Raw genomic sequence first — 111955 nt, forward strand, 5'->3', positions numbered from 1 at the left:
ACGGCCGAGCTCCTGGTCGCGATGACGAAGGGGAACCCGGAGGGGTCCAAGAAGACCTGGGGGCTGACGGCATTTCCAGGGATGGCCCTTGAACTGGCCTACGGCATGTTCGGCGTACCCAACAACTGGAGGTACGAGGGCGGCACGCTCACCCACGCCATCGAGACTCCGCAGTTCGAGGCGGCGATCGGCTGGCTGGTCAAGCTGTGGAAGAACGGCGGAATGCATCCGGACGCGCTGGCGCTGGGAAGCCAGACCGACCGTTACCGGGCCTTCGTCGTACAGGGCCAGGTCGGCATGGCGGTGGACTCGGCAGCGAACTTCCACCGCCCGAACTCCCAGTACGGCAAGGTGGTCGCCAAGCTGGACGGGGCCTTCGCCGCGTTCATTCCTCCTGGTCATGACGGGTCGAGCAAGGCGGTCTTCCGGAAGTCGGCAGGAGTCTTCGGCATCAACGCGATCTCGGCCAAGGCCGCCGAGGACAAGGATCGACTGGCCGAGATCCTCCGGCTGTTCAACTGGCGGCGCGGACCCGTGGGCAGCGAAGAGTGGTACTACCAGGGCTGGGGAGCCGACCGCGACTACTTCACCCGTGGGGCCGATGGGGAGCCGGTCGCGGTCGAGGGCACCAACCTCGATGCGGACAAGGGAGCCATCGGCTACGGACTGACACCGCAGAGCTGGATCTTCCCGACCGCCAAGGAGTGTGTGGAGACCAACTCCCAGATGGTCCGCCAGTCGGTCGCCAGCCCGGTCGAAGGACTTCAGTCGGACACCCAGGACGCGCGCGGCGCCCAGCTCGATCAACTCTTCGCCACCTACGTCAATCAGATCGTGGTCGGCTCCCGGCCGCTGAGCGACATCGAGAAGTACCGCCAGGCCTGGCGCAGCCAGGGAGGCGACCAGATTCGCCGCGAGTTCGAAGTGCGGCTGAAGGGGAGTTGACCCTCACTCTCTCCACCTCTTTCACCTCAGAAGGGAAACGACATGACAGTGAGTCGACGGGCCGCGCTTACAGCCGGTGTGCTGAGCGGCGCCGCGGTGTTGACGGCCGGCGGCGCCTCGGCGGCGCAGGCCGCATCGAGCGGGCGCGGCCAGAATCCGTCGGTCGCGGGTGAGTCGGACAGCGTCCGCAAGCTGCGCCGACTGCTCGACCTTGCCGCCCGCGGCGACCGGAGCCTGCAACGTGACGCCGGTGGGCGTTGCGTCGTGGTCGCCCCGACGGGCGTCCACGTGCTGAAGCGGCCCCTGGTGATCGGCGGGAACACCACGCTGCGGGCGCACGGTGCGACCTTCACCTCCGACATGGCGGTCAAGCCACAGACGTACTACAAGGACACGAACCAGCACTCGCCGGAGCCGACCTACCCCGATTCGTTCGTCAGTGTCGCGGCGGTGAACTCGCGTGAGGCGACGTTATTGATCAACGACGTTCGCGACGACTGCACCGGCTACCAGGCGCCCGGCAACATCCGGGTGGAGGGCGGCATTTGGGACCCGACGGCGCACTTCGTTCGGAACGCGGCCGGTGATGATCGCGCTCGGGCGACGGCCGCGCCGCCGATGAACGCGATCACCTTCGAACACACGCACCACGTCGAGCTGTCCGGGGTCACCGTACGCAACGTCAAGTGGTGGCACGGGATCGAGTTGAACGCCGTCCGTACCGCGACCGTCAGCGAATGCCGGCTCGAAGGCTGGGTCGAGGCGCCGACGGCCGGGCTGTGGCACGGTGAGGCGGTCCAACTCGACGTGGCGACCGCCGGCACCACCTGGGGCGGAGTCGCCGACAACACTCCGACCACCGACATCCGGATCACCGACAACTACTGCGGTGCATCGCAGGACTATCCGGGCTGGGGCAAGATCATCGGCTCGCACACCGGCGCCCCCGACGCGGTGCACAGCGACATATGGATCGAACGCAACCTGATCGAGAACGCGAAGTGGGACGCGATCGGACCGATGAACACCTCCCGGGTCGTCATCCGAGAGAACACGATCAGGTCGAGCTGGGGCGGCGTCTATGTGAAGTCGATCAGCCCGAATCCGAACGAAACGGTCGACATCATGGGCAACGACATCACGCTGGTCGACGGGTCGACCCGTCCCGCGGTCGGCGTGAACGCCACCAACGCCCAGCTGCCGGTCAGCGACGTCGCGGTCTACGCGAACACGGTCCGAGGTGGTGGGTTCAGCTACAGCGCGAACGTCACCTTCAGGCGCGAGCCGCAACGGTGATGTCACACGACGGCGGCGAGCCTGGCAGGACCGTCCATCGTCGTGTATCTCGTCTTCGGTCTCCCGCACCGACCAGGGCCAGATCTCAGCTCCCCATATGAGAAGAGGGACCTGGTGCCGGACCCTGTTCGGCACGCACCGCCGCCGGGCACGTGCCTGCGACGCCTGCCCGAGCCGGACAGGCCCCAGACGTCACATGGCCGACCAGGGGTCGCCGTCGAGCGGGGTGAGCTCGAACACCGGGTGGCGGCCGGCCTCGGCGATGAAGTCCTCCACCGGAGAGTCCCTGGTGGCCTGGAAATACGGTCGGGCGGGGGCCGAGAAGCCCACATAGCGCTTCAGGACGGGTCCGGCCTCCATGGGCGCGAGTTCCCGGATGGTGTAGGCGCGTGTGGTGAACCGGCGGCGCAAGATCACCTTTCCGGCGGCGCGAGCGTTGAGCACCCAGGAAACCGCCCCATAGGGGGCGACCAACCAGCGCCTGCCCTCGTGTTCGACGAGTGCCACCGGCTGGGTGCGCAGGCGGCCGCTCTTGCGGCCCCGGGTGGTCAGGAGATAGCCACGGGGGATCAGGCCCGCGCGGATGAGCACACCGACGATCGTGTTGCCCGCCCGGACGATCCGGCCCGCAGGGTACGGTTTTGTCGGCCCGGCGGCCCTGCCGGAGTGGCTGGCGGCCATGTCATGCACCTTTCATCGGTCGTGTCATGGGGGCGGCTTACAGAGCGGCCATCGGCATCGTCGTCTGCTCGCTTCGGCTTCACCGGAAGCGATCAGCGTGTCTGCCGGCCCACTCGGCATACGTGTTCGGCGGGCCGCCGGTGGCCTGGTGTACCCCCGGGAGGATCGGGGCGGTCGTGCCGGAGGCGGCGGCCAGAACGCCGATCATGGCATCCGCGACCGCGGGTGGATGGTGGGCGACGAGGGCTGTACGGAGTTCCTCCGGAGACAGCTCGGCGAAGCGGAGGGGCCGCCCGAGAACCTCGCCGAGGATCTCAACCCGTTCGACGGTGGTCAGGGGTTCCGGCCCGGACAGTTCGTACGTGTGGCCCGCGCGGTCGTCGTCCAGCAACGCGGCGGCGACAACCGCGGCGATGTCGTGTTCGTCGACCGGTGCCAGCGAGGCGTCAGGGAAGGCGTTGTACACCGTGTCCCCGGCACGGATCGAGGGCGCCCATGACAGGTCGTTGGCCATGAACGCGGTCGGCCGGACGAACGTGCAGAGCATGCCGGAGGCGCGTACGGCGTCCTCATTGGCTCGATGCTGCCGCTCGATCAGGCTGGGCCCGCCGGGGAGCGTCGCAGAGGACAGCAGGACGATCCGGCGTACGCCGGCCTCGCGCGCGAGCGCCAGCAGGTCGGCGACGGGCCACCCGGGCACGGGGAGCAGGTAGGCCACATCCACACCCTCGAACGCCGGCTCGACGGACGCCGCCACCCGGAGATCGCCGAGCATGGCCACGGCACCGCCGGGCAGCTGAACCTCGTCGGGACGTCTGGTGAGCGCCCGCACGGTGGCGCCTGCCGCGGTCAGTTCGTGAACGACCCGGCCGCCTATCCGGCCGGTGGCCCCGGTTACAAGTATCACGTTCCTGTTCCTTCCTCAGATGTTCAGCAGGGCGATGCTGTAGGCGACGATCCAGGCGGCCCAGCCGAGCCAGCCGAGCAGGCCGGTCACCGCGATGCGGTTGGTGCCGTCGGCGTTGTACGGGGCGGCCGTGGAGGAGATGAACAGCAGGGCCGCGCTGATCCAGCCCAGCCACGCGTGCCAGGAGGGGATGAACGCGAGGCTCGCTCCGGCGGCGGTGAAGCCGAGCACCGCGATGGCCAGGAAGACCTGGTTGAACCCGAACAGGACGTTGCCGAACGCCCACAGTCCGGCCACCGAGCCGCGGTGATGCCGGGCGGCCGCGGCCGCCCCGAACCGCAGCGATTCGACCACCATGAAGGTGGCGTTCTGCATGAGGACGCCCGCGAAGCCGACCAGGGCCCAGGCGTTGCCGCCGGTCTGATCGCCTCGCCAGAGCGCCGCGAGCAGCCCGGCGGCGAACACGGTGGTGAACAGCCAGGAGGCCGGGACGAAGACCGAGGGCGCGTTGATCCGCTTGCCGACGCCGGCCAGCGCGTCGGTGACCGCGTCCAGGGATTGGCCGGAGGTGGGCTGCGGGAGTCCGGCGCGGACGTAGATGACGTTGATGATGATCGCGAGCAGGACGAATCCGATGCCTGCGACACCCGCCAGACTGGTGGTGGTCACGGTGACCACCAGTTGAGTTGACGAAGCATATATTGAATATAAGTCACGGAAAGACGGGGTGCAATCATGGAGAACGAGACAGGGCGGCGCCGCTACAACTCACTGCGCCGCGTGGCGCAGGCGAAGCAGACGCGAGCGGAGATCGCCGACGCCGCGCGCCGGCTGTTCCTGTCCCAGGGATGGGCGGCGACCACCGTGCGCGACGTCGCCCGGGAGGCGGGGGTCGCCGTTCCGACCGTGTACGCGGCGTACCAGAACAAGGCGGGGCTGGTCTGGGCGCTGGCCGACGCCGCGGACCTGGCCGCGGGCGTGCCCCAGATGATCGACGAACTGGAGGCCACCTCTGACCCCCGGCGGCATCTGGCCGCGATGGCCGGCTACGACCGGCGTCTTTTCGAGCGCGCGGGCGATCTCATCGTTCTGATACGTGACGCGGGCCGTACCGAGCCCGATTTCGCGGACTTCTATCTGCGGAGCCGGAGGCAGGTCGGCGAGCACCGCACTCAGGTGTTCTCCTCCTGGCCGGACGGCACGCTCCGCCGCGGCCTGGACGTCCCCACCGCCATCGACATCTACGCCGCCCTGTGCAACATCGACGTCTACACCACCCTCCGCGTCGAACGCTCCTGGTCGCCCGACCGGATCGAGTGCTGGTGGGGTGAGGCGCTGGCCCGCGAACTGCTGAGCCGTCCGACCGGCACCCCATGAGATCAGATGCTCAGCAGGGCGATGCTGTAGGAGAGGATCCAGGCCCCCCACCCGAACGCGGCGATCAAGCCGGCCAGCGCGAAGCGGCTGGCGCCGCCGATGGTGTACGGAGTCAGCGAGGAGAAGACGATCATCAGTCCGGCGGTCAGATATCCCAGCCAGGTGTGCCAGGCGGGGATGATCCCGAGGCTCGTTCCGGCGACGGTGAAGCCCAGTATCGCAGTGGCCAGGAAGATCTGGTTGAAGCAGATCAGCGCATCGGTCAGCCTCCACAGGCCCATTACCGAGCCGCGGTCATGGACGGCGGCCGAGGTCATCCCGAACCTGAGGGCCTCCGCCGTGGTGAAGACGACGTTCTGCATCAGGACGCCCGCGAAGCCGACCAGGGCCCATGCATCTGTCTCCATGTCGCCGCGCCACAACGTCGACAGCAGCCCGGCGGCGAAGGTCGTGGTGAACGCCCAGGCGACGGGCACGACCACGGAGAGCCTCTTGAGGCGGCCGCCGATCGTGGCGAGGGAGTCGGTGATCACCTCCATTGACTGACCCGCTGCCGGCGCCGGGAGACCGACACGGATGTAGGCGAAGTTGAGGACGATCAGCATCAGAACGAACCCGACACCGCTCGTGGCCGCCAAGGTAGTGATGGCCATCGCCACCTCCTATTGATTTTACGTCTCCTCTATTGAATATTACACAGGTAAGGTCGGCGGGCGACCATAACGGACGTCGGTGGATGGTTCTGCGCAGGCGGTCGTGGATGGAGCGCACGATTCAGGCGGAGTGTGATCCAGCGGTCGTCGTGCGTCCGCGTCGAGCCGAAAAGCATGGTCCGCCGGCCGCGCTTGGTCGAGGTGGTTGTGATCGCCGGCCAACCGCGCTGTTTCCGAACCCGGTGGAACCCCCCCGATGGCCACCGACGACAGTCGGCTGCATTGAGCAGTTCCAGTTGTGCCGCGTGGTCCTGGGCGCGGTTGGCGCTTCGATGTGTACGGAGCCTTGGCCGACCTGTTCCAGCAGTTGGGGTTCGGCAGCGTCAACGTGATGGCGAACCCCGAGACGTTGATCGTCTCGATTCTGATCGCGCTGGTCGGTACCGCGCTGTCATTGGCCGTCACCGCAACCCTCGCCTACGCGCTCACCAGGACCCGGCAGGTCCTGGGGGTCCGGCCGGCCCTCTATCTGGGTCCTGCTCACAATGATCTTCAGGGCCGACATCATTCCGAACTACCTGGTGGTGAAGGCGTTCGGACTGCTCGACTCCTACTGGTCGCTGATCATCCCCGTGCTGGCGTCCGCCTTCAACGTGGTGGTGATGCGGAACTTCTTCATGCTCAACGACTCCTCGAAGTGGCCGATTCAGCTGGTGCTGAACTCGTACGTCCTCCAGGGCGCATCGTCGAGCTCGATGAACAACACCGAGATGTACAATCTGCCCTCCAGCCAGTCGGTGCAGATTTCGTCAGCGTCGCGGCGGCGAACTCGCGCGAGGCGACGTTATTGATCAACGACCAAGTGGTGGCACGGGATCGAGTTGAACGCCGTCCGTACCGGATCCCTGCGTTGACGGGGGAGGAGCCCACGGCGGCGAGAGATCAGAGGGCGGTTGGCAACTGTCTCTTGTGCTCGGTGAGCTCGTAGCGGCGGACGATGACCTCGAAAGTGGCCTCATCGACCGGCTTGCCTTCCAGAAAATCGTCGATGTCGTCGTAGGTGACGCCGAGCACCTCCTCATCGGGCCTGCCCGGGTTCAGCGTCTCCAGGTCTGCGGTCGGGGTCTTGTCGATCAGCGTGGGCGGCGCACCGAGTGCCTGTGACATGGCCCGTACGCGGCGCTTGGTGAGGCCGGTGAGCGGGACTACATCGGCCGCGCCATCGCCGAACTTGGTGAAGAAGCCAGAGACCGCCTCGGCAGCGTGATCGGTGCCCACCACCAAGCCTTCGTGTGCTCCCGCCACCGCGTATTGAGCAATCATGCGCTGCCGGGCCTTGATGTTGCCGTGCAGGAAGTCCTGGTGGTGCGCGTCCCGGAACACCATGCCGCCGGCCAGCACCGCCTCCAGCGCTGCGTCACTGGCGGGCTGCACATCGACGGTCAGCACCCGGTCGGGCTGGATGAACTCGAGCGCGAGCTGTGCATCCTGCTCATCAGCCTGGACTCCGTACGGCAGCCGCATCGCCAGAAAGGTCGAGTCGCGCCCGGCGTACCGGACCCGCTCGACCGCGAGCTGACACAGTCGGCCTGCGGTCATGGAGTCCAGACCGCCGCTGATGCTCAGGACCAACGAGCTCCGTCTCGTGGAGATCAACTGGTCGGTGAGGAAAGCCACACGGCGCTCGATCTCCTGCCCTACATCAAAGGACGCGCTCACCTGGAGATCTCGGGCGATCTCCTGCTGCAGGGACATGGAAACCTGGTCGGTCATGGTGCTCCTCCGTCTGGACTCGTGGGCATGGCCGGCATGTGCCGCTGCGGCGCCCCTTCGACGCGGATACACCGACCGGCTCCGGATCCACAGCGAACACGCACCTCATGCCGGGATCGGGCGGGAGCGCCGACGGTGGGCGCCGGGTGGGACGCCGGTCTGCCGCATGAAGGCGCGGCGCATGGTTTCGGCGGTGCCGAACCCGCTGTGGCGGGCCACGACTTCCAGGCCCTCGGTTGTGGTTTCCAGCAGCAGGCGGGCGGCTTCGACGCGGGCGCGTTCGACGTACTTGCCGGGGCTGAGCCCGACTTCGCGGCTGAAGATCCGGGTGAAGGTGCGGGTGCTGGTGGACAGTCGGGCGGGCGCGAGCTCCGCCCCGTGGTCCTGCTCGATGAGGGACAAGGCCAGATCCACCCCGGCGCTCACGCCCGCCGCGGTCACGATCGGCGGGTCCTCGACGAAGATCGCATCAGCCTCGACCGTGACGGCGGGATAGGCGGCGGCCAGCTCCTCGCGAAAACGCCAGTGCGTGGTGACGTGACGCCCGTCCAGCAGGCCGCCCTCGGCCAGCACGAACGCGCCCGTGCACATCGCCCCCACCCGCCTGGCCTGATGCGACAGACGCCGGACATGCTCGACCAGCTCACGCTCCAGCATCGCCCGCCGGCGACTCAGCCCTCCGGCCACCATGAGCGTGTCCAACGGACCCGCGACATCCGCCACATCCACATCCACCCCCATGCGCATCCCGCACGAGGTCCGCACATCCCGCCCACCGGCCGAGGCCAGCCACACCCGATACCCGCCACCGGGCACGTCGATGACATCGCGCATCACCCACCCCCGCACTTCACAACATGTCTGATCAGCCGTCGTGTACCTGGACCCGCTCGCTCTGGGCGGCCAGCCGGGCCCGCAGCAGCGGTGCCAGTTCCCGGTCTCGCTCGGTTTCGGCCGGCAGCGCCTCCATGAGTGACCGCATGCGCTCCTCGATCAGCGGTGCCACGTAGCGGTCGGTGTGCACGTACAGCTTGTCCGCCAGAATCGCCTCCAGCACCTGGTCCCCGACCACGTCCGGGTCGAGCCCGTAGCGTTGGAGAAGGGCGTGCCCCTCCTCGGCGGACGGGTCCTGCCGCTCCTCGGCTCGAGCGCTGTTGAGGGTGACGTTCGTTCGCACGAGTCCTGGGCACACGACCGTCACCCCGATGCCGTTCGCTATGAGCTCTGGCTGGATTCGCAGCGACTCCGACATGCCGACCACGGCGAATTTCGACGTCACGTACGTGACGTTGGTGGTGGCGATCAGCCCTGCCCCGGAGGCGGTGTTGACGATGTGCCCCGGCCCGCCTCGGTCCAGCATGCGTGGCAGCACGGTCTGCACGCCGTTGATCACGCCGCCGAGGTTGACGTCAAGCACGTGGTCCCACTGCTCGTAGCGCAGAGCCCTGATCGGTGTGAGGAAGCCGAGCCCGGCGTTGTTGCAGAGCACGGCGATCGGGCCGAGCCGGTTCTCCGCGGCGTCGACGACGCGGGTGAACGCGTCCCGATCGCGGACGTCGAGCGGGAAGACCGCCACGGCCGAACCGTCGCCCGCGAGCGCCAGCAGTTCCCGCTTCGCTGACTGCAGTCGCTCCTCATCGAGGTCGGCCAGCGCGAGACGGGCGCCTGCCCTGGCGAACGCGCGGGCCATGCCGAGCCCGATGCCTTGGGCGCCTCCGGTGATGAACACGGTTCGGCGTGCTAGATCCTTCATGGCGCCTCCTGCTCGTGACAGTGACTCTCACTTTTACTGTAGTGCATGTCACTGTCATCTGAAAGTCACTCCCAAATTTCGGCTAGGCTGGTGCCATGTCTGAGGAGTCCCGGCTGCGAGAGCGGAAGCGTCGAGCAGCGATGCGCCATGTCCAGGCGGTGGCGCTGGACCTGTTCGACGAGCATGGCTTCGCCGCCGTCACGATCGAGCAGGTCGCGGCGGCGGCCGACGTTTCACCAAGCTCGGTCTACCGCTACTTCGGCACCAAGGAAGGGATCATCCTGTCCGGTCCCGACGAGGGTCTGGTCAGCGAACTGCGAGAGCTGTCAGCCGAGGGCCGCCCGATGATCGAGGCGCTACGCCGTACGGTCGCGTTGTTCGTCGCCACCTCGGCCGGTGACACGGTCGACCGGCGGAGGGTGCGTTACCTGATGGAGGTGCCGTCCGTCCAGGCGGCGGTGGCTCATCGGTTCTTCAGCGACACCTCGGCGGTTGCGGATTATCTCGCCAGGCAGATGGGCCGTCCCGTACATGATCTCGAGGTTCAGATCATGTGCGGGGCACTGTACGGCGGGATAATCGGGACGCTCCGGCACTGGCACACCACGAACTACGCGGAGCCGCTGGGCGACTTGCTGGACAAGACCCTGACAGCCCTGGAGAGGGGTTTCCGCGTGGACCGCCACTGAGACGAATGCCGCTGGGCACTGCCGAAGATCCACGGCCACCGCGACGGGCTCAGCAGTTCCGGTCCGGACCGTTCGTACGTGGGGCCCCCGCGAGCGTCTTGCGCACGGATCGAGCAGCCGGGTCCCCGCATCTGGCCGCGGACGAGCACGCCGACGATCGTGTTGCCCGCCCAGCCGTGAAGGGAAGTCGCGGTCCGCGCGAGAAGCTGAGCTGACATAAAGTGCATGGTGAAGTACGTCGGCTTTTCGACGTACTTCAGGATAGTTGTTCGGGCGCAGCAGACTCCTTGTCGCCGGGTGATCTGAGAGTGCCGGTTTCCCTCGGGAGGCCGGCCCTCTCAGGTGCGTTGGGGCCGGGAGAGATCTCGCCCTCCGCGGCCGGCCGCAGCCCGGATCGGCGTCAGCCGCAGTGCTCCCATGGCGAGGTGTACTGCGTGCTACCGTAATCGCCGCCCCACCTGATGCATTTGCCGGCCGCAGACATTTTCACGGGGCCGGCGTAAGTCGAGTAGTGGCCCGGGTCGTTGCGCCACACATCTCCCACCCTGATGACGGCGTCGACGTAGGTGTTATTGGGGCTGTCCTTCCAGGTGACCACGCAGTTAGTGGAACCGTTGTACATCAGGTAGACGGTGGCGCGGCCCAGGTCATGCTTGTCGATCACGTGATAGGAACCGCCGCCGCAGGCCGCGATCGGTGACGAGGCCGCCATCGCCGGACTGCCGACGGCGAGGGTTCCGGCAAACGCCGCCACAGTCGCGAACGCGACCGCAGCGCCTTTCTTCCATGTGCGCACAGAAATACTCCTGATAGATCGCCCGATAAACGTGATGCTCTGCAGGTCGCCTGCCGACGGGTCGGGCATTGATGTACACGCGCCGTCCCATGGCACCGTGGCCTCACGGAAAATGGCTGGACAGAGCGCACGCCAATGTCGGCTGGTTGGTTATTTAGCGAAAAAGGTTCTAGCACACCCGGCATGTGACGGTCAATCAACAGAAAAGGATCCCATTCGAGCGGCCGAACCTTAGGCGAGTTCACGCGCGGCCAGATGATCGACGTTGCGTTGGACGAGAACCGACCATACATCCTGAGCGAAGGACACGTAGCCCACCTATTCGGCCATGCCGCCATGGACTCCTCTTTCGTCGGCCGTCTCCATGATTGAATTGTTTTCGCGTGAGCGGCCGCGAGTCAGGCATGGAGTCAGAAATCAGCCGTAGCCCTGGGGTGGAATTATCGAACGAATGCCGCGGCAGGCCCCGCCCAGCCGCGGCCCTGAGCCTGAATCCACGGCATGATTCCAGGTGATCGTTCTCCGGTCCATTTCCATGAGGGGCCGGTCAAGCCGTCCATCACGCGGGGTGGATCATGGATGGCGGCGAAGGCGTTCATCCAGGCGGGCACGCTGATGAGTCGGCGGGGCGGGGTGGCCCCGCCGGCGCCGGGGTGGAATGCATCCGGAACGTGGTGATCAACGCCGGGATGACGACCACGGCCATGGCCAGGAAGACGTCGGAGAAGGCAGCGCCTTCGTGCCCGGAGTGCAGGGGGTTGATAGCGCCGCTGCCGCTCTGCTGCCTTGCGGTCACCAGCACACCGAACAGGGCGGGGCCGGTACCCGCGCCAAGAAACTGGGCTCCTTGCAGGATCCCGAGGCCGGCGCCGACCTGGTCGGCCGGCAGCGCGCTTGCCACGGCGCTGATGATCGGTGTCATCACGCAGACGAACCCGACGCTGAGCCCGAATATCCCGACCCCAGCGGGGATCGCCGACGTGCCTCCCGCGAAGGTCGACAGGAACAGCGCGAACACTCCGACGGCTGCGAGGCCCGTAAGCACCAGGAGCCGGGTGCCGGTGTGATCGGCGAGGCGGCCGATCAACGGAGAGACGATGGCGACGGCCACCCCGGCCGGGATCATGACCAGGGCCCCGGCCCTCGGTTCGAGACCGTTGACGTCAACCACCAGGAGCGGCACGAAGACCAGGCCGCCGAGGTTGATGATCATGGCGAGGAACGCGACGACGACCCCGGCCCGGTAGATCTGATGGGTGAACAGCGCGGGCGGGATGAACGGCTGCGCGCTGCGGGCGGTGCGCCACCCGAAGAGCGCGATGGCCACGATCGCCACCACGAGGCTGCCCCAGGACGTGGGTGCGGTCAGGCCGGCGACCTGTGCCTGGGTGATGCCGAAAAGGATCAGGCCGGCGCCGAGGCCCAGGAGGATGCCGCCGGGAAGATCGAACCGCTCCGCGCCGGCTGGAGCCCCGCCCGGTAGCACCCGCAGCGTCACGGGAAGCAGCACGCACGCGACCGCGAGCATGAGCCAGAACAGCGCGGGCCAGCCGAGGGACTGGCCGATCCCGCCACCGACAGCCGGTCCGGCGGCGGTGCCGATACCCGCGGCCGCGGAAACGACGCCGATCCCCATCCCCCGCTTGTCCTCCGGCATCAACCTGGTGACGGCAATGATGGAGAGCACCGGGATCGCGGCTGCGCCTACCCCCATCACGATCCGCCCGAGCACGAGCACGAGGAGATCCGGGGCGAGCGCGCAGATCAGGCTGCCGGCGGCGTATGCCAGCAGGGCGAAAGCGAAGAGACGCCGCAGGCTCACCCGGTCGGAGATGCGGCCGTAGAAGGGGATGCCGACCGAGAACGTCAGCAGAAACCCGGTGACGACCCACGCGAGCTCCGCCTCGGAAGCCCCGAACTCCGCTCCGATCGACGGGAGCACGAGATTGACCATGTCGCTGGCGATGACCGTGGCGAGCATCGCCGGCAGGAGCACTGCCAGCAGGGCTGGCCCTGAGCCGGTTCGTTCGGTTGCGGTCGACGTGGGTGTCATGAGACCCGTCCTCCGTGCGGCAATACTGCCACTGAAGTAGTTACAGTTAGGGCAGAAAGAAGGGCGGAGGACGTGCCTCCGCCAGTGCTCGGCTAGCGATTCGGTGGTGCGTGCTCACGCTCGGCGGCCAGCACCTGCTCGACCAGGTGGGCGATGGTCGTCCGGCCGAGCCGTTCCTTCATGGCCTGTTCCGCGTCCCGGAACTCCACCTCGAGCAGGTTTTGCATGTGGCGCCCGACCTCGCATGCATCGCTGGCCGGATGGGCGTGCCGCGACAGGATCGGCCCCTCCTCGACGGCGCCGTAGGCGTCGTGGAGCGTGATCTCGCGCGGGGCGCGGGCAAGGGACCAGCCGCCGCCACGCCCCTCGGTGGACCATACCAAGCCAGCGTTCCGCAGGCTGCCGAGGATGCGCCGCACGAGAACCGGATTGCTCGCCAGGCTGTCCGCGATCTCCGCGGAGGTCAGTGAGCGTTCCCAGCGCGCCAACATCGTGAGCGCGTGAATCGCGACCGCGCTCCTGCTGCTGAGACTCATCCGCACCCCTTCGCGCTCCGCTGCGTGTGGATTGAACTGTAATGAGGCTAGTTGCAGTTTGATGGCTCGTCAATCCAGAAGGTGCGTCGGCGTGGATGCTCGCCGCGCGCGTGCCGGGGAGGTGGTCAGAGCTCGGCGAGGATTCCGGCGACCAGGGCCGCGCGCTCGGGCAGGGTGGACAGCACGATCCGCTCGTGCAGCGCGTGCGCGCCCGCCCCGAGGGGACCGAATCCGTCGAGTGTGGGCAGGCCCAGCGAGCCGGCCGTGTTCGTGTCGGCGGCCCCCGCGGCGGGTTCGGCGGCGACGTCCTGGCTCAGCCGCTGCCCCGCCGTGCGTACGGCGGCGCTGAAGGGGTCGTCGGGGCCGTCGGAGGTCCAGGTGGGCCTGCTGGACAGGATCTCCGCCCGGACCCGCGCCCCCTCGCGCACCGGCGCGAGGGCGGTCAGCTCGGCGAGCACCGCGCTTTCCACGGCGGCGTCGGCGAAGCGCAGCCCGATGTCGGCCGAGGCGCGTTCGGCCACCACGTTGGTCTTGCCGCCGCCCGACAGCGCGCCGACGTTGCACAGGACTCCTTGGGAATGCCTGCCGACGACCTCGCGCACCCTGACGAGCTGGTCGACCAGCTCGTCGATCGCCGAGATCCCCTTCTCGGGGTCGAGCGCGGCGTGCGCCGCGCGCCCGTGCACGCTCAGCCGCAGCCGGGTACTGCCGCGCCGCCCGCGCTTGAGCGCGCCGCCGGGGTGCGGGGACTCGAAGCCGAGTGCGGCGAACGCGCCCTCCGCGCGTTCTCTGACCAGAGTGCTGGACGTGGGGGAGCCGATCTCCTCGTCGGCCACCACGACCACGCGTACCGGCCGGTGCCGGACGCCGGTGCGCGCGGCCACTTCCAGGGCCGTCTCCATGACCACCAGGCCGCTCTTCATGTCGAAGACGCCGGGCCCGTGCGCGAGGGTGCCGTGCTCGGCCGACTCCGTCACCTGCCACGGCATCGGCCCTGCCAGATGGCCTTTCGGCCACACGGTGTCGTGGTGGCCGATGAACAGCAGCGGAGCCTCGTCCGCTCGTCCGGGGGAGCCGGGGAAGTCGGCCGTGACGTGGTCGCCGGTGGGCTCGGCGACCCGGCGGGCGACGCCGCCGAGCTCGGTGTAGCGGGCCACCAGCAGGTCGGCGAGCGCGTTGAGCGCCTCGGCGTCGCCGGTGGGGGTCTCGTGCTCCACGTAGCGGCGCACCCGTTCCGTCATCTCCGCCGCGCGCGCCCGGGCTGCCTCACGAAGCCCGGTGACCGGGGTGCCCGCCGCACCGTCGTGGGGGGATCCGACGCTGATCATCTGCTGTCCTCGGGGGTTGGAGGGCAGGCGACCCGGTGCGGGCCGCCCCTGCGTTGCAGAGCATGATACGTGACGTATATCCGTCGCGATGGCCCGGCTGGCGCGTGGCTTCAGCGTCTATTTCGCGATTATTCGCAGCTCAGCCAGCATTGACAGCATTGACGGCATCTTGATACCTACTCTAGATGCGACTTTAAGGTACGAATCCCCGACATCACCCTCGTTCGCTGCAGGAGCACCCCGTCCTCATGACGTCAACCACAACGCCCGTGGTCAGGACCCTCACCACCCCGGACGAGCTCGGTCAGGCGACCACGCTCTACCGGGACGTGTTCGGCTACACCGACCTGCGCCAGGGCGCCAGCCCGCGGCTGCTCACCGCCCTGCGCGACAACGGCGGCTCCGTCGTCGGCGCGCGTGACGGCGACCGCGTCATCGCCTTCGCCTTCGGCTTCCAGGCCACCGACGGGACCAGCTCCTACCACTACTCCCAGGCGGCCGTGGTCCACCCCAGCCACCAGGGCTGCGGCCTGGGCCGGGCGCTCAAGTCGGCCCAGCGCGAGGTCGCGCTGGGCTGGGGCGTCACCCGGATGCGCTGGACCTACGACCCCCTGATCGCGCGTAACGCGCACTTCAACCTGGATGTGCTGGGCGCGGTCGCACGCTGGTTCCACGGCGGCTTCTACGACGACGGCTCCGACCGCCTCCTCGTCGACTGGGATCTCGGCATCGCTCCGGGACCCCGCGTACCCGCCCAGGATCCCCCCGCTGACCTGGGCGACTGGGCCCGCCCGGTCCCCGACGGCGACCGGATCTGGTTGCCGATCCCGTCCGACTTCACCGCCCTCGCCAAGCGAGACCCGCTCCACGCGGCACGGGTGCGCACCGATCTGGCAGCCGTACTCGGACCGCTGATGGATGACAAGTGGGCGGCCGTGTCCTGCGTGCCGCACACCCCCCAGACCGCCCTTTACCGCTTGGAGCGTGCCCTGTGACGACAGGCGACCTCGAACTCGCCCATGCCGAGAACCGGAGGCTGAGCAGCCCCGGCGAGCGCTTCGGCGCCCGGTTGCAACGCCGCTCGTCGGCCGAGGCGTTACAGCAGAAGGTCATCGAGCAGGAGACCCGCAATCTCGGCGAGGCCCTGGAGCGGATCACCGCCGACGGATCCGCGACCCGGGCCGCCGCCGCCGTGGTGGCCGCGCGGCGGCGCTTCGTCACCGGGTACGGCAAGTCGTTCGCCTACGCCTCGCTGCTGGCCACCGACCTGTCCGCCGGACTCTCCCACGTCACCCTCGTCGACGGCGCCGTGGTGCGGGTCCTCGACGTGCTCAGCGAGGTGAGCCAGAACGACGTGCTGGTCGCGGTGTCGCTGCGCCGATACCGCCGCGAGACGGTCGTCGTCGCCCGGCACTTCGCCGAGGCCGGCGGCGCGGTGGTGGCCATCACCGACGACGCGCGGGCGCCCCTGGCCTCCATCGCGGCCGAAACCATCGTCGTACGGACCGACAGCGCCTCCTACGCCGACTCGCCCACGGCGGTCGCCGCGGTCGTGCACCTGCTGACCACCCTGGCCACCGCCAGTTCGAAGGGCGCCCGGCGCAGGCTCGCGGAGCGCGACCGGCTCAGCCACGCCCTCGGCAACTATCTGGAGGACTGAACCATGCGCATCGTCGAAGCGTCACTGCACCTCGTGCGGCTGCCGCTGGTGCACGCGTTCCAGACCAGCTCCCATCGTAAGACCCACCTGGATCACATCCTGGTACGGCTGGTGGAGGAGTCGGGAGCCGAGGGGTGGGGCGAGATCGCCTCTCCGTCCGACCCCTTCTACTGCCCGGAGACCACCGAGACCTGCTGGCACATCGCCGAACGTTACCTGCTGCCCTCCGTCGTCGACGCCGTCTGGGAGCACCCGGCGGAGTTGCCCCGGCTGTGGCGCAAGGTACGCGGCAACCGCTTCGCGATGGCGGGCGTCGACGCCGCCGGCTGGGCCCTGTGGTCGGAGACCCGCGGCGTCCCTCTGGCCAAGGCGCTGGGCGGGACCCGCAGCGAGGTCGTGGCGGGAGTGTCGCTGGGCATCGAACCCACCTACGACGCACTCCTCGACCAGGTACGCCGCCAGGTCGACGCCGGTTACCCGAGGGTCAAGCTGAAGATCGCCCCCGGCTGGGACACCGAGCCGGTACGGCTGGTCCGCGAGGCCTTCCCGGACCTGGCGATCCACGTCGACGCCAACGGCGCCTACGGCGAGACGGCGGAGGAACTCGCCGTGCTCCGCGGTCTGGACGACTTCGGGCTGCTGATGATCGAGCAGCCGTTCGCGCCGCGCAACCTGGTCGCCCACGCCGCCCTGCAGCGCGGCGTGCGGACGCCGGTGTGCCTCGACGAGTCCGTCGACACCATCGACGACCTGCGCACGGCGCTCGCGCTGGGAGCCGGCCGGGTGCTCAACATCAAGGTGTCGCGGATGGGCGGGCTCACGGCCGCCGTGGCGGCCCACGATCTCGCCCGGGAGCACGGCGTGGACGTGTGGTGCGGCGGCATGCACGAATTCGGCATCGGCCGCGCCGCCAACGTGGCCCTCTCCAGCCTCCCGGGATTCACCCTTCCCTCCGACGTGTCGGCCTCGGCCAAGTACTACGCCCGCGACGTCGTCCAGCCGGAGGTCGTCGCCGACCAGGGCGTCGTCCGGGTACCGGACGGGCCTGGACTGGGCCACACCGTCGACGCCGCCTTCATCGGCGAGAACCGGCTGAAGGAAACCACGATCACCGCCCCCGCCACGTCCGCCCGTCGCGGATCCCCACCCGCAGCGGGCCCTGCCACGGCGGGATCAGCTGCCTGAACCCCGCGCAGAGAGAAAGCACATGAGCACCTCCTCCGGCACCTCCCCCAAGAACGACACCAACGCCTACGCCGTCGAAACCTCCCCCGGGCGCCGCAGGCTGACCAACATCATCGCCCTGATCGGCCTGGTCGCCTCGGTCTGCGCCGGTTTCCTCGCCAACGGCCCGACCCTCTGGGGCCTGCTGCCGATCGCGCTGTACGCACTGCTGTCCCTGCTCGGCATGGACATCGTGATCGCCACGGTCATCGCCCTGCTGTCGGGGGTGCTGGTCGCCCAGATGCCGCCGCTCGACGTCGGCGCGCTGCTCGGAGACTCCCTGGCCGACCAGGTGACGATGATCGGACTGATCATCATGCTGGGGTCCGGCGTAGGCGAGATCCTGAAGGTCACCGGCGTGGCCGCGACCATCGTGCGCGGGGTCATGCGCGTCGTGGGCGAGAGGAGCCGCTCCGCCGTGATCCTGGGCGTCATGGTGGCCTCGTTGCTGCTGGTGGCCAGCCTCGGCACGCTGGCAGGCGCGCTCGCCATCGCGGCTCCCATCCTGCTGCCGATCACCGCGCGAATGGGCTTCACCCGGTCGGCGACCGCGTCGATGATGTTCATCGGCGGCTGCGCCGGGTTGACCGTCGCGCCTTTCGCGGGGTCCAACGTGGCCATCATGGACGCGGCCGGGATCGGCTACCTCGGTTACCTGGGCTACGGAGCCGCACCGCTCGCGGTGCTCTCGCTGATCATGGGGCTCATCGTGGTCCCGTGGATGCAGCGCAGGACCGAGCGCGCCGACGACTTCTACAGCGAGGCCGAGGTCGGCGCGGCGACCGACGCGGACGAGCCGGCCGCGGGCACGGGCCGGGCCACGGCCGCCTTCCTGATCGTGCTGCTCGCCAGCGTCGTCTACGCGACCGTCACCATGGCGGGGACGGCGTTCCCGCTGCTCGCCCTGCCGGTGCTCGGCGTCGTCACGGGCCTGGCGAGCGGCCTCGGCCCCAAGGAGATCATCGAACATCTCTACCGGGGCGCATCCCGGCTGATCAGCATCTTCCTGCTCTTCTGGCTGCTGGCGGGGCTGTTCATCACGATCGACAAGCTCGCGCCCTTCAAGGTGATCCTGGACATGTACGGCGAGAGCCTGGCGGGCAGTTCCCCCTTCGTGTTCACGATCCTCATCGCGCTGCTCGGCTGGGTCGGCGTGCCGGGGGCGACGGCGGCCCAGGTGGTGCTGCTCGACAAGGTCTTCGGCGACCTGGCCGCCCACATCGGCGTCGGCGTCGGCGCGTGGACGGTCGTGCTGCTGTTCGCCTCCAAGGCCGACACCTACGGCCCCTTCCCCAACGGCAACATGGTCGGCGCGATGGGCCTGGCCCGCTCCTCGAACCTGCCGAACATGATGATCACGGGGTGGCTGCTGCTGGTCCCGGCCTGCCTGATGTACACGGTCATCCTGCTCCTCCTGTCCCCATGAGACCGGGATACGGCCTGCTGGACGTCGCGACACCTGGAGGATGAGCACAGTGACGGAGCACGACACCGTAGTCCGTGGCGGCACCCTGATCGACGGCACCGGCGCCCCCGGCTACCGGGCGGACCTCGGCCTCGACGGCGGGCGGATCACCCGGATCGCCCGCCCCGCCGGCGGCGACCCGCCGAAGGGCCGCACCACCGTCGACGCCTCGGGTCTGGCGGTCACGCCGGGCTTCATCGACCTGCACTCGCACGCCGACTTCAGCATCGAAGGCTGGCCCCAGGCCACCACCCAGCTCCACCAGGGCGTGACGACCCTGGTGACGGGGAACTGCGGGTGGTCGCCGTTCCCGCAGGATCCGGCGGGCCTGCTGCGCGAGTGGAGCGACTTCCTCGCTCCCGAGACCGGGTGGGACTTCACCGACACCGAAGGATTCGCGGCCACGGTGTCCGGCGCGCGGCCCGCCGTCAACCTGGCGTTGCAGGTCGGGCACGCGGCGCTGCGGGTCGCCGTCATGGAGGGAGCCGAACGGCCCCCCGAGCCCGCCGAGCTCGGCGCGATGCGCGCGCTGCTCCGCGCGGCGGCGGCCCAGGGCGCCTACGGCTTCTCCACCGGCCTGATCTACGCCCCGGGTTCCTTCGCCACCGAGGAGGAGGTACGCGCGCTGGTGGCCGAAGCGGCGGCGGCGGGCCTGCTGTACTCGACGCACATGCGCAACGAGGCGGCGGCGCTGCTGCCCGCCGTACGCGAGGCGCTGGGCGCGGCGGAGGCCGCCGGCGGCCGGCTGGAGATCTCCCACCTCAAGGCGATGGGACCGGAGAACCACGGCTCCGTCGTCACCGCGCTCGCCGAACTGGACCGGGCGCGGGAGCGCGGCGTGGACGCCGCCGCCGACGTGTACCCGTACACCGCCTCCAGCACCACCCTGACCTCGCGGCTCCCTCTGTGGAGCATGGACGGCGGGCCTCCCGCCCTGCTGCACAGGCTGGCCGACCCCGCCGATCGCGAACGGGTGGCCGAGGGCCTGAGAGCCCGCTTCGGCCGCGACGTCGACCCCGAGGGCGTCATCCTCGCCGAGCTGGCGGACGGACCCTACAGCGGTGCCGTCGGCGACAGCATCGCCGAGATCGGGCGGCGCGAGGGCACCGATCCGGCGGAGGCCGCGCTGCGGGTCCTCGCGGCACACCGCGCCTCGGTGAAGATCGTCAACCACGCGATGAGCGAGGAGGACGTCGTCACGGTGCTGCGCCACCCGATGGTGTCGGTCGCCAGCGACGGCTGGGTGCTGCGGCCGCAGGGCGCGGGGCTGCCGCACCCGCGCAGCTTCGGCACCTACCCGCGGGTGCTGGGACGGTACGTTCGCGAACTCGGCGTGCTCGACCTGCCCGAGGCCGTACGCAAGATGACCGGGCTACCGGCCCGGCGGCTGGGAATGGCCGACCGCGGCCGCCTCGCCGAGGGGGCGGTGGCCGACATCGCCGTCTTCGACCCCGGGACCGTCGCCGACCGTTCGACCTACACGGATCCCTGGCAGCTGTCCACCGGCTTCGCCGCCGTCCTGGTGGCCGGCGTCGCCGTACTCGCCGACGGCTCGCCCACCGGCGCGCGGCCGGGCACGGTGCTGCGCCGGCCTCGCCCTCGCCGCCCGGCCACCCGGTGACCTCGCCACCGATGACAACCCGGGTGCCTCCTGCGCCCCTGCTCAGCAGGGGACGGCACCGGCCAGGCCGGCTCGTCAGAAGCACGGCAAGGTGTGCCGGCGATCCCTCACACGGTCGTGGACGGCGCGCAACCACGGCTCTCGAGCCGCCGGCAACCGGGCCAGCGTGCGGAGAAACACGTCCAGGTCAGGCAGGAAGGGCCGGCACGGCAGCGGCGGTGGCGGATCGTCGCGGCGGACCGCGTCCGGCATCCCGGCGGCCGCCGGGGCGAGACGCCGGTCGTCATGGAAGGCCATGGACACCCACACGCCGGCGGCCAGCGGCACCACCGATCCCGCGTCGCACTGCCATGACCGGCCGGTCTGCGGATGCCGCGGTACCAGGGCGATGTCCGCGGTCGTGACGGACAGCCCAGGCCCGGCCAGGACGAGGTTCCGTGCCGATGGGCCCGGAGGGAGCAGCGTGTCGAGCGCCTTGCGAAACGCCCCGGCGACCGGTCCGTCAGGAACGACGATCCGCCGGCCGCCGGAGACCGCCAGCAGGCGTGCCAGCGCCACCGCGACCGACGCCTCCCATCGCGGGCTCCACCACCCGGGCTGCTCGACGGGCGGCGGGTCGGGACAGGTCTCTCGCAGTTCGTCCCAGCCGGCCGGCGTGCGAGCCGGGCCTTCGACGCCGGCCGGGCGCACGGCGCGGGGGTCCAGCCACACCGCCTGCCAGCGCCCGCAGTCGTCGACGCGGGTCGCCACGGCCAGCCCGCACTGCTCGCACGCCAGGTTGGGGCCGTTCCGTTCGTCCAGGCCGCAGCAGCAGCCGTCACACCGCTCCGGGATGAGAACGGTGCCGCGGACATCCCCGGGCGCGATCGCGACCGTTCCGCGGGGTCCGTACGGCAGGCGAGACACCGGCAGGTAGACGCCACGGGCCTCCGCCTCGTGCGCACCGACCTCGTCCCATGGCCGCCGCGGCGGCCCGGAGGGTTCGGGGCGCACCGCGTAGGTTCCGGGCTCCAGCAGCGCCGGAAGCAGGTCGTGACCGTACGTCTGGTCGGCGTGGTCGGGAAGCTCGACCCGCGACAATCGCGCAGTCAGTACGGCACCGCATCCGGTGCATGCGAAAACGACCAAGCGTCACTCCCACGCCTTGACCATGCGATCGTGGTCATGCCAGAACAGGCCTGTCCACGCTCACCTTGGCACACGAGGGCCTCACGAAGCACCGGGCGGCGTGGGCCGGGCGTAGAGGTTCCCGTTGGAGCTGCCGACATAGACGAAGCCGCCGGCCACGACAGGGACGGTCGCGGCGGTGCCGCCCGTCCGGAACGTCGATCGCACCGTGCCGGTGGCCGGGTCGAGGGCATAGAGCGTCCCCTCGCGGTCCGAGACGTGGACGGATCCGGCCGCCGCCACCGGGCCGGCGTCACGGCCACCGGGCAGCGGGAGACGCCAGCGCATCACGCCCGTGGCGGTGTCGAGCGCGTACAACGTACGGTCGGGTCCGGCGGTGAACACGAGCCCGTCCGCCACGGCGGCGCTCCACGTGAACAGGGGCTGGTCGCCCTTGGCCGGGAAGTCCCACAGGCGGGCGCCGGTGGCGGCGTCCAGCGCGTGCGTGGTGCCCTCGTCGTCGCCCACGTAGACGGTCCGGCCGGCCGCCATGGGGCGGGAGGAGATGGCGCCGTCGATCCGGGTCCTCCACCGGACCTCGCCCGAGACGGCGTCCAGGGCGTGCACGCCGCCGTCGCCACTCGTGGCGTAGACGGTGGCGCCGGCCCGGAGCAGGAGGACGCGGTCGTGTTCCGCGCCGAGCCGGTGATGTCGCCGCCGGGTTCCGGTGGCGGGGTCCAGGGCGTACACCATGCCGTGGTCGCTGCCGGTGAGGACGACGTCGCCGGCCAGCACGGGCTCGGGGGCGAGCATGTCGCCCGCCGGCTCGAAGCCCCACAGCCGCCTGCCGGAGGCGGCGTCGAGCACGACGAGTTCGGCCTTCAGGGACCAGGCGGGGCGCCTGGTCCACAGGTAGAGGCGGCCCGCCGCGACCACCAGGTCGCCCATGACGATGATCTTCCGGCTCCACCTCGGGCGGCCGGTGGCGGTGTCCAGCGCCACCACCCTGCCGGTGCCGCCGGCCGCGTACACGGCGCCGTGCGCCACCACGTGGTCGTCCACCACGGGACCGCCCGTCCGATAGCGCCACCGCACCGCGCCGGTGGCGGCGTCCAGCGCGGACACCGTGCCGTCGCGGCTGGTGGCGTAGATGACGCCGCCGGTCACCACCGGCGCGGTACGCACGGCCGCGTCGGTCGGGAAGCTCCACCCGCGTTCGCGCACGGCGGCGGGAGGCCGGGCACCCGGCTCGTACCGGGCGAGCAGCCGGTCGCGCAGCAGCGGCGAGACGAGCCGCACCGCCTGCCGCGACGACGAGGTCAGCCGGACGACGACGGGGCCCGCGTTGATGATCGTCGCGCCGTAGGAGCCGTTCGTCTCGTGCACGGTGAAGGACAGGAAGCCCGGCGCCTCGGTGGTGGGGTCGATGTCGCCGGTCGCTCTGATGGCGGCGGTCTCGGCGGTGTACAACCTGCGCGCGCTCGCATGCGACGACGACACCCATTCCACGGACAGCGTGACGACGGCGCCGTCGTCACGCGGCGGTATCCAGTCGCATCTCGCCGCGCCGTCCGTTGCGGGGACCGCGCGGTAGCCGTCCGCGAAGGCCGACAGGTCGCGGCCGGTCAGCAGGCCGCAGGCGTCCGGCCAGGCGGTCTTCGGGCGGGCGGTCCCATAGATCAGCCTGTACGCGGTGAGCCGCTCGTCCCCGGGGACATGGCTGAGCACGAAGGCCAGGTCCTGGCTCGCCCCGGCGAGGGAGACGAGGTGAGCGGGCAGGTCGACGGGCAGCCCGGCGAGCCGTCCGGTGCCGGGGTCCACGGAGATCAGGTAGGCGGGCAGCGGCCACGTGGAGTCCTGCAGGGTACGGCCCTGGTCGTTCGCCACGGTGAAGGAGCCGGCGTACAGGGGCGGGTTCCAGCGGTCGGGATCCGTGACCTTGGCGGTCTTCGAGCCGGTGGACAGCAGACGGCCGCCGGGCCCGAAGAAGAAGTCGTCCTCGCCCGCCCTGGCGCGCGCGTACCCTTCGGCGTTGGCCGTGAGCCGGATCGGCGGGCCCCCGTCCTTGGGGGAGGCCGTCGACGGCAACAGGCGCGTCCACACCTGCCGCAGGGTACGCGGATCCATCGAGGCCAGCCGCAGCGCGTTGCCCTGGCAGTAGCTGAGCAGGAGCACCGATCGGGTTGTCGCGGCGCCGGTCAGCCGGCAGCCTCGCGGGTAGGTCACCCTGGCCGTGGTCGTTCCGGTCCGCGCGTCGAGGGCCTGGATGTCGAGGGGTTCGTCCAGCCGTTCGAACACCACGATGCCGCGCTCGGTCGCCATGATGCGCGGGCCGTGGTAGAAGCCGGTGTCGCCGAGCCGGGGCTGACGGTGGCCGGTGGTGATCGTGCGCCGCCACAGCGGCGCGCCCGTCCCCAGGTCGTGGCCGTACAGGGTCTGCTGGGTGCCGTCCGGTTCTCCTCTGGCGACGGCGAGCGTGCCGCCCGCGATCCAGACGCCGGTGACGGGCGCGGGCCGGGCCGGGTCGGCGGGGATGGTGCGCTGGAGCGTGCCCGTGCGAGGGTCGTGCACGCGTACGGTGCCCTGGCGGGTCGCCACGGCGACCGCCCGGTCGGACACGGCGTGGCCCGCGGTCCCCAGGAACTCGACGCCGTTCTCGGCGTCCGCGGGCACCGACCACGACGCACGCCATTCGACGGGTACGCGGGCGAGCGTGGTGTCCACGGCCGCGGCCGGGCACGCCGCCAGGACGACCACGAGCAGGAGCGCGGCGGACCGGTACCGGCGCGGGGTCAGCACTTCCCGGCCTCGGCGAGCTTCCGTTCGATCGCGCACGCGCCGCTCCTGGAGATCGGCTGCCAGCCGCCGAGCGGGGAGGTCGTGTAGTAGGCGCGATAGGAGCTGGAGGTGCCGGTCACCCGGAACGGGGTGCTGTCCGGCCCCTGCACCGTCACCTGCTCGGTCCGGTCCCCCGCGAGCGCGGTGATGACCAGGTCGAAGGCGTAGTAGGCGGCCGTGCCCGTGACCGTCAGGGCAAGCGTGACCCGTTCGTCCCGTTTGAGGTCGATCTGCTTCTTCCTGAAGTACGAGATGTCCGGATCTTCGGGAGAGGTGAAGCGGGGTGCGGGTTCGTCGAGGTCGGCGGAGAGCTCGACGGTGGCGGCCTCTCCGGCGGGGCTGTGGACGAACAGCGCGCCGTCCGAGACGGGCTTGCGGTCGAGGACCCGCGGCCGGATGTCGACGATGCGCAGGCTGCTGCGGTTGCCGACGAGGACGACGGTGAGCTCGGCCGTCTCCACCGGCGCCCGGTCGTGGCGCGCCATGACCGCGTCACGTCGCGAGCCGGACGCGCTGCCCAGCAGGAGCGCCCGGTCCGCCGGGTCGGTCACCGCTTCCCGCAGGGCGGTGTCCTGCGCGGCGTGGTCGACGGCCACGTGGCCGACCTTGATCGGGGGCTCGCCGCTGATGCCGTCGACGGCGTCGGAGCCGCTCGCGTTGTACCAGGCGGAGAACACGACCCCGACCGCCGCGACGATCACGGCGCTGACGATCCCCGCCAGCCACGTCCGCATGGCCGTCCACCCTCCCGCCTCCTTGGCGGGAGCGGCGGATGCGGAACGCCTCTTCTGGCGCGCTCTGGCCATGGGGCGCCCCTTCGTCGGCGGTGTGCGGCAGCTGATTTATAGCTGACGGGATGGCCGCGTGGCCGCGCCGTTGACGAATTCGGTCTGGGATCGCCCCATGGCCCGCGGCGCGGCCCGCCCATCCCGCACACCGCCGCCGGTCAGGTCTCCCGGGTCAGGAACTGGCGGAGGCTCCGGCAGGCCCGGGCCAGCGAGGCCGAGCCGCGCCTCTTCGCATGGGCCGCCACCTCGGGGATCTCGCCCCGCGCGCCTGCCCACGTGGCGATGCCGGTGGCCAGCACGACCGCGTCGGTGTGCGCGCGCCGGGCCCGCTCTCCTTCTCCGGGCAGGAAGGCGGCCAGAAGGTGGCGCAGGATCGTCCACACCTCGGCGTGCGCGCCCTGCCTGGCGGCCAGCTCCAGCGAGGGCAGCGCGGGACCGGCCTCGTAGCGGGTGCGGCGGCCCAGCAGACCCAGCAGCCGGCCCGTCTCGGCGGCCGGGAGCGCGCCCTTGGCCGCCAGCTGGAGCAGCGGGGGCACCGCGTCGTCGCCCTCCATGGCGAGGAAGTAGGCCAGGATCAGGGCCGTCGCCGGGCCGGACGCGCCACCGGCCAGGGCGAGGTTGCGGAGGTCATGACGCGGCCCCGGCGAGGTGGGCGTGCAGGCGCCGGCACTCGTGGACGAAGCGGGTCGTCCGGCGGCTGCGCGCGAACTGGCCGATGACCGGGATCTCGCCGCGCGCGCCGGTCCAGCGTGCCACGTCGGCGGCGAAGGCGACGAGGTCGGTGTGGGTCACGGTGACGCGCCGCCCCTCGCCCGGCAACATCCCGGGCAGCAGAGCACGCACGATGCGCCACACCTCGTGGTGGCCGCCGGCGTCGGCCAGCTCGGTCAGGGCCGCGATGGTGGGGCGGGTCTCCCGCCAGGTGCGGCGCAGCACCAGCGCGAGCTGGCGGCCCATCGCCTCGGCGGGCAGCTCGCCCTTCGCGGCCATGTTCAGGATCAGCGGGATCGAGCCGGGCACGCCGCCGGCCAGGAGGAAGGCGAGGATCACCGCCGTGGACTCGCCCGCCGGGCCCTGGGCGATCTCCAGGCCGGTGATCTCCGTCGGAGTCACCCCCGCGCCCCAGTGGCCGCGCAGCAGGAAGGGCAGGGCGTTGACGGCCACGACCTCGCGGTGCGAGGGCAGCACGGCGGGCCAGGCCATGAACGTGCCGCGCGACTCGCCGATCGTCCAGTCGAACGGCTGGCGCAGCAGCACCTCGTCGATCAGCCGATGGCCGGTCGGGGCCGTGGTCCGCAGCACGGGCTGCAGCCTGACCTCGGTGAAGTGCTCGGGTTCGCCGTCGCCGAAGTCGACCATGGACGCGCCGACCATGTGGCGCCACACGTGGCCGCACTCGGGGTCGGCCAGGCCGTCACCGGCGAGCCAGCGGGCGGCCGAGCGCGCCGCCTCCGAGTCGACCTTGGCGGCCCGGTCGGCCGCGGCCGGGTGGCGGCCCCGGGGCAACCGCAGCAGCGCCTGCGCCAGGTCGGCCGGGGGCGGCTCCACGCCGGCGGCGGCGCAGGTCTCCAGCCGGCCGACCAGCACGTCGGGGTCGAGGTGGCCGCTCGTCCAGGTCGGCGTGGCCAGCAGCACCGGCGGCAGGGTGCCGTTGCGGAGGGCTTCGGCGAGCTCGGCGTAGCGGTGCAGCAGGAAGTCGTGGGGCGGGGAGACACCATTGGGGTGGGGCAGCCGGTTGCGCCGCCGCCACTCGTCGTGCTCGGGCAGCTCCTCGGGCATGAAGGAACGCAGCCGGGGCGGGACGAAGCCGACGGTCACCTGCACGAGCGGCTCGCCCGGGCTCGGCGGGGGCACCTGCTCCCCTGCCCGCATCGCCGCGATCCGGGCGGGGTCCACGCCGAGCTCGGCCATGCGCTCGTAGACGTCGTGGAGGATGAAGGACGGCATGGCCTCCTCGGAGTCGTCGTACACGACGCCGGGCCTCGCCCGCACGGGACGGAGGTGATCCGGCAGGCCGTCGTCGCTCTCCTCGTCGTCGGCGCCGGCCTGCCACGGCTGCTCGACGTCGGTAGGGGAGCCGTTCAGGTGGATCCGGCCGTCGGCGAAGGGGACCTGCCGGCCGCCCTCGTGGGCCACCGCCCCGTCCGGGCCGTCGTCGCTGGTCCAGGTGATGAAGAAGGCGCGCAGCGGGGTGTCGTCGTCGAGGTAGCGGCCGGGCCGGTAGGCGCCGCCCACCATGATCCGCCGGGGCGACGGCTCGGGTTCGGGCTCCTCGCCACGGGTGAGGACGTGTACGCCCACGGAGTGGCTCGCGGTGTCCCAGAACTTCTTCGGCCCGATCGGTGGCAGCTCCGGCACGCTGCCGGGGGTGACGAGCTCGGCGGACAGCGCCGACTGCCAGTCGCTGGGGTGGAGGCGCACGTCCAGGGACCGCCAGTAGCCGTGGTCCTGCTCGACGTGGAGCTTGAGCTCGTGGCGCAGTTTCGCCCGGTCGGCGGCGATCCCGGCGACGAAGGCAGCAAGCCAGCGCTCCTGGCCGATCCAGTGCTCGTGGTGGCCGGGGGAGAGCGACGGCTCGGGGAAGCGCCGCGCCCGCGGCGGCTCGGGCAGGGGCGGGAACTCCTTCTGCTCCGGCACCTCCTCGACCGGGATCTCCCCGCCGAACTGCTCGGCCAGCTTCGCGCCGAGGTCGGCCGGGAGGTGGCGGACGCCGTCGAGGATCGTCTCGGGGTGACCGGTGAACAGGGCGGCGTTCTTCAGGGTCAGCTCGACCGCGCGCCGACGCACGTCGAAGGATTTGTGCGCGTACGCCGTGGTCAGCGCGGTCACGAAGTCGGCGGCCGCCTCCGGCGTCGCCCGGAGCGCCTGCTCGAGCCAGCGCAGGCCCGTGGCGGCGAGCTTGGCCTCGTCACGGAAGGTGAGCGCGTCGACCGCCTCGACCAGGTCGGCGTGGTCGAGCGGCATCGCCCCGCGCACCTGCCCGGCGGCCAGCTCGGCGACCGTGCCCGGAGCCGACGGCAACAACCGCAGGTAGTCACGCAGGCGAGGAGCGGACTCCGCGGGCGTCGGGTCGAGGAGCGTGTGCAGCCGGACGAAGAAGCGCAGATCCTGCGCCTCGCCGCCGCGCAGGAAACGGCTCACGCAACCGTCGAGCGCCTGCTCCCTGGGCAGCTCGCGGGCGGCGGCGGCCAGCCAGCGGGTCGGCCGGGGCTCCAGCCGCTCGTCACGGAGGGCGCGACCCGCGCCGTCAGCGGCGAAGACACGAGGCAGCAGGACGGGGGTCAGCGGGTCGTCGGTCACGCTCGGCGCGGTCAGCCAGGCGGCGACCAGCGGGTCGTGGTCGGGCGGCACGGCGCCGGACTCGCGCAGCAGCGACACGGCCAGCGGCGCGATGCGGTCGGCGGGGCGGCGCACCCGCTGGGCCAGCCGGACCGCGACATCGCGACGCCACTCCAGGGGCCGGGTGGCCGCCACCCGGCACACCTGGGCGACGTTGGGGTCCCCGGCCCAGCGGCGGTTGACGTCGCGGCCGGTCATCCACTTCACGGCGGCCGCCGGGCCGGTGATGACGCCGACACCGGCCAGCAGCAGTCCGTCGGCCAGCCTGTCGAGCAGGTCGCCGACCGCCCAGGAGGCCATCTCCTCGAGGTCGCCGGGATGCTGGGCCCGCACCTGCTCGGTGCGGGCGCGGCGCAGCTCCTTGACGAGGCCGGGCAGCTGCCCGCTCAGCTCGGCGCGCTCGTCCTCGGTGAGCGCGACCAGCCGGTCGGCCAGGCGGGTGACCTGGTTGCGCGTGACCAGGTCGCTGATCTCCGTCCAGAGGGTCATCGGGAGACCTCCACGGCTGCCCCGGCGACGATCCGGGCGGCCAGCACGTGTTTGCACGGCCCACGGGAGCCGCGATGGTCCCACCACCACTCGCAGGTGCAGGAACCGTCGGCCAGCGAGACCCTGCGCGTGCCGCCCGAGGTGCGGACGGTGGCCGACCCGCCTTCGAGGTGCACGGCGCCCGCGCCGACGAGCTTGCGCGCCCTGGCCAGCCGCGGGTTGAGCAGGATCACGTTGTCCTTGTCATAGGGCAGCTCGCGGTGGAAGTGGGCGGCCTCCGACAGGTCGTAGCCGACCCGGCCGGCGACGCCGAGCTGCGTCAGCGCGGCCCGCACCCGGTCGGCCGGGATGCCCGCGCGGCCGGCCAGCAGGCCGATCTCGACTTCGGGCTCGAAGTTGAGCAGCATGCCGACGACGTCGGCGTCGTTCTCGGCCTCCTCGGTGGCCAGGTCGTCGAGCACCGCGCCCTCGCCCGAGAAGCCGCGCCAGCGCTCGGGCGAGAGCGTGAGCGTGTAGCGCATGCCCGGCAGCTCCAGCTCCCAGGCGCTGGAGGCGGCGTCGGACGGGCCGTAGACCCGCAGGGACTTCGCGAAGCGCAGCAGCGGCAGGAGGGTGCCGAGCCGGTTGGGGCCGGCGAGCCGGACCGAGCCAGGGACCTGGCGGTCGGAAACCTTCAGCTCACGCCCCGCCTGCACCACCCACACCGTGCCCCTCCTGGGCAGCCCGCGCAGGAACCGCACCGCCGCCATGCCGGCCAGCTCACCGCGCTGGTCCATGCCCGAGGCGATGACCTGAACCTCGGCGAACCCGCGTAACCAGCGCTCGGGCAGAGGCACCTTCTTCTCCACCACCGCGCCGTCCAGCGTGGTCACGACCAGCTCGTCGAGACCCACCCCCAGGTGCAGCGGGTCACGCGCGCCGATGCGCGCCAGCGCCTCCCGCAGCGGAGCGTTGACGTCGACGTTGGTGGTGCCACGGTCGAGCACCTCGCCGTCGAGCGAGCCGCCCAGCAGGTCGAGCCGGCAATAGACGCCGCCACAGGCCGAGAACGACTCGAACCGTAAGCGGTCTCCGTCGCACGTCACCACCGGATCCCGCACCCAGCCCGGCCGCGCCTGCGGCTGGTGGTAGCGGGCCAGCGCCACATCGGCGACGCCGAGCAGGGCCGCCGCGGCGGGGGCCGCCTGGGTCACCACGCCGCTGAAGAACCGTGGGGCCACGGCCGGGCCGGACAGGGCCCGGCCGCCGGAGGTCGCGAGTCCGAGGCGACCGTCGACAAGGGAGGAGGGCGCGGCGTAGGTGTACGCCTGCGTCGATGAAGTCATGGCCGGGACAGTAGATCGTCCTACCGACAAATCGGCGCGGCGCGCGCCGGCGCACGGCCGTTCCAGACGGACCGCCGATCCGGCGTCCACCCAGCGGCACTGACGCACCCCGCTCCGGCGCCTGGCCACCGTACTCGGGCGGCTCAGGACTCGGGGGTGATGCGCAGGGCGTGCGGGGACAGGCTGGCCTGCAGCCGGAGGCCGCCGATGATCGTGGCCCGCTCGCTGGCGGCGTTCTTCTGGGCCCAGCTCCGCGCGCGCTCGCGCAACTTCGGCTGCGGAACGAGGGCCGCGTCGGCCATCGTGGCGAAGACCGTGGTGCAGGCGTCCTCGTAGGTGCCGAGATGGCAGGTGGCCCTCACCACCCTGATCCTGTCGGCGGCGTCGTACTCGATGTCCACGTACCTGCGCCCGTCGTCGCCCTTCGGCTGGCACCGCATGTGCTGCTTGGCCATGCTCCACGTGTCCGGGTTGCCGGGCCTGTTGGCGCACGTCCAGGAGTTGGCCTTCTTCATCCACTCGTCGACGATCAAGGTCAGGGTCACGCCGGGCAGGTACTGGTCGCCGACATCGGGGAAGTCGTCGGCGAAGGCGGGTGCGGCGGTGCTGGCCCGTACTTCGGTGGTGAGCAGGCCCACGGCGCCTCCCAGCACACCGCCCAGGACGAGCGCCGCGATCACGACGCCGGCGAGCGGCAGGAGGAGAGCCCTCCGCCGCGGCGGCCGGGGCGGCGAAGGCGCCGGCGACGGGGCGTGCTGGAAGGGAAAGGGAGGCGAGGGCTGGACCGGGCGCCAGCCCGTGCCGTCCCACCAGAACCTGCCGTCGGGGGAACGCTGGCCCGTGGTCAAGTGGGAATCCTTATGTCGAGCCGGACGTGGGCCTTCTCCGAGGTACGCAACACGTACGTGTAGTCGAGGATCGTGGCCTGGGTGTCCTTGCCGGCATCCACCTGCGCGGTCAGCCAGTCGCGGATCTCGGCCGTGGCCGCCGGGTCGTCCCGGTAGGGGAGGACGGCGAACCAGGTCAGGTAGGCCAGACCGGCCTCGGTGAGCGGATCCTCGTCGGCGTGGAAGACCCGGGGGGAGAGGCGGTAGACACCCCCGTCCGAGGACTCCACCCACGCCTCGAAGTGGACCGAGCCCACCACCATCTCGCACATCCAGGAGCCACGCGACTTGTCCTCGCAGGTGTGCCCGCGGCCCCGCAACGCGTCGAGCAGCGCGGACGCCTCGAGCCCTGGGATGCAGTCACGCGAGCCGCAGGACTGTGTCACCTGGCCGGCGCGCAGGTCCCGGGCATACAGGTACGCGCCGGCGCCGGCCGCGAGGAAGGCTGCCAGACCGGCCGCGAGGATCAGGATCCAGCGGGAGCGTGTGCCCACCTCACCCACCGTTCCGCACGAAGGCGGTCCACCGGCCGCGGAACGCCGACGCGGACAACCCGAGCACGTCCCTGGCCATCCCGTCGAAGATCGGCAGCTCGAAGAAGGAGGCGCCGGTGCTGGGGCGCTCGATCACCCGCGCGTACAGCTCCACCGCCGCGTCCCGGCCCTTGAGCCGTTCGGCCAGGCTGAACACCGACGAGCCGAGCTCATAGTTGAAGTGGATGTCCTGGCCGTAGAAGTCCTTGTTCGAGGGCGGCGCGCCGCGGAACTTCCCGGCGCGTACCCCGGCCGCCACACCCGCCCGGACCTGCGCGGCCCTCGCCTGGTTGCCGATGGTCTCGGTGTACCGGGCGAAACCTTCGACGGCCCAGGTCGGCGGGCCCAGCTCGCCGATGTTCGTCATCGTGGCCCGTGCGGTGACCGCGTGCGCCAGCTCGTGGCGGATGGTGCTCGCCGGATCGGCGCCCTGGTGGTTGCGCAGGTTGACCACGATCCGGGAGGCCGCGTACTCGCCCTGGTAGAGCTGGCCGTTCTTGCCCACGCCGCGCTGCCGGATCTGGAAGCCGAGGATCTCCGGGTTGAAGTCGCCGGCGGAGCCCAGGCCGAACCACTGCCGGTAGTTCGCGGCGTCACGCGTGAAGAACAGGACGTGTCCCGGGTACGTGAGCCGGTCGCCCCACAGGCGTTCGAGCATGCGCAGCTCCCGGTCGGCGGCGGCCGCGTACCGGTCCAGGTCGCCGGCGCTGCGGTCGCCCGCCAGCCACACCTTCTCGCCGACCTGGACGACCTTCAGCGCGTCGGTGTGCCAGGGCGCCTCGGCCGGCGGCGCGCTGCCGCTCGGGTTCTCCCTGGTCACGCGGGTGATGCCGGTGACCACGTCATCCTTCATCCGGTAGACGAACGACTCGGCGGGCGCGATGTCGCCCGGCCCGGCGTCCGCGGTCAGCTTCAGCACCCGGATGACCGGCTTGAACTGGCTCTCCCCGCCGGACATGCGCTGCTCGATCGTCGGTCCGGTGAGGTGGCGGACGTCTTCGAGCTCGAACTGGCGCAGGTTCGCGAAGACCAGCTTCTCGTACCGCATCAGCTTGTCGTTTGACGTGTCCAGACCGGCCAGGTAGGCGCCTTCGTCACGGTCCTTCAACGCTCTGGCCCGGCGCTCCAGGAACGGTCGCAGACGCTGCATGCCCGAACTGCCGGAATCGTAGTCCTCGCTCTCTATGAGCGGCCTGCGCTGCCCGCCGCACCCGGCGACCAGCAGCCCTCCGGCCAGCAGCACGGCACGTCTCGACCACGCCGCGTTCGTCTCCGGCATCCTTCCCCCACGCTTCACGGTCAGCCTTCGTCCGCGACCCGCCCCTCACGAAAGGCAGCGACCGCGGAGCGGTGTGACGGAGTGAAAGACGGACACTGACGTGCGGACAGGCGGCCCCCTCGACGACTGTGCGGGACGAGACTCTAGCGAGGCATCCGCATGACGGTCATTGACCGTCAGCGCACGAACGTTGGCACCCGGCGCAAGCCGCGGCCGACGGTCCGGCCGCCCGCGTGCTCACGCGCCGCCGTCCCTCTCGCGCGGCGCGGCCGGACGGCAGGGAGCGTCTGCCGGTTGGTGCCGCGTCCTGAGAGATCTCCGGTATTCGCCAGGGGGCATGCCGTACGCCCTCCTGAAGGCGCGGTTGAAGGCGGCGGCGTCCCGGAAGCCCCAGAGCCCGGCGATCTCCGCGACGCGACGCAGGTCGTGGCGGGGGTCGGCCAGGTCCGCGCGGCAGCGTTCCAGCCGCTGCCGGCGGATGTACTCGCTGACGGTCTGCGCCTCCTCCTCGAAGACGTGGTGCAGGTGGCGTACGGAGATGTTGTGGGCGGCGGCGATCGCCGGCGGAGCCAGCGCCGGCTCTCCGAGGTGCCGCCGGATGAACAGCTTGATCTCCCGCGCGAGCGCCTGGTGGCGAGTCGCCTCCGGTAGCGTGCGCGTCGCGTCGGCCAGCCCCGCCAGGAAGACGGTGGCGAGCTCGCTCGCCACCTTCCCCAGCGAGGCGTCCTCTGCGGAGCCCAGTGTCCCGCCCTCCCGGATCAGACCGCCAAGGAACTGGGCGAGCAGCGCTCCTGACCCGCGTGCCGACGACACCGGCCGGCCCACGTGCCGGCGTAACCGCTGCTCGGGCACGGGCAGCGCCCGGCGCGGCAACTGCAGCGAGATGATGCCGGACAGGCCGCCGTCCCGGCAGAGCACCCCGCTGTCGTACGGCCGGGAGGTGTCCATCAGCACCAGGTCGCCGACCGCCAGATCGGCCGTGGAGCCTGCTTGCTCCAGCCACATCCTCCCGGTGCACACGAGCGCCACCCACCACTGATCCGGGTCCGACTGGCGGATCATCCTCGAGGTGCGGAGCGTGCGCAGGTCGGGGTACCTCGGCGCCGACACGGTGATCTCGCCCAGCTGCAGCAGCTTCAGCGCGGCCGGGAAGTCGGCTTCGTGCTCGCTGCTGATCCGCGTGGGCATCAGGTGTCGCCCGACGAGAGCGCACCATCCCTCGAAACGGTCGGGAGGAGGCAGGTGCGAGCTGCGCCACTCGAACACATCGCTCCTTGAGCTTTCCGCGATGCCGCAGGCCGTCGTGGCCCGCACGTGCCGGCCATGTGCCGGCACGTGGCCGGCGGGAGAGCGCGCGACCGGCAGCCGATGCGCGTGCTCATCCGCCGTGTGATCGTACACGAACGTCCCATCAGGCGGCCTTTGTCTGACCGGTGCGGACCGGGTTGCCCGGCTCCTGGTCGCGGGTCCACCAGCCGGCGTCCGCGCCAGGGTGATGGCTCCGCGTCCGCTCGTGGACCCGACTTCGTATCGAACATGTGATCTAAAACTAGGGGACTTCCGGCCTATGATCTTGCTGTTCGCCGACAGGGGCGGGCATGACCGGACAGGAGACCGACTTGAGGCGTGCGCTGATCGCGTTAGGCATCGGCCTGAGCGTGCTGGCATCCACAACCGTCACCGCGCCGGCCCGGGCCGCGAGCGTGGTGAAGGTGCGGCTGGCGTACACGATGGCCGATGCCCAGGAGGTCGCCAGGTTCTGGTTGGCCGACGGAGCCGCCAACCTGAGGAACGCCACGCCGTACGACGTGTGGACCGGGCTCGCGGGGGAGCGGCTGGCCACGGACGTCGTCCCCGGCGGGCCCCCGTACTCCGTCCCGCCGGTGGAGGGGACGGTCCAGCCCGTAGGGGACGCGCCCACGACCCTGGGCAAGGTGTTCTTCATCGGCAGCGACCTCGCGCCCCACTGGTGCACCGGTACGTCCGTGCAGACCGCGTACCGCAACCTCGTCGCGACGGCCGGCCACTGCATGCTGGACGTCGAGGCCCCGATGGGCGCGCTCGGCAAGTGGGTCTTCGTCCCTGGCTACTCCGGGGGCGCGGTCCCGCACGGCCTCTACGTCGGCAAGGAGGCCATCGGCCACTACGACTTCGACGATCTCCGCGACCGGGACCGCGACTACGGCTTCGTCGCCGTGCACGACGGCGCCGTCCTGTCCGCCGCGGGCGTGCTGACCAGCGTCGGCAGGCTGGGCGACAACGTCGGCTGCCAGGGCATGACCTTCAACCAGCCGCTCGCGCCTGAGGCCGACCTGTTCGGCTATCCCGGTGGCGAGAGCCTCGAACGGGTGGCAGGATCCCCGTTCGCGATGCTGCTGGCCGGACCTCGCGAGGACCGGCCCGTCGGCGTGGGCTCCTCGTTCGCCGGTGCGGGCTGGCTCGGGTCCTCGTGGCTGACGCGGTATGCGGGCGACAGCCGTACCGGGTATCTCAACGGCATCACGATGGGCGTATCCGACACCGATGGCGACGGCCGGAACGACGCGAGCGTCTCGGCGTACTTCGACGGGGAGGCCGCAGAGGTCTACCGGTACGCCGCCCACCGCTGGAGCGGCCCCATCGCGTAGACGGCCGCCGCGCCCGCCCCTCCGGGCGGGCGCGGGGCCGCCCTCCCTGATCACCGTGGGTCCTCCGGCCACGCCCGCCGTCCAGGGCGTCAGCCGTCGAGCGCCGCCCCGTGCCGGGACCTCAGCCGGGCCGGCCCGCGCCTCAGCCGGACTCGTCGTCCTCGTGGCCTGCCGGCGCGCGGCGCCGGCGCCGCAGCAAGGCCACGGCCGCGACGATCAGCGCCAGGGCCGCGAGCAGCAGCCACGAGAAACGACCCAGGAGCTCCTCCAGGCGAGCGGCCGACGCTCCGGCGAACGCGCCGAGGCCGACGTACACCGCCGACCACAACAGGGAACCCGCGAGCGACGCCGGGAGGAACCGGCCGTAGGGCACGTGCGCGGCCCCGGCGGCCGCGGGCGTGAGCGTGCGGACGATCGGAACCAGCCGGGTGACGAACACCGCGGCCGCGCCGTGGCGGTGCAGCGCGGCGGTCGCGCGATCCCAGTGGCGCACTCCGAGCCGTCGCACCACCCGGGTGCCGCGCATGCGACCGGCGTACCGGTGCCCGAGCCAGTAGCCGACGTGGTCGCCGGCGGTGACCCCCAGCGCCACGATCAGCAGCATGGCGGCGAACCGCACGGGGGTGGTCGCGGCGACGCCCAGCAGCAGCACGCCCGTCTCGCCGGGGACGACCGAGCCGACCCCCAGCCCCGACTCGGCGAACGCCATGGCTCCGGCCACCAACCCGAGCAGGGGGAAGGGAAGATCGCTCACTGCCTGAACGCCTTCAGCGATCCAGTCCACCCAGTGCCCCCCGCATCCCGACCGCCGCTTTCCCCGCTTGACCCTACTGTTCGTGTCCTGTGCGGTGCCCTGATCAGGCCATCGAGGCGGACGCTGCGCGCGACCCGACGATCGCGTGTGCTCAGGCCAGGGCGGCCTGGATCAGGGCCGTGCACGCGCTGGCGACCAGCACGGCCAGGACGATCCTTCTGAAGCGCTGCGGGTCCGTCCGCGCGAAGATCCGCTCTCCCAGCCACCAGCCCACGGCCATGCCGGGCAGGCCGGCGGCGGTCAGGAGCAGGCTGTCCGCGGTCAGCCGGCCGACGGCGACGAACCCCAGGACGGCCAGGGCGTCTCCCGCGCAGAACGTCGCCTGGAGCGTCGCGCGGAACTCGCGGGGTTCCAGCCTCATCGCCTGGAACGCCGCGACCACGGGAGGGCCGTTCATGCCGGTCGAGGTCAGCAGCGCTCCGCTGACGAAGCCGGCGGCCGCCGCGGAGCCGGCTCCGCGGCGGAGGGTCACCCCGCGGCCGAGGAGGAGGGTGAACGCCAGGACGACGCAGGCGATGAGCACCGACAGCGAGCGTGCGCTCAGCACCGTGATCGCGAGCAGGCCGAGCGGCATGCCGACGAGCCCCGCCCCGGTCACCAGGACCGCGATCCGTCGCTCGACGTGACGCCTCTGGTGGACGGCGATGGCGAGCGCGAGCAGGCCTCCCAGGGCCGTCACCACCGTGACGGCGGTCTGGGGTCCGATCAGGAGGGTCAGGAGCGGTACGGCGACGAGGGCGAAGCCGAAGCCGCTCAGGGCCTGGGCGAAGGCCGCCAGCGCCGCGATCGCCACCACGCCGGCGACGAGTGTCGTCATCACTCACGTTTCCTTCGGTCTGTTCCATCGGCTTCGGTCGTTTCCGCGAGCGTCGCGTTCCGGCGGGCGAGGGGGCCGATGCGCGCGGCTCCTGTCAAGGGTGGCCGCCGGCCAGCGCGTTCGTCTCGTCGAGTGCCGCGCCGAAGCCGGCCATCAGAGCCTCCTGAGGGGACGCTCGCCTTCAGGCGATGGGGGAGTCGGGCGCGGGAGGTCCGCCAAGGCTCGGGCGTTCAGTGGCGGAACCTCGGACACCGTCGCCTCCTGCGGGTCGGATGGTGCTTGTGCTTCCGGGCATCGGTCAGGGCTTGGCCGTCGTCTCCCGCGTAAGCGGGGCGAGAAGCCGCTTCCTTCAGGGAGCGGAGGAGTCACCATCGGGTACACGCGGGTCTCGCGGTCCTGCCGCTCGATCCAGCCGTCGTCGTGGCCGGCGTACCGCGCGGTCCTGCCGCCGGCGAAGCTCCTGTCACCCAGCGGGGGGAACTTCCCGAACGCGCAGACGGCGGCCGCGTGCGCGGCGTTCTCGATGTGGGGCACGACGACGGCGGTGGCGCCGAAGTCGAGAGCCTGCTGGATCGGCCCTCTCTCCGGCCCCAGCACCTTCGCCAGCGCCTCGAGGTTCAGCCCTCGGAGGAACGGGATGAAACGGTCCAGGTCGGCGAGGTCGAAGGTGCCGTGTTCGATGTCGAGGACCACGGCGCCGTAGCCCAGGCCGGCGACGATCTCGGCCGCGGCGAAACCGGGACCGGACAGCCATGCGGCGTACCTTCGGTCCTGCTCGTACGCCATGGAGTCTCCTTCGGGGATGTGGTATACGCTGTGTATACACATGGACAGGGGGGTGGCATGAATCAGTCACTCGGCAACGGCCGGGCGATGACAGCCGGCGAGCGTGCCTACCAGTGGACGCGGGAGGCGATCCTCAGCGGGCGGATCCCCGAGGGGGCGTTCCTCGAGGAGAAGCTCGTCTGTGACGAGGCCGGAGTGTCACGCACCCCCGTACGCGAGGCGTTCCACCGTCTGGCCGCGGAGAAGTTCATCGACCTGCTGCCCCGTCGAGGCGCCCAGGTGCGGCGCGTGACAGCCGGAGAGCTCTTCGAGACCTACGAGATGCGGCTGCTGCTCGAGCTCCACGGCTTCAAGATCCTCTGCGACAAGAGCATCGACATCCCGGCCGGGCTGTCCGAGCATCTTGACCGGATGGAGGACCCCGAACGGGTGGCACGGGTCCGCGCCGGTGACCGGGACGCCATCGCCGAGCACGCGAAGATGGACTTCTTCTTCCACTACTCCTTCGTGCGGGCGACCGGCAACAGCATCCTGATCGACCTCTACGCGACCCTGCAGCCGCGCCACCAGCGGATCGCGGTCAGCGCCGTGTCCCTGCGCCCCAAGCGCCTGGAAGTCATCGCCCCGGAGCACCGCACCCTGCTGAAAGCGCTGACCGATCACGACTTCGACACCGCCGAGCGGACCCTGCGCCACCACCTGCGCCCCGACGAGACAGTCGTCTCCCACCTGAGGTGACGGCGCGTCGGCCCCGTCACCTCGCCGTCTCCCGCCAGAGCCTGCGGCGCTCGGCCTGCTCGACGGGATCGGGCACCGGCGCCGCCGCGATCAGCCTCCTGGTGTAGTCCGTACGCGGATCGCGCAGCACGTCACGGGCGGGCCCGCTCTCCACCAGCCGCCCGTGCTGCAGGACGGCGACGTCGTGGGAGAGCAGCTCGACGACGCCGAGGTCGTGGCTGATGAACAGACAGGAGAAGCCGAGCCTGTCCTGCAGGTCCTGGAACAGCCGCAGGACGGTGGCCTGAACCGAGACGTCGAGCGCCGACGTCGGCTCGTCGGCGATGAGCAGCTCCGGATCGAGCGCCAGCGCGCGGGCGATGCCGACGCGCTGCCGCTGGCCGCCGGACAGCTCGTGAGGGAACCTGTCGGCCCAGCTCGTGGGCAGTTCGACCTGGTCGAGGAGGCTGAGCACCCGCTTGCGGACGGTCTGGCGATCCGCGTAGCGGTTCACGATCATGGGGGCCGCGATCGAGTCTCCGATCGACAACCGCGGGTTCAGCGACGACCCCGGGTCCTGGAAGACCATCGAGTATTTCCTGCGCAGGCCGCGCAGTTGCCTGGGCCTGAGGCTCGTCACGTCCTGCCCGCAGACCTCGATGGAGCCGGCCGACGCCCGCACCAGGCCGACCATCGCCCGGCCGATGGTGGACTTGCCCGAGCCGGACTCGCCCACGAGGCCGAGGACCCTGCCCTTCTCGATGGTGAAACTGACTCCGTGGACGGCCTTGAAGCCCTTGCGGCCCAGCCGCCCCGGATACTCGACCTCCAGATCGGACACGCGGAGGGTCGTGTCCCCGCCCCCGCCGGCCGTGGCCGCGTCCGCGTGCCCTCCGGGCTCCTGCCGCGGCACCGCGGAGAGCAGCTTCCTGGTGTACTCGTGCCGCGGGTCGGAGAACAGCCGGGTGACCGGCGCCTCCTCGACGACCTCACCCTGCCTCATGACGACCACCCGATCGGCGAGATCGGCGACCACCCCCATGTCGTGGGTGATGATGACGACCGCTGAGCCGAGGTCCTCCCGCAGGCGGCGGAGCAGCTCCAGGATCTCCGCCTGGACCGTGACGTCGAGCGCCGTGGTCGGCTCGTCGGCGATGATCACCTCCGGCGAACCGGAGATGGCCATGGCGATCATGGCGCGCTGGCGCTGACCACCGGAGAGCTGGTGCGGGTAGCTGTTGATCCGGCGCTCCGGCTCCGGGATCCCGACCTTCTTCAGCAGCTCCAGCGTCCGCGCGCGGGCCTCGGCCGCCGGCACGGGCTCGTGACACTGGATCGCCTCGATGATCTGCTCTCCGATGGTGTAGACGGGGTTGAGCGCCGTCATCGGCTCCTGGAAGATCATCGCGATCCTTCTGCCCCTGATGGCGCGCAGAGCCTCCTCGCCGAGGCCGAGCATCTCGGTGTCGCCGAAACGGATGCTGCCCCGGCGACGCGAGTTCGGCGCCAGCAGCCCGAGCACCGACATCGAGCTCACGGACTTGCCGGAGCCGGACTCTCCGACCAGCGCCACCACCTCGCCCTTGGCAACCGAGAAGCTGACGTCCCTCACGGCCGGTGTCCACTCGCCGGCGATCCGGAAGTCCACGGAGAGCCGCTTGACCTCAAGAATCGGGTCGGAAGGAATCGTGCCGGTTGTCATGGCCTCTCCTCAGATGCTCGTGCGGGGGAAGGACGGTGAGCTACTTCGCCGACGCGGTGTTCTTGTCGTACTCCCGGATGTACGCCGAGCAGAAACCGATCACGCGCTCGATCCAGATCTCGCCGGTCTTCGCACTGCCCAGGCTCACGTCGCCGGTGCATCCCGTCGAGCTGACCTCGGAGAAGTCCCAGAAGACGGTGCCGCGGACGTCGTAACCGGGAATCGCCGCCTCCGTGTAGCTCGTCGGGGTCCAGCCGCTGGAGGACTCCAGGCCCCCGGCCACGGCGAGGTCGCCCTGCACCTGGTCGGGGAACATCGCGAGCATCGCGGAGTGCTCGGGCTCCGCCCCGTGGCCGTACGCCTTGGCCGGGTCGTCGTACACGTCGCGCATGAGCGCGTAACCCAGCTGCCACGGATACAGATGCCCGATCAGGACCCCGAAGTCGCGCCTGGCGTCGAGGCCCGCGCCCGTGACCGGCCCGACGTTCCCGCCGTTGTTGTCGACGATGATGATGCGCCTGAAACCGGACTTCACCAGCGCCTCGATGATCTCGTACGTGACGTTGCGCAGCGTGGCCTGGCTCAGCGAGAGGTTGCCGTGGTAGCCGCGGAACGTGCCGGAGTGCCCGTAGTTGAGGGCCGGCGCGACATAGCAGCCGTTCTCCTTCGCCAGCTTGTCCGCGACCCACTCGGCCACGATGGAGTCCTCATGGACCGGCAGGTGCGGCCCGTGCTGCTCGACGGCTCCGATGGGCAGAAGGATGATCGGATCCTGCTCCGCCAACTCCTTGACCTGGGTCCAGGAGAGCTCGCCGAGCCTGTGCGTGGCGGGAAGGGCCATGGTGATGGGGTTTCCTTTCTGAGATGCCGTCGTCGCCGGGGAAAGCGGTGGTCAGGTGCGGTGACGCGGGTCGAGGAGGTCGCGCATGCCGTCCCCGAACACGTTGAGCGCGAGGACGACGAGGATGATGAGCACGGACGGGTAGATCAGGAGCGTCGGCTGGACCTCGAGGAAGTCACGTCCCGCGCCGACCATCGTGCCGAGGGACGGAAGCGGCGGCTGCGCCCCGAGGCCGAGGAAGCTCAGGCCCGCCTCCATCTGGATGGCGAAGCTCACCGAGAGGCTGAGCTGGACGATGATCGGCGCGGCCACGTTCGGCAGGATCGTCTTGGCGAGGATGTCGGCCGGTCTGGTCCCCATGATCTCCGAGGCCTCGACGTACTCCATGGTCCTGATCGAGAGCACCTGGCTGTAGACGATCCGGGTGAACCTCGGGATGTAGAGCACGCCGATGACGAGGACGACGTTGACCAGCGCCGGGCCCAGAATCGCCACCACCGCGATCGCCAGCACGATCGGAGGGAAGCTGAGCAGCACGTCGATGCCGCGCATGATGATCGTCGACACCCACCGGCCCACGTAACCGGCCACCAGGCCCAGCGCGACCCCGATGACCCCCGCCACCAGCACCGCCGACAGGGCCACACCGAGGGAGGTGCGCAGCCCGATCAGCAGGCGGGACAGGACGTCGCGGCCGAAGTCGTCGATGCCCAGCGGCCCGCCGGAGGTCAGCGGCTTGCCGACGATGTCGCGGTAGTCGTAGGGGGCGATGACCGGCGCGAACACCGCGACGACGGCGACCAGCAGGAGGAACGCGCCCGCGATGGACGTCCTGCGGTTCGACGCCATCCGCTTGAGGAAGGGTTGCCTGCCGGCGCCTTCGGCCAACGACGCGCCAGGCAGGGCCTGCGCCAGTGACTCGGGAGCAGTTGCCATGATCAGTTGTCCTCCGCCCGAGGATCGAGGGCTCTGACCACCAGGTCCCCGACGAGGTTGACCAGGATGACGATGGTCGCCGCGGCGAGGACCACGGCCTGGATGACGGGGTAGTCGCGCTGCCCCACGGCGTTCATGAGCAGGGAGCTCATTCCCGGCCACCCGAAGATGGTCTCGACCAGGACCGTGCTTCCGATGAGCGTCGTCAGCTCGACGGTCGTCATGGAGACCACGGGAAGCATGGCGGTCCGCAGCGCGTGACGTTTGATGACGCGCTTTTCGACGAGCCCTTTGGCCCGTGCCGTACGCACGTAGTCCGCGTTGAGCGTCTCGAGCATCGCCGCTCTGGTCATCCGGGTGACCACGGCGCATGAGGCCGCCGCCAGCGTGACCACAGGAAGGACGAGGATCTGCAGGTGCGCGACGGGATCCTCCAGCGGCGCGGCGAAGCGGCGCGGCGGCAGGACGGGGATGAGGACCGCGAACACCAGCAGGAGCAGGGTTCCGACGACGAAGACGGGAAGGGAGATCCCGAAGATCGACCCCGCGACGAGTGCGTGGTCCGCCGGCTTGTCGGCCCGCGTGGCGGCGATGCGGCCGAGCACGATGCCGGCCACCAGGGAGACGGCCAGGGCGAGCAGGACCAGCTCGAGGGAGTTGCCGATCCGGGAGGGGAGGTCCTGCATCACCGCGCGGCCGCTGATGAGGGAGGTGCCGAGGTCTCCCTGGAGGAGCCGCGCCCAGAAGCCGAAGAACTGTCCGAGGAAAGGCTCGTCGAGGTGCATCGCGGCCCGGGTCAGCGCCACCTGCTCCTCCGTGGCGGCGTCCCCCAGGGCGGCCCTGGCGGGATCGCCGGGGATGAGCCGGGCCAGGAAGAACACGATGCTTCCGACGAAGAGCAACTGGACGATCGCCTGGGTGAATCGTCTGACAAGGAAACGCCTCACGCTGTCTTCTCCATCCAGGTCCGGCGGAGGGCCGTGGCGGTCCACGCGCCCTTCGGCGGGTGCTCGTAGCCCCTGACGTAGGTGTAGTGAGCCTCGCCCTGCTCGCGGCGGACGGTGTAGGTCATCGGGACCAGCTCCAGCGCTCGTTTCTCGGCTTCGAGGTAGATCTCGTTCCGCAGAGCCGGGTCGGTCGTCCTCCTTCCCTGGTCGAGCAGGTCGTCGATCCTGTCGTCCTGGAAGTCGAGGTTCTTCGCGAAGGTGCCGGTGCCGCCGATGAAGTCACGCAGCGACGCGGGATCGCCGAACTTCGGCGCCGTCCCCCACGAGTGGACCGGGAACGACTTGGCGGAAACGCTGGCCCTGAAGGTCAGCCACTCCTGCTGGGTGAGGTGCACGTTCATGCCGGCCGCGCGCAGGCCTGGCAACATCGCCTGTGCCGGCCGGGCGATGACCGAGTACGAGCTGGTGGTGACCACCGGCAGCGTCAGCCCTTCCTGACCCGCCTGCTTGAGCAGGTATTTCGCCTGCTCGGGGTCGTACGGCATGGAGCCGTCGAGCTGCCGCGCGTAGGGGGCGAAGATCTCGGGCATCAGGGCCCCGTCCATGGGCCGCCCGTTCCCGAGCAGCGCGGTGTCGAGGACCGACGGCCTGTTGATCGACATGGCGACCGCCCTTCGGACGCGCACGTCGTCGAACGGCCGCCGGCTGGTGACGAACCCGACGAAGCCGAAACCGAACGTCTTGTCGGACGCGAACCGCAACCGCGGATTGCCGGTGATGACTCCGACATGGGTCGCCGGAACATAGTCGATCATGTCGACGGTGGCGGTGCGGAGCGCCGTCACGCGCGCGTAGTCATCGCTCATCGGCTGGAACACGATGCCGTTGAGGTACGGCAGTTCGGGCTCGAAGTAGTCGTCGAACCGGACGAAGGTGGTGCTGACGCCGGGGATGCGCTCGACGAACCGGAACGGGCCGGTGCCCATCACCTGGGTCTTGGTGTTCGCGCCCGACTCGATCCACTTCCTGGACACGATGTTGGAGGTCGGCGCCGCGAGGGCGAACGGGAAGGCCACGTCGGGCTGCTTGAAGCGGAAGACCACGGTGGTGGCGTCGACGGCCTCGACGGAGGCGACCTGTTCGAGGAGCGGCCCGGACGTCGCCGCGGTGTCCTTGTCCATCATGCGGCGGAACGAGAAGACCACGTCCTCGGCCGTCAGGGTGGACCCGTCGTGGAACCTCACGCCCGGACGGAGCTTGACCTTGTACGTCCGCTCGTCGGTCCAGCCGAACTCGGTCGCGAGATCGGCGACGATCTCGCCGGCGCCGTCGTACTGGGCCGTTGTAGGAGAGCTGCCGCAGATAGTCGGACGCGCTGCCCGTGGAGACGTGCGGATCCAGGTTGGCCGGATCGGTGGACAGGCCGAAGTGAAGAGCTCCGCCGCGGTTCGGACCGCCGGGGTTGGGCCTGATGGCCTCCATGGACTCTGGCAAGGTCACCGGGTTGCCGCAGGCCGCCAGAGTCGTGGTCCCCAACGTGGCGGCACCTCCCGCGAGGAAGCTTCGCCTGCTCATCATCGCCATGACATCTCTCCAGGTGGCCGGGCCTGACACTGAGCCGTCTTGGGTAGGAGTCCAGCACGTATGGCGCATGTATACACGGCGTTCACACGAGGGGTCAACGGCTATCCGGAAACCCGACCGCACGCCGGCCCGGAACCCGGCCAGGTTCCGGGCCGGCGGGCCGCGCGGCTCACCCGCCGTCCGCGTCCTCGATGATGCGGAACACGGGATGGCGAGGGGCGATCAGGCGGAACCGCTCCAGCGGCGCCGCCGGCGCGAGACCCAGGTGCGGTCTCGCGCCGGGCGCGATGGCGAGGTAGCGGCGCAGGATCTCGGCGCGGTGCTCAACCGGGACCTCCTCCAGCCTGACCGGCAGCTCGCGCCCTCGGCGGCGGAGTACGGCCCGGCCGTCCGCGGCGTGGACGTTGCGCACCCAGTTCGCGTCCGGCCCGAGCATGGACACGAGGAACTCGGCGCCCTGGTGCTCGGCGATCGCGACGGGGACCTGGGTGAGGTTGCCGCTGCGGCGTCCGGCCACCTGGAGCACGGCGCCCTGGCGCGGCGCCGACCACCCGAACCGGTACGCCAGCGCGTCGAACCGGTTGACGAGCCGCATGAACGTGTTGGGCCGTCCGTTCCGGTACGTCCAGCGCTTGAGCGCCGCGACCCCGCGCAGGACGGCCCTGAGCGTCGTCCCCGCCGTCATACCGCCCTTCTCCACAGCAGGACGACCGCTGCGAGTCCGGGGAGCAACGGCAGGAACTGCAGCCAGCCCAGCAGCGGCGCGAGCCCGACCTGACCGTTGATGTCCTGAGTCGTCACGCCCGCTACCGCGACGCAGAGCGCGATCGCGAACATGCCGGACGCCGGCCAGCGGGCCCAGCCTCTGCCGCCGCGGGCCGCCCAGGCGGTGCCGAGCCAGCCGAGGAGTCCCAGGGCTCCCACGACGGACAGGATCACCGTGTACGCGGTTACGGCGGCGTCGACCTCTCCCGGCCCGTAGGCCGGGTAACCCGCGTGGATGTGGCCGGCCAGGCCGGCCCGGTCGACGAACGCGAAGAGGGTGACGAGCACCGTGAGGGCGGCGCCGCCGTACATCAGGGGGAGAGCCGTCTGTCTGGCCGGTTTCGTTGCCGACGCTGTCATGGTTCGAGTCCTTCCGGATTCTTACAACGTATGTTTGTCGTCCACCACTATACTTACGACGTAAGAATCCGTGCTGTGAGAAGGGCCACCATGTCCCCCAAGCGCACCCGCGGCCAGAACGCCGGGCTGACCCGCCAGGCCATCCTTCGTGCGGCCCTGGCGCTGGCCGACCGCGAAGGGCTGAAGGCGCTGTCGATGCGCCGCATCGGCCAGGAGCTCGGGGTCGAGGCCATGTCCCTCTACCAGCACGTCGCCGGCAAGGACGCCCTGCTGGACGGCCTGGTCGAGCAGCTGTTCACGCAGGCCGCGCCACCGCTGGCCGAGGCCGCCTCATGGCAGGAGGGCCTGCGTGGCTACGGCCACACGTTGCTGCGCGTCCTGCTCGCGCACCCGAACGTCATCCCCCTGGTGGTCGGCCGGCCCGCGATCACCCCGCAGAACCTGCACCTGATGGAGGACGCGCTCCACATGCTGCGGGCTGCCGGACTGCCGCTGGAGCGGGCCCTGGACATGTTGTACGCCGTGACCGGTTTCGTCGTCGGTCACGTCGCCATCCTGGCCGCCAGCGGGAGTGACCGGCACGCGCCGGGCGACCGGCTGCAGGCGATACCCGATCCGGATCTGCGGGAGACCCCGCTCCTCGCCGAGGCCACCCGAGCCCAGCGTCCCTCCGGACCGGACCCCCGCTTCGGATTCGCGCTCGAAGCCATGCTGAGGGGCTTCGAGACAGGGTGACCCGCCCGCGGGGCATATATGATCGACCTTTTGGTTTGGTTTTGCCCGATTGTCGGAAGGACTCCATGTCCCACCCCCTCAGCCGGCGGTCCGCCCTGCTGGGCGCCGCGGGCGTGGCCGGCCTCACCCTCTGGGAGGAGCCGGCCGAGGCGGCCGGCGGCGCCGCCTTCGACGCCGCGCGCGAGCGGTGGGTGGGCCTGCTGGCCGGCAGGTCGTACGACCCCGCCTACGCCGACAAGACGCGGGCGGTCGAGGGCTCGGCCCACGCGGTGCTGCGCAAGCTGAAGCCGGCCCCCGGCCGCCCGAGCCTCTGGCCCGACCTGCCGCTGGACGACCCCAGGACGGGCAACTTCAACCGCGCCTACAACCGCATGCGCACCCTGGCGCTGGGCTGGGCCACGCCGGGCACCGCCATGCACCGGGACAGGCAGGTCGCCGAGACCGCGGTCAGGGCGCTGGACTTCCTGTACGAGCACGCCTACCACGAGAAGCTCGACCCGCGGGGCAGCAACTGGTTCTGGTGGGAGATCGGCGTGCCCCGCTCGCTCACCGACACCTGCGCCCTGCTCTACGACGGCCTGCCCAAGGACCGTCTCGAGCGCTGGCTGCGCCCGTTGCGCCGCTGGTGCCCCGACCCGGAGCGCCGCGTCAGCCATCCCGGCGTGACCGAGACCGGCGCCAACCGGGCGAGCAAGGCCATGGCGGTGGCGATGCGGGGATTACTCACCCACGACGCACGGCTCGTCAAGCGGGCCAAGCACGCGGTCTCCGACCTGCTGCGGACGACCAGAGGCCCGGGTGACGGCTTCTATCGTGACGGATCGTTCATCCAGCACGACGTGTACCCCTACACCGGCAGCTACGGCGTCGACTACCTGGAGAGCGTGGCCAAGCTGATCGCCATGCTCGCGCACTCGCCCTGGGAGATCTCCGACACCGGCAAGGTCTACGACATCGTGGACCGCTCGTTCGTGCCGTTCGTCTTCGACGGGCTGATGATGGACTGCGTACGCGGCCGGGCCATCTCGCGCCAGGGCCACCGCGACTACCACGCGGGACAGAAGACCGTGGAGGCCATCCTCACCCTGCTGGACGCGGCGCCCGAGCACCATGCCCGGCGCTGGCAGCCGATGGTGAAGGGCTGGCTCACCCGCAACCAGGCCGTCCCCTACGACACGCTCGCGCCGCTGGCGAGCATCGCGAAGGCCAGGGCCCTGCTGGAGGACCGGTCGGTGCCGGTCGGCCCGCGGACGACGGGCACGTACGTCTTCGCCGACATGGACCGGGTCGTGCACCGCCGCCCCACCTGGGCCTTCGCGATCGCGATGAGCTCGGAGCGCATCGGCGCGGCCGAGGCCATGAACCGGGAGAACCTGCACGGCTGGTACACCGGCGACGGCATGACCTACCTCTACACCGGCGACCTCACGCACTGGAACGACGATCTGTGGCCCACGATCGACCCGTACCGGCTGCCGGGCACGACGGTGGACACCCGCAGGCGCGCCGATCTCCGGCACGGCAGGCGCCGCCTGCCGCCCACCCCGTGGGCGGGCGGCGTGGCGCTCGACGGGTTCGGCGTAGCGGCCATGAAACTGGTCGCCGGCGGCTCCTCGTTGCGGGCCAAGAAGGCGTGGTTCCTGCTCGACGACGCGGTGATCGCGCTCGGCGCCGGGATCACCGCCTCGGACGACCGCCGCATCGAGACCGTCGTGGACAACCGCAACACCCATGACCGGCATCCGCGGTTGTGCCGGGGCGACGGCTGGGTGCACCTGTGCGGTGTGGCCGGCTACGCGCTGCTCGACGGCGCCGACGCGAAGGTGGTCCGCGAGAAGCGCACCGGCCGCTGGCGCGACATCGACAAGGGCGCCACCACGGGCGGCGACAAGACCCGCGTCACCAGGCACTACACGACGATCCTCGTCGACCACGGCGTCGATCCGCGCAAGGCGCGCTACGCCTACGCCGTGCTGCCCGGCGCCTCCGTCGCGCAGACCGCGGCCTACGGCCGGCAGGTCGAGATCCTCGCCAACTCCGGAGGGGTGCAGGCCATCTCCCGCGACGGCCTGCTCGCCGCCGTGTTCTGGCGCGCGGGGACCGTGGAGACCGCGGACGGGCCGCTCGCCGCCGACGGCCCGTGCACGCTGCTGATCCGCCGCGACGACGAGAACGTACGGCTCGCGGTCTCCGACCCGTCCAGGACCACCGACGAGGTGAAGATCACGCTGCCCTGGCCGGTGAAGTCGGTCAAGACCGGTGACCGCGGCGTGCGTAGAACTAAGAAGTCGGTCAAGGTGGAGCTCGACGGCAGCCGCGGGCACGCCCGCACCGCGGTGGTACGCGTCTGACCCACCGGAGGTGACCGGCCTCGGCGATCGTGCGGCCGGTCACCTCGCAGGGCGGGGCCAGGCTCAGGGGGCCGCGTTCTCCGCCAGGTCCGGCCCGGGCAGCCGCCAGCCCGCCGTCCACAGGCGCGCCCCCGACCGGCGGTCGAGGCGGCGCAGGAACGACAGGACGCCCGCGGTGCCCGTGCTCCAGGTGTAGGCGGCCTTGTCGAGGTCGTTGCCGGGGAAGACCGGCTGCGCCGGCTCGCCGCCGGCCCTCACCAGCATCAGCTCGGCGATCTTCTCGGCGTGGCGCCAGTAGCCGTCATCGCCCGTGAGCATCGCCAGGTCGATCAGCGCCTCCCCGGTGCCGGCCAGGCCGCAACACTGGGAGACCACCCAGGCCTGCGGGGCGACGACCAGGCACGCCCGCGCGCCCCGCTCGGCCAGGTCGAGGTAGCGATCATCGCCGTACGCGCGGGCCGCGCGGGCCAGCGTGCCGGCGATGCCCGACATGCCCTGGCACCAGGAGGCCCCCATCGCCCGGGCGTCCGGGCCGTGCAGCTCGGCGATCAGCGCCTCGGCCTGGCCGGCCAGCGCCGCCAGCCGCTCCCGCGCCGCCTCGCCCGCCGCCGGGTCGCCCGTGGCCTCGTGGTAGGAGAGCAGGAAGTCCGCGCAGCCCGCGTCGCCGTGGGCGTACGCCGCGTCGACGGACACGCCGGATCCGGGCTGGGCGGGCGCCACGGCGTCCTCCGACCGCGTGACCTGACCCGTGATCAGCAGCCGGGCGCACTCTGCGGCGATCCGCAGGTGCCGGGCGTCGCCGGGTTCGAGGGCGGCCAGCGCCAGGTGGCCCGAGCCGATGCCCGCCACGCCGTGCGCCTGGTCGGCACGTTGCGGGCCGTCGATGGTGACGGGGTCCGGCGCCCCCAGCTCCGGCGCGGCGGTCAGCCGGGCCGCGGTCAGGAACAGGGCGGTGCCGGTGCGGCCGAAGTACAACGAGGGCGGGAGCTTGGCGGGCGGCATCACGCGGGACGTCCACCGGGCCAGGTCGGCGGCCACGGCCCTGGACGCCGCATGGTGCAGCAGCTCCATGCCGACTCCTGCGCAGCCGCCGTAGACGTTGGTCACCGGCGGGCTCTCCCGGCGGGCGTCCTCGGGCCCGGCCATCAGCTGCTCGGCGAAGGCCGCGCACTCCCGTACGGTGTGGTCGAGCGCCTTGGAACGCACGCCGAGCTGATGGAACGCGACGGCCTGTACGCCGGCCTGTACGAGCTGCAGGCCTCGGCCTACCACCAGACGGTGCCATGATCGTCGCCGAGTCGGCGTACCTCGCCGTGACCGCCGCGCTGCTGTTCGCGGCGCTGGGCAAGCTGCGGGACGTGCCCGGCTTCGCCCGGTCGGTGGCCGGCTACCAGGTGCTGCCGGACGGGCTGGCCGGGCCCGCCGCGGTGGGCGTGCTCGCGGCCGAGCTGGCCGCCGCCGGCCTGCTGCTCGTTCCGGGCGGCCGGCGGTGGGGCGCTGCGGTGGCGGGCCTGCTGTTCGCGGCGTTCCTCGCGGCCATGGCCTCCGTCATGCGGCGCCGGATGACCGTGGACTGCGGGTGCTTCGGCGGCCGTGACCTCGTCGGGGCCGGCACGCTGCTGCGTACGGGCCTGCTCCTGGCCCTCGCGGTGACGGCGGCCCTGGCGGGGCCGGTCGCGTTCGCGCCCGTCCAGCTTCCCGTGGCGGCGGTCCTGCTCGGGCTGGCCATCCTGCCCGCGCGGCTGCTGCATGTGGACAGACCCGCGTCAGGACCGCGCCCCGGCGCCCGCTTCGCGCTGGCCGGCGCGCCTGAGCCGGACGGCGACCGGGTGATGTACGCGCTGGTCTCGCCGGCGTGCGGGCTGTGCGGGGCGATGCTCCCGGAGTTCGCCGCGGCGGCCGCCCGCCTGGAGGTCGTGCTGGTCAGCGCGGTGGACGGACACGGTGGCGACGGGCTGCCCGTGGTCGTGGACCCGGACGTCTTCGACCGCAACGACATCCCGTGGCCGCCGTACGTCGTGGTGACCGACCGTGCCCGAACCGTCCTGGCGGCCGGCGGCGCGGCCACGCCCGCCCAGCTGGAGCAGATCCTGTCCGGCGCCGAAGCGGCCGCTCCCCGCCGCGAGCATTGAGGCTGAAAGGCGTCAGGGCCGTTCGAGCGTGAGCAGCGGCTCGGCGAAGACCGGCGCCGGCGCGTCGGGATCCGCGGCGACGGCCTCCTCCAGGCGGCGGAAGCCGGCCTCCAGCTCGTCGGGAGCGAGCTGGGCGAAGAACGACAGGGTGCGCAGGCGCAGCCGTTCGAGCATGTCGCCGCGGGTGCCCGCGGACGGCTCGGTCACCGTGCCGAAGCCGGCGACGCGCCAGCCGTCCGACGTGAACATCGCGATGACCTCGTGCAGCGGCTGGAACAGCGAGGCGTCCACCTCGTAGCCGCGGGGGAAGTGCTCCAGCCACCACGGCCGGGGATGGTGGTCGCGGAAGTTCGCGCGCAGCAGCAGCCGGCCGCCGGGCCTGAGCACCCTGGCCAGCTCCCGGACCGCCCCCGCCTTGTCCTGGACGTGGTGCCAGGACAGGAACATGAGAGCGTAGTCGGCGCTGCCGGACGGCACCGGCATGTCCTCGGCCGAGCCCGCCAGATAGCGCACGCCGGGATGCGGGGCGCGCGCCTGCGCCGTCTCGCGCATGCGGACCGACGGCTCGACCCCGGTGACCGGCCCGAACGATGTCGCGAGCGCGGGGGTGAACCTGCCGGTCCCCGAGCCGACGTCCAGCCCCTCCAGCGGACGCCGCTCGGGCAGCACCTCCGCGAAGGCGCTGACCCAGGTCCGCAACTGCTGCTCGTTGAGCGCGCGGCCGCGCGCGTAGTCCTGGTACTGCTCGGTGTCGTAGTCGATCCGCCTCATCGCAGCTCCCGCGCGCCGGTCGGACTTCCCCGAACCATCAGTCCGATATATCGAGTTGATACATCGTCACGATATGCAGCGTTCGCGTCATACCGCAAGACCGGCATGGCGGACGGGCGTACCCCGAGGATCGGCGACACGCGGTGGCGGCCCGGCCGCCACCGTCCTCATCGTGTTACGTGTGGTCCTTGCCCTTGTTCCAGTCGCACTTCGGGTAGCTGGAACCGTGGACGGACCGGAAGTTGGCCACGGACATCCACCCGTACGTCCTGGTGCCCTTGACCCGCCCGTAGACCCAGAGATTGCCGTAACTGTTCTTCGTCCAGCAGTGGAAGTAGAGCACCTGGCCCTTGTGCATCCGCCTGACGTTGCAGGTGCGCGTGACCGGCTTCCTCTTGAGGTTGTACGACCCCTTCATGACACCCCAGCCGTCGTCCAGGTTCGGGCCGCTGGCCGAGACCGTTATGCACGGTATCGATGTCGCGGCCTGGGCGGCCGGGGCGCTCACCAACGCCAGGCCCGCGATCGCGCCGACGGTCGCGAGCACTGCCGTGGATGTGCTCAGGTAACGCATACGGTTCCCTTCTCCGCTGACTCGTCCCTCGTGAAAGGGGGACATCCCGGAGAAGTGTGGGGCCCCTCGTGTTGAGGATCTGTTGAGGATGTGTTGCATCCGGACGACGGCCGGATCCAGGGCCGTCCCGGCCGCCCGCGGAGAGCGGCGGTCAGGCGCCGCCGCGCACGGCCAGGTGCCGCGCGAGGTGGTCGATCACCTCGCGGGCGTCCGCCTCGACACCGTGGATGAACGTGGACCGGCGCCGGCGCAGCACGGGCAGCCCCAGCGCGTAGAGCCCGGGGCTGTCGACCACGCCGCCCTCGTGGCGCAGCAGGCCCTTAGCGTCGATCACGGGCACGTCGAGCCACCCGTAGTCGGGCCGGAACCCCGTCGCCCACACGATCGTGCGGATCTCGCCGCTGCGCAGGTCGAGCTGGAGCCGGGCCCTCTCGGGAACGCGGGACGCCGTGAATTCCTCAGGGGGCCCGACCTCGGCGTCACGGCCGTGCGTCCGCGCCCACTCGTCGAACGTGTCCAGCAGGCGCCGCATCTTGAGGTCCGCGAGCGAGAACACGTTGCGCAGGCCGCCGGAGAACAGCGCCCGGCCGTCGCGTACGGCGGCCCAGCGGCCCACGATCTCGACCCCCATCGAGGCGAGCGCGTTGAGATCGAGGGTCGTCCGCTCGGGGGTCCCGACGAGCTGGGGCGAGGGCAGCCGCCGGGCCCGCGTGAGGTCGTCGATCCGATCGAAGGGCTCGTCCCACACGCCCGACGCGTCCATCCACCAGAGCACGTCGCGCCCCCGGTACGTGCGGGGCATCCGCACGTGCTCGCCCACGGAGAGGGTCACCGGCCGGCCGGAACGCCGCAGCTCCGCGGCCAGCTGCACGCCGGTGGCCGAGGCTCCCACCACGAGCACGCCGCCGTCGGGCAGCTGGTCGGGGCCGCGGTAGCCGAACGGCGTCAGCTGCTCGACGGAGCCGGGAACCGCGCCGGCGAACCCCGGCACGGACGGCAGGTTGCAGGCGCCGCTCGCGATCACGACCGTCCGGCAGCGGTAGTCGCCGCGGTCCGTCGTCACGTGGTAGCCGCCGTCGGCCCGGCGTACCGACGTGACGGTCGTGCCGGTCCGTACGGGAGCCCGCGACAGCGTGGCGAAGCGCTCGATGAACGCGATCACTTCGCCCATCGTCATGTAGCCGTCGGGGTCGGGGCCGTCGTAGTGATGGCCCGGCAGGCGGCTCTGCCAGTTGGGCGTGAGCAGCCGGAAGGAGTCCCAGCGTTCGCGCCGCCACGAGTTCGCCACCTCGCCGCGTTCGAGCACGACGTGGTCGATCGACCGTTCGTCGAGGAAGTGGCTCGCGGCGAGGCCGGCGTGTCCCGCGCCGATGACGATGGTCGTGACGGACTCGATGGCTCGGCTCCTCAGGCGACTTCGACGGTGACGTCCGTCGGGTTCGTGAGGGCGTCGAACACGGCGGAGCGCTTCTGGGACTGGGCCACCAGAGCCTCGATGTCCTGCTTCGACGCGTCCGCGTCGATGGTGAACGTCACCTTGATGTCGTTGAAGCCGTTGCGCACGTCGCTGTCGACGCCGAGGATCCCGCGGATGTCGTGCTTGCCTTCGAGCGTCGCCTCGACCGAGCGCAGCTGGATGCCGCGGTTCTGGGCGACGGACGCCACGCCGGCCGTCAGGCAGCTCGCCAGGCCGACGAGGAGGTATTCGATCGGCGTGATGCCGTTGTCCTCCGCCGCGAAGACCGCGGGGTGGTCGGCGTCGAAGACCCCTTCCGACTTGTGACTCTGCTCCTGCCCGAGACCGAAGAACTCCCGGACCCGCGTCGTGCTGTGCACGCCGTCCTGCCACTTGGAGGAGGCCCGCCAGACGAACTGGGCGGCCTCGGGCGCGCCCTTGAGCGCCTCGCGTGCGTCCAGCAGTGCCTGCACGTTCACTCCGTTGGCGACCGTGGTCATGTCACGCCCTTTCGCATGCTTCCCGTATTCCAAGTAGGTATTTGACCATACACCCCGCGTGTCGGGCTACCATAGCCCCATGTCGCAGCTGGTCCGTACGCTCGCTGCCGGCTCGGTCGGCACGGTGGAGACGCAATACCTCGATCTGCCGGAGCCGCTACGCCTCGATTGCGGGCGGGACCTGCACCCGGTCCGCGTGGCCTACGAGACCTACGGCGTCCTGTCGCCGCGGCGCGACAACGTCATCCTGGTGTGCCACGCGCTCAGCGGCGACGCCCACGCGGCCGGCCTGGCGAAGGCGCCGCCAGGGGAGGGCACGCGCGACGGGTTCGGGGCCGAGGAGCGCGACGGCGCGAGCCGCAAAGGGCTCGGCTGGTGGGACGGGATGATCGGCCCGGGCAAGGCGTTCGACACCGACCGCTATTTCGTCGTCTCGACCAACCTGCTCGGCGGCTGCCGCGGGACGACGGGGCCGTCGTCGATCGATCCGGCGACGGGCAAGGCGTACGGCCCTGACTTCCCCGTCATCACCGTCGCCGACATGGTGCGCACCGAGCGCGCCTTGCTCGACGCCCTGGGCATCGATCGGCTCGCGGCGGTGGCCGGGGGTTCGCTCGGCGGGATGCAGGCGCTGGAGTGGGCCATCCAGTTCCCTGACCAGGTCGACGCCATCGTCCCGATCGCCAGCACGCACGCGCTCCATGCCCAGGGCGTGGCCTGGAACGCGATCGCGCGTGAGGCGATCACGCGCGACCCGGCCTGGCAGGGCGGCCGCTACCACGGCACGGGCAGCGCGCCGGAAGCCGGCATGGGCGTGGCGCGGATGGTCGGCCACATCACCTACCTGTCCGCGCCCGCGCTGAGCGAGAAGTTCGGCCGGCGGCTGCAGTTCGCCGACGACGTCCGCTACACGATCAGCGAGCCGGAGTTCGAGGTGGAGAGCTATCTGCGCCACCAGGCCGGCTCGTTCGTCAAGCGCTTCGACGCCAACACCTACCTCTACACCTCGCGAGCGCTGACGTATTTCGACCTGGCCAGGCAGCACGGCGGCGGATCGCTCAAGCGGGCGCTGGAGGACGTCCGGGCGCGGACCCTGCTGATCGCGTTCAGCTCCGACTGGCTCTACCCGCCGTCCGCGTCGCGCGAGATCGACGAGGCACTTCGCGGCCTCGGCAAGCCGGTCGAGTTCCATGTGATCGAGGCGCCGTACGGCCACGACTGCTTCCTGCTGGAAGAAGCGCGGCAGACGCCCATCATCCGGCGGTTCCTGGCCCAGGGCGGGCCCGAGTGACATCAAGGAAGAGAGCTTCGTGACCGACCAGCCCTCCCGTTCAGAGCAGGCCCGCGCGTTCGGCTTCGAGACCCGGCAGCTGCACGCCGGGCAGCGGCCCGACCCCAACACGGGCGCGCGCGCCGTGCCGATCTTCCAGACCACCAGCTACGTGTTCGAGGACCCGGAGTCGGCGGCGGCCTACTTCAACCTGCAGGAATACGGCAACACCTACTCGCGGATCATGAACCCGACCGTCGCGGTGTTCGAGGAGCGCATGGCGAACCTCGAGGGTGGCGCCGGCGCGGTCGCGTTCGCCAGCGGGATCGCCGCGCAGGCGGCCGCGCTCTTCACGCTGCTGCAGCCGGGCGATCACGTCGTCGCCTCCTCGGCCCTGTACGGCGGGACGGTGAACCAGCTCAAGCACCTGCTGCGCAAGATGAACGTGGAGCTGACCTGGGTCGACCCCGACGACCTCGACGCCTGGCGGCAGGCGGTCCGCCCGGGCACCAAGGCGTTCTTCGGCGAGACGATCGGCAACCCCGCCGGCAACGTCCTGGACATCGAAGCCGTGGCGGCCATCGCGCACGAGCACGAGCTGCCGCTGATCGTGGACAACACGTTCGCGACCCCCTACCTGTGCCGCCCGATCGAGTGGGGCGCCGACATCGTCGTCCACTCGGCGACCAAGTTCATCGGCGGCCACGGCACGAGCATCGGCGGCGTCGTCGTCGAGGCGGGGACGTTCGACTGGTCCAACGGGCGCTTCCCCGTGGTCGCGGATCCGTCGCCCGCCTACCACGGCCTGCGCTTCCACGAGACGTTCGGGACGTACGGCTATCTCATGAAGCTGCGGGCCGAGACCCTGCGCGATCTCGGCGGTGCGCTCGCGCCGCTGAACGCCTTCCTGTTCCTGCAGGGGCTCGAGACGTTGTCGTTGCGGATGGAACGCCACGTCGACAACGCGCTGGCGGTCGCGGCGTTCCTCGAGTCGCACGAGCTTGCCTCCGGCGTGACCCACCCCGGCCTGCCCGGGAGCAGGTACGCGCCGCTGGTGGAGAAATACCTGCCGCGCGGCGCGGGCGCGGTCTTCTCGTTCGACTGCGCCGGCGGCCGGGCCGGCGGCCAGGACCTCATCAACGGCCTGACGCTCTGGTCCCACCTGGCGAACGTCGGCGACGCCAAGAGCCTGGTCATCCACCCCGCCAGCACGACGCACCGCCAGCTCGGCGACGACGAGTTGCGGGCGGCCGGAGTCAGGCCGGGAACGGTGCGCCTGTCCGTCGGCACGGAGTCCGTCGAGGACCTGATCTGGGATCTCGAACAGGGCTTCGCCCGCGTCGCCGCGGCCACCGGGAAAGAGGGGAAGACGGCATGATCGACCTCGAGCGTTACCAGGACCCGTTGACGATCCAGCGCGTGCTCCACACCGCCGGGACGATCGCGGTCGTGGGCCTGTCGGGCAACGAGCTGCGGGCCAGCCATTTCGTCGGCTACTACCTCAGGCGGCACGGCTACCGGGTGATCCCGGTCAATCCCCGGGAGAAGGAGATCCTCGGGGAGACCAGCTACGCGAGCCTGCTGGACGTGCCCGTGCCGGTGGACGTCGTGAACGTCTTCCGCGCGCCGGACGCGTTGCCGGGGATCGCCCGGGATGCCGTGGCGATCCACGCCGGCGCCCTGTGGTGCCAGTTCGGCGTGATCAACGAGGAGGGCGCGCGGATCGCCGAGGACGGCGGCGTGACGGTGGTCAAGGACCGCTGCATCAAGGTGGAGCACGCGCGCTACGTGGGCCGGATGCACTGGCTCGGCTTCAACACGCAGCGCATCACGTCCGTTCGCGCCGGGCTGCAGTAGCCGGCGCCGGGACGGGCGCGGGCGGGCGCGGGCGGGCGACCGCTCCCGTCCCGGCGCCTAGGGTGGATCGCCTGCCGCTAGCGGCACGCGATCGGCGGGCTAGGGCGATGGGTGAGCCTTGACGTCGTGCCGGCTCCGCCCGCTGCGCGCATGCGACCGGCGGGCGGAGGGAGAGGCAATCCCTACAGCGAAGGAATGGCTCATGACGTCTGTCCTTGGAAGGCTCGGCGACCGGTTGCTGGCGATGGTCGTTCCGCAGAAGAGCGCCGCGGCCGTGGAGTGCTACTACATCTACAAGTGCATCTACCCCATCAGGCTCCGCGCCCGCTGCTGTGACGGAAGCTGCGGCAAGTACGAGATCATCAGCGAGAACGGCTGCTGACGGCCGTCCTCCACTGCGCCTGCCCGTCCGAACGTGACGGGCAGGCATACCCGCGACATACCTGGAACATACCTCCTCCGGCCAGGATTCCGGTCGGAGGTGGGAGATGTTCACATTGCTGGGACGTCTGGCCGTGGCGGATGGCGGCGGCCGGGCGATCACGGTCCGGGCCGCCAAACAGCAGGCGGTGCTCGCCGTACTCGTCCTGCGTCCGGGCGAGGTGGTCACCATCGACCGGCTGATGGCCGAGCTCTGGCAGGACGAGCCGCCCGCCACGGCGAAGGCGAGTGTGCAGACGTACGTGTACCGCCTGCGGCGCACGCTGTCCCCGCTCGCCGCCGACGGTGTGGACCTGACCACCGTGGGAAACGGCTACACCCTGATCGTCCCGGACCGGGCGGTCGACGTCAGGGTGTTCGAGGCGGCCGTCGCCGAAGGGTCGGACGCCCTGACCGAAGGCGAGGCGGGAGCCGCGGTCAAGCTGCTGCGGGAGGCTCTGGCGCTCTGGCGCGGCCCCGTGGCGCCGGAGATCGACGTCGAGCTCGTCCGCTGCGAGCGCCGCCGCCTGGAGGAGCTCCATCTGACCGCGCGCGAGTTGTGCGCCGAGGCCGAACTGCGGCTCGGCCACCACAACCGCGTCATCCCGGAGCTGGAACGGCTCGTCGAGGCCCATCCCTTTCGCGAGGCCGCGTGGGCGATGTTGTTGCAGGCGCTGGCCTGCCGTGGCCGGCGTGCCGAGGCGCTGGCCGCCTACCGCCGGCTGCGCGACATCCTCGGCTCCGAGCTCGGCATCGAGCCTGCCGACGCGCTGCGCCGCCAGCACCAGGAGATCCTGCGGGGCGGCGGCGTCCTCGTCATGGAGTAGGCCGGATCACGAGCCCACCGTGGTGGGGATGATGTGATCGCTGCTGGCCACCGTTCCGTCCGCGTCGAGCAGGAAGACGGTCGGGTAGCCGGCGACCTTGAACGCCGACTGGATCGGGCCCTGGGGCTCCTCGGTGACGACGCTCGCCACCCGCGCGAGGTCTTCGACGTACGGCGCCGCGTCCTCGCCGGAGCCGGCGGTGACCACGGCGAGCACCGCGCCCGGCGTCTGCCGCGCCGCCTCGACGAAATGGGGCAGCAGGTCCTTGCACGGCTTGCACCCCGCCGAGAAGAAGCCCACCATGGCGGGGCCGCCGAGCAGTTCACCCGAGATCGGCTGGCCGTCCGTGGTCGTGGCGGCGAAGTCCGGGACCCTGTCACCCGGCGCGAGCCCTCCCGTGGTCATCGGCTCGGAGAAGTCCTCCCGGCCGCTCTGCTGGCGGAGCCGGCGGATCACGCCCACCGTCAGCAGCAGGTTCACCATGCACAGCAGACCGACCAGCACGACCGCGGCGACCAGATAAGGCATCACACACTCCCTGACGTTTCCATGAACAGCCCAGCGATGTCGTCGAAGGCGATCAGCACGATCGCCCCCGCCAGCCCGGCGGGCACCGCGACCGCCAGCCCGGCGGCGGCCGGCGGCCCGCCGGAGTAGATCAGGCCCGTGCCGCCCAGCGCCACCACGAGCAGCAGCAGGGCGTTACGGACCAGGTGCACCCGCCCGAGAGGGGTCGCGGAGAGGCCGAAGCAGCGGCACGGCGCGCGTACGCCCTTCCGGATCGACATGATGATCACCAGCGTGAACCCGGCGAGCAGGATCGCGCTCAGGGCCAGCCCCGCCTGGGGGATCGGCATGAGGACCGCCGCCACCGTCTCGCCGGCCGCCACCGCACCGGCGGCGGGCAGGCGGAACGCCTCCGGCAGCATCGTCAAGGACGCCGCGAATGACCGCACGGCCGCGCCGCTGCGGAGCTTGGTGAACGCGGAGACCGCGAAGACGGCTCCGAGCAGGACTTGGCATGCGACGAGCAAGAGATCCACGACAGGACATGGTGTCCGGTCCGTCTAGCGCGTCTCTAGCGCCCCGCTGGCGTCGAGCCCTGCAGCGTGGCCCGCGCCGTATCGATCGGCAGGCCGAGGTGCGGGGCGGTGCTCAGGCAAGGGACGCCGGACGCCCGGTCGTCGTGACCGTAGGCGCCAGCGCCTTTATACGCCACGGATATACCTCCGGTGTATAGTCGCCGCCATGACAGTCCCCTTGGCGCTGCTGGGCCTCCTGGACCGCGAGCCCAGCTACGGCTACGACCTGAAGCGCGACTACGACACCTACTTCGGCAGGGGGAAGCCGCTCCCCTTCGGGCAGGTCTATTCGACGCTCGCCCGCCTGGCCAGGGACGGCAAGGTCACGGCCGGCCAGAGCGAACGCGGCGACGGCCCCGACCGCAAGCGTTACGCCATCACCCCGGAAGGCAGGCACGAGGTGACGGCGTGGCTGGCCGAACCGGTGGCGGCGGAGCCGTACCTGCAGACGGTGTTGTTCACGAAGGTCGTGCTGGCGCTGATGCTGGGCCACGACGCGCAGCGCTTCCTGGACCTCCAGCGCGCCACGCACATGCGGCGCATGCGCGAGTTGTCGGAGGTCAGACGCGGCGGCGCTCTCGTGGACGCGCTGCTGGCCGATCACGGCATGTTCCATCTGGAGGCCGACCTGCGCTGGATCGACGTGACCGCGGCCCGGCTGGGCGCGCTGGCGGAAACGGTCCGGCCCGCATGACCGTCGACGCCCTTCCCGTGCCGGGCCCGCTGCTGGAGGCCCGTTCCATCGACCGTTCGTACGGCCGGACGCCGGCGTTGCGCGAGGCGAGCCTGTTCGTGGCGGCGGGCGAGATCCTGGCGATCATGGGCCCGAGCGGTTCCGGCAAGTCCACGCTGCTGCACTGCCTGGCCGGGATCTTCAGCCCCGACAAGGGCGAGGTCTGGTTCGAAGGGCGGCGGCTGGACACCCTGAGCGACGCGAGGCGGTCCGAGCTGCGCCGCACCGCCTTCGGTTTCGTCTTCCAGTTCGGCCGGCTGGTGCCGGAGCTCACGGTGGCCGACAACGTCGCCCTGCCGCTGCTGCTCGGCAAGGCCGGGCGCAAGCAGGCCTACCAGCGGGCGGGCGGCTGGCTGCGGCGGCTGGAGCTCGACGAGCTGGGCGGCCGGCGTACGGGCGAGCTGTCCGGAGGGCAGGCGCAGCGCGTGGCGATCGCCAGGGCGCTGGTGACGCGGCCCAAGGTGATCTTCGCGGACGAGCCCACCGGCGCGCTCGACTCGCTCGCCGGAGAAAGGGTCATGGAGCTGCTCGTCGGCCTGGCCCGCCAGGAGGGCACGACCGTGATCGTGGTGACCCACGACGCCCGCGTCGCCGCCTGCGCCGACCGGGAGGTCGTGGTGCGCGACGGCAAGGTCACCGATCCCTACGCCGGCGAGGTCGTGCGATGACCTTGTGGCTGGGCCTGCGGCTGTCGTTGCGCGGCGGCCGCGAGTCGGCCGTCCGGCTGGCGCTCGTCACCGCCGCCGTCGCGATGGGGGTGACGGTGCTGCTGTCCACGGTGGCGCTGTTCAACGCCTTCCAGGTGACCGCGGGCCGGCCCTGCTGGGAGTGCACGACCGGCTCCGCGCCGGGCGGCTGGGCGCTGGGCGCCACCCCGGGCGCCGTGTTGTGGAACCACCGCCAGGACTCCTACGCGGGCCGCCCGATCAAGCGACTCGACGTCGCCGTGCTCGACGCGGGAACACCCGCGCCCGCCCTTCCCGGCATCCCGGAGTTGCCCGGAGCGGGGCGGCATCACGTCTCGCCCGCGCTCGCCGCGCTGATGGAGAGCGTGCCACGGGAGCGACTCGCCGACCGCTTCCCCGGCACCCGTACGGGGCTGATCGGGCGGGCGGCGCTGTCCGGCCCTGACGACCTGGTCGTCGTCGTGGGCCGGACCCCCGGCGAGCTGGCGGCCATGGCCGGCACCGTGGCCGTCGACGCCGTCGCCACCACCCCGGCCGCCGACGACACCACGGCGCTGTACGAGCACGGCTTCGGCATCGCCGCCGTCGGCCTGATCGTTCCGCTGCTCGTCCTCGTCGGCACGGCCACGCGCCTGGCCGCCGCCCGCCGCGAGGCGCGCTTCGCGGCGATCAGGCTGGCGGGCGCCACCGCGCGCCAGATCAACACGATCGCCTCGGTCGACGCGGCGCTCGGCGCGCTCCTGGGCGCGCTCGCCGGCATCGCGGCCTTCCAGGCGGTGCGGCCCGCCCTGGCCGGCGTAGCCATCACCGGCTCCCGCTTCTTCCCCGACGTCGTCGCGCCCACCGGGCTCCAGTACGCCGCCGTGGTCGCGGGCGTGCCGCTCGCCGCCGCCGGCGCCGCCCTGTGGTCGCTGCGCCGGGTGCGGATCACGCCGCTCGGCGTGGCAGGAAGGGTACGGGCCTCCGCTCCGGGATGGTGGCGGATCGTCCCGCTGGTGGCGGGACTGGGACTGTTCGCGGGCCCGGTGTTCGCGAACGGCAGGGAACCGGACGCGGTGCTCGTCGACGTCGGCCTGGCGCTGATCATGGTCGGTCTCGTGGTGGCCGGGCCCTGGCTGACGATGCTGGCCGCGCGGCTGGTCGCCAGGGTCACGCCCGGCGCGGCGACGCTGCTGGCGGCCCAGCGGCTGGCGGCCGACCCCAAGGGGGCCTTCAGGTCGGTGAACGGCATCGTGCTGGCGGTCTTCATCGGCACGGCCGTCGCCGGCATCGTCCCCGCCGTCGTCTCGGGCCAGCAGGCCGCGGGCGGAGGCACGCTGAACAACGTCATGCGGGTGTCGTTCGGGTACGCCGAGGCCGCCCCGGGCCTGCCCCTGCCGCCTGACACGGCGTCCGAACTGCTCGCCGAGATCCGCGCCCGTCCCGGCGTCACCGTCCTGCCGGTCCGCCGCAGGGCCGACACGCCGCCCTGGCCCGGCGGCCCTCCGCCGTGCGACCCGGGCCCCGGCTGCCGGCCCGACTTCCTGCTCGCCCACGTGGTCGACTGCGCCGCCCTCGCCCGATTCCCCGCGCTCGGCCGGTGCGTCCCGGGCGTCCGCGCGGTGGCGGCCGACTTCAACCGGCTGCTGACCGGCGACAACATGCTCTCCGTCGATCGCAACCTGCCGCTCGTCGACCCGGCCAACACGGCCACGCCCGCCGACCTGGCCGGCCTGCCCCTGGCGGCGGTGCTGATCAGCGCCGGCGACCCGGCCGTCCTCGAAGAGATCCGCACGCTGCTCACCCCGTACGTCGCCCGCGCCGGCAGCGCCGAGGCGCCGCTGACGTTCGCCGAGGTAGCCCAGGCCCGAGCGGTGCTCCTCGACCAGGCCGAACGCGTGGCGCTGGCCATCGTCGCGCTGACCCTGCTGGTGGCGGGCTGCGGGCTGCTGGTGGCGGTCACCGGCGGCGTGGTGGAGCGCAGGCAGCCGTTCACGCTGCTGCGGTTGTGCGGCACGCCCACGCGGACGCTGTCGAGGGTGGTGCTGCTGGAGACCGCCGCCCCCATGGTGCTGGCGGCCCTGGTGGCGGCGGCCGCGGGCTTCGGCGTGGCCGAGCCGCTGATCGACCAGCTGGCCATCAAGAGCGCGCCGCCGGCGTTGCCGGGGCCCGCCTACTTCCTGACCCTCGGCGGCGGGCTGCTGGCCGCCCTGCTGGTGATCACCGCCGGCCTGCCGCTGCTCAAGCGCGTGACCGCCCCCGACAATGCCCGCTTCGAATAGGCCCGCTCCGAACAGGCCCGCACCGAACAGGACTGCCGATGACCATGACCCTCCTCCGGCGGACTTCCGCAGCGCTCGTAGCGGCAGCGGCCGGCGCCCTCCTCGTCGCGGCGCCGGGGAGCGGCGCCCCCCCGGCGCGAGCCGCCGAAGGCCGCTACGCCGCCGACATCAGGCGCACCGAGTACGGCATCCCGCACATCTCCGCGAAGGACCACGGCGGCCTCGGCTACGGCTACGGCTACGCGTTCGCGCAGGACAACCTGTGCGTCATGGCCTCGTGGGCGCTCACCCTGCGCGGCGAGCGGTCGCGCCACTTCGGCGCGGACGCGATGTCCGACGACGTCACCGACCCGATCTCCAACCTGGCCAGCGACGTGTACTACAAGAGCGTCGAGGCGTCGGGCGCGCTGCGCCGGGTGCTCGCCCGCCCGGCGCCCCACGGCCCCAGCGCCGCGCTGCGCGCGCTCGTGGACGGCTACGTCGCCGGGTTCAACCGCTACCTGAGCGACACGGGCGTGGCCAGGCTGCCCGACCCGGCCTGCCGGGGCAAGACGTGGGTCGGCCCCATCACGGCCACGGACGTCTGGATGAACCTGCTCGACCTCGGCCGCCTGGGCGGCAGCTCCCAGTTCAAGGAGGCCATCGCCGCCTCCGGGCAGTCGCGAGGGGAGCGTCCGTCGAAGAGGGTGACCGCCCCCGGCAGCAACGCCTACGCCCTCGGGCGCGAGGCCACCCGAGGCGGCCACGGCATGCTGCTGGCCGACCCCCACTTCCCGTGGAACGGCAGCCGCCGCTTCTACCAGGTCCACCTGACCATCCCGGGCCTGCTCGACGTGGCGGGCGGCAGCCTCTACGGCACCCCCATGGTCCAGATCGGCCACAACGCGAGCATGGCCTGGACGCACACCGTCTCCCACGCCCAGCGCTTCACCCTCTACCAGCTCGAGCTGGCGCCGGGGCAGCGCACCACGTACCTCGTGAACGGCAGGCCGGAGCCGATGGGCAGGCAGGAGGTCACGGTCACCGTCCGGGACGCCCAGGGCGCGGTCAGGCCCGTCACCACCACCCTGTTCACCTCCAGGTACGGGCCGGTGCTGGCGAACGACTGGACGGAGGAGACGGCGATCGCCCTGGCCGACGCCAACGCCGTCAACCTGCGGTTCGCCGACGAGTGGCTGGCCATGGGCGCCGCGCCCGACGTGGCCGCCCTGCGGCGCGCGCAGGAGACGTACCAGGGCATGCCCTTCGTCTACACGCTCGCCACGGACGTCGGCGGCCAGGCGTACTTCGCCGACGCCTCGGTCGTCCCGCACGTCACCGACGAGCAGGCGGAGCGCTGCCGCGCCGAGGACGACCCCGAGCCGCTCATCCTGGACGGCTCCAGGTCGGACTGCCTGTGGGGCGAGGACGCGGACGCGATCGAGCCGGGCATCTTCGGCCCGGCCGCCCAGCCCCGGCTGGTCCGCGCGGACTACGTGGCGAACGCCAACGCCAGCCCCTGGCTGACCAACCCCGAGGCCCCGCTCACGGACTATCCGCACATCTACGGCAACGTCCGTACGATGCGGGACCTGCGGACCCGGGTCGGCCTCGACATGATCGCGCAGCGGCTGTCGGGCGACGACGGGCTCGGCGCGCCCGGCTTCACCCTGGAGACCCTCCAGAAGGTGGCCACCGGCAAGCGCAACCTGAGCGCCGAACTGCTCCGCCGCGATCTGCGCGCGCTGTGCCGGGCCGAGCCCGTGATGACGGCGAGCGACGGCGAGAAGGTCGACGTCCGCCGGGCCTGCGCCACGCTGGCGGCATGGGACGGGCGCGCCCGCCTCGGCAGCCGGGGCGCGATCCTGTGGCGGGAGTTCTTCATGGGTCTCAACGGCCCGCAGAGACGGCCCGACGGGTCGATCGCTCCGCCGAGGAGCTGGTGGAAGGTGCCGTTCGACGCCGAGCACCCGCTCACCACGCCGCGCGGGCTCGACATCACCGTCCCGGTGGTGCGGACCGCGCTGGCCGACGCCGTGCAGTTCTTCACGGCCAACGACGTCCCGCTGACGCTCACGCCGGGGCAGGCCCAGCGGTACGGCGCCGTCGCGGTGCCGGGGTGCACCGAGGGGGAGGGGTGCTTCGACCGGATCCGTACGGGCGGCCCGCTCGGCGAGGACGGCCGCTACCCGGAGGTCAACACCGGCTCCAGCTTCATGATGGCCGTGGAACTGACCCCGGAGGGGCCGCGCACCCGCACCGTGCTGACGTACTCGTTGTCGGCCAACGCGGCCTCGCCGCACCACGCCGACCAGACCGAGCTGTTCTCGCGCGGGCAGTGGGTGACCGAACGGTTCACCGAGGCCGAGATCGAGGCGAGCCCGCAGCTGGTGACGACGTCGCTGCGCTAGTCGGGCGCGGGCGGCGCGCGCTCACTCCGATCGTTCGCCGGGGGACTCGACCGTGGCGGGCAAACGCGCCGCCCGCTTCTTGCTGGTCTGGACGTCGACGTCGGCGGCCTCCCGGACGTCCCAGAAGTTGTACTTGAAGGCCCGATGGACCTCCGGGTCCGTGATGCGGAGCATGGTCTCGTCGTTCTCGCGCAGCGAGGAGGGATTGAGGTTCATGCTGCCGGTGAAGACCACCTTCTGGTTGATCTCGCCGTTGTACGTGCCGTCGATCAGCAGGTCCTTCTGGTGCGTTCCCGGGGCGTCCGCGAACGTGCGGATCTCCGGGCCGTGATAGCCGTTCGGCGGCTTCAGCAGCGCTTCGAGGGCGGCCTTGCCGGCGTGCCGGTAGACGATGTCGACGTAGCAGCCCTGCTGGTCCAGCTCCCACAGCCGCCTGGCCACGGCCGTCCGCGCGATGTGCCAGGTGGAGACCCGGATGATCGTACGGTGGTCCCCGGTCGTGCCGCCCTCCGTGTTGCCCTTGCACGTGACGTGGCCGAGGATGTTGTACATCGTGTCGCCGTCCTCGCGGGGCGCGTAATAGAGCTTCATGGCCGGCGTCTCGACCGGCGGGTGCGTCTCGTAGTAGTCGGGGATCAGCTCCATCTCCACCAGGTCGTCGAAATACGCCAGGTAGGCGTCGTAGACGGCCTTGTCGGAGAGGGTGTAGGAGCTGTTCCACTGCCCTGTCCCCGAGCCGCCCTTCTTGAGGTTGGCGCTCGACTGCATCACGACGTCGGAGCTGCCGAGGGTGCTGGAGAACAGGTAGAACTTGTTGTGCATCTTCGACCCGTCGTCGCCGGGGACGTCGCCGATGCACGCGGTCGAGGAGTTGCCGTCGTGCCGGCAGTGGCTCGCCCACGACGGCCGGCTCGTGTCGCCGCCCAGCGCCGTGGCGAGCTCCTTGAACTGGTCGCTGTCCTTGGCGCCGCCGTCAGCCAGGACCTTGACGTTGACACCCCTGGCGTGCGCGGCCTTGAGGGCGGCGAGCACGTCGGAGTCGGTGAACTCGAACGCCGTCATCCTGATGTCCGAGCCCGCCGCCGCGCCGCCGATCAGCGTGATCAACTGATCGACGATCTTGCTTGCGTCCGCCGTGCCGGGATTGTTGAACACGGCTCCGAGCGGCGCCTGGCGTGCGGTCTGCGCACCGGCCGTGCCGGGCCACAGAAGGGGCAGGGCGATGGCCGCGGCCATGATGTCACGCGAGAGCATGGCGAGACCTTAGCCCGGCACGATATACGTTCGCTTTAGGTCTCCTCCCCGTTAGGCGTGCGGCTCTCGCGGTAGGAGACGTCCCTGGTCAGCGTGCGACTGGGGGAGAGAAGATGAGCCGCGCCGTGAAGACGATCGTGCTCCTGGCCACGCTGACAACCGCGGCGCACCCGGCCGCGGGCCACGCGAGCGCCCCGGTGCCCTGCGCGTCATCGGGCCCGTCACCGGGCCCGTCATCGGGCTCCACGAAACCGACGGTCGTCCTGGTCCACGGAGCGTGGGCCGACACCTCCAGCTGGAACGGAGAGGTGGACGCCCTGCGCCGGGCCGGTTACCCGGCGCGCGCCATCGCCAACCCGCTGCGGGGCCTCGACGGCGACGCCGCCACCGTCGCGGACTTCCTCAGGACCGTCTCCGGGCCCGTCGTCCTGGTGGGGCACTCCTACGGGGGTTCGGTCATCACGAACGCCGCCGCGAACGCCCCGAACGTCAAGGCCCTGGTGTACGTCGACGCGGCGATGCCGGACACGGGGGAGACCACCGCCCAGCTCAGCGGTCCGGGCTCCGTGCTCAACGGCGACCCGGCCGAGCTTTACGACACGGCGTCGTACGCGAACGCGCCCGAGGGCGCGAAGGACCTGTACCTCAGGCGGGACGTCTTCGTCGGCTCGTTCGCCTCGGACCTGCCGAAGGACACCGCCGTTCGCCTGTGGGCGACGCAGCGGGCCGCCTCGACCAGCGCCTTCCAGACCCCGTCGCGGGCGGCGGCGTGGAAGAGGATCCCGTCCTGGTATTTCGTCAGCACCGGCGACCGGATCATCACGCCCGAGTCGCAGCTCTCCATGGCGCAGCGGGCCCGCTCGAAGATCACCAAGTTCGCGGGCGGCTCGCACCTCACCCTGATCTCGCATCCGGAGAAGGTCACGGCCGTGATCGGATCGGCGATCTGCTCCGTGAAGGGGGACTGACCCCGACACCGCGTTTTCTTGCACGACGAGCATTGATGCGCGCCGTGCATCTTTGTAGGGTCTTCTGGTGACCTCGACCGAGAGCAAGGACGTGCTGATGGCCGAAGACAGCGTGACTGAGGAGTCTCCGAGCGTGAACCCTACGGAGATGCGGCGGATCCTGCCGGCGGACCTGGTGGAGCGAGGGCGTTGCCCGTTCGATCCGCCGCCGGGCCTGCGGGGCGAGAGCGCGGTCCGGCCGCTGGACCTGCTGAACGGCGCACGGGCGTGGCTGGTGACGGGGTTCGAGGAGGCCCGTACGGTGCTGTCGGACGCGCGTTTCAGCGCCGACAAGGTGCGCCACCGCGACGCGACGTCGCTGCAGCCGCACGAGGTGTCCGAGATGGAGGCGCAGCCGCGGAAACCGGAGGTGGCGGAGCGGCAGGACGGTCTCTTCGTCTTCATGGACCCGCCGGAGCACACCCGGTTGCGCCGGCTGCTGACGGGCCAGTTCACGGTGCGGCGGATGCGGGAGCTGGAGTCGCGGGTGACGGAGATCGCGGTCGAGCACATCGAGGCGATGAAGGCGGCGGGCACGCGGGCCGATCTGGTGCCGGCGTTCGCGCTGCCGCTGCCGTCGCTGGTCATCTGCGAGTTGCTGGGCGTGGACTACGCCGACCGCGAGCTGTTCCAGAAGCGTACGTCGATCGGGCTGAACGCGAACGCGACCCCGGAGGAGCGGGCCGTCGCGCGCGCCGAGCTCTACGCGTTCATGCAGCAGCTGGTGGCGGGCAAGCGCGCGAACCCCGCCGATGACCTGCTGTCCGGGCTCGTCCACGACGCCGACCCGCCCCTGACGGACGCGCAACTGGTCGACGTCGCACTCATCCTGCTCAACGCGGGCCACGAGACCACGGCGAACATGCTGGGTCTGGGCATGTTCGCGCTGCTGGAGCATCCCGCGCAGCTCGCGGCGCTGCGTGCCGATCCCGGCCTGATCGACAACACGGTGGAGGAACTGCTGCGGTTCCTGTCGATCATCCAGCTAGGGGTCAGCCGGGTCACCACGGAGCCGGTGACGCTGGGCGGCGTCGAGATCCCGGCCGGCGCGACCGTCGTGATCGCCACGCCCGAGGTCAACCGTGACCCGCGGCACTGGTCCGATCCCGACGCGCTCGACGTGCACCGCTCGCGTGCCCCGCACCTGGCCTTCGGCCATGGGATCCACCAGTGCCTGGGTCAGCAGCTGGCCCGGGTCGAGATGCGCATAGGGCTGGGCGAGCTGATCTCCCGCCTGCCGGATCTGCGCCTCGCGGTCCCGGCCGACCAGGTGCCGGTCCGCAACGAGATGCTCATCTTCGGCGTGCATGCGCTGCCGGTCACCTGGTCCTGAAAACGGCCCGGGGCGCCGCCCCGGGCCCTCTCACCCCCCGCCGCCGCCGAGCTTCTCCGCGACCGCGCGGGCCGTCTCCAGCGCGCCCGCGGTCAGCCTGCCCTCGGCGTCCTCGGTGACGGAGCGGTCGTACTCGACCTCCACCACCGCGTTGCTCACCCGGACCCCCACGACCGCCTTCGTGGGCCCCCTGTCGCTGCCCTCCAGCGTGTACGCGGTGACATAGGAGTCGTCCCCGACCGCCGGCTCGGCCTTGGTGTAGCCCTGGGGGATGAGCGACGCCTCGTGCCGGCGGGCGACGAACTGCTCGTGCGCCTGCGTCACCCCGTCGGGGAACACCTTGGTGTACACCTTCAGCCTGAAGGTCATGTTGGTGGGAAGCCCCGCCCCGTACGAGGGCAGGGTCGTCCACTCGCACTCCTCCTTGTAGATCTTCTGCTGCTTGGGGAAGACCACCAGCTTGGTCAGCAGCTCCTCGCTGAGGAGCTCGCACGGGTCGACGTCGCCGGAGAACTTCGCCTCACCGGTCGGGGGCGGCTCGCTCGTCGGGGGTTGCGTGCTGGGCGGGGGCTGCGTGCTGGGCGGCGCGGACGAGGGCTTCGTCCGCGCGGAGACGGGCTCACCCGGCGGCGCGGGCGGCGGCTCCTGCCTCGTCAGCAGGAAGGCGACCGTGAACACCATCAGCACGAGCACCGCCATGGCCCCGCTGAGGAGGCCGGGCGTCACCCGGACTCCGCCGGGCCGGGGGGAGCGGGGCGGGGTGGGTACCTCGTTCATGTCGTTCCGTGGCGCGGGGCTCCGGTCGTCCGCGGAGCCCGGGGGAACGCCACTCCTCCTCTCGGGGACTTCTGGGTGAACGCCGCGCGCATCAGCCGGTCTCCGTCGACGGGACATCCCCGAGCGCGTCCACGATCGCGCGGGCCACCTTGACCGCTCGGTCCTGCTGCTCGGGTTTCAGCTCGGCACTGTCGGCGGCGGTCGAGTCGATCTCGACGACGAGGTTGCTGACGCGTACCCACACGATGCTGTGGGCCTGCGGGAACAGGGTCGACCACCAGTTCTGGGCGAAGGCCCCGTCCCCGAGGCCTTCGAGCTCGCGCACGGCCTGGTAGGTGCTGCCCTGCGCGCTGCCCTTCTTGGAGGCCTGCGCCCGCTTCCTGCTGGTCAGGATCTTCTTTGCCGTCGCCACCTGCGGCGAGTGCGTGATGTGGATGTTGACGACGTCCTTCAACATGCCGACCGCCCAGTCGCACTTGGTGGTGTCGAGGCCGCCCGCACGCCTGCGCATCCCGGGCATGATCTTCTCGGCCTCCTGGTCGCTCACCAGCCGGCAGGCCTCGGGCGCCGCGGCGAAGCGGCCGTCACCCTTCGGCGCGGGGGCGGGCGTGGTCGCCGGGGCGGAAGCCGGCGGCCGCGGGGTGGAGACCGGCGGGTGCGAGGAGGGCGGGACCTGGGCGACCGGCGTGTTCCTCGGAGGGCCGGTGGTGGCGGACGCGTTGACCAGGACCACCGCCGTGATGGTGACGGCGGTGGCGGCGGCCAGGCCACCGAGCACGACGGGGAGCCTGCTCTTCCTGGAGGGGACGGGCATCGTGGTCGCCGTCATCGCCGAGCGGCGCGCCGGCAGGGGAGCGGCGATCGGCTGGAGTGCCGCTCTGACCTGCTGCGGGTGGGGGCGCGCGGCCGGGTTCTTGTCCAGCATCGCCGCCAGCAGCCCGCCGAACGGTCCCGCGTTGACCGGGGGCGGCGGGGGCTGGGTGAGCACCGCCGCGACGATCGCCATGGGGGAGTCGCGGTGGAAAGGGCTGCGCCCCTCCACCGCCGTGTACAGGGTGGCGGCCAGCGACCAGAGATCGCAGGCCGGCCCAGCGGGCTCGCCGCGCAGGCGTTCCGGCGCGACGTACCCCGGCGAGCCGGCCGCCCCCGGCCGCCCGGCCGCCGCGGTCGCGCTCGGGGTGTCGTCGATGTGCGCGGCGATGCCGAAGTCGGTGAGGACGGCCTCGCCGGAGTCGGTCAGCATCACGTTGCCCGGCTTCACGTCCCGGTGCAGGATCCCGCGCCGGTGCGCCGCCTCCAGCGCGTCGAGCACCCGCAGGCCGATGGACGCGACCTGGCCGGGCGGCAGCCTGCCGCTCTCCCGCAGGAGATCGGCCAGGGACCGGCCCGGGAGCAGGTCCATGACGATCCACGGCTGTCCCTGCTCGGCGAGGACGTCGTGCACGGTGATGATCGCCGGATGGTTCAGCGACGCCGCCGCGCGGGCCTCGCGCAGCGTGTCCGCAAGCGCTCTGTCCCTCCTGGCCGGGTCGGCGGGCAGGCGCACCTCCTTGACCGCGACCTCGCGGCCCAGCACCGTGTCGCGGGCCCGCCACACCGTGCCCGCGCCGCCCGCGCCCAGGGGAGCGAGCAGCTGGTATCGACCGGCGATCACGTGCATCGGTCAGGCCTTGGCGTCGAGGTTCTGGACGAGGTGCTTGATCGCCTTCTCGGTCTTCTCGCGCAACCCCGGCTCCTTCTCGACGTTGCGGGTGAAGCGGATCTCGCCCACGATGTTGCTGGTCCTGAACACCGAGTAGACCGAGGACTTCTTGGTGCTGAACGTGGTCTCGCTCTTCTCCCAGCCGACGGCCCCGTCGCCCGCGCCGGTGATCTCGAAGACCTCGCCCTGCTCGCCGCCGCTGCCGCCGCGTCCGGCCTCCGTCTCGGCCTTGGCCCTGGCGCCCTGCACGTGTTCCTCGGCCAGCTTGGTCTCGTAACCGTCGCCCTGCTGCGGATACAGGAAGAGCGTGAGGTTGAGCGAGAGGCTCTTGTCGTCGCGCGACCTGGCCCACGTGCATTTGACGGTGGGCTCCACGCTGCTGGTCAGGTATTTGCCCACGACCTCGGTGGCCTGGTCCCTGGTGAGCAGCTGGCAGGGCCGGGGGATGGCGGTGAACTTGCCGGGCGTGCGCGCGACGGGTGTGCCCGTGGCGGTCGGCGCGGGCGTGCCCGTGGGCGCGGTCGTCGTCGGGCCTGTCGCAGTGGTGGGCGCGGTGGTGGGCGCGGTGGGCGGTGTGGTGGGGGCCGCGGTGCTCGCCAGAGTGGTCGAGGTGGCGGGCGGGGTGGTGGTCAGGATGAGCGCGACCGCCGTCACGAAGACGGCGAGCACGGCCGCGGCGGACCCGTACACCGGGAGTCTGGGCAGCACCCAGGACGCCTGGTGCGAGCCCGCGGGCATGGTGGCGGCGGTGCCGCCGGTGAGGGGCTGCAGGGCCGCCCGCAACGCCACCGTGTCCTGGCGCCGGGCGGGCTCCTTCTCCAGCAACCGCATGAGCACGGGCCCCAGCGCGCCCGCCCGCTGGGGTGGCCTGGGCGGCTCGGTCATCACCGCGCCGTGCGTGGCCATGGCGGTAGGACGGGCGAACGGCGGCACGCCTTCGACGGCGGTGTAGATCGTCGCCCCGAGCGACCAGAGGTCGGCGGCGGGCCCGGCGGCCCGGCCGGGCTCCTCCGTGAGCGCCTCGGGAGCGGTGTACCCGGGTGTCCCCATGGGCGCGCCGCCCTGCTGCCCGCCGGCCCTGATGGCGATGCCGAAGTCGGACAGCAGGATGCGGCCGTCGTCGGCGAGCAGCACGTTGCCCGGCTTGACGTCGCGGTGCAGCAGCCCGCGCGTGTGCGCGGCGGCCAGCGCGGACAGCACGAACAGCCCGATCGAGGCGGCCCACTGCGGTGACAGCGGCCCGCCCGACTTCACGACCTCATCGAGGGAGCGGCCCTTGACGAGCTCCATGACGATCCACGGCTCGGCCCCCTCCACGACCACGTCGTGGATCGCGACCACGGCGGGATGCCTGACCTGGACCGCGACGCGCGCCTCGTGCAGGGTGCGCTCGCGCAGCCGCGCGTGATCGTCCGGCGAGAGGTTCGCGGGCAGGTGCACCTGCTTGATCGCCACCTCGCGCCCGATCACCGTGTCGTGGGCGCGCCATACGACGCCCATCCCGCCCCTGCCGATCTGCGCGATCAACTGGTAGCGCCCGCCCACGAGTCGTGGCTGGTTCACCGCATCATCACCCCTGGCGTCCTAGCGCCGCCGCGACCCATCGGGCGGCGTCACGCGCGCCCTTGCGCATGGCCTCGTTGTCGCCGATCTTTTTCACGTCGACGTATCCGATCTGCATCACGACGTTGCTCATACGGAAGATCACGTCGTGCCGTTCCACCTGGCCCTTGGTGTTGACCAGCTCGTAACTGAAGGCCTCGTCGCCGATGCCGTTGACCTCCGTGTACGCCTTGCTCTCCTGAAGGAGGGTCTTCTCCAGGCCGATGTCAGGCCAGTTCCATCTGATCTTCGCGCCGGATTCGGCGCTGTTGAGCTTGTTGACGAACTTCTCCGATGCCTCGTCCACGCTGCGTCCCCACGCGCTCTCCAGCGCGACCGGCTCCACCGGGATCACGGTGACGCCGTTGCCGCGCGCCGTCCACGCGCAGCCTTCGTCCTCGCTCGTGCCCTCGGGTGAGGCCTTCGGGACCAGCGTGCGCACCTGGGTGGGCGTCATGAGGGCGCACACGTCGACGGGCGCGCCGAACCTCGCGGCCGTCGCCGTGGCGGAGGGTGTCGCCGCAGGCGTCTGAACGGGGGCGGAGGTGGCGGCAGGCGTGCCGGCGGTCACGGTGGGCTGCAGGGTCGACTGCGGGGTCGGCTGTGTGGTGGTCGGCGCCGATCGCGGCAGGAGCACGACGGTGGCCGCCACGGCCGCCACGGCCGCGACCAGGCCGGCGCCGACGAGGACCGGCCCGCGCCTGCCGCCCTGGCGCGGCACGGTCAGGGGTCCGGATGGAGGCCCGGACGGAGGCCCGGACGGGGACCCGGACAGGGGTAAGGTCGTGGACCCTGACGGCGGGGCGGCGCCCTGCCCGCCTTCCGCCACCTGCCGCAGCAGGTGGGCTGCCAGCCGCGCGTCGGGGCGCTGGTACGGCTCGCGCGCCAGCAGGTGCATGAGCACCGGGCCGAGCCGTCCGGCGCGCTCGGGCGGCCGGGGCGGCCGGGTCAGCGCGTCCCGCAGCACCGCCATGGGCGAGGTGCCGGTGTAGGGAGCCTGGCCCTCGACCGCGGAGTAGAGGGTGGCGCCCAGGGACCACAGGTCGGAGGCCGGGCCGCCGCGCTCGCCGCGCAGCCGCTCGGGGGCGATGTAGCCGGGGGAGCCGACGAGCAGGCCCGACTCGGTGATCGTGGCCTGGTCCTCCAGCCGGGCGATGCCGAAGTCGGTGAGCACCACCCGTCCGTCGTCGGTCAGGAACACGTTGGCCGGTTTGACGTCGCGGTGCTGGATGCCGTGGGCGTGCGCGGCCGACAGCGCGTCGAGCACCCGCAGCCCGAGCGCCGCCGCGCGTTCCGGCGGCCACGGGCCTTCCGCGGCCACGGCGTCCTTCAGGTCGCGGCCCTTGAGCATCTCCATGACGATCGTGGGCAGGCCGTTGTGGGTGAGGACGTCGTGGACCGTGATGATGTTCGGGTGCCGTAGCTGGGCGGCGGCCATCGCCTCACGTGTCGCGCGCTGCAGCGCCTCCTCGCGTTCGGCCGCGGTGAGCGACTCCGGCAGCAGCAGGGCCTTGACCGCGACGTGGCGGTCGAGGAGCTCGTCGTGGGCGAGCCATACCGTGCCCATACCGCCCTGGCCGAGTGTCTGCAACACTCGGTAGCGGCCCGCGATTTTTCCTTCCCCGTTACCCGGCACGCGGCCAACAGTATTGAGGGCAGGTTTCAATTCGCTATATTTCACGCCGCAATCAATCGCATGCGTCCGAGCACCGGGAGCGATGATGACCACAGCACCACCTGTGCCACCTGCGTCCTACTGGCCGGACCAGGGCAGCGGGCAGCCGTCGACCTCGAAGCCACCAGGGTGGGCGATGGGCATCATGGCCGCCGCCGCGACGGTCGCGGTGCTCGGCGGCGGGCTCATCGCCGTGCGGAACGTGGGCACGCAGCCTCCCGTGGCGATGCCTCCCGACCCCGGAGGCAAGGTCGGCGCTCCGGCCACCCCGCCCACCGCGGAACCGACCCTCGGCCCCACCGCGAGCCCGCCCACCGCGTCCCCGCAGGACACGGCGCAGGCCTCGCCCTCCTCCACCGTGACCTCCACCTTCCCGCCGCTGCAGGACGTGCCCGAGGTGTGCGACCTGCTCCCCGCGAGCCTGACCTCGCGGCTGGCGCCCAAGAGCGAGTCCGAGCCGGGTGTGGCCAAGGACGGTTACGGCGCGAAGCGGAAGGACTGCGCGTGGAACCAGAAGGGCTACAACATGAAGGGCGGCTACAACGAGTCCCGCTCCTTCACCGTCAAGGTCAACGTCTTCCCGGACAACGACTCCGCCCGGGACGACGCCGACTTCTCGTGGCGCTCGATGCGTGACGATTCGGGCCAGACCAAAGACGCCCCGTACAACGCGAAATATGGGGAGATCAAGGAAATCAGCGATCTTGGCGACGGGGCGTACGCGATCTACAACGAGCACACCGACAGGCGGAGGGCGATGGCCTGGATTCTCGTCGTCCGAGGCAACGCCACCATCGACATCCGTTTCCACGGCTCCGACAACAAGGGCCGCGAGATCCTTCCGAACAAGGACAGCCGGCCCGTCCCCGAGGAAGAACTGCTGCAGGGAGTGGAGGAGATCGCCAGGGAGACCCTCAAGAACCTCACGGGCTGAGGCGCCCCGCGTGCTCGCCCTGGGGAGGGCCTGTCACGAAACGCATGGTCATCCGGTCTGGACGGTGAAGGGGCCCTTCGTGTACGAGCGCCGGGGGCCGCCATGTTCGCGAGCCAGGAGGGCCAGACCATGAAGATCGCCGTCATCGGCGGGACCGGTCTCATCGGGTCCCGGCTGGTCGAGATCCTTGTCGCGCGCGGGCACGAGGCGGTGCCGCACGCGAGGTCCACCGGTGTGGACCTGCTCAGCGGCAAGGGCCTGCCCGAGGCGCTGACGGGCGCCGACGTCGTCGTCAACCTCACGAAGCCGCCGGCCTTCGACGAGACCTCCCCCGCCTTCTTCCGTACGACCATGGGCAACCTGCTGACCGCCGCCGGGGCGGCAGGCGCCGCTCACGCGGTCATCCTGTCCATCGTGGGCGCCGACCTGGTGCCCGGCCTGGTCTACTACCGCGCGAAGGTGCTGCAGGAGGACATGCTCAAGGCCGGGCCCGTACCGTACTCGATCGTGCGAGCCACGCAGTTCTTCGAGTTCATCGGCACGGTGATGTCCTGGACCTCCGACGAGCACACCGTCCGCCTGCCCGCCACCCGCCTGCAGCCCATCGCCGCGGATGACGTCGCCGAGGCCGTGGCCGGCGTCAGCGCGGGCGCGCCGGTGCGGGGCACCCGGGACATCGCGGGCCCGGAGGTCTTCGCGCTCGGCGAGCTGGGCAGGATCACTCTCGCCGCCCGTGGCGACCACCGCGCCGTCGTCACCGACGACCGCGCCGGCATGTACGCGGCAGTCTCGGGCGACGCCCTCGTGGCCAAGGACGGCGCCGCCATCGCGAAGACCACCTACCGGGAGTGGCTCGCGCGCCGCACGCCGGGCGGTGCATGAGCGGCGGCGCCACCTGCCGGGAGCGGCTCGCGTGCCGGACGCCGGGCGGTGCATGAGCGACCTCTTCCGGGGTCAGGGCTGATCCGCCACCAGGGCCGCGAAACCGTCGAGATGGCGGGCAAGGCTGTACTCGAACAACCCGTCCAAGTCCGACGCCACGTCCTCCTGAGCCGTGGCCAGCAGCGGGAATCGCCCGCTGCCGAGGAGCTCGCCCGTCCGCTTCCGCTGGGACAGCCGCCACTGGTCGAGGGTCACGCCGGTCTCCTGCTCGGCTTCGACCTCGGCCGCCATGGACTGGGCGACGGGGATGACCAGCGCGTGCAGCGTGAGCGCCTCGCGCATCCGTGCCGCCATCGTCAGCCCGAGCCCGTCGAGCGCGCGCAGGGTCCACTCGGTGTGCGCCATCATGGCGGGTACGAGCAACGGGCGGATGAACGAGACGGCGCTGGGCAGCCAGAGGTGCCGCCGGCACAACTCCCACTGCAGGCGGGCGACCAGTTCGAGCTTGGCCCGCCACCCGTCAGGCCCCGGGACGGGCAGTTCCGGTTCGCCGAAGGCCTCGTCGGCCATCTGCGTCACGAGTTCGTGCTTGCCGGCCACGTGGCGGTAGAGCGACATCGGGCCGACGTCGAGCTCGGCAGCGAGCCGCCTCATGGACACCGCGTCGAGCCCTTCGACGTCGGCGATCGCGATGGCGGTGCGGAGCACCCGCTTCCGGTCGAGTGCCGGTTTGGGGGTGGCGTCCTGCCGCCGTCTCGGGGCGGCGGGACTCAGCCGGCCCGCGCGGGCGCTGACCACCGTGCCGGCGCCGACCTTCGTTTCGACCAGCCCCTCGTCGCGGAGCGCGGCCATCACCCTGGTCGCGGTCGCGACCGCGACGCCCCAGCGCTGGGCGGTCTGCCGGATGGAGGGCACACGATCGCCTGGCCGCAGGTCGCCGGCCTCGATCCGGGCGCGGAGCTCCGCGACGATCCGCCGGTAGGGCGCTTCTTTCCGCGACGGCATGTGACCTCCGGATCTGACGCGGCATCGCCCGTCCAGTGTACTAGGTCACCTTCTCGTGTACCAGTGCACTTTCTGTCGCTCTTTTTTGCGGTCTATGCACATCGGGGCGCCGCGTCCATACGATGTACGCATGACAGTCGATACACCGTACGCACCCGTGAGGCTGGCAGGTGAGGCGGACCAGCAGAAGGTGCTGGAGGTCCTGACCGAGGCGTTCATGGACGATGCCCTCGCCCGCTGGCTCTTCCCCGGCGCGGGCCGGCGAGGTCACCTCAGGGCGCACTTCCACCGCCCGCTGCTCACCCACCCCGCCGCCGAGGCGTACCTGGCCGGCCGTTCCGAGGGCGCCTCGGTGTGGCAGACGCTGACGCCCCACGAGGAGAGCCCCGACGAGCCGGACAGTAACGGAGTCCGCAGCGAGAGCGGCGCCCGGTTGCTGGCTCTGGGCCAGGCGCTGGCCCCACGGCACCCCCGACACGAACCGCACCTCTATCTCCCGTTCATGGGGGTGATCAGCGGGCGGCAGGGCGCCGGGCTCGGCTCGGCGATGCTGCGCCACCGGCTGGAACGAGCGGACGCCGACGGCCTGCCCGCCTACCTGGAGGCGAGTTCGCCCCGCAGCCGCGCCCTCTATCAGCGGCACGGGTTCGAGGACCTCGGCGGGCCCGTACAGGCGGCGGACAGCCCGCACCTGTGGCCGATGTGGCGCCCGCCGAGCCGCTGACCACCGTCCCCGCCGCCCGACACAGAGACAGAAGGAGATCACGTCCATGACCACCACCCACGACGCCGACCGCCGACCGCCCACCCTGGTGTTGATCCACGGCACCAACTCCTCGTCGGCCCTCGCCTCGGGACTGGTCAGCGAGCTCACCCTGCGCGGCCACCGCTGCGTGGCCGTCGACCTGCCGGGACACGGCCGCCAGGCGTTCTACCCCCGTTCGTACCAGGCGCCGCAGGACCTCGAAGCGCTGGCGACCGAACCGTCGCCCCTCACGAAGATCACCATCGACGACTACGTCGAGCACGTCGTGGACGTGGTGCGCCGCGCCCGCGAGCATGGGCCCGTGATCCTCGCCGGCATGAGCCAGGGAGGCGTCACCGTGAGCAGAGTCGGCAACGCCATCCCCGACCTGCTCGAGCGGGTCGTCTACGTCGCGGCGTACTGCTGCGTGGACCTGCCGAACCTGACCGCCTACCTCGGGACGCCGGAGAACGGTGACAGCCTGCTCTCCCGGGTGACCGCGGCGATGGTCGCCGATCCGGCGGTCCTGGGAGTGAGCCGGCTCAACTGGCGTTCGGCCGAGCCGGCGGTGTTCCAGGGCGTCAAGGAGGCCCTGGCCGGCGACTTCACCGACGAGGGGGTGAGCCGGCTGCTCAACCTGCTGGAGCCGGACGAGAGCGCGAGCATCCCCCTGGCCGAGGCGCGGGGCGAAGCGCACACCTGGGGCCGGATTCCCCGGACCTATGTGCGGCTCACCCTCGACCGGCTGATTCCGCCGGCGCTGCAGGACCGGTTCATCGAGGAGGCCGACCGGCTCACTCCGGACAATCCGACCGACGTGCGCAGCGTCGCCGCACCCCATGTCGGCCCGTTCGACCGGCCCGAACTGGTGGAGATCTTCGCCGGGCTCCTCAGCCGCTGACCCGGGTGGGGGAGCTCCCCCTGGATGCCCGGCTCACGGCCAGGTCATGATGATCGAGCGTTCGAAGTCGACGTATCCGGCGCGCCGGAAGGCGTTCGCCATGGGGACGTTGCCGAGGTCGGTGGCCGCCCGGATGCGCGGGACACCCTGCGCGGCGAGGACCCGGGTGCCTTCGGCGAGGATGTCGTCGATGTAGCCGTTGCCCCGGTGCGCGGGCACCACGGCGAGATAGCCGATGACGGGGTTGTAGTCGTTGCGGGCCGGGGTGACGAACCCCACCGGCTCGCCGTCCGGCAGCGTCGCGATCCGCCACCAGTCGCGCGGGCTGCGATAACGCGCGAGCTCGTCCTCGTAGTGCCTGACGGCGGCCTCGCGGGCGGGCATCCGGGTCAGGTCGTCCCTGCTGTGCGCGTCGAGCGTGCCCTCGAGGACCCGGGTCATCAGGGAGAGGATCTCCTCGGTGTCGCGGACCTGCCGGAACCTCAGGCGCCCGCCCGGCTCGGGGATAGGCGTTGCCGGACGCCACTCCAGGCGCAGGCGCTCGACGAACAGGCGGGCGCCGGTCCGTTCGAGCGCGGCCATGCGGTCCTCGACGGCGCGCCTGGCCGCCCCGTCGTCGCGCCAGCCGGGCGGGGCGAAGCGACCGTACTCGGGCGGCCGGGCCCCTGCCGGGACGACGGCGGCCATGGCGGTCCGCAACAGCCGCGCGCCGACGTCCACGCGGTCGTCGTCAGGGCCGCCGTCGTCGAGGTCGAAGACGTCGAGGAGGAAGGGGGTGTCGTCGCCGGCCTGGCACCACCAGGCGGCCCTGGCCACCAGGCGGTCGCCGCGGAGGGCGACCCACATCCACTGCGGTCGCCTGCGGCCGGCGGCGAGGTCGTCAGCGAGTTCCTCGTTGAGGACGTAGGGCAGCCGGGAGAAAAGGTCGAGTTCGTCGCGCCCCGTGATCGGGCGCACGGTCAGGTCGTCGTGTTCCATCGGCTGCAAGGACTATCCGATCGCCGGGCCCGCGCGCCAACCCTTTTACGCGTCCGGCCGCGTGGCGTGGGCCCTGAGGGCGGCCCGGGCCCTGGCCGCCATGGCCTCGTCCACCATGTCGCCCTCGAAGGTGATCGCGCCGGCTCCGCTCGCCCGGGCCCGGTCCACGGCGGCGACCAGCCGCTCGTAGCGGGCGAGCTCCTCGGGGCTCGGCGAGAACACCTCGTTGATCACCGGTACGTGGGACGGATGGATCGCCATCATCCCCTCGTAGCCCAGGGAGCGGTTCTGCCTGGCGAAGGCGCGCAGCCCGTCGAGGTCGGCGATGTCCGTCCACAGGCCCGCGACCGGGCAGGGCACGGCCGCGGCGCGCGCGTCGAGCAGGACGCGGGAGCGCAGGGCGAGGGTCTCCGTCCCGTCGCGGCTCCAGCGGTAGCCGACCGCGCGTTCGACGTCGCCGCCCTTGCCGGTGACCGCTCCGAGATAGGCGACGCGCGGGGCGGCGCGCCCGATCTCGTACGCCTCCCGCAGGGCGGCGGCGCTCTCCAACAGCGGCACCAGGGCGAGGTGCCCCCCTGGCAGGCCGTGCTCGCGCTCGCACCAGGTCAGCAGCCGGTCGGCCACCCGCACGTCGGCGGGTCCCGTCACCTTGGGCAGGACCACCCCGGCCAGGCGGGGGTGGGTGACGGCGCGCAGGTCCTCGGCGCCCGCCCAGCCGTCGAGCGGGTTGATCCGGACGAGGAGAGCCATGTCGCCGGTCGCGTTCGCGACGGCCTCGGCCACATCGGCGCGGGCGGCGGCCTTCCCGGCCGGCGGGACGGCGTCCTCGAGGTCGAGGATGGCCGCGTCGGCCCCCGCCGACTCGGCCTTGGCCAGCCAGCCGGTCCTGGTGCCGGGGACGAACAGCAGGGAGCGCAGCCGCGGCCGGTCAGATGACACCGCGCTCCTCCAGCTTCGCCAGCTCCCCGGCGTCGAGCCCGAGCCAGTCGCGGTAGACGAGGGCGTTGTCCTCGCCGAGGGCGGGCCCGGTGCGCCAGACGCCGCCTGGCGCCTGGCGGAAGTGCGGCAGGGCGGCCTGCATGCGCACGGGCCCGAGGTCGGGGTCGTCGACGTGACGGAGCGCTTGTTGCGGCCGGCGACCTTGAACCACAGTGGCACGCCGTCACGCGCCGGCCCCATCGCGCGGGCGGCGTCGCCGGTGCCGGGCGGTTCGACGTGGACGACGTCCGCGCCCTGGTCGGCGAGCATGGACCCGGCCAGCGGCCCGGCGACGACGTGGGCGAACTCCACCACCTTCAGGCCGCGCAACTGCCCGCGCTGTTCAGAGGCCACGCATGAACTCCTTCGTCCTGGTCAACGGAAATTCATCGTGCATGGGTGGAGAAATGCGGGTCCAGCAGAACGACCGGATATATTCATGCGGTTCGTGCATCAGTGGTGAATCCACGTGGCGCCGGCCGGCACCTCCCGCCCTTCGGCGCGGGCCTCGTCCAGCAGGTCGAGGAACGCGGCGGCGGCCGGCGGCAGGGTCCGCCGGGCCCGCACCACGATGTCCAGTCGCCGCTCGACCGCGGGCCCGGTCAGCTCGCGGTGCACGACGTGCCCGGGCCCCAGCAGCGGCAGCACGAGGGCGGGCATCGCCGACACCCCGAGGCTGGCGGCGACCAGCCCGCCCACGGTCGCCACGTTGCCGGCCTCCGCCGCGGGCGTGACCACGGCCCCGGCCTGCTCGAACGCCGCGTCGGTGAGCCTGCGCACGCTCGGCTCGGGGCCGACGGCCAGGAACGGCTCGGCGGCCAGGTCCTCCCAGGTGACCTCGTCGCGCCCACGGTCGTGACGGCGAAGTCGGCGTCGCCGTTCAGCACCCTGCCGAGCACGGCGCGTTCTAGGCCGTCCATCAGAGCCTCCTGAGGGGACCGTCGCCTTCAGACGATGGGGGAATCGGGAGCGGGAGGGCTGCCAAGGCCCGGGCGTTCAGTGGCAGAACCTCGGACACCGTCGCCTCCTGCGGATAGGATTGTGCTCGTGCTTTCGGGCATCGGTCAGGGCTTGGCCGTCGTCTCCCGCGTAAGCGGGGCGAGAAGCCGCTTCCTCCAGGGAGCGGAGGAGTCACGATGCGCACGCTCACGTCCGGCCGCCTGCCGCGGAATGCGGAGATCATCCGGGGGAGCAGCACGGCCGCGACCGACGGGTGGGTGGCCATGGCGACCAGGCCGGACTCGCCGAGCCACCGGCCTGTTCGATCCGCTGATCCGGGGCATCCTGCGCCTGGCCAAGGACGATCCGCTGCGCATCGCCGTCGGCACCGCCGTCCTCACCATGTGCGTGGCCCTCGACGGCGACGGGGCCTCCACGTTCCTCATCACCGTCTCGGCCCTGCTGCCCGTCTACAAGCGGCTCGACATGAGCCCCCTCGTGCTGACCGGTGTCGTCTGCCTGGGCGCCGGCGTGATGAACATGGTCCCGTGGGGCGGCCCGACCGCCCGCGCGATGGCGGTGTTGAAGCTGGACAGCTCCGAGGTGTTCGCCCCCGTGCTGCCCGCCATGGCCGCGGGCATCGTCTGGGTGCTGGTGGCGGCGTACCTGATCGGGCTGCGGGAACGCCGCCGCCTGGGCACCGTGGGCCTGCCCGCCGAGCCCCGGACCCAGGCAGAGGTCCCGGCAGAGGTCCAGGCAGAGGTCCAGGCAGGGTCCGGGCCGGTACGCGGTGACGGGCCCGGCACGCGCCTCGCCCCCGAGCGCGGCGGCGCGGCCCTGACCGCGTTCAACCTCGTGCTCACCGTCGTGCTGCTGGTCGCGCTGGTCCTGCAGGTGATGCCGCTGCCGGTGCTGTTCGTCGTCGGCTTCGCGATCGCCGCCGTCGTCAACCTCCCCACCTGGGAGAAGCAGCAGGCGCTGCTCGACAAGCACGCCAGGAGCGTCGTCCTGGTCACCACCATGATCTTCGCGGCCGGCGTCTTCACCGGCATCCTCACCGGGACCAAGATGATCGACCAGATGGCCACCGCGTTCGTCGGGATCGTCCCCGACTCCTTCGGCGGCCACCTGCCGCTGCTCGTGGCGATCACCAGCATGCCGCTCAGCCTCGTCTTCACCCCCGACGCCTACTACTTCGGCGTGCTGCCCGTGCTGGCGCAGACCGCCGGCGGCTTCGGCATCGAGCCGGCCGAGATCGCCAGGGCCGCCATCCTCGGCCAGATGACCACCGGTTTCCCCCTCAGCCCGCTCACCGCGGCCACGTTCATCCTCGTCGGCATGAGCGGCGTGCAGCTCGGCCAGCACCAGCGCTTCATCTTCGGCTGGGCGTTCGCCACCACCGCCGTCATGACCGTCGTCGCACTCCTGACCGGCGCCATCTCGATCTATCGTGTACGACTACACCGCCTACGACGATCTCGTGAACGTCGGCGAGGCGGCCGCGTACTACGTCACCCGCGGCTACACCGCCGCCGTCTGCAACGCCCGCGGCTCCGGCGACTCGCCCGGCCACCTCGACCCGTTCAGCGGGCAGGAGCAACGCGACAACTACGACCTCATCGAGTGGCTGGCCGTGCAGCCCTGGTCCACCGGCAAGGTCGGGCAGATGGGGCTCAGTTACGGCGGCCACTCCACCCTCCTCGCCGCGGTGAACAAACCGCCCCACCTGGCCGCGATCATCCCCGTGAACGGCATCAGCGACTGGTACGAGAACACCATCTACCGCGGCGGCATCTACTCCGCCAGGATCCGAGGCTGGCAGCGCGAGACAACTCCCGAGACGCTGACGACCTACGCCCGGCACCCGCTCTACGACGACTTCTGGCGCGAACGCAGCGTCAAGGCCCGCTGGAAGGACCTCGACGTCCCGGTGCTGCAGATCGCCGGCTGGTTCGACAGGTACCGCGCGGCCATGGTGGAGAACTTCCGGGCCCGTCCCCGCAACGTCTGGCTGGTCGCCGGCCCCTGGGAGCACGGCTGGCCCGCCGGGCAGCCCGCCGACATCGGCAGGGGCGCGTACCTCGCCTGGTGGGACCGCTGGCTCGCCGGACGCCGGGACGTTCCCATGCCCGCCGGCAAGGTCACGTCCCACGAGATCTCGGGGACCGCGGCGAGCGGCACCGGCTTACGAGCGCCTGGCGTTCCAGACGGAGCCGTACGCGTCGGACGTCGTCCTGGCCGGTGACGTCACGGCGAAGGTCCGGGCCGCCTTCAGCGCCACCGACGGCAACATCGCGGTCGTGGTCGAGGACGTCGCCCCCGACGGCACGGCCGTCCGCATCACCCAGGGCTGGCTCAAGGCCGGCCACCGCTTCGGGCACCATCGCGCGGTGCCGGTCCGCCCCGGCAAGACGTACGACCTGGAGATCCGCACCTGGCCGACGCACTACCGGCTCCCGGCCGGGCACAGCCTGCGGGTCACCGTGTCCAGCGACGACTACCCGGAGATCGACTCCGACGCTCCCGAGGGCCGGGTCGACCTGCGCGTCGGCCGCGGCGGCACCACGATCGAGCTGACCACCTGGAACCGGCGGACGTGAGCCGTTCCCTCGGCCGGCCCGCCCGCGGTTCCTCACACCACACCGACACCGGCGCGGGCGGCCGGCGGCCGGCGCCGGCCCGTCTCGACCGGCCCGTCACGATCGCGGTCACGGGCCGGTGGCCAGGAGGTGGGGAGCGGGCTGGAGGTCAGGGCCGGGCCTTCTCCAGGCCCTGGGCGAAACGCCGGGTGATGTCGGCGGGGCGGGTGATCGCGCCGCCGATGACGACGGCGTGCGCGCCCAGTTCGATCGCCCGGGCGGCCTGGCCGGGGGTGCCGATCCTGCCCTCGGCGAAGACCGGGACGTCCAGGCTGCCCGCCAGCACGGCCACCAGCTCCAGATCCGGCCCGTCAGGAGGCGGTGAGGCGGACGCGTAGCCCGACAGGGTCGTCGAGACGCAGTCGGCGCCGAGCTCGGCGGCGGCCAGGCCCTCCTCGGCGGCGGAGACGTCGGCCATGACGAGCGCCCCCGCCCGGTGTACGCCGGCGATCGTCTCCGCCAGGCCCCGGCCGTCGGGGCGGGGGCGGGAGGTGGCGTCGACCGCCACGATGTCCGCTCCCGCCCGCGCCACCGCCAGGGCGTGCCGGAGCGTGGGCGTGATGTAGACGTCACCGTCGCCGTCCTTCCACAGGCCGATCATCGGGACGGACACGGCCGCGCGGACGGCCTCGACGTCGGCCGGGCCGTTGATCCGCACTCCGGCCGCGCCGCCCAGGACGGCGGAGCGCGCCATCGCGCTCATGAACTGCGGCCCGTGCAGCGGCTCGCCCTCGTAGGCCTGGCAGGAGACCACCAGGCCGCCGCGCAGGAGCCCGAACACCTCGCCGTCGGTCATGCTCTTCCTTTCGCCACGGCGAGCGCGCCCGCCGGATCAGTGCGGTCGCGTCCCGGGTCCGGGGTCCGCTCGTGCCGGTCCTGGAGGGGCCTCATCCGCGCGCCGCCCCGGCACGGGCTCATCGGCGTGCCCGTTCTGCTTCCGCGGCGGCAGCGGCGGCGCCCACCAGTACCGCGTCGTCCCCGAGACGGGCGGTGACCACGGGAACGTCGGCCAGGACGGGCAGGACGCCGGCGGCCAGCGCGGCGCGCAGCGGGGCCAGGTAGAGCTCTCCGGCGGCCAGCACCCCGCCCCCGAGGATCACCACGTCCGGGTCCCAGACGTTCACGACGCCGGCCAGGGCCCTGCCCAGGGCACGTCCGCCGCGCGCCAGCACGCCGAGCGCGTCCGCGTCGCCCTCCCCGGCCGCCCCCACCACCCGCCGCAGGTCAGCGCGCAGGCCACGACCTCGCTCACGGTCCAGGGCGGCTGTCATGGCGGGCCCGCTGGCGACGGCCTCGACGTGGCCTTCGGCGCCGCACGAGCACGCCAGGCCCGCCGCCTCGGGGACAGGTACGTGCCCGACGTGGCCGGCGGCTCCGCGGACGCCGGTCACGACGCGGCCGTCCAGGGCGAGGGCTCCGCCGATGCCGGTGCCCACGGTGACGCCCAGGGCCGCCCGCCACGGGGAGCCCGCCAGCTCGCCGGCGAGGAACGCGTGCACGTCGTTGCGCACCAGCACGGGCAGGTCCAGCTCGGTCTCCAGCAGCTGGGCCAGCGGCGTGCCCGCCCAGTCGCGGATCGCGTCCGTCGCTCCGGCGATCTTCCTGCCGGCCGGGTCGACGACTCCCGCCGTTCCCACCCCGGCGCAGGTGACGCCGTCCAGGCCCAGCTCGCGGGCCAGTCGCGCCGCGGCCCGCACGACCGCCCCCGGTCCCTGCGCGGCCGGTGTCGGAGCGTACGCCCGGCGGAGGACCGTCCCCTCCGGCGTCACCAGCCCGGCGGCGATCTTGGTTCCGCCGATGTCGATGCCCAGCCTCACGTCCCGCGCCCCCTCGCGATCGACAGCCGGTAGTCGTAACGATCGGCGCGGTACAGGCTGACGGCCCGCTCCACCGCCCGGCCGCGCGCGTCGTGCGTCACCCGCGAGACCCGCAGCGCCGGGAAGTTGTTGGGCACGCCCAGCAGTTCGGCCTGCTCACGGTTGACGACCGTGGCCGAGATGGTCTGGTCGGCGTGCTCGGGAGCGGCGCCCGCCGCCTCCAGCACGGCGTACAGGCTCTCGACGTGTCCCCGTGCGACGAGGTCCGGCACCAGGTGCTCGGGGACCCAGGCGTTCTCCAGGCACATCGGCTCGCCGTCGGCGGTGCGCAGCCGGGTGACGTGCACGACCGGCGTGCCCGGCTCCAGGAACAGGTCGCGGGCCACGTCGATCTCGGCGGGCTCGCTCTCCAGCACGAGCAGCCGGCCGCCCGGCTTCATGCGCCTGGCCCTGATGTCCTCGCTGAACGAGCTGAACGTCAGCGACTTCGTGATCTTCCCGGAGTCGGCGACGAACGTGCCCGCCCCCTGGACCCGGTAGACGCGGCCGTCACGAGCCAGGCCCTCCATGGCCTGGCGCACCGTCATGCGGCTGACGTTGTACTGCTGCATCAGCTCGCGCTCGCTCGGCAGCGGGTCGTGCGGCGCCATCCGCGCCTCGATGAGGTCGGTGAGGACGCGCCGGAGCGTTTCGTACTTGGTCTCCTGCGTCATCCCCTGGCCGCCCTTCGAAGTGGTCCGTACCACTGGAAGGGAATCTTGGCCGCTGGGGGAGTGATGTGTCAAACGTTCCGGTATAGGTCCGTACCACTACGTGAGTGCGCGCAGAGTGGCGGGCAGGCCGCCGGCGTCGAGCCGCTCCAGGCAGTCGGTGACCAGCGTGCGGAAGACCCGGTCGCCGGGGAGATCGGCGCCGAAGATCTCCTCGATCGCCAGCAGGCGGTTCACGGTCGCCGCGGCGGAGGCCCTCTCGTCGCCGCGCAGCCGGTCGGCCAGCGGGTCGGTGAGCTCGCGGGCCGTGGTGACGTACCGCATCCACCCGGCCACGGCCAGCGCGATCCAGCGGGGCTCGTGCCCGCCCGCCAGCCTCTCGCGGGCCGGGTCGAGCAGGCGCTGGGGCACCTTCTGCGAGCCGTCCACCGCGATCTGCGCGACGCGGTGCCGCAGGCCGGGGTTGGCGAACCTGGCCAGCAACGACTCCTTGTACCGCGTGAGGTCGAAACCTTCCAGCCCGTCCAGGGTGGGCGAGAGGTCGTCGTCCATCAGCCGGCGCAGGAACCCGGCGAACACGGGATCGCCCACGGCCTCGGACACGTGCGCCGCGCCCGACAGGTAGGCGATGGCCGAATGGCTGCCGTTGAGCAGGCGCAGCTTCATGCGTTCGTACGGCCGGACGTCTCCCACCAGCAGCGCGCCCGCCCGATCCCACGCGGGCCGGTCACCGGCGAAACGATCCTCGATCACCCACTGCGTGAACGGCTCGGTGACGACCGCGCCCAGGTCGGTCACGCCGAGCCTGGCGGCCATGTCGTCCAGGTCGGCCTGCGTGGTCGCGGGAACGATCCGGTCCACCATGGAGGCGGGGAAGGTCACGTTCTCCGCGACCCAGGCGAGCAGCGGAGGCTCGCACAGGTCCGCCACGAGCGCGGCGAGGGTGGCGCCGTTGCCGGGCAGGTTGTCGCAGGAGATGACGGTGAGCGGGCCCGCGTCCGCGGCGGCCCGGGCACCCAGCCCGGCGACGAGCCTGCCGATCGCGCCCCGCGGATCGCGCCGGTACGCCCGCTCCGTGATCGTCAGCGTCACCACCGACGTCTCCGGGGCGCTCAGCCGGGCCGCCAGGTCGTCACCGGGGGCGAGCACCTCGCGTAGGGAGCCGACCACGCGGGCCTCCTCGCCGGCGCGCACGCCGTACAGGCAGTCCTGGGGGCGGAGCCGGTCGGCCACGTCGGCGCTGCGCTGGCTGGCCCCGCAGATGCCCCAGCGGTCGTCGCCGGTCGCGGCCATGGCGCGCTCGGTGTAGATCGCCTGGTGGGCCCGGTGGAAGGCGCCGATGCCCAGGTGCACGACCCCGGTCGCGCGCGGCTCCGCGAGCGGGCGCGCGGCCGGCGCGACCCTGGACAGGGTGGCGCGGCTGAGCCTCACCAAGAGCGCACGCTCCCGCCGGCGACGCTCATCGGCACGCCTCCCGGAGGAGCGCCGCCCGTGATGCTCACCGGTAGGCCTCCAGGTCGGCGAAGAGGGTGCAGGCCGGGTGGGTGCGCAGGACGGAGGCGGGGCAGCTCTCGCTGATCGGCCCGTCGAGCGCGGCGGCGAGCGCGGCCCTCTTGTTCGCGCCGGGCACGGTGGCGACCAGCGTGCGCGCGGCCATCAGCGCGGGAACGGTCAGCGTGATCGCCCGCTCGGGCACGTCCGCGAGCGTGGCGAAGCACCCGTCGCTGACCTGCTGCCGCCGGCAGTCCTCGTCCAGCTCGACCACCTTGACCGCGAGGGGGTCGGCGAAGTCGGCCACCGGCGGGTCGTTGAACGCCAGGTGGCCGTTGTCGCCGATGCCCAGGCAGACCAGGTCGATCGGGGCGCTGCCGAGGAGCGCGGCGTAGCGGGAGCTCTCCGCCTCCGGGTCGTCGCCGGGCTCGATCACGTGGACCGCGCCCGGCCGTACGGACTCCCAGAGTTCGTGGCGGAGGAAACGGCCGAACCGCTGGGGCGCGTCCGCGGGCAGGCCGATGTACTCGTCCATGTGGAAGACGGCGACCCTGGACCAGTCGATCCCCTCGGCCGCGCGCAGCCCGGCCAGCGTCTCCCGCTGCGAGGGGGCGGCCGCGAAGATGACCCTGGCCTCGTCGCGGGCGGCGAGCGCCGTGCGCAACGCCGCGGCCGCGGCCCGTCCGGCGGCGGCGCCGGACCGCGCCCGGTCGCTGTAGATCCGGACCTCGAGGTGTCCGGCCACCCGTTCGATCACGGGGTCCGTGTTCGTGGCCGTCACGGCCGGCCTCCCTGGGAGCGGAGCTCGATGATCTGCATGAGGTTCCTGGTGATGTGGTACGGGTCCTTGACCGGCAGGGCGACGACCTCGTCGAAGGGAGCCCCGGCCCGGTCCCTGATCTGGATCCACTCCGCGCCGTCCGCTCCGCCGGGGAACGTGCGGAGCGTGTAGTCCCAGATCCGGTCGAACCAGCCGGCCGCCTCCCGGTCGCCGTAACGTTCGGCCGCCAGCCGGGTGGTGTAGGCGGCTTCCGTGTGGACCCACCACAGCTTGGTCGACCAGGTCCGCCTGACCAGGTCTTCGTACGGCCCTCCGGCGGGCCGCCCCGAGACGCCGACGTAGCGGAACAGCCCGCCGTGCTCGTCGTCCCACCCGGCGGCGCACAGTGCGGAGACGCTGGCGAGCAGGTCGCCGTGGTCGCCGGTCTCGCCGAGCGACTCGCCCGCCTCCAGCGCCATCCAGATCCCCTCCAGCGCGTGGCCGGGCGTGCGGTGCCTGGCCAGGACGGTGTCGCGCATGCCGGGATCGGCCACGAAGGTCTCGGTGAACAGGCCGCCGTCCTCCCGGTGCGCGAGCACGGCGCGGCGCGCGGCGCGCAACTCGTCCGCGTGGGGGTTGGTCCGGTCCGCGGACGCCGCCTGGTGCGCGCGTGCCTGGTCGAGCCTGGCGTTGAGGACGATCATGCGGGCGCCGAACCCCGAGCAGCCGGGCGGCAGCGGGTACGGCGGGGTCGGGGGATCGCCGGCCTCCACGTCGTCCGCGATCCGCTGGACGATCACGTCGATCGTGGGGAGGTGGGCGGGCGAGCCGGTGTAGCGGGTGAGCTCGGCGAGCCCCATGGCGACGAAGGCGTCGGCGAAGATGCTGCGCTCCGCGGGCAGCGGCAGGCCCTGCTCGTCGAGCGCCGTCCCGCCCCGCCGGCCGAGGACGTAGGCGCACCGGCCGTCGGGGCCGACGGCGTGGTCGAGCAGGAAGGACGCGCCGCGTTCCGCGTGCCGGACGAGCGTGCCGGCGTCGGCGCCCAGCTCGCCCGGCGAGAGCAGGCCGCGGTCGGCGAGCCGGGCGGCGCGGGCGAGCAGCCAGACGAAACGCCCCTGGGACCAGGTGAACTTGTTCGTGGACAGCAGGCGCCGGCCGCGGTTGTCGAAGCAGGTGAAGAACCCGCCGTGCTCGGCGTCGATGCCGTTCCCGAGCCAGAACGGGAGGATGACGTCCTCGAGCTGCCTGCGGGCGACCTGCTCGGGCTGCTCCGAACCCATGCCGTCCTTTCCTGAGGAACAATGAAAGCGATTGCATTGATTCTTGCTCCGCTAGAGTACTTCGGTCAAGCCGGGGCGAGCCGATGCCGAGGAGCGCGGGTTGAGCAAGCCGACGATCTACTCCATCGCCCAGCGGTGCGGCGTCTCCGCGGCTACCGTGTCGCGGGTCTTCAACCGCCCCGAGCTGGTCAGCCGGCAGGTCAGGGAGCAGGTGACGGCCGTCGCCCGGGAGCTCGGCTACCTGCCCAACCCGGCCGCGCGCGGGCTGGTCACGGGCCGGGCCGAGACGATCGGGCTGATCGTCTCCGACATCACCAACCCGTTCTTCCCGCTGCTGGTGCGCTCGATCCAGCGTACGGCGGAGCGGATGGGGAGCTCGGTCATGCTGGTCGACGCGGAGGAGAGCGCGGCGGCCGAGGTGAGACACGTCGCCCGGCTGCGCGGCAGGGTGGACGGGGTGATCGTGGCCTCGCCGCGCTCGTCGTCGGCGGCGTTGCGCGAGGCCGCGAAAGGGCTTCCCTGCGTCCTGCTCAACCGCCCGCTGCGCGACCTGTCCTCGGTGATCTGCGACAACACCAGCGCGCTCTTCGACGCGGGCGAGCACCTCCACAAGCACGGTCACCGCTCGTTCGCGCTGCTCGCCGGGCCGAGCGCGTCGTGGGCCGCGGCCCGGCGCTCGCAGGCGATCCGCGGGTGGGCGCGGGGCCGCGGGGTCGAGCTGACGGAGCTCGGGCCGTTCCGCGCGACGTTCAAGGGCGGCAGGCAGGCGGGCGCCGCGCTGCTGGAGACGGACGCCACGGCCGCGTTCGCCTTCGACGACCTCACCGCGTGCGGAGTGCTCGCCGAGCTGGCCGGGCGGGGCGTCGCCGTGCCCGGCGACCGCAGCGTCGTCGGCTGTGACGACGTGCTGCTCGCCAGGACCGTGACGCCGAGCCTGACCACGGTGACCGCGCCGATGGACGATCTCGGCGCCACCGCGGTCCAGGTGCTGACCAGGCAGATCGAGGCGCCGGGCGGTGCGCCGGAGCACCACAGGCTGCCCGGCGTGTTCGTCGCGCGCGACTCCACGGGGCACTCCAGAGTGCCGCGGTCCACCTCTTGACCGGGGTTCGGTCGTAGTCTTGAATGCCTGCAATCGCTTTCATCGGTCATGAGGAGCTTGCAGGGTGCGAAACGGACGGCCAAACGGACGGCCAAACGGACGGCACGCGTCGCTCATGCGGACGTACGCCGAGCAGGTCACGGGCCTGATCGGCAGGATCGAAACCGAGGAGGCCGGCGCCATCGAGGCGGCGGCGGAGCTCATCGCCGACCACATCACCGGGGCGGACCGGCTGCTCTACGTCTACGGCCCCGGCGGGCACTCGAACCTCGCCGCGCAGGAAGTGTTCTTCCGCGCGGGCGGCCTGGTCAACGTCAGCGCGATCCTCGACGAGGGCACGCTGCTGTCCGGTGGCGCGCTGCGCTCGATGGCCATCGAGCGGACCCCCGGTTACGGTCGCGTCGTCATCGAGGACAACCGGCTCGGCGCGGGCGACCTGCTCATCCTCGTCAACGCCTACGGCATCAACGCCGCGCTCATCGACGCCGCGCTGACCGCCCGCGAGCGCGGCGTCGCCGTCCTCGGTGTCTCCTCCAGGGAGCACGCCGACCGGACCGCGCCCGATCATCCGGCCAGGCACCCCACCGGGCAGAACCTGCACGACCTCGTCGATCTGCACATCGACACGAAGGTGCCGGTCGGCGACGCCGTACTCGAGATCGAGGGGGTGCCCGAGCGGGTCGGCGCCATCTCGACGTTCGCCAACGCGTACACGCTCAACTGCGTCATGGCCGCCGCGATCGCCGAGCTGGCCGAGCGCGGCACCGTTCCGGAGATCTGGCGCAGCGGGAACGCGCCGGGCGGCGACGAGCGCAACGCGCTCTTCCTCGACCGCTTCCGGGGGCGGGTCCGGTGGTTGTGACAGGGGAGGGCCTGCTCGCCGGGGCCGCGGTCGCCGACATCACGCCGCGGCCCGGCGGTTCGCTCGCCGGTTACGCCGCCAGGACCTCCCCGTCCACGGAGGTGCACGATCCGCTGCTGGCCACCGCCGTGGCGGTCTCCGACGGCACGACCACGTCCGTCGTGATCTGCGCCGATCTCGTCGCTCTCGACCCGGACACCACCCGGCACATCGCCGGCGACCTGCGCGACAGCACGGGCATCCCGGAGGAGCGGGTGGCCGTGGCGGTGACGCACACGCACGCCGGGCCCGCGGTGACCAGGGGCGGCATCGGCGGCGTCGCCGACCCTTCGTACGTCCGGCACGCCCGCTCGCGGATCGTCGCCGCGGGGGAGGCCGCGCTCGACGCCATGACCCCCGCCGTGCTCCGCCGCGGCAGCGGCACGCTCGACGGCGTCGCGAGCAACCGGCGCGGCGGGACCCTCACCGACCCCGTGGTCCCCGTCGTACGGCTGGAGCGCGAGGACGGCGAGCCCATCGCCACCGTCTTCTCCTACGCCTGCCACCCGGTGACGCTCGGCCCCGACAACCTCCAGATCACCGCCGACTGGCCCGGGTACGCGCGGCGGCACGTGGAGTCCGGGGCCGGCGGCGTGGCCGTGTTCCTCCAAGGTTGCTGCGGCCAGCTGAACACCGGGCACACCGCGATCGACAGCCTGCGCGGCGCCGGGCCACGGCCGGGCAGGACCTTCGAGGCCGCGGAACGGATCGGGACCCTGGTGGGCGAGGCCGTGCTCGGCACCGCGACACGACCACTCGCAGCCCGGCCCGCCGGGTCGCCCGCCGGGTCGCCCACCGGGTCGTCCACCGGGTCGGGGCGGGTGTCGGTGGCCGCCGCGCGGGTCGAGTTGCCGCTCGGCGAGCCCCTCCCGCCCGACCGGCTGCGGGAGCTCGCGGACGAGCCCGGCGGCATCTGGGCGGCGTGGGCGCGTGCCCAGCTGACCGGCACCGGGCCGGCGGCGGTCGAGGTGCAGGTCGCCGTGCACCGGTGGGGCGGCGTGCCGCTGGTGTTCCTGCCCGGCGAGCCGTTCGTCGAGTTCGCCGTGGAGCTGCGCGCCGCGCTCGGCGATCCCGGGCTGCTCGTCGCCGGCTACACGGGCGGGGTCCCCGGCTACCTGCCCTACCCGGAGACGCACTACGAGGCGGGCGGCTACGAGATCTGCGAGGCCCACAGGGCCTACGGGCTGCGCGCCGCGTTCACGCCCGAGGCCGGCCACCTGGTCATGGCCGCCGCCAGGGCCCTGGCAGGGGAGGCGGGGGAGGCACGGTGAGCGTCGAAGGCAGGCTCGCGGACGGGCGTCCCGTCCGCGTCGATCTGGACGGACCGCGGATCGCCACGGTCACCGAGCTCCGTGACGCGCCCGACGTGCTCATCCTCCCCGGCCTGGTGGACATCCAGGTCAACGGGTACGGCGGGCGTGACTTCAACGCCGACGACCTGTCGGCCGGCGACGTGGCCGAGCTGGTCCGCGAGTTGTGGCGGCACGGCACCACGACGGTGTGCCCCACGGTCATCACCGCGCCGGAAGACAAGATCGTCAGGAACCTCCGCGTGATCGCGGCGGCCCGCGAGGCCGATCCGCTGGTCCGGCACGCCATACCGGCCCTGCACATCGAGGGTCCCTGCCTGGCGGCCGAGGACGGGCCGCGGGGCGCGCACGACGCCGCGCACCTGCGGGATCCCGATCTCGCCGAGTTCGGGCGCTGGCAGGAGGCGAGCGGCGGGCTGGTGCGGATCGTCACGCTGGCTCCCGAGCGGGCGGGCGCCGTCCCCTACATCGCCGAGCTCTCCCGGCGGAACGTCATCGTGTCCATCGGGCACACGGCGGCCGCGCCCGCCGGCATCCGGGCTGCCGTGCGGGCGGGCGCGCGGCTCTCCACCCACCTCGGCAACGGCGCCCACGCGGTGATCCGCCGGCACCCCAACTACATCTGGGCGCAGCTCGCCGAGGACCGGCTCGCCGCGACGTTCATCGCGGACGGGCACCACCTGCCGGCCGACACGTTCACCGCGATGGTGCGGGCCAAGGGGACCGCCCGCGCGCTGCTGGTCAGCGACTCGGTCGCGCTGGCCGGTTGCTCTCCGGGCGACTACACGACCCCGGTCGGCGGCCGGATCACCGTACGCGGGGACGGCCGGGTGACGTTGCCGGGGAGCGAGCTGCTGGCCGGTTCCGGAAGCTCGCTGATCGAGTGCGTCGCATGGGCGGTCACCCACACGGAGATCGACCTCGGCACCGCGCTGCGCCTGGCCGCGGCGAACCCGGCCCGGCTGCTCGGAGCCGAGTGCGGCCGGATCGAGCCCGGCGCGCCCGCCGATCTGATCGTCACCACGTCCGATATATCCGACCTGTCCGTCCTGCGCACCTTCGTGAACGGCGTGCCCGTCCACGGCGCCTGACCCCCTCCCCACCCCCCGACCTGGGAGATCTCATGGGCTTTCTCGACTGGCTAGTGATCTGCGGCTACTTCGTGGTGATGATCGCGATCGGTGTCTGGGCGAAATCCCGCATCCGTGACGCCAAGGACTTCTTCACCGCCGGAGGCAGAATGCCCTGGTGGTTGTCCGGCATCTCCCACCACATGTCGGGCTACAGCTCCGCGGTGTTCGTCGGCTACGCGGCCATCGCCTACACCGCCGGATTCACCCTGTACGTCTGGTGGGCGATCGGCATCACGTTCGCGATGCTGGTCGGATCGGTGCTGTTCGCGCCGCGCTGGCCACGGCTGCGGCAGCGGCTCGGGATCATCTCGCCGCTGGAATACCTCGCGACCCGCTACAACGTGCCGGCGCAGCAGGTACTCGCATGGAGCGGCACCGCGCTGAAGGTCTTCGACGTGGGAGCCAAGTGGGCGGCGACCGCGCTGCTGCTCCAGGTGTTCGCGGGCGTGCCGATCGCCTGGGGCGTGCTGCTCACCGGCGGGGTCACGCTGATCTACTCGACGATCGGCGGGTTGTGGGCCGACGCGCTCACCGACCTGGGCCAGTTCGTCATCCAGCTCGTCGCGGGGATCACGCTGTTCGTCGCGGTGCTCGCCCAGCTCGGCGGCGTGTCCGCGATCTGGACGCTGTGGGACAGGCTTCCCGAAGGGCACGGCCAGCCGTTCAACGGCACGTACACCATGGGATTCGTCCTGGTCTACCTGCTGATCAACACGCTCTCCTACAACGGCGGGACCTGGAACCTCGCCCAGCGCTTCATCGCCGCGCCGACCGGCGAGTCGGCCAGGCGCGCCGCGCTGTTCTCCGCGGGCCTCTACCTCTTCTGGCCCCTCGTGCTGTTCTTCCCGATGTGGGCCGCACCGGTCCTGCTGCCCGGCCTGGCCGAGCCCGACCAGTCGTACGCGCTGCTGACCCAGCAGCTGCTGCCGGGCGGGCTCATCGGTCTCGTGCTCGCCGGGATGTTCGCGCACACGATGGCGATGACGTCCTCCGACGCCAACGCCATCTCCTCGGTGGTGATCAGGGACATCATCCCCGCGGTCTGGAAGCGGGCGAACCGGCTGTCGTCCGCGTCCGAGCTGCTGGCCGGCCGGGTCTCCACGTTCCTGTTCATCGCGCTGTCGATGGGCATCGCGCTCGGCGCGGACAGCTTCGGCGGCGTGCTGGGCCTGCTGATCCTCTGGTTCGGCGCGCTGGTCGGCCCGATCGCCATCCCGATGTTGCTCGGCATGTTGCCGATGTTCCGCCGCAGCGGTCCCGCGGCCGCGATCGGCTCGTGGGCGACCGGGCTCGTGGTCTTCGCGCTGCTGAAGTACGTCTTCCCGGGCCAGAGCCAGACCGTGGAGGTGGCCGCCCCGGTCCTGTCGGCGCTGGTGGTGTTCGTGCTGGTCGGCCTGGTCGCTCCCGCGCGCGACGCCGAGGCCGACGAGCTGGTCGACTCGCTGAACACCGAGCAGCCCGAGACCGCCCCGAGCCGGTGAACGGCCGTACGGGGTGGACGCCGTGACGTCCACCCCGTACGCGGTCACCCGCCGGTGCGGTAGGCGGCGACCTCCGTCAGCGTCGGGCTGTACACCTCGCCCGGCAGCCGGTCGGTGAGCGACACGCGCAGCCTGGACGTGGTGACGTCGCCGAAACCGGTGACGGACGCGTCGTGGCCGATGCCGTCGGAGCCGCGGGCGAACGTCACCCAGGCGCCGGTGCCGGCGTCCCACCGTTGCAGCTCGTACGACCTGACCCGCGGATTGGTGCCCGAGTCGGTGTACTCGTCCAGGTACACCTCGTCGAAGGTGGTGTCCGCGCCGAAGTCGACGTCCAGCGTGACCGGGTAGGAGGCGTCGTCGGCCGCCGCCCAGCGGGTCGCCGGATCGCCGTCGGTCAGGTTCTTCGCGACGAGCGTGCCGTTCGCGCCCGGGTGGGTCGAGCTGGCGGTGACGGGCTTGCCGAGGGCGAGGTTGACGCGGTCGTCGCCGGTCTCCTCCTCGATGGGATCGTCGTCCACCGGGTTGGTGACCTTCCTGCCCTTGCGGCTCTCGGCCATGCCGATGTCGGGCGCGTCGCCGTAGTAGATGTGGGTGCCGAGGAAGTCCTCCGTGCCCAGGCGGGGGTTGTAGCGGCCGGCGTCGATGAGGGGAGAGTCGTTGCGGAGCCTGAAGTGGGCGGCGGCCTTGCGGATGTTCTTCACGCCCGCCCCGGTGACGTATTCGGCGGGGTCGCCGGCGAACTTCGGATCGACGCGCAGCCCGCGCCGGTCCGCCGGTTCCTGGGGAGAGTGCGTGCCGCTCGCCTCGTAGTAGTCGTTGTTGGAGAACACCGCCTGGCGCAGCGCCCCGGTGCGGCGGTACCACGGCGTGGCATCCGTCTTCGAGGTGTTGTAGAAGATGTTGTTCAGGAAGTAGACGGTGCTCAGGAACGTCTCGTCGTGGAACGTGTCGAGGTCCGCGCCGTCGTAGACGAACGTGTTGTTCACGAAATAGGTCGGCGAGTAGTTCGTCGACAACATGTTCTTCACGAGCACGCCGTTGTCGTTCACGCTCAGGTTGTAGCGGGCGACCGAATTCGAGCTGTTACCCATGTACGCCATCCAGCCCGCCGCGTTGTCGTGCGAGTAGTTGAACTGGTAGGTGACGTTGAAGTTCGTGTACTCGAGGTCCCACGGGGTGCCGTCGAACTCGTTGTCGGGGCCGCCGTAGACCTCGTTGTACTGCATGACCGAGTCGGCCCCCGCCCACAGGTACAACCCGCACGACACCGCGTCATAGCGCTGGAGGAAGCCGTTGACCTCGTTGTACTCGGAGATCAGGTTCTTGCTGTTGGCGAACTGGAAGGCGCCCTGGCCGATGCTCTCGGCGTAGTTGTGGCTGATGGAGACGTCCCGGCTGTACAGGTCGCGGGTGCGCACCCAGAGTTGTTCCCAGCCCTCGTGGAACTTCCCGCTGTCGTCGTACTCACCGGCGTCCTGCCCGTCGGCGGCGAACCAGTTGAACGCGAACTGCACGGCGTGCAGCTCGACCTTCTTGAAGGTGTTGTTCTCGATCCGGACGTCCTTGAAGTGGTGGCCGCCGGTGCCGTACTCCTTGTAGCTCTTGCTGCCGAAGACCTGGAAGTTCACGCCGCCGTAGTGGATCTTCTGCCAGGTGCTCGGGCCGTCGAGGTCGTGGACGTACACGTCGGAGACGCGGAAGTGGTCCATGACGCTGTCCGCGCCCGGCTCCAGGAGGTCGGCGTTGACGGAGACCGAGATGCCGTCGCGGACGTACGTCCCGGTGGTGATGTCGGTGGCGAAGTCGTCGTCGTTGGACAGCTCGACGTGGTCGATCTCGAAGTACTGCTGGTTGCGCAGCACGATGGCCCCGGTCAGGCCGACCGTGTCGGGGTTCTTGGTGCCGTCCGCGCGGAACGGGTTCGGCACCTTGCCGTTGGTCGCGATGTAGGGCAGGCGGCCGCGCGCGTCGCCGTACGCCGAGATGGTGATCGGCCGGTTCGCGCTGCCCGAGCCCTTCGGCCAGAGCTGCTCGTCGTGCCACTGCTCGCCGGCCTTGAGCAGGATGCGGTCGCCAGGGCCGAACGTCGTGGCGTTGACCCTTGCCAGGCTCCGCCAGGCGGTCTTCCGCGAGGTGCCGGCGGCGTCGTCGCGGCCGTTCGTGGCGTCGACGTAGTAGTCGGTGCCGCCGGTCCGGTTGGGCTTGTTGCCGGGCAGGTCCCGCTCGGCCGCGGCGGTGCGGCCGGGAGCCGCCGCGGCGTGCGCCGCGGGGGCGAGCGAGGCCGCGACGAGCGCGGCGAGCAGGGCGGCCAGGCCCGCGCGGAACGCCCGCGCCACGGGTCGTCGCCGGACCGGCGCGCCGGGGGGTGCGGTGCCGTCAGGTTTCACTGTGAACATCCTCTGCGTTGATGGACTCCACCGCCGCCGTGTCGGCCGTGACGCCACGGTCGTCCACGCGGCGCTGGAGGTAGGAGCCGAACTTCCTGTCGATGAGTGACTGCCGGATCCGCCGCGCGTACTCGGCGAACGCCGCGTCCTCGTCGACGGACTTGCTGGTGAGCTCGTAGTAGGTGACCTGGCCGCCGCCCCGGACCGGGGCGGAGATCTCGCCCGGCGCGAGCTTGCCGAGCACCGCCATGAGGTCCTGCTCGTGGGCGGCCGAGCCGCCGCCCTGGTGCGTGGCCTTCGTGAGCCGCGCGCCGGGCTCACGGCCGGCGAGGTCCGCCAGCCGGTCGGCGGCGTCCACCCGCCGCTGGAGCTCGGCCAGGTGCCCGGCGGAGGCGCCGTCGGGCACCGGCACCACGAGCCTGGCGTACGCGTACGTCGTCGCGTTGGCGCTCCAGGCCGCCGGGTCGGCGTCGAACTCCCGCCGGACGTCGGCGTCGCTGACGTGCAGCGGGCCGTCCGCGGACGCGCTGAGCCGCTGTTTCAGGCGGGTCGTGAGCTCGGTGAGCCGGTGCGAGTAGTACTCGTCGGGAGAGAACTCCGTCAGGCCGTACACGACCTCGCCCCTGGTGACGGCCTCGGCGCGCCGCTCGTTCTCGGCGGCCAGTTCGGCGAGGAAGCCGGCGTGGTCGACCGACTCGACCAGCCCCTGCTCCTGCGCCAGGATGAGCACCGTCTTGTCCCGCCCGACCTCGTCGAGCGCGCGCGCCGCCAGCCGCTGGAGCGCGCTCCGGTCGCCGGCCCGCGCGTTCCAGTCGACGGCGCCCTGGAGGTGGTAGCGGTTGCGCAGCTCGTTCTGCACGCTCGGCGCCAGCCGCCGCATGTGGAAGAGCAACTCGTCGCGGGTCACGGCGTGCCCGTCGACGGAGGCGACCTCGCCGCCGCGCTGGCTGATCACCGCGCCGGTGAGCAGCAGCGCGGCGAGTACGGCGCACACGCCGGCGACCAGGACGGCGGCCCTGCGCGACGGCCTGCGCGCCGCGCTCTTCGCCGCCCCGCCCTTCCTCGCGGCGCTCTTCCCGTGGCCCTTCTCGCCGGCGCCCCTTCCCGCGGCGCCCTTCTTCCCGGACGTCTTCATGGCGTCGCCTCGATCGCGGCCACCCGGGCGACGACGGGAGTGCCCCGGAACTGCGGGATCTCGACCCGCACGGCGTGCACCTCGGCCGGCGGGAACGCCAGGATGCGCTGGTAGCCCACGGCGTTCGCCTCCGCGAGCGGCAGCCAGCCGCCGTCCCCGAGGCCCCGGACGACGACGTGCTCGATGCGCTGCCCCTGCGCGATGTCCTCGCCCACGACGACCGCCTCGATCCGGCGGGGCTCAGCGAAGGTGAGCGTCACGCCGGGCAGGGGGTCGTCGCCGTCCGGCCGCCACGGCGTACGGCCCCCACCAGGCCACGCGGAGGCGACGTCGCCGGGGGGACCGGACGACACCGTCGCGCCCGCCTCGGCGCGCCGCCCGCGGAAGCCGTCGATGCGCCGCCCGAGCTGCTCCAGCACCGCCACGTCGGCGTCCCGCATCCGCCCGTCGCGGGCCGGCGGGACGTTGAGCAGGAAACAGGAGTTGCCGCCGACGGCACGCAGATAGATGCCGAACAGTTCGTCCGGCGACCGGACCGCGTCGTCCTCGGCGGGATGGTGGAACCAGCCGGGGCGGATCGAGGTGTTCACCTCGGCCGGATACCAGACCAGGTCGCCCTCGTGCCCCGCCAGCGCGGCGCGGCTGCCGAGATCGCGGTCGTCGCTGCGGACCAGCCGGGCGAACGCGCCGTCGTCGGCCTGCTGCGAGCGGTCCGCGATCCGCTCGGCGTCCTGGAGGGCCCGCGGGACCACGCTCCACTCGTCGGGACGGGTCGCCCCGGCCTCGTTGCCGCACCACCGCACGTCGGGCCCGCACACGTTGATGACCGCGTCGGGCTGCAGCTCGCGGACCACCGCGTAGTACCGCTCCCAGTCGTACACCTGCCGCCGGCCGTTCGGGCCCTCCCCGTTCGCGCCGTCCAGCCAGACCGTGAACACCGGTCCGTACCGGGTGAGCAGCTCGGTGAGCTGGGCCACGTAGAAGTCGTCGTACGCGGCGCCGGAGCCGTACGAGGCCTCGGTGCGGTCCCAGGGCGACAGGTAGATCCCGAACCGCAGCCCGTGCCGCCGTGCCGCGTCCGCCACCTCCGCGACCACGTCGCCCCGGCCGCCGCGCCACGGCGACGACGCGACGGAGTACGTCGTGACGTCGCTCGGCCACAGGCAGAAGCCGTCGTGGTGCTTGCAGGTGAGGATCACGCCGGTCATCCCCGCGGCCTTCAGCGCCGTGACCCACTGGTCGGCGTCGAGGCCGGCGGGGTCGAAGGCGGCCGGGTCGTCGTGCCCCTCGCCCCACTCCCGGTCGGTCATCGTGTTCATGCCGAAGTGGATGAAGCCGTAGAACTCCATCGCCTGCCAGGCGAGCTGGCGCCCGCTCGGCCGTACCCGGGCCAGGGCCCGCCCGTCCGGCACCGGCCCGGTCATCGGCCCGGTCATCGGCCCGGTCACCGGAACCGCCGGTTGTACGAGGCGAGCAAGGCCAGCAGCCCGCACAGCGCGACGAGCATGATCGCGAGGCTGCCCCACCCGACCGTCGCGCGGGCGACGACGACCACGGCCACGCAGAGCGCCGCGACGAGCGTCCGGGCGGTGACGAGCAGCACGCTGCGCGTCGATTCCTTCATGGGTTTCCTCTCTCCGGGAGGCGCCGGTCAGCCCTTCACGCCGCCGGACGCCATGCCTTCGATGAGCCGGCGCTGGATGAGCGCGTAGAAGATGAGGACGGGGACGATGACGATGACCATGCCGGCGTACAGGCGCCCGTAGTCGGCCGCCGCCTTCTGCGCGGTCATCAGGTTGAGCAGCCCGACCTGCAGTGTCTTGCCCTCACCTGGGAGCAGGGTGAGCGCGATGATGTAGTCGTTCCAGTAGGCCAGGAAGTTGAACAGCAGCACGGTGGTGAGCGCGGGCCGCGCCATCGGCAGCATGACCCGGGTCATGATCTGGAAGCGGGAGGCCCCGTCCAGGGCCGCGGCCTCCTCGAAGTTGACGGGGATCGACCGGAAGTACGCGGCGAGCAGGTAGATGGTGAACGGGATCGAGGTGGCCGCGTAGACGAGCGAGAGGACCGCGGGGTTGTCGATGAAGAAGCCGCCGGGGAACACGTCGACGAGCGCGCGATCCCAGCCGACGAGCATGAGGAAGATCGGCACGACGATGTAGTTGACGTTGACGAACAACCCGGCCAGCAGCGCGACCTCGACCAGGCCGCGGCCGCGGAACTCGTACCTCGCGACGACGTAGGCCGCGGGCACCGACACGGCCACGACGAACACCAGCCCGAGCACCGTGACCAGCACCGAGGTGAGGAAATACTGTCCCATGCGCGCGGTGACGAACGCGTCGACGTAGTTCTGCAGGTGCAGGCCCTCCGGCAGCACCCAGGGGCTGCCGTAGAACTCGCCCTTCTGCTTGAGCGAGGCGAGCAGCACCCACGCCACCGGCACCGCGATGGCCAGGGCGATCGCGATGACGAGGACGTAGGTCAGTGCCCTGCCGGTCCTCGGCCGTGCGGTGCTTCTGATCGTGGTCATGGTGAGGGTCCTCTAGAACTGGAGGGGCTCGCGCCGTGTCGCCCGGCTCACCAGCAGCGACACGAGGAACGAGAACGCGAAGATGACGACGCCGATGGCCATGCCGTAGCCGTACGACGAGTTCGTGTAGGCCTGCTTGTACATGTAGCTCAGCAGGACCTCCGACGAGCCGTCGGGTCCGCCGCCGGTCATGGCGCGGACGAGCACGAAGCTGAGGTTGACCGCGCTCATGACGAAGAACGTCAGCGTCGTGCGGAGGTTCTGCCAGATGAGCGGCAGCGTGATGGCGAAGAACTGCCGTCCAGGGGACGCGCCGTCGAGCGCGGAGGCCTCGTAGACGTCCTCGGGGATGCTCGCCATGCCGGACATGTAGAGGACCATGTAGTAGCCGAGCGACTGCCAGACCATCGCGATCGCCACGGACCAGAGCACGAGGTCCTGGTCGCCGAGCCAGACCTGGCGCAGCCCGTCGAGCGACAGCGCCCGCAGCGTGCCGTTGATCAGGCCGTTCTCCTGGTCGAAGACGGCGGAGAAGATCGCCGCGATGACGACCACGGACAGCACGCTCGGGACGTAGAGGACGAACCGGTAGAGGGTCCGGCCCCGCAGCCGCTGCCGGGTCATGATCGCCGCCAGGAACAGGCCCATGCCCATCGTCACCACGGTCACGACGACCAGGAGCGCGACGGTGTTCTGGAACGCGCGGACGAACTGCGCGTCGTCGAGGAGCGCGGTGAAGTTGTCGAGCCCGACGAAGCGCATGTCGGGGGAGAAGCCGCTCCAGGTGTAGAACGACATCCGGAACACGTTCACGGTCGGGACGATCATGAACAGCGCGAAGAGCACGAGCGCGGGCGCGAGGCAGGCCAGCACGAAGAGCCCGTTGCCGCGCCGGCGCGGGGCGGACCCGGCCGCGCCGCGCCGGCGGGGCGCGGGTCCTGCCGCGCGGCGCGTCGCGGGGCGCGGCAGGGTGCCCAGTGAGGTGCCCAGTGAGGTGCCCGGTGAGGTGCCCGGTGAGGTGCCCGGTGAGGTACCGGGTGAGGTGCCCAGTGAGCTGTCCGGTGGGTTGCCCGGCACGTCAGCTGCCCGCCTGGCGCAGCTTCTCGCTGGCCTCGTCGAGCGCGGCCTGCCACTGGTCCAGGGTCTTGTCGCCGCTGATGATGCTGTTGGCGGTGTCGAAGAGGGTGGCCTTGATGTCGACGCCCTTGACGGGCGCGGTGCTGGCGAACCCGCCGACGAGCGCGGAGACCGACGGGTCGTCGTAGACCTTGTAGAACTCGGCGTTCTCCTCCGACAGGCTGCCCGCGATGCCCTCGATCGGCTGGATCGCGTTGGACGCGGCGAAGATCTTCGCCGCCGCGTCGGAGTAGAGGTAGGCGACGAAGTCCTTGGCCGCGTCCTTGTTCCTGGCGGCGGCGGGGACCCAGACCGACTCGACCGACGTCGTGATGTAGCGCTTGCCGCCCTCGGTGACGGCGGGCAGCGGGGTCAGGCCCCACGCGAAGCCGTCGGCGCGCGGGGCGTCGGCCATCTCGCCGACGATCCACGTCCCGTTCGGCATGAACAGCGCCTTGTCGTCGAGCACCGACTGCTGGTTCTTGGTGAAGTCCTGCTCGTTGGCGTAGCCGACCGTGGTCGGCGCGGCGTACTTCAGCAGCCGGGCGGTGAGGTCGAGCGCCTTCCGGGCCTGCGGCGTCTGCCACACGCCCTGCTTGTACGTCATGACGTCGGTGTAGAACTGCTCCCCTCCGACGTCGGCGAGCAGCGAGAAGAAGTAGGAGTCGAGGTAGCCGGCGGTCGGGTAGGTGAACAGCGCGATGCCGTCCTTCTTGGCCTTCTCGCCGAGCTCGAACATCTCGTCCCAGGTGGCCGGGACCTTCCAGCCCTTCTTGTCGAACAGGCCCTTGTTGTAGAACAGGCCGGTCGGCGCGTAGTACATCGGCATCGTGTACGTCTTGCCGTCGCCGTAGGGGTTGGTGTTGAGGTTGCCGACGATGCCCTCGATGAGCTTGTCGCCGACGGTCTTGTCCTCGCCGGGGACCTTCGCCTGCAGCACGGGCGTGAGGTCCTCCAGCGCCTTGTCCTTGATGAGGGTCTCGGTGAGCGCGGCCTTGCGGCCCTGGCCGAGCACCACGACGTCGGGGAACCGGCCCGCCTTCATGTTGGGGGTGATCTCGTCCTCGATGCTCTTCGAGATCTGCAGCTGCACGTCGACGTCGGGGTGCGCGGTTTCGTACGCCTGGATGACCTTGGTGTACATGTCGCGCCCGTAGCCGCCTTCGAGGGCGGCGACGTTGAGGGTCGTCTTGCCGGAGTCCTGGCCGTCCCCCTCGGCCGCGCAGCCGGTGAGCAGTCCGAGCGCCGTGATCGCGGCGCCGGCGAGGACGAGTGATCTCCTCATGGTTCTGGGATCCTTCCGTGAAGGGCTGCCCACCTGACGGGGCGGAGGAACGAGTCCGGGATCCGGACGTTGTTACAGTGGCATCGATAACATGGCGGACGCAAGAGGGTACTTCCTGGAATGGCCGGCATGGGGCTCAGGGAGAACGGGGTGGCGCCGTGGACGCGCGCACCGAGAGCGACGCGGTGACGAGCGTCTCCCCGGCGTCGGCCTGCCGCAGCAGCAGGGCGACGGCCGCCGCGCCCGAGCGGTAGAAGTCCTGGCGGACGGTGGTCAGCGGCGGGGTGCAGTAGGCCGCCAGCTCGATGTCGTCGACGCTGACGATGGACACGTCCTCCGGCACCGATCTGCCGCCCTCGCGCAGGGCGCGGATCACCCCGAAGGCCATCTCGTCGCTGGCGGCGAAGACGGCGGTCACGTCGGGGATCATCGCGAGGACCTGCCCCTGCCGGTAGCCCGAGTCGGGCGACCAGTCGCCCTCCAGCGGGGGCGGCGCCTGGATCCCCGCCGCGGCCAGGCACTCCTGCCAGCCCTGCCGCCGCTGGCGGGCCTCGATCCACTCGTCGGGCCCCGAGACGTGCCACACCTGGCGGTGTCCGAGGTCGAGCAGGTGCCGCGTGGCGATGCGGCCCGCCTCCTTCTGGTCGATCCCGAGCACCCGGGCGCTCGCGGTGCGGGAGCCGTCGAGGGTGACGGTGGGGATGTCGCGCGTGATGTCCTCCATCTTCTGCGTCACGGAGATCAGCGGCACGGCGATGACGATGCCCTCCACGCCCTGGTCGGCGAGCTTGGACAGGGACCGCTCCATCAGGCCGGTGTCGAGCCTGGCGATGGTCGCGATGCTCACCGCGTAGCCCTCCTCGCCCGCGGCCGCCTCGACGCCCGCGGTCACCGCCGAGCGCGAGTAGTAGCCGCCCGACTGCAGCAGCACGAGCCCGATGGTGCGGCTGCGCCCGGAGGAGAGCACCCTGGCCGCGTTGTTGAAGCGGTAGCCCAGCTGCTCGACCGCGGCGAGCACGCGCTTCCTGGTCTCCGGGTTGACGTTGGGCGAGTCGCGCAGCGTGCGGGAGACGGTCTGCGCCGACACCCCGGCCGTCCTGGCCACGTCGGTCATGCTCGGCTGCCTCGCGGGCCGCTCGATGGCTCCGGTCATGGCGCTCCTCTCTCGCGGCCCGCCCGCGGGGTCGTCAGGTGGATCCTACCGCGCTTGTTACATATGGCATCGATAACATAGGCTCTCGCCCCGTGATCGAGCCTTCCGCGCCTGACGCCTCCCCGGACCAGACGACGACCACGGCCGACGCGATGGCCGACGAGATGGCCGACGCGCCGGCCGACCCTCCCACCGGCGCTCCCACCGGTCCTCCCACCGGTCCTCCCACCGGTCCTCTCACTGGCCCTCTCACCGGCCCGCTCACTGGCGCGCTCACCTGGCGCGGGCGCCGCCTGCACCGGTACGGCGTTCCCCACCGCATGGTGTCGGGAGGTTTGCACTACTTCCGCGTGCACCCCGGCCTCTGGCGTGACCGGATCCGCCGCCTCGCCGACCTCGGGCTCAACACGGTCGACACCTACGTCGCGTGGAACTTCCACCAGCCCCGCGAGGACGCCGAGCCGTGCTTCGACGGCTGGCGGGACGTCGAGCGGTTCATCCGCACGGTGGGGGAGGAGGGCCTCGACGTCGTCGTCCGGCCCGGGCCGTACATCTGCGCCGAGTGGTCGAACGGCGGCCTGCCGAGCTGGCTCACCGCCCGCGACGTCGCGCTCCGCAGCTCCGACCCCGCGTTCACCTCCGCGGTCGGCCGCTGGTTCGACGAGCTGATCCCGCGCATCGCCGCGCTCCAGGCCGGCGAGGGCGGGCCGGTCGTGGCGGTGCAGGTGGAGAACGAGTTCGGCAGCTACGGCGACGACCAGGCCTACCTGCGCTGGAACCGCGAGGCGCTGATCACCCGCGGCATCAGGGAACTGCTGTTCACCGCCGACGGTCCCACCGACCTGATGCAGGACGGCGGCACCCTGCCCGGCACCCTGGCCGCCGTCACCCTGGGCTCCAAGCCCGACGCCGCCCGGCGCCTTCTCGCGGCGCGGCGGCCGGACGAGCCGTTCGTCGTCGCCGAGTTCTGGAACGGCTGGTTCGACCACTGGGGGGAGCGGCACCACGTCCGCGGCGCGGACAGTGCCGCGCGCGTCCTCGAGGAGATCGTCTCCGACGGCGGCAGCGTGAGCGTCTACATGGCCCACGGCGGCACCAACTTCGGGCTCTGGGCGGGCGCCAACGAGGCGAGCGGCCGGTTGCAGCCCACCGTGACCAGCTACGACTCCGACGCGCCCGTCGCCGAGGACGGCACGCTCACGCCCAAGTTCTTCGCCCTGCGGGAGGCGCTCGGCGCGCGCGGCCCGCTGCGGACGCCAGAACGTATGCCCACGCTGCCGCCGGCCCACGTCCCCCTCGCGCACCGTGCCGACCTGCTCGCCGGGCTCGGCGCCGTGCCCGCGCCCACCTCGACCGGCCCCCGCCCGGCCTCGTTCGAGCGGCTCGGGCTCGACGCGGGGATGGTCCTGCACACCGCGCACCCGCGCATCCCCGCGGGCGAGCACCGGCTCGTCCTCACCGACGTGCGCGACCGGGCCCTGGTCTTCTGCGACGGCACGTTCCTCGGAGAGGCGGGCCCCGACCGCCAGGAGCTCCCGGTACGCGGAACGGGCGCCGTCGTACGCCTGGAGGTCCTGGTCGAGAGCCTCGGCCGGGTCAACTACGGGCCGGGCCTCGGCCGGCACAAGGGCCTGATCGGCCCGGTGCTCGTCGACCGGCGGATGGTCCAGGGCTGGGACAGCAGGCCGATCGCCCTGCAGGAGTGGTCAGAGGGGGAGACGGCCCGCGCGCTCGCCGCCGGCCCCGCGACCACGCGCACCGGGTTCGCGGTCGCGACCGTGCGGATCGCCACGCCCGCCGACACCTTCCTGGCGCTGCCGGGATCGGGCCGCGGCCTCGTCTGGGTCAACGGCTTCCTGCTCGGCCGCTACTGGGAGATCGGGCCGCAGGTCACGTTGTACTGCCCGGCGCCGCTGCTCCGCGCGGGCGAGAACACCGTGACGGTCATGGAACTGGAGCGGCTCGGCGCCGTCCTGGAACTGAGGGACCGTCCCGAGCTGGGGCCGGTGGAGGAGTACGTCGAGGAGTTCGGCTGATCGGCCTCTCCTGCCACGCGGGGTGCGTGATCGTGCAAAGCCGGGGTAGGGGCACGCGCATGGCACTCATGGATCGGGTACGCGCGTACATGCGCAGCCCCAAAGGCAGGCAGAACGTCGAGAAGGCCAAGCGGATGGCCCGTGACCCGCACACGCAGCAGCAGGTACGGCGCTTCCTCAGCCGCTTCAGGACCCGGCGGCACTGATCCTGGGACCGGCTCGGGGCAGGGCGGCACGGCGTACCCCCGCGCCGGGGACGGGCGGCGGGGTCATCCGCGGCGGGCCGAGCGGCGGAAGGCGAGCAGGGACAGCGGGACGAAGACCGCGACCACCGCCAGCGACCAGATCACGGCGGCGGCGATGGGGTGCTCCAGCGGCAGCCGGTCCTGGGCGGCCATCCCGAGCGGGTTGCCGAACAGGCTCCTCGCCGCGGTGACGACGGCGCTCACGGGGTTCCACGCCGCCACGGTCTGGAGCCAGTCCGGCATCGAGGAGATCGGGACGAACCCGTTCGAGACGAAGCCGAGCGGCAACACCCAGAGCAGCCCGGCGGTCCCGGCCACCTCGGGGCTGCGCACCGACAGGCCGATGGCGATGCCCACCCACGTCATCGCGTACGCGAACAGCAGCAGCACCCCCAGCCCGGCCGCCGTGGACAGCGGGCCCGCGTGCGCCCGCCAGCCCACCAGCAGGCCCACCACCGCGAGCACGCCGGTCACGAGAACGGCCCGCACCAGCTCGGCGTTGGCGCGTCCGACGAGCACCGCCACGTGGGCCATCGGCAGGGCGCGGAACCGGTCGATGACGCCTCTGCTCATGTCCACGGCCAGGCTCGTGCCGGTGCCGACGCCCATGAACGCCAGGGTGTGGGCGAAGACCGCCACGACGACGTACTCGGTGAACGGCCCGCCGCCGGGAAGTGGGATCGCGCCGCCGAAGACGTAGCTGAACAGCAGCACGAAGATGATCGGCTGGGCCAGCTGGTAGGCCAGCTCGTCGGGGACGCGGCCCATGCGCAGCAGCCCCCGTCTGGTCATCACGGCGCAGTCGCGCAGCGCGAGGGCGAGGTCCGAGGGCGCGGCGCCCCGGTCAGTCACGGCCATGCTCGTCCGCCTTCCTGGTCAGGGCGAAGAAGACGTCGTCCAGCGTGGGCCGGCGGACGGTGAGGTCGGCGACCTCGACTCCGCAGGCGTCCAGTTCCCTGACCACGTCCGCCATCCGGCCGGCGCCGCCGGGCAGCACCGCCGTCACGCTCAGGGTGTCCTCGTCGGCCTGCGGCTCGGGGAGGCCGGCCGAGGCCAGCGCGGCCAGCGCCGGGGCCAGATCGCCGGCGTAGCGCACCGCCACGTCGAGGTGATCGCCGCCGACCTGGTCCTTGAGCTCGGACGGCTTGCCCGTCGCGATCTCCCGCCCGTGGTCGATGACCACGATCAGGTCGGCGAACTGGTCGGCCTCCTCCAGGTACTGGGTGGTGACCAGCGCGGTCGTGCCCTCCTTGACGAGGTCGCCGAGCGCCCGCCACACCTCCGCCCTGCCGCGGGGATCGAGGCCGGTCGTGGGCTCGTCGAGGAACAGCACGCGGGGGTGGGCCATCAGCGCCACCCCCAGGTCGAGGCGGCGGCGCATGCCGCCAGAATAGGTGCGCACCGGGCGGTCGGCGGCGCGGGTGAGGTCGAAGCGTTCGATCAGCTCCTCGCCCCTGGCCCGAGCCGCAGCCGGGCTCATGCGGGCCAGCAGGCCGAAGATGTCGAGGTTCTCGCGGGCCGTCAGGTACTCGTCGACGGCCGCGTACTGTCCCGCCAGGCCGACGACCCTGCGGACGGCCTGCGCCTCGCGCACGACGTCGAAGCCGCACACGCGGGCGTGCCCGCCGTCGGGGCGCAGCAGCGTCGCCAGGATGCGCACCAGCGTGGACTTGCCCGCCCCGTTGGGGCCGAGCAGGCCGAGCACCTGTCCTTCCGGGGCGTGCAGATCGAGACCGTCGAGGGCGCGGACCGAGCCGTACTGCTTCACCAGCCCTTCCGCCTGGATGCCGCCGTTCATGGCGCGCTCCGCGCGGGGGCCGGGCATCTGAGAGCGTTCATGCGCGCCAGCATGGCGCGGGCCGCTCGAGCCCGGGTGGTGCGCGCCCGCTCGCGGACCGGCGCGCGGCTCGACCGGGCGTCCAGGCGATCTCCAAGCGGCGCTGTCACGGTGGGCTGCCGGAACTGGACCCCGGAACCGGCCCCCGGGACCTCGGGACCGGACCGTGGAACCGGGCCCCGGGGGCCGGTCAGGAGCACCTCGTGAACACGATCGAGTCTGGATGGTGACGCCGTGAGCACGTCAGTCAAACCGTTGCGGATCGAAGGGGCCTTCCTCGTCGAGCCGGAGATCTTCCCCGACGAGCGCGGGCACTTCGCCGAGCTGTTCCAGCAGCGCGCCATCGAGGGACCGACCGGCGGCCGGATGCCGGTGGCCCAGGTCAACTGCTCCGTCTCCCGGCGCGGGACGATCAGGGGCGTGCACTCCTGCGCGACACCGCCCGGCCAGGCCAGGTACGTCACCTGCGTGAGCGGGGCCATCCTGGACGTCATCGTGGACATCCGCCCCGGGTCCCCCACGTTCGGGGAGCACGTGGCGGTGCCGCTGGACGAGTACTCCCGGCACGCCGTCCACCTCGCCGAAGGGCTGGGGCACGCGTTCGCG

General features: G+C 71.7%; 106 protein-coding genes (2 of these 106 only partly in view). 41 read left to right on the top strand and 65 right to left on the bottom strand.

From position 1 onward, the window contains the following. Positions 1 to 945, top strand: the 3' portion of a protein-coding gene (locus tag ABGB14_RS38110) for an extracellular solute-binding protein (RefSeq protein ID WP_347648714.1). Its footprint begins 732 nt before the window's first position; only the last 945 of its 1677 coding nucleotides appear in the window; the start codon falls outside the window, past its left edge; it ends in the stop codon at positions 943 to 945. Positions 946 to 1023: 78 nt separating this feature from the next. Further along, on the top strand, positions 1024 to 2241 hold the full coding sequence (locus ABGB14_RS38115; RefSeq protein WP_347648715.1) for a hypothetical protein: 1218 nt from the start codon (positions 1024 to 1026) through the stop codon (positions 2239 to 2241). A 192-nt stretch (positions 2242 to 2433) separates the two neighbouring features. Here ABGB14_RS38115 and ABGB14_RS38120 read toward each other — a convergent pair whose 3' ends face one another. The 3 genes from ABGB14_RS38120 to ABGB14_RS38130 all read right to left on the bottom strand — a co-directional run bounded on the left by ABGB14_RS38120 (position 2434) and on the right by ABGB14_RS38130 (position 4498). Then, a complete protein-coding gene (locus tag ABGB14_RS38120; RefSeq protein WP_347648716.1) occupies positions 2434 to 2922 on the bottom strand; it encodes a nitroreductase family deazaflavin-dependent oxidoreductase in 489 nt (162 codons plus the stop codon). A gap of 79 nt (positions 2923 to 3001) precedes the next feature. After that, on the bottom strand, positions 3002 to 3829 hold the full coding sequence (locus ABGB14_RS38125; RefSeq protein ID WP_347648717.1) for an NmrA family NAD(P)-binding protein: 828 nt from the start codon (positions 3827 to 3829) through the stop codon (positions 3002 to 3004). A gap of 15 nt (positions 3830 to 3844) precedes the next feature. Next, positions 3845 to 4498, bottom strand: a complete 654-nt coding sequence (locus ABGB14_RS38130; RefSeq protein WP_347648718.1) for a hypothetical protein — start codon at positions 4496 to 4498, stop codon at positions 3845 to 3847. A 66-nt stretch (positions 4499 to 4564) separates the two neighbouring features. Here ABGB14_RS38130 and ABGB14_RS38135 point away from each other — a divergent pair, with 66 nt between their 5' ends. Beyond that, positions 4565 to 5206: a helix-turn-helix domain-containing protein gene (locus ABGB14_RS38135; protein WP_347648719.1), complete on the top strand. Its 642-nt coding sequence runs from the start codon at positions 4565 to 4567 to the stop codon at positions 5204 to 5206. A 2-nt stretch (positions 5207 to 5208) separates the two neighbouring features. On the opposite strand, the gene ABGB14_RS38140 is transcribed toward ABGB14_RS38135, so the two are convergent. Continuing rightward, entirely contained in the window at positions 5209 to 5859 is a 651-nt protein-coding gene (locus ABGB14_RS38140) for a hypothetical protein (protein ID WP_347648720.1), read from the bottom strand. Between the two features lie 545 nt (positions 5860 to 6404). Between ABGB14_RS38140 and ABGB14_RS38145 the strand changes: the two genes are divergently transcribed. After that, positions 6405 to 6710 (top strand): hypothetical protein, encoded by a 306-nt coding sequence (locus tag ABGB14_RS38145; protein WP_347648721.1) that lies wholly within the window; start codon positions 6405 to 6407, stop codon positions 6708 to 6710. A 91-nt stretch (positions 6711 to 6801) separates the two neighbouring features. Here ABGB14_RS38145 and nadE read toward each other — a convergent pair whose 3' ends face one another. From nadE to ABGB14_RS38160, 3 genes are all read right to left on the bottom strand, one after another. Next, on the bottom strand, positions 6802 to 7632 hold the full coding sequence (nadE, locus tag ABGB14_RS38150; protein ID WP_347648722.1) for an ammonia-dependent NAD(+) synthetase: 831 nt from the start codon (positions 7630 to 7632) through the stop codon (positions 6802 to 6804). A 105-nt stretch (positions 7633 to 7737) separates the two neighbouring features. Further along, positions 7738 to 8466 (bottom strand): DJ-1/PfpI family protein, encoded by a 729-nt coding sequence (locus tag ABGB14_RS38155; protein WP_347648723.1) that lies wholly within the window; start codon positions 8464 to 8466, stop codon positions 7738 to 7740. Positions 8467 to 8497: 31 nt separating this feature from the next. Further along, positions 8498 to 9385 carry an SDR family NAD(P)-dependent oxidoreductase gene (locus tag ABGB14_RS38160; RefSeq protein WP_347648724.1) on the bottom strand — a complete coding sequence of 296 codons (888 nt, stop codon included), beginning with the start codon at positions 9383 to 9385 and terminating at the stop codon, positions 8498 to 8500. 95 nt (positions 9386 to 9480) lie between these two features. On the opposite strand from ABGB14_RS38160, the gene ABGB14_RS38165 reads away from it, so the two are divergent. Next, positions 9481 to 10074, top strand: a complete 594-nt coding sequence (locus ABGB14_RS38165) for a TetR family transcriptional regulator (RefSeq protein WP_347648725.1) — start codon at positions 9481 to 9483, stop codon at positions 10072 to 10074. Positions 10075 to 10474: 400 nt separating this feature from the next. On the opposite strand, the gene ABGB14_RS38170 is transcribed toward ABGB14_RS38165, so the two are convergent. From ABGB14_RS38170 to ABGB14_RS38185, 4 genes are all read right to left on the bottom strand, one after another. Continuing rightward, the gene (locus ABGB14_RS38170; RefSeq protein ID WP_347648726.1) at positions 10475 to 10870 is read right to left on the bottom strand and encodes a spore-associated protein A; all 396 of its coding nucleotides are present in this window, start codon (positions 10868 to 10870) and stop codon (positions 10475 to 10477) included. 595 nt (positions 10871 to 11465) lie between these two features. Further along, positions 11466 to 12923, bottom strand: coding sequence for an MFS transporter (locus tag ABGB14_RS38175; RefSeq protein WP_347648727.1), 1458 nt, complete (start codon positions 12921 to 12923; stop codon positions 11466 to 11468). A gap of 92 nt (positions 12924 to 13015) precedes the next feature. Further along, positions 13016 to 13459 carry an Rrf2 family transcriptional regulator gene (locus ABGB14_RS38180; protein ID WP_347648728.1) on the bottom strand — a complete coding sequence of 148 codons (444 nt, stop codon included), beginning with the start codon at positions 13457 to 13459 and terminating at the stop codon, positions 13016 to 13018. A 125-nt stretch (positions 13460 to 13584) separates the two neighbouring features. After that, on the bottom strand, positions 13585 to 14787 hold the full coding sequence (locus ABGB14_RS38185; protein WP_347648729.1) for a M20/M25/M40 family metallo-hydrolase: 1203 nt from the start codon (positions 14785 to 14787) through the stop codon (positions 13585 to 13587). 248 nt (positions 14788 to 15035) lie between these two features. Between ABGB14_RS38185 and ABGB14_RS38190 the strand changes: the two genes are divergently transcribed. The 5 genes from ABGB14_RS38190 to ABGB14_RS38210 are packed head-to-tail and all read left to right on the top strand — an operon-like array spanning position 15036 to position 20757. Next, a complete protein-coding gene (locus tag ABGB14_RS38190; RefSeq protein ID WP_347648730.1) occupies positions 15036 to 15782 on the top strand; it encodes a GNAT family N-acetyltransferase in 747 nt (248 codons plus the stop codon). Beyond that, on the top strand, positions 15779 to 16447 hold the full coding sequence (locus ABGB14_RS38195) for an SIS domain-containing protein (protein WP_132332880.1): 669 nt from the start codon (positions 15779 to 15781) through the stop codon (positions 16445 to 16447). The genes ABGB14_RS38190 and ABGB14_RS38195 overlap by 4 nt, the downstream gene beginning before the upstream one ends. A 3-nt stretch (positions 16448 to 16450) precedes the next feature. Further along, the gene (gene menC, locus ABGB14_RS38200) at positions 16451 to 17632 is read left to right on the top strand and encodes an o-succinylbenzoate synthase (protein WP_347648731.1); all 1182 of its coding nucleotides are present in this window, start codon (positions 16451 to 16453) and stop codon (positions 17630 to 17632) included. A 22-nt stretch (positions 17633 to 17654) separates the two neighbouring features. Continuing rightward, the gene (locus ABGB14_RS38205; RefSeq protein ID WP_347648732.1) at positions 17655 to 19097 is read left to right on the top strand and encodes a Na+/H+ antiporter NhaC family protein; all 1443 of its coding nucleotides are present in this window, start codon (positions 17655 to 17657) and stop codon (positions 19095 to 19097) included. Positions 19098 to 19137: 40 nt separating this feature from the next. Beyond that, positions 19138 to 20757, top strand: a complete 1620-nt coding sequence (locus tag ABGB14_RS38210) for an amidohydrolase family protein (protein WP_347648733.1) — start codon at positions 19138 to 19140, stop codon at positions 20755 to 20757. A 75-nt stretch (positions 20758 to 20832) separates the two neighbouring features. Here ABGB14_RS38210 and ABGB14_RS38215 read toward each other — a convergent pair whose 3' ends face one another. From ABGB14_RS38215 to ABGB14_RS38260, 10 genes are all read right to left on the bottom strand, one after another. Next, entirely contained in the window at positions 20833 to 21837 is a 1005-nt protein-coding gene (locus ABGB14_RS38215) for a hypothetical protein (RefSeq protein WP_347648734.1), read from the bottom strand. A gap of 129 nt (positions 21838 to 21966) precedes the next feature. Next, positions 21967 to 24699 (bottom strand): PQQ-binding-like beta-propeller repeat protein, encoded by a 2733-nt coding sequence (locus ABGB14_RS38220; protein ID WP_347648735.1) that lies wholly within the window; start codon positions 24697 to 24699, stop codon positions 21967 to 21969. Further along, positions 24657 to 25508, bottom strand: a complete 852-nt coding sequence (locus ABGB14_RS38225) for a hypothetical protein (protein WP_347648736.1) — start codon at positions 25506 to 25508, stop codon at positions 24657 to 24659. The genes ABGB14_RS38220 and ABGB14_RS38225 overlap by 43 nt, the downstream gene beginning before the upstream one ends. A 140-nt stretch (positions 25509 to 25648) precedes the next feature. Next, positions 25649 to 26044, bottom strand: coding sequence for a hypothetical protein (locus ABGB14_RS38230; RefSeq protein WP_347648737.1), 396 nt, complete (start codon positions 26042 to 26044; stop codon positions 25649 to 25651). Positions 26045 to 26117: 73 nt separating this feature from the next. Beyond that, on the bottom strand, positions 26118 to 29318 hold the full coding sequence (locus ABGB14_RS38235; RefSeq protein ID WP_347648738.1) for a hypothetical protein: 3201 nt from the start codon (positions 29316 to 29318) through the stop codon (positions 26118 to 26120). Beyond that, a complete protein-coding gene (locus tag ABGB14_RS38240) occupies positions 29315 to 30643 on the bottom strand; it encodes an SWIM zinc finger family protein (RefSeq protein ID WP_347648739.1) in 1329 nt (442 codons plus the stop codon). The genes ABGB14_RS38235 and ABGB14_RS38240 overlap by 4 nt, the downstream gene beginning before the upstream one ends. A gap of 143 nt (positions 30644 to 30786) precedes the next feature. After that, a complete protein-coding gene (locus tag ABGB14_RS38245) occupies positions 30787 to 31491 on the bottom strand; it encodes a hypothetical protein (protein WP_347648740.1) in 705 nt (234 codons plus the stop codon). After that, positions 31488 to 32024: a hypothetical protein gene (locus ABGB14_RS38250; protein WP_347648741.1), complete on the bottom strand. Its 537-nt coding sequence runs from the start codon at positions 32022 to 32024 to the stop codon at positions 31488 to 31490. The genes ABGB14_RS38245 and ABGB14_RS38250 overlap by 4 nt, the downstream gene beginning before the upstream one ends. 1 nt (position 32025) lies before the next feature. Beyond that, the gene (locus tag ABGB14_RS38255; RefSeq protein ID WP_347648742.1) at positions 32026 to 33342 is read right to left on the bottom strand and encodes a hypothetical protein; all 1317 of its coding nucleotides are present in this window, start codon (positions 33340 to 33342) and stop codon (positions 32026 to 32028) included. Between the two features lie 237 nt (positions 33343 to 33579). After that, the gene (locus tag ABGB14_RS38260) at positions 33580 to 34608 is read right to left on the bottom strand and encodes a helix-turn-helix domain-containing protein (protein WP_347648743.1); all 1029 of its coding nucleotides are present in this window, start codon (positions 34606 to 34608) and stop codon (positions 33580 to 33582) included. Positions 34609 to 34961: 353 nt separating this feature from the next. Here ABGB14_RS38260 and ABGB14_RS38265 point away from each other — a divergent pair, with 353 nt between their 5' ends. Next, positions 34962 to 35969, top strand: a complete 1008-nt coding sequence (locus tag ABGB14_RS38265; RefSeq protein ID WP_347648744.1) for a hypothetical protein — start codon at positions 34962 to 34964, stop codon at positions 35967 to 35969. Positions 35970 to 36111: 142 nt separating this feature from the next. Here the strand turns inward: ABGB14_RS38265 and ABGB14_RS38270 are convergent, their stop codons facing one another. The 3 genes from ABGB14_RS38270 to ABGB14_RS38280 form a co-directional block, all read right to left on the bottom strand. Continuing rightward, on the bottom strand, positions 36112 to 36723 hold the full coding sequence (locus ABGB14_RS38270; protein ID WP_347648745.1) for a DedA family protein: 612 nt from the start codon (positions 36721 to 36723) through the stop codon (positions 36112 to 36114). Positions 36724 to 36874: 151 nt separating this feature from the next. Then, the gene (locus tag ABGB14_RS38275; RefSeq protein WP_347648746.1) at positions 36875 to 37600 is read right to left on the bottom strand and encodes a sulfite exporter TauE/SafE family protein; all 726 of its coding nucleotides are present in this window, start codon (positions 37598 to 37600) and stop codon (positions 36875 to 36877) included. 153 nt (positions 37601 to 37753) lie between these two features. Beyond that, entirely contained in the window at positions 37754 to 38386 is a 633-nt protein-coding gene (locus tag ABGB14_RS38280; RefSeq protein WP_347648747.1) for an aldolase/citrate lyase family protein, read from the bottom strand. Positions 38387 to 38443: 57 nt separating this feature from the next. Between ABGB14_RS38280 and ABGB14_RS38285 the strand changes: the two genes are divergently transcribed. Then, the gene (locus ABGB14_RS38285) at positions 38444 to 39124 is read left to right on the top strand and encodes a GntR family transcriptional regulator (protein ID WP_347648748.1); all 681 of its coding nucleotides are present in this window, start codon (positions 38444 to 38446) and stop codon (positions 39122 to 39124) included. A gap of 16 nt (positions 39125 to 39140) precedes the next feature. On the opposite strand, the gene ABGB14_RS38290 is transcribed toward ABGB14_RS38285, so the two are convergent. The 7 genes from ABGB14_RS38290 to ABGB14_RS38320 form a co-directional block, all read right to left on the bottom strand. After that, positions 39141 to 40805 carry an ABC transporter ATP-binding protein gene (locus ABGB14_RS38290; protein ID WP_347648749.1) on the bottom strand — a complete coding sequence of 555 codons (1665 nt, stop codon included), beginning with the start codon at positions 40803 to 40805 and terminating at the stop codon, positions 39141 to 39143. A gap of 40 nt (positions 40806 to 40845) precedes the next feature. Then, positions 40846 to 41646: a creatininase family protein gene (locus ABGB14_RS38295; RefSeq protein WP_347648750.1), complete on the bottom strand. Its 801-nt coding sequence runs from the start codon at positions 41644 to 41646 to the stop codon at positions 40846 to 40848. A gap of 51 nt (positions 41647 to 41697) precedes the next feature. Continuing rightward, the gene (locus tag ABGB14_RS38300) at positions 41698 to 42582 is read right to left on the bottom strand and encodes an ABC transporter permease (protein ID WP_347648751.1); all 885 of its coding nucleotides are present in this window, start codon (positions 42580 to 42582) and stop codon (positions 41698 to 41700) included. Between the two features lie 2 nt (positions 42583 to 42584). Further along, positions 42585 to 43529, bottom strand: a complete 945-nt coding sequence (locus ABGB14_RS38305; protein WP_347648752.1) for an ABC transporter permease — start codon at positions 43527 to 43529, stop codon at positions 42585 to 42587. Next, a complete protein-coding gene (locus ABGB14_RS38310; protein WP_347648826.1) occupies positions 43526 to 44941 on the bottom strand; it encodes an ABC transporter substrate-binding protein in 1416 nt (471 codons plus the stop codon). The genes ABGB14_RS38305 and ABGB14_RS38310 overlap by 4 nt, the downstream gene beginning before the upstream one ends. Positions 44942 to 45282: 341 nt before the next feature. Next, positions 45283 to 45798: a nitroreductase/quinone reductase family protein gene (locus ABGB14_RS38315; RefSeq protein WP_347648753.1), complete on the bottom strand. Its 516-nt coding sequence runs from the start codon at positions 45796 to 45798 to the stop codon at positions 45283 to 45285. Then, complete coding sequence (locus tag ABGB14_RS38320) at positions 45795 to 46238, bottom strand: hypothetical protein (RefSeq protein WP_347648754.1); 444 nt, start codon at positions 46236 to 46238, stop codon at positions 45795 to 45797. The genes ABGB14_RS38315 and ABGB14_RS38320 overlap by 4 nt, the downstream gene beginning before the upstream one ends. A 90-nt stretch (positions 46239 to 46328) precedes the next feature. Between ABGB14_RS38320 and ABGB14_RS38325 the strand changes: the two genes are divergently transcribed. Both ABGB14_RS38325 and ABGB14_RS38330 read left to right on the top strand, forming a co-directional pair. Then, complete coding sequence (locus tag ABGB14_RS38325; RefSeq protein ID WP_347648755.1) at positions 46329 to 46973, top strand: TetR/AcrR family transcriptional regulator C-terminal domain-containing protein; 645 nt, start codon at positions 46329 to 46331, stop codon at positions 46971 to 46973. 65 nt (positions 46974 to 47038) lie between these two features. Next, a complete protein-coding gene (locus tag ABGB14_RS38330) occupies positions 47039 to 49324 on the top strand; it encodes a polysaccharide lyase 8 family protein (protein ID WP_347648756.1) in 2286 nt (761 codons plus the stop codon). 63 nt (positions 49325 to 49387) lie between these two features. On the opposite strand, the gene ABGB14_RS38335 is transcribed toward ABGB14_RS38330, so the two are convergent. Continuing rightward, complete coding sequence (locus ABGB14_RS38335) at positions 49388 to 50596, bottom strand: lanthionine synthetase C family protein (protein WP_347648757.1); 1209 nt, start codon at positions 50594 to 50596, stop codon at positions 49388 to 49390. An 11-nt stretch (positions 50597 to 50607) separates the two neighbouring features. On the opposite strand from ABGB14_RS38335, the gene ABGB14_RS38340 reads away from it, so the two are divergent. Next, on the top strand, positions 50608 to 51456 hold the full coding sequence (locus ABGB14_RS38340) for a MauE/DoxX family redox-associated membrane protein (protein ID WP_347648758.1): 849 nt from the start codon (positions 50608 to 50610) through the stop codon (positions 51454 to 51456). 12 nt (positions 51457 to 51468) lie between these two features. Here ABGB14_RS38340 and ABGB14_RS38345 read toward each other — a convergent pair whose 3' ends face one another. The 4 genes from ABGB14_RS38345 to ABGB14_RS38360 all read right to left on the bottom strand — a co-directional run bounded on the left by ABGB14_RS38345 (position 51469) and on the right by ABGB14_RS38360 (position 54757). After that, complete coding sequence (locus ABGB14_RS38345; RefSeq protein WP_347648759.1) at positions 51469 to 52227, bottom strand: class I SAM-dependent methyltransferase; 759 nt, start codon at positions 52225 to 52227, stop codon at positions 51469 to 51471. Positions 52228 to 52402: 175 nt separating this feature from the next. Then, positions 52403 to 52801 carry a hypothetical protein gene (locus tag ABGB14_RS38350; RefSeq protein ID WP_347648760.1) on the bottom strand — a complete coding sequence of 133 codons (399 nt, stop codon included), beginning with the start codon at positions 52799 to 52801 and terminating at the stop codon, positions 52403 to 52405. A 151-nt stretch (positions 52802 to 52952) separates the two neighbouring features. Next, positions 52953 to 54212 (bottom strand): NAD(P)-binding domain-containing protein, encoded by a 1260-nt coding sequence (locus ABGB14_RS38355; RefSeq protein ID WP_347648827.1) that lies wholly within the window; start codon positions 54210 to 54212, stop codon positions 52953 to 52955. After that, positions 54209 to 54757 carry an OsmC family protein gene (locus ABGB14_RS38360; protein WP_347648761.1) on the bottom strand — a complete coding sequence of 183 codons (549 nt, stop codon included), beginning with the start codon at positions 54755 to 54757 and terminating at the stop codon, positions 54209 to 54211. Before ABGB14_RS38360 ends, ABGB14_RS38355 begins: the two co-directional genes overlap by 4 nt. A gap of 79 nt (positions 54758 to 54836) precedes the next feature. On the opposite strand from ABGB14_RS38360, the gene ABGB14_RS38365 reads away from it, so the two are divergent. The 5 genes from ABGB14_RS38365 (at position 54837) to ABGB14_RS38385 (ending at position 59131) form a co-directional block, all read left to right on the top strand. Beyond that, complete coding sequence (locus tag ABGB14_RS38365) at positions 54837 to 56048, top strand: homoserine O-acetyltransferase (RefSeq protein WP_347648762.1); 1212 nt, start codon at positions 54837 to 54839, stop codon at positions 56046 to 56048. A gap of 19 nt (positions 56049 to 56067) precedes the next feature. Next, on the top strand, positions 56068 to 57405 hold the full coding sequence (locus ABGB14_RS38370; protein ID WP_347648763.1) for an O-acetylhomoserine aminocarboxypropyltransferase/cysteine synthase family protein: 1338 nt from the start codon (positions 56068 to 56070) through the stop codon (positions 57403 to 57405). Beyond that, positions 57402 to 57884, top strand: a complete 483-nt coding sequence (locus tag ABGB14_RS38375; protein ID WP_347648764.1) for a CoA-binding protein — start codon at positions 57402 to 57404, stop codon at positions 57882 to 57884. Before ABGB14_RS38370 ends, ABGB14_RS38375 begins: the two co-directional genes overlap by 4 nt. A gap of 202 nt (positions 57885 to 58086) precedes the next feature. Then, positions 58087 to 58266, top strand: a complete 180-nt coding sequence (locus ABGB14_RS38380) for a hypothetical protein (RefSeq protein WP_347648765.1) — start codon at positions 58087 to 58089, stop codon at positions 58264 to 58266. 106 nt (positions 58267 to 58372) lie between these two features. Beyond that, complete coding sequence (locus ABGB14_RS38385) at positions 58373 to 59131, top strand: BTAD domain-containing putative transcriptional regulator (RefSeq protein ID WP_347648766.1); 759 nt, start codon at positions 58373 to 58375, stop codon at positions 59129 to 59131. A gap of 6 nt (positions 59132 to 59137) precedes the next feature. Here the strand turns inward: ABGB14_RS38385 and ABGB14_RS38390 are convergent, their stop codons facing one another. Next, the gene (locus ABGB14_RS38390; RefSeq protein ID WP_347648767.1) at positions 59138 to 59659 is read right to left on the bottom strand and encodes a TlpA disulfide reductase family protein; all 522 of its coding nucleotides are present in this window, start codon (positions 59657 to 59659) and stop codon (positions 59138 to 59140) included. Further along, positions 59659 to 60174 carry a MauE/DoxX family redox-associated membrane protein gene (locus ABGB14_RS38395; RefSeq protein ID WP_347648768.1) on the bottom strand — a complete coding sequence of 172 codons (516 nt, stop codon included), beginning with the start codon at positions 60172 to 60174 and terminating at the stop codon, positions 59659 to 59661. The genes ABGB14_RS38390 and ABGB14_RS38395 overlap by 1 nt, the downstream gene beginning before the upstream one ends. Positions 60175 to 60379: 205 nt before the next feature. On the opposite strand from ABGB14_RS38395, the gene ABGB14_RS38400 reads away from it, so the two are divergent. The 4 genes from ABGB14_RS38400 to ABGB14_RS38415 are packed head-to-tail and all read left to right on the top strand — an operon-like array spanning position 60380 to position 66283. Beyond that, on the top strand, positions 60380 to 60907 hold the full coding sequence (locus tag ABGB14_RS38400) for a PadR family transcriptional regulator (RefSeq protein WP_347648769.1): 528 nt from the start codon (positions 60380 to 60382) through the stop codon (positions 60905 to 60907). Further along, positions 60904 to 61614, top strand: coding sequence for an ABC transporter ATP-binding protein (locus ABGB14_RS38405; protein WP_347648770.1), 711 nt, complete (start codon positions 60904 to 60906; stop codon positions 61612 to 61614). Before ABGB14_RS38400 ends, ABGB14_RS38405 begins: the two co-directional genes overlap by 4 nt. Further along, a complete protein-coding gene (locus ABGB14_RS38410) occupies positions 61611 to 63893 on the top strand; it encodes an FtsX-like permease family protein (protein WP_347648771.1) in 2283 nt (760 codons plus the stop codon). Before ABGB14_RS38405 ends, ABGB14_RS38410 begins: the two co-directional genes overlap by 4 nt. Before the next feature lie 38 nt (positions 63894 to 63931). Further along, positions 63932 to 66283 (top strand): penicillin acylase family protein, encoded by a 2352-nt coding sequence (locus ABGB14_RS38415; protein WP_347648772.1) that lies wholly within the window; start codon positions 63932 to 63934, stop codon positions 66281 to 66283. Positions 66284 to 66304: 21 nt separating this feature from the next. Here ABGB14_RS38415 and ABGB14_RS38420 read toward each other — a convergent pair whose 3' ends face one another. Further along, positions 66305 to 67537: a phospholipase D-like domain-containing protein gene (locus ABGB14_RS38420; protein WP_347648773.1), complete on the bottom strand. Its 1233-nt coding sequence runs from the start codon at positions 67535 to 67537 to the stop codon at positions 66305 to 66307. Positions 67538 to 67650: 113 nt separating this feature from the next. Here ABGB14_RS38420 and ABGB14_RS38425 point away from each other — a divergent pair, with 113 nt between their 5' ends. Together ABGB14_RS38425 and ABGB14_RS38430 are read left to right on the top strand one after the other, a co-directional pair. Continuing rightward, positions 67651 to 68505, top strand: a complete 855-nt coding sequence (locus ABGB14_RS38425; RefSeq protein ID WP_347648774.1) for an alpha/beta hydrolase — start codon at positions 67651 to 67653, stop codon at positions 68503 to 68505. Positions 68506 to 68572: 67 nt separating this feature from the next. Further along, positions 68573 to 69877, top strand: coding sequence for a cytochrome P450 (locus ABGB14_RS38430; protein WP_347648775.1), 1305 nt, complete (start codon positions 68573 to 68575; stop codon positions 69875 to 69877). Positions 69878 to 69907: 30 nt separating this feature from the next. Here the strand turns inward: ABGB14_RS38430 and ABGB14_RS38435 are convergent, their stop codons facing one another. From ABGB14_RS38435 to ABGB14_RS38450, 4 genes are all read right to left on the bottom strand, one after another. Continuing rightward, positions 69908 to 70654, bottom strand: a complete 747-nt coding sequence (locus ABGB14_RS38435; RefSeq protein ID WP_347648776.1) for a hypothetical protein — start codon at positions 70652 to 70654, stop codon at positions 69908 to 69910. Positions 70655 to 70745: 91 nt separating this feature from the next. After that, positions 70746 to 72314 (bottom strand): serine/threonine-protein kinase, encoded by a 1569-nt coding sequence (locus tag ABGB14_RS38440; protein WP_347648777.1) that lies wholly within the window; start codon positions 72312 to 72314, stop codon positions 70746 to 70748. Positions 72315 to 72317: 3 nt separating this feature from the next. After that, complete coding sequence (locus ABGB14_RS38445; protein WP_347648778.1) at positions 72318 to 73919, bottom strand: serine/threonine-protein kinase; 1602 nt, start codon at positions 73917 to 73919, stop codon at positions 72318 to 72320. Between the two features lie 7 nt (positions 73920 to 73926). Then, positions 73927 to 75594, bottom strand: a complete 1668-nt coding sequence (locus ABGB14_RS38450) for a serine/threonine-protein kinase (protein WP_347648779.1) — start codon at positions 75592 to 75594, stop codon at positions 73927 to 73929. A 175-nt stretch (positions 75595 to 75769) separates the two neighbouring features. On the opposite strand from ABGB14_RS38450, the gene ABGB14_RS38455 reads away from it, so the two are divergent. Continuing rightward, positions 75770 to 76567 (top strand): hypothetical protein, encoded by a 798-nt coding sequence (locus ABGB14_RS38455; protein ID WP_347648780.1) that lies wholly within the window; start codon positions 75770 to 75772, stop codon positions 76565 to 76567. A gap of 129 nt (positions 76568 to 76696) precedes the next feature. Further along, complete coding sequence (locus tag ABGB14_RS38460; RefSeq protein WP_347648781.1) at positions 76697 to 77449, top strand: SDR family oxidoreductase; 753 nt, start codon at positions 76697 to 76699, stop codon at positions 77447 to 77449. A gap of 72 nt (positions 77450 to 77521) precedes the next feature. Here ABGB14_RS38460 and ABGB14_RS38465 read toward each other — a convergent pair whose 3' ends face one another. Next, positions 77522 to 78454, bottom strand: coding sequence for a GntR family transcriptional regulator (locus ABGB14_RS38465; protein WP_347648782.1), 933 nt, complete (start codon positions 78452 to 78454; stop codon positions 77522 to 77524). 130 nt (positions 78455 to 78584) lie between these two features. Here ABGB14_RS38465 and ABGB14_RS38470 point away from each other — a divergent pair, with 130 nt between their 5' ends. Both ABGB14_RS38470 and ABGB14_RS38475 read left to right on the top strand, forming a co-directional pair. Then, positions 78585 to 79178 carry a GNAT family N-acetyltransferase gene (locus ABGB14_RS38470; protein WP_347648783.1) on the top strand — a complete coding sequence of 198 codons (594 nt, stop codon included), beginning with the start codon at positions 78585 to 78587 and terminating at the stop codon, positions 79176 to 79178. A gap of 46 nt (positions 79179 to 79224) precedes the next feature. Then, complete coding sequence (locus tag ABGB14_RS38475; protein ID WP_347648784.1) at positions 79225 to 80100, top strand: alpha/beta hydrolase; 876 nt, start codon at positions 79225 to 79227, stop codon at positions 80098 to 80100. A 33-nt stretch (positions 80101 to 80133) separates the two neighbouring features. On the opposite strand, the gene ABGB14_RS38480 is transcribed toward ABGB14_RS38475, so the two are convergent. The 3 genes from ABGB14_RS38480 to ABGB14_RS38490 are packed head-to-tail and all read right to left on the bottom strand — an operon-like array spanning position 80134 to position 82165. Further along, on the bottom strand, positions 80134 to 81078 hold the full coding sequence (locus tag ABGB14_RS38480) for a GNAT family N-acetyltransferase (RefSeq protein WP_347648785.1): 945 nt from the start codon (positions 81076 to 81078) through the stop codon (positions 80134 to 80136). A gap of 45 nt (positions 81079 to 81123) precedes the next feature. Beyond that, positions 81124 to 82017, bottom strand: a complete 894-nt coding sequence (locus ABGB14_RS38485; RefSeq protein WP_347648786.1) for a CoA ester lyase — start codon at positions 82015 to 82017, stop codon at positions 81124 to 81126. Further along, complete coding sequence (locus ABGB14_RS38490) at positions 82007 to 82165, bottom strand: hypothetical protein (protein ID WP_347648787.1); 159 nt, start codon at positions 82163 to 82165, stop codon at positions 82007 to 82009. The genes ABGB14_RS38485 and ABGB14_RS38490 overlap by 11 nt, the downstream gene beginning before the upstream one ends. Before the next feature lie 128 nt (positions 82166 to 82293). Here ABGB14_RS38490 and ABGB14_RS38495 point away from each other — a divergent pair, with 128 nt between their 5' ends. Continuing rightward, positions 82294 to 82416, top strand: a complete 123-nt coding sequence (locus ABGB14_RS38495) for a hypothetical protein (protein WP_347648788.1) — start codon at positions 82294 to 82296, stop codon at positions 82414 to 82416. A gap of 93 nt (positions 82417 to 82509) precedes the next feature. Here the strand turns inward: ABGB14_RS38495 and ABGB14_RS38500 are convergent, their stop codons facing one another. Beyond that, positions 82510 to 83007, bottom strand: a complete 498-nt coding sequence (locus ABGB14_RS38500) for a LysR substrate-binding domain-containing protein (RefSeq protein ID WP_347648828.1) — start codon at positions 83005 to 83007, stop codon at positions 82510 to 82512. A 228-nt stretch (positions 83008 to 83235) separates the two neighbouring features. Further along, a complete protein-coding gene (locus ABGB14_RS38505) occupies positions 83236 to 84360 on the bottom strand; it encodes a hypothetical protein (protein ID WP_347648789.1) in 1125 nt (374 codons plus the stop codon). Between the two features lie 85 nt (positions 84361 to 84445). On the opposite strand from ABGB14_RS38505, the gene ABGB14_RS38510 reads away from it, so the two are divergent. After that, complete coding sequence (locus tag ABGB14_RS38510) at positions 84446 to 85240, top strand: CocE/NonD family hydrolase (protein WP_347648790.1); 795 nt, start codon at positions 84446 to 84448, stop codon at positions 85238 to 85240. Continuing rightward, on the top strand, positions 85230 to 85595 hold the full coding sequence (locus tag ABGB14_RS38515) for a CocE/NonD family hydrolase C-terminal non-catalytic domain-containing protein (protein WP_347648829.1): 366 nt from the start codon (positions 85230 to 85232) through the stop codon (positions 85593 to 85595). The genes ABGB14_RS38510 and ABGB14_RS38515 overlap by 11 nt, the downstream gene beginning before the upstream one ends. Positions 85596 to 85743: 148 nt before the next feature. On the opposite strand, the gene ABGB14_RS38520 is transcribed toward ABGB14_RS38515, so the two are convergent. From ABGB14_RS38520 to ABGB14_RS38545, 6 genes are all read right to left on the bottom strand, one after another. Beyond that, complete coding sequence (locus ABGB14_RS38520) at positions 85744 to 86430, bottom strand: N-acetylmannosamine-6-phosphate 2-epimerase (protein ID WP_347648791.1); 687 nt, start codon at positions 86428 to 86430, stop codon at positions 85744 to 85746. Positions 86431 to 86548: 118 nt separating this feature from the next. Beyond that, positions 86549 to 87451 (bottom strand): ROK family protein, encoded by a 903-nt coding sequence (locus tag ABGB14_RS38525; protein WP_347648792.1) that lies wholly within the window; start codon positions 87449 to 87451, stop codon positions 86549 to 86551. Continuing rightward, on the bottom strand, positions 87448 to 88164 hold the full coding sequence (locus ABGB14_RS38530; protein WP_347648793.1) for a GntR family transcriptional regulator: 717 nt from the start codon (positions 88162 to 88164) through the stop codon (positions 87448 to 87450). The genes ABGB14_RS38525 and ABGB14_RS38530 overlap by 4 nt, the downstream gene beginning before the upstream one ends. A gap of 96 nt (positions 88165 to 88260) precedes the next feature. Next, positions 88261 to 89592: a mannitol dehydrogenase family protein gene (locus ABGB14_RS38535; protein WP_347648830.1), complete on the bottom strand. Its 1332-nt coding sequence runs from the start codon at positions 89590 to 89592 to the stop codon at positions 88261 to 88263. A gap of 67 nt (positions 89593 to 89659) precedes the next feature. Continuing rightward, positions 89660 to 90433: a 6-phosphogluconolactonase gene (locus ABGB14_RS38540; protein ID WP_347648794.1), complete on the bottom strand. Its 774-nt coding sequence runs from the start codon at positions 90431 to 90433 to the stop codon at positions 89660 to 89662. Next, the gene (locus ABGB14_RS38545; protein WP_347648795.1) at positions 90430 to 91692 is read right to left on the bottom strand and encodes an AGE family epimerase/isomerase; all 1263 of its coding nucleotides are present in this window, start codon (positions 91690 to 91692) and stop codon (positions 90430 to 90432) included. Before ABGB14_RS38545 ends, ABGB14_RS38540 begins: the two co-directional genes overlap by 4 nt. A gap of 100 nt (positions 91693 to 91792) precedes the next feature. On the opposite strand from ABGB14_RS38545, the gene ABGB14_RS38550 reads away from it, so the two are divergent. The 5 genes from ABGB14_RS38550 (at position 91793) to ABGB14_RS38570 (ending at position 97619) form a co-directional block, all read left to right on the top strand. After that, positions 91793 to 92794, top strand: a complete 1002-nt coding sequence (locus tag ABGB14_RS38550; protein ID WP_347648796.1) for a LacI family DNA-binding transcriptional regulator — start codon at positions 91793 to 91795, stop codon at positions 92792 to 92794. Positions 92795 to 92909: 115 nt separating this feature from the next. After that, on the top strand, positions 92910 to 93656 hold the full coding sequence (locus ABGB14_RS38555; RefSeq protein WP_347648797.1) for a sugar isomerase domain-containing protein: 747 nt from the start codon (positions 92910 to 92912) through the stop codon (positions 93654 to 93656). Further along, on the top strand, positions 93647 to 94966 hold the full coding sequence (locus ABGB14_RS38560; RefSeq protein ID WP_347648798.1) for a neutral/alkaline non-lysosomal ceramidase N-terminal domain-containing protein: 1320 nt from the start codon (positions 93647 to 93649) through the stop codon (positions 94964 to 94966). The genes ABGB14_RS38555 and ABGB14_RS38560 overlap by 10 nt, the downstream gene beginning before the upstream one ends. Continuing rightward, positions 94963 to 96096: an amidohydrolase family protein gene (locus ABGB14_RS38565; protein ID WP_347648799.1), complete on the top strand. Its 1134-nt coding sequence runs from the start codon at positions 94963 to 94965 to the stop codon at positions 96094 to 96096. The genes ABGB14_RS38560 and ABGB14_RS38565 overlap by 4 nt, the downstream gene beginning before the upstream one ends. A gap of 32 nt (positions 96097 to 96128) precedes the next feature. Further along, positions 96129 to 97619 (top strand): sodium:solute symporter family protein, encoded by a 1491-nt coding sequence (locus tag ABGB14_RS38570; protein ID WP_347648800.1) that lies wholly within the window; start codon positions 96129 to 96131, stop codon positions 97617 to 97619. A 44-nt stretch (positions 97620 to 97663) separates the two neighbouring features. On the opposite strand, the gene ABGB14_RS38575 is transcribed toward ABGB14_RS38570, so the two are convergent. From ABGB14_RS38575 to ABGB14_RS38610, 8 genes are all read right to left on the bottom strand, one after another. Next, positions 97664 to 100009: a discoidin domain-containing protein gene (locus ABGB14_RS38575; protein ID WP_347648801.1), complete on the bottom strand. Its 2346-nt coding sequence runs from the start codon at positions 100007 to 100009 to the stop codon at positions 97664 to 97666. After that, entirely contained in the window at positions 99999 to 101144 is a 1146-nt protein-coding gene (locus ABGB14_RS38580; protein ID WP_347648802.1) for a hypothetical protein, read from the bottom strand. The genes ABGB14_RS38575 and ABGB14_RS38580 overlap by 11 nt, the downstream gene beginning before the upstream one ends. Beyond that, on the bottom strand, positions 101141 to 102580 hold the full coding sequence (locus tag ABGB14_RS38585) for an alpha-L-fucosidase (RefSeq protein ID WP_347648803.1): 1440 nt from the start codon (positions 102578 to 102580) through the stop codon (positions 101141 to 101143). The genes ABGB14_RS38580 and ABGB14_RS38585 overlap by 4 nt, the downstream gene beginning before the upstream one ends. Before the next feature lie 8 nt (positions 102581 to 102588). After that, complete coding sequence (locus ABGB14_RS38590) at positions 102589 to 102768, bottom strand: hypothetical protein (protein WP_347648804.1); 180 nt, start codon at positions 102766 to 102768, stop codon at positions 102589 to 102591. Positions 102769 to 102795: 27 nt separating this feature from the next. Beyond that, on the bottom strand, positions 102796 to 103677 hold the full coding sequence (locus tag ABGB14_RS38595; protein ID WP_347648805.1) for a carbohydrate ABC transporter permease: 882 nt from the start codon (positions 103675 to 103677) through the stop codon (positions 102796 to 102798). A gap of 12 nt (positions 103678 to 103689) precedes the next feature. Next, the gene (locus ABGB14_RS38600; RefSeq protein ID WP_347648806.1) at positions 103690 to 104754 is read right to left on the bottom strand and encodes an ABC transporter permease subunit; all 1065 of its coding nucleotides are present in this window, start codon (positions 104752 to 104754) and stop codon (positions 103690 to 103692) included. Between the two features lies 1 nt (position 104755). Continuing rightward, positions 104756 to 106078, bottom strand: a complete 1323-nt coding sequence (locus tag ABGB14_RS38605; RefSeq protein WP_347648807.1) for a carbohydrate ABC transporter substrate-binding protein — start codon at positions 106076 to 106078, stop codon at positions 104756 to 104758. Between the two features lie 136 nt (positions 106079 to 106214). Next, complete coding sequence (locus ABGB14_RS38610; protein ID WP_347648808.1) at positions 106215 to 107231, bottom strand: LacI family DNA-binding transcriptional regulator; 1017 nt, start codon at positions 107229 to 107231, stop codon at positions 106215 to 106217. Between the two features lie 92 nt (positions 107232 to 107323). Here ABGB14_RS38610 and ABGB14_RS38615 point away from each other — a divergent pair, with 92 nt between their 5' ends. Both ABGB14_RS38615 and ABGB14_RS38620 read left to right on the top strand, forming a co-directional pair. Continuing rightward, positions 107324 to 109267: a glycoside hydrolase family 35 protein gene (locus ABGB14_RS38615; protein ID WP_347648809.1), complete on the top strand. Its 1944-nt coding sequence runs from the start codon at positions 107324 to 107326 to the stop codon at positions 109265 to 109267. 59 nt (positions 109268 to 109326) lie between these two features. Next, positions 109327 to 109473, top strand: a complete 147-nt coding sequence (locus tag ABGB14_RS38620; RefSeq protein WP_347648810.1) for a hypothetical protein — start codon at positions 109327 to 109329, stop codon at positions 109471 to 109473. Positions 109474 to 109536: 63 nt separating this feature from the next. On the opposite strand, the gene ABGB14_RS38625 is transcribed toward ABGB14_RS38620, so the two are convergent. Next, the gene (locus tag ABGB14_RS38625) at positions 109537 to 110370 is read right to left on the bottom strand and encodes an ABC transporter permease (protein ID WP_347648811.1); all 834 of its coding nucleotides are present in this window, start codon (positions 110368 to 110370) and stop codon (positions 109537 to 109539) included. Further along, positions 110357 to 111310: an ATP-binding cassette domain-containing protein gene (locus tag ABGB14_RS38630; protein WP_347648812.1), complete on the bottom strand. Its 954-nt coding sequence runs from the start codon at positions 111308 to 111310 to the stop codon at positions 110357 to 110359. The genes ABGB14_RS38625 and ABGB14_RS38630 overlap by 14 nt, the downstream gene beginning before the upstream one ends. Positions 111311 to 111583: 273 nt before the next feature. Between ABGB14_RS38630 and ABGB14_RS38635 the strand changes: the two genes are divergently transcribed. Beyond that, a protein-coding gene (locus ABGB14_RS38635; RefSeq protein ID WP_347648813.1) for a dTDP-4-dehydrorhamnose 3,5-epimerase family protein crosses the window boundary here: on the top strand, positions 111584 to 111955 show its 5' portion. It continues 219 nt past the right edge of the window; only the first 372 of its 591 coding nucleotides appear in the window; the start codon lies at positions 111584 to 111586; its stop codon lies off the right edge, out of view.

The organism is Nonomuraea sp. B10E15 (assembly GCF_039871615.1).
Classification (GTDB): domain Bacteria; phylum Actinomycetota; class Actinomycetes; order Streptosporangiales; family Streptosporangiaceae; genus Nonomuraea.

Excerpts from the sequence above, each read along its gene's own strand:
- ABGB14_RS38225 (WP_347648736.1), bottom strand. The coding sequence starts at position 25,508 with ATGGCCAGAGCGCGCCAGAAGAGGCGTTCCGCATCCGCCGCTCCCGCC.
- ABGB14_RS38585 (WP_347648803.1), bottom strand. The coding sequence starts at position 102,580 with ATGACCGGGCCGATGACCGGGCCGGTGCCGGACGGGCGGGCCCTGGCC.
- ABGB14_RS38365 (WP_347648762.1), top strand. The coding sequence starts at position 54,837 with ATGTCGCAGCTGGTCCGTACGCTCGCTGCCGGCTCGGTCGGCACGGTG.
- ABGB14_RS38475 (WP_347648784.1), top strand. The coding sequence starts at position 79,225 with ATGACCACCACCCACGACGCCGACCGCCGACCGCCCACCCTGGTGTTG.
- ABGB14_RS38320 (WP_347648754.1), bottom strand. The coding sequence starts at position 46,238 with ATGACAGCGTCGGCAACGAAACCGGCCAGACAGACGGCTCTCCCCCTG.
- ABGB14_RS38135 (WP_347648719.1), top strand. The coding sequence starts at position 4,565 with ATGGAGAACGAGACAGGGCGGCGCCGCTACAACTCACTGCGCCGCGTG.
- ABGB14_RS38595 (WP_347648805.1), bottom strand. The coding sequence starts at position 103,677 with ATGACCACGATCAGAAGCACCGCACGGCCGAGGACCGGCAGGGCACTG.
- ABGB14_RS38580 (WP_347648802.1), bottom strand. The coding sequence starts at position 101,144 with ATGAAGACGTCCGGGAAGAAGGGCGCCGCGGGAAGGGGCGCCGGCGAG.
- ABGB14_RS38620 (WP_347648810.1), top strand. The coding sequence starts at position 109,327 with ATGGCACTCATGGATCGGGTACGCGCGTACATGCGCAGCCCCAAAGGC.
- ABGB14_RS38610 (WP_347648808.1), bottom strand. The coding sequence starts at position 107,231 with ATGACCGGAGCCATCGAGCGGCCCGCGAGGCAGCCGAGCATGACCGAC.
- ABGB14_RS38285 (WP_347648748.1), top strand. The coding sequence starts at position 38,444 with ATGAATCAGTCACTCGGCAACGGCCGGGCGATGACAGCCGGCGAGCGT.
- ABGB14_RS38330 (WP_347648756.1), top strand. The coding sequence starts at position 47,039 with ATGTCCCACCCCCTCAGCCGGCGGTCCGCCCTGCTGGGCGCCGCGGGC.
- ABGB14_RS38625 (WP_347648811.1), bottom strand. The coding sequence starts at position 110,370 with ATGGCCGTGACTGACCGGGGCGCCGCGCCCTCGGACCTCGCCCTCGCG.
- ABGB14_RS38275 (WP_347648746.1), bottom strand. The coding sequence starts at position 37,600 with ATGACGACACTCGTCGCCGGCGTGGTGGCGATCGCGGCGCTGGCGGCC.
- ABGB14_RS38205 (WP_347648732.1), top strand. The coding sequence starts at position 17,655 with ATGAGCACCTCCTCCGGCACCTCCCCCAAGAACGACACCAACGCCTAC.
- ABGB14_RS38210 (WP_347648733.1), top strand. The coding sequence starts at position 19,138 with ATGAGCACAGTGACGGAGCACGACACCGTAGTCCGTGGCGGCACCCTG.
- ABGB14_RS38405 (WP_347648770.1), top strand. The coding sequence starts at position 60,904 with ATGACCGTCGACGCCCTTCCCGTGCCGGGCCCGCTGCTGGAGGCCCGT.
- ABGB14_RS38530 (WP_347648793.1), bottom strand. The coding sequence starts at position 88,164 with ATGACGCAGGAGACCAAGTACGAAACGCTCCGGCGCGTCCTCACCGAC.
- ABGB14_RS38630 (WP_347648812.1), bottom strand. The coding sequence starts at position 111,310 with ATGAACGGCGGCATCCAGGCGGAAGGGCTGGTGAAGCAGTACGGCTCG.
- ABGB14_RS38175 (WP_347648727.1), bottom strand. The coding sequence starts at position 12,923 with ATGACACCCACGTCGACCGCAACCGAACGAACCGGCTCAGGGCCAGCC.
- ABGB14_RS38590 (WP_347648804.1), bottom strand. The coding sequence starts at position 102,768 with ATGAAGGAATCGACGCGCAGCGTGCTGCTCGTCACCGCCCGGACGCTC.
- ABGB14_RS38440 (WP_347648777.1), bottom strand. The coding sequence starts at position 72,314 with ATGCACGTGATCGCCGGTCGATACCAGCTGCTCGCTCCCCTGGGCGCG.
- ABGB14_RS38180 (WP_347648728.1), bottom strand. The coding sequence starts at position 13,459 with ATGAGTCTCAGCAGCAGGAGCGCGGTCGCGATTCACGCGCTCACGATG.
- ABGB14_RS38570 (WP_347648800.1), top strand. The coding sequence starts at position 96,129 with ATGGGCTTTCTCGACTGGCTAGTGATCTGCGGCTACTTCGTGGTGATG.
- ABGB14_RS38295 (WP_347648750.1), bottom strand. The coding sequence starts at position 41,646 with ATGGCCCTTCCCGCCACGCACAGGCTCGGCGAGCTCTCCTGGACCCAG.
- ABGB14_RS38380 (WP_347648765.1), top strand. The coding sequence starts at position 58,087 with ATGACGTCTGTCCTTGGAAGGCTCGGCGACCGGTTGCTGGCGATGGTC.
- ABGB14_RS38410 (WP_347648771.1), top strand. The coding sequence starts at position 61,611 with ATGACCTTGTGGCTGGGCCTGCGGCTGTCGTTGCGCGGCGGCCGCGAG.
- ABGB14_RS38460 (WP_347648781.1), top strand. The coding sequence starts at position 76,697 with ATGAAGATCGCCGTCATCGGCGGGACCGGTCTCATCGGGTCCCGGCTG.
- ABGB14_RS38420 (WP_347648773.1), bottom strand. The coding sequence starts at position 67,537 with ATGCTCTCGCGTGACATCATGGCCGCGGCCATCGCCCTGCCCCTTCTG.
- ABGB14_RS38390 (WP_347648767.1), bottom strand. The coding sequence starts at position 59,659 with ATGCCTTATCTGGTCGCCGCGGTCGTGCTGGTCGGTCTGCTGTGCATG.
- ABGB14_RS38385 (WP_347648766.1), top strand. The coding sequence starts at position 58,373 with ATGTTCACATTGCTGGGACGTCTGGCCGTGGCGGATGGCGGCGGCCGG.
- ABGB14_RS38240 (WP_347648739.1), bottom strand. The coding sequence starts at position 30,643 with ATGACTTCATCGACGCAGGCGTACACCTACGCCGCGCCCTCCTCCCTT.
- ABGB14_RS38255 (WP_347648742.1), bottom strand. The coding sequence starts at position 33,342 with ATGCCGGAGACGAACGCGGCGTGGTCGAGACGTGCCGTGCTGCTGGCC.
- ABGB14_RS38465 (WP_347648782.1), bottom strand. The coding sequence starts at position 78,454 with ATGCCGTCGCGGAAAGAAGCGCCCTACCGGCGGATCGTCGCGGAGCTC.
- ABGB14_RS38545 (WP_347648795.1), bottom strand. The coding sequence starts at position 91,692 with ATGGGTTCGGAGCAGCCCGAGCAGGTCGCCCGCAGGCAGCTCGAGGAC.
- ABGB14_RS38375 (WP_347648764.1), top strand. The coding sequence starts at position 57,402 with ATGATCGACCTCGAGCGTTACCAGGACCCGTTGACGATCCAGCGCGTG.
- ABGB14_RS38290 (WP_347648749.1), bottom strand. The coding sequence starts at position 40,805 with ATGACAACCGGCACGATTCCTTCCGACCCGATTCTTGAGGTCAAGCGG.
- nadE (WP_347648722.1), bottom strand. The coding sequence starts at position 7,632 with ATGACCGACCAGGTTTCCATGTCCCTGCAGCAGGAGATCGCCCGAGAT.
- ABGB14_RS38470 (WP_347648783.1), top strand. The coding sequence starts at position 78,585 with ATGACAGTCGATACACCGTACGCACCCGTGAGGCTGGCAGGTGAGGCG.
- ABGB14_RS38605 (WP_347648807.1), bottom strand. The coding sequence starts at position 106,078 with ATGAGGAGATCACTCGTCCTCGCCGGCGCCGCGATCACGGCGCTCGGA.
- ABGB14_RS38520 (WP_347648791.1), bottom strand. The coding sequence starts at position 86,430 with ATGACCGACGGCGAGGTGTTCGGGCTCCTGCGCGGCGGCCTGGTGGTC.
- ABGB14_RS38345 (WP_347648759.1), bottom strand. The coding sequence starts at position 52,227 with ATGAGGCGGATCGACTACGACACCGAGCAGTACCAGGACTACGCGCGC.
- ABGB14_RS38455 (WP_347648780.1), top strand. The coding sequence starts at position 75,770 with ATGGGCATCATGGCCGCCGCCGCGACGGTCGCGGTGCTCGGCGGCGGG.
- ABGB14_RS38300 (WP_347648751.1), bottom strand. The coding sequence starts at position 42,582 with ATGGCAACTGCTCCCGAGTCACTGGCGCAGGCCCTGCCTGGCGCGTCG.
- ABGB14_RS38555 (WP_347648797.1), top strand. The coding sequence starts at position 92,910 with ATGCGGACGTACGCCGAGCAGGTCACGGGCCTGATCGGCAGGATCGAA.
- ABGB14_RS38120 (WP_347648716.1), bottom strand. The coding sequence starts at position 2,922 with ATGGCCGCCAGCCACTCCGGCAGGGCCGCCGGGCCGACAAAACCGTAC.
- menC (WP_347648731.1), top strand. The coding sequence starts at position 16,451 with ATGCGCATCGTCGAAGCGTCACTGCACCTCGTGCGGCTGCCGCTGGTG.
- ABGB14_RS38325 (WP_347648755.1), top strand. The coding sequence starts at position 46,329 with ATGTCCCCCAAGCGCACCCGCGGCCAGAACGCCGGGCTGACCCGCCAG.
- ABGB14_RS38155 (WP_347648723.1), bottom strand. The coding sequence starts at position 8,466 with ATGCGCGATGTCATCGACGTGCCCGGTGGCGGGTATCGGGTGTGGCTG.
- ABGB14_RS38425 (WP_347648774.1), top strand. The coding sequence starts at position 67,651 with ATGAGCCGCGCCGTGAAGACGATCGTGCTCCTGGCCACGCTGACAACC.
- ABGB14_RS38480 (WP_347648785.1), bottom strand. The coding sequence starts at position 81,078 with ATGGAACACGACGACCTGACCGTGCGCCCGATCACGGGGCGCGACGAA.
- ABGB14_RS38230 (WP_347648737.1), bottom strand. The coding sequence starts at position 26,044 with ATGGAGGGCGACGACGCGGTGCCCCCGCTGCTCCAGCTGGCGGCCAAG.
- ABGB14_RS38165 (WP_347648725.1), top strand. The coding sequence starts at position 9,481 with ATGTCTGAGGAGTCCCGGCTGCGAGAGCGGAAGCGTCGAGCAGCGATG.
- ABGB14_RS38185 (WP_347648729.1), bottom strand. The coding sequence starts at position 14,787 with ATGATCAGCGTCGGATCCCCCCACGACGGTGCGGCGGGCACCCCGGTC.
- ABGB14_RS38435 (WP_347648776.1), bottom strand. The coding sequence starts at position 70,654 with ATGAACGAGGTACCCACCCCGCCCCGCTCCCCCCGGCCCGGCGGAGTC.
- ABGB14_RS38360 (WP_347648761.1), bottom strand. The coding sequence starts at position 54,757 with ATGACCACGGTCGCCAACGGAGTGAACGTGCAGGCACTGCTGGACGCA.
- ABGB14_RS38340 (WP_347648758.1), top strand. The coding sequence starts at position 50,608 with ATGATCGTCGCCGAGTCGGCGTACCTCGCCGTGACCGCCGCGCTGCTG.
- ABGB14_RS38235 (WP_347648738.1), bottom strand. The coding sequence starts at position 29,318 with ATGACCCTCTGGACGGAGATCAGCGACCTGGTCACGCGCAACCAGGTC.
- ABGB14_RS38350 (WP_347648760.1), bottom strand. The coding sequence starts at position 52,801 with ATGCGTTACCTGAGCACATCCACGGCAGTGCTCGCGACCGTCGGCGCG.
- ABGB14_RS38415 (WP_347648772.1), top strand. The coding sequence starts at position 63,932 with ATGACCATGACCCTCCTCCGGCGGACTTCCGCAGCGCTCGTAGCGGCA.
- ABGB14_RS38145 (WP_347648721.1), top strand. The coding sequence starts at position 6,405 with ATGATCTTCAGGGCCGACATCATTCCGAACTACCTGGTGGTGAAGGCG.
- ABGB14_RS38190 (WP_347648730.1), top strand. The coding sequence starts at position 15,036 with ATGACGTCAACCACAACGCCCGTGGTCAGGACCCTCACCACCCCGGAC.
- ABGB14_RS38315 (WP_347648753.1), bottom strand. The coding sequence starts at position 45,798 with ATGACGGCGGGGACGACGCTCAGGGCCGTCCTGCGCGGGGTCGCGGCG.
- ABGB14_RS38280 (WP_347648747.1), bottom strand. The coding sequence starts at position 38,386 with ATGGCGTACGAGCAGGACCGAAGGTACGCCGCATGGCTGTCCGGTCCC.
- ABGB14_RS38140 (WP_347648720.1), bottom strand. The coding sequence starts at position 5,859 with ATGGCCATCACTACCTTGGCGGCCACGAGCGGTGTCGGGTTCGTTCTG.
- ABGB14_RS38400 (WP_347648769.1), top strand. The coding sequence starts at position 60,380 with ATGACAGTCCCCTTGGCGCTGCTGGGCCTCCTGGACCGCGAGCCCAGC.
- ABGB14_RS38160 (WP_347648724.1), bottom strand. The coding sequence starts at position 9,385 with ATGAAGGATCTAGCACGCCGAACCGTGTTCATCACCGGAGGCGCCCAA.